General features: G+C 64.1%; 115 protein-coding genes and 1 pseudogene (1 of these 116 running past the window's edge). 70 read left to right on the forward strand and 46 right to left on the reverse strand.

What is annotated here, in order from left to right; translation table 11 throughout:
• The 12 genes and pseudogenes from XH98_RS23685 to XH98_RS23740 all read left to right on the forward strand — a co-directional run.
• Window positions 1–153: helix-turn-helix domain-containing protein (locus XH98_RS23685; RefSeq protein WP_271620174.1), on the forward strand; the 153-nt coding region annotated here is incomplete at its 5' end.
• A 134-nt stretch (window positions 154–287) separates the two neighbouring features.
• A complete protein-coding gene (adh, locus tag XH98_RS23690) occupies window positions 288–1,805 on the forward strand; it encodes an aldehyde dehydrogenase (RefSeq protein WP_271620096.1) in 1,518 nt (505 codons plus the stop codon).
• A gap of 145 nt (window positions 1,806–1,950) precedes the next feature.
• A complete protein-coding gene (locus tag XH98_RS23695; RefSeq protein WP_271620097.1) occupies window positions 1,951–3,330 on the forward strand; it encodes a glycerophosphodiester phosphodiesterase family protein in 1,380 nt (459 codons plus the stop codon).
• A 254-nt stretch (window positions 3,331–3,584) separates the two neighbouring features.
• Window positions 3,585–4,607, forward strand: a complete 1,023-nt coding sequence (gene pdhA, locus XH98_RS23700) for a pyruvate dehydrogenase (acetyl-transferring) E1 component subunit alpha (protein WP_057755893.1) — start codon at window positions 3,585–3,587, stop codon at window positions 4,605–4,607.
• Between the two features lie 28 nt (window positions 4,608–4,635).
• Window positions 4,636–6,018: a pyruvate dehydrogenase complex E1 component subunit beta gene (locus XH98_RS23705; RefSeq protein WP_271620098.1), complete on the forward strand. Its 1,383-nt coding sequence runs from the start codon at window positions 4,636–4,638 to the stop codon at window positions 6,016–6,018.
• A gap of 3 nt (window positions 6,019–6,021) precedes the next feature.
• On the forward strand, window positions 6,022–6,324 hold the full coding sequence (locus tag XH98_RS23710) for a DUF5076 domain-containing protein (RefSeq protein WP_008547332.1): 303 nt from the start codon (window positions 6,022–6,024) through the stop codon (window positions 6,322–6,324).
• Between the two features lie 2 nt (window positions 6,325–6,326).
• Window positions 6,327–6,779 carry a nucleoside deaminase gene (locus XH98_RS23715; RefSeq protein WP_057755887.1) on the forward strand — a complete coding sequence of 151 codons (453 nt, stop codon included), beginning with the start codon at window positions 6,327–6,329 and terminating at the stop codon, window positions 6,777–6,779.
• 62 nt (window positions 6,780–6,841) lie between these two features.
• A pseudogene (locus XH98_RS23720) lies at window positions 6,842–8,196 on the forward strand (pyruvate dehydrogenase complex dihydrolipoamide acetyltransferase).
• 16 nt (window positions 8,197–8,212) lie between these two features.
• The gene (locus XH98_RS23725) at window positions 8,213–8,854 is read left to right on the forward strand and encodes a hypothetical protein (RefSeq protein ID WP_271620099.1); all 642 of its coding nucleotides are present in this window, start codon (window positions 8,213–8,215) and stop codon (window positions 8,852–8,854) included.
• Window positions 8,855–10,276, forward strand: a complete 1,422-nt coding sequence (gene lpdA / locus XH98_RS23730; protein WP_271620100.1) for a dihydrolipoyl dehydrogenase — start codon at window positions 8,855–8,857, stop codon at window positions 10,274–10,276.
• A gap of 184 nt (window positions 10,277–10,460) precedes the next feature.
• Window positions 10,461–11,702 (forward strand): threonine synthase, encoded by a 1,242-nt coding sequence (locus tag XH98_RS23735; RefSeq protein ID WP_271601147.1) that lies wholly within the window; start codon window positions 10,461–10,463, stop codon window positions 11,700–11,702.
• Between the two features lie 87 nt (window positions 11,703–11,789).
• Window positions 11,790–12,761 (forward strand): tripartite tricarboxylate transporter substrate binding protein BugD, encoded by a 972-nt coding sequence (locus XH98_RS23740; RefSeq protein WP_271620101.1) that lies wholly within the window; start codon window positions 11,790–11,792, stop codon window positions 12,759–12,761.
• A 9-nt stretch (window positions 12,762–12,770) separates the two neighbouring features.
• Here the strand turns inward: XH98_RS23740 and XH98_RS23745 are convergent, their stop codons facing one another.
• From XH98_RS23745 to XH98_RS23755, 3 genes are read right to left on the reverse strand one after another with little or no spacing between them, the layout of a single operon-like run.
• Window positions 12,771–13,205 carry a response regulator transcription factor gene (locus XH98_RS23745; RefSeq protein WP_333932683.1) on the reverse strand — a complete coding sequence of 145 codons (435 nt, stop codon included), beginning with the start codon at window positions 13,203–13,205 and terminating at the stop codon, window positions 12,771–12,773.
• 47 nt (window positions 13,206–13,252) lie between these two features.
• A complete protein-coding gene (locus tag XH98_RS23750; RefSeq protein ID WP_271601316.1) occupies window positions 13,253–13,912 on the reverse strand; it encodes a response regulator transcription factor in 660 nt (219 codons plus the stop codon).
• A gap of 8 nt (window positions 13,913–13,920) precedes the next feature.
• Window positions 13,921–15,900 carry a PAS domain S-box protein gene (locus XH98_RS23755; RefSeq protein WP_271601150.1) on the reverse strand — a complete coding sequence of 660 codons (1,980 nt, stop codon included), beginning with the start codon at window positions 15,898–15,900 and terminating at the stop codon, window positions 13,921–13,923.
• Window positions 15,901–16,956: 1,056 nt separating this feature from the next.
• Here XH98_RS23755 and XH98_RS23760 point away from each other — a divergent pair.
• Together XH98_RS23760 and XH98_RS23765 are read left to right on the forward strand one after the other, a co-directional pair.
• Window positions 16,957–17,145: a hypothetical protein gene (locus tag XH98_RS23760; RefSeq protein WP_057755864.1), complete on the forward strand. Its 189-nt coding sequence runs from the start codon at window positions 16,957–16,959 to the stop codon at window positions 17,143–17,145.
• A 143-nt stretch (window positions 17,146–17,288) separates the two neighbouring features.
• Window positions 17,289–17,483 (forward strand): hypothetical protein, encoded by a 195-nt coding sequence (locus tag XH98_RS23765; protein WP_271601152.1) that lies wholly within the window; start codon window positions 17,289–17,291, stop codon window positions 17,481–17,483.
• 69 nt (window positions 17,484–17,552) lie between these two features.
• Here the strand turns inward: XH98_RS23765 and XH98_RS23770 are convergent, their stop codons facing one another.
• On the reverse strand, window positions 17,553–19,748 hold the full coding sequence (locus XH98_RS23770; RefSeq protein WP_271620102.1) for a lytic transglycosylase domain-containing protein: 2,196 nt from the start codon (window positions 19,746–19,748) through the stop codon (window positions 17,553–17,555).
• A 325-nt stretch (window positions 19,749–20,073) separates the two neighbouring features.
• Here XH98_RS23770 and XH98_RS23775 point away from each other — a divergent pair, with 325 nt between their 5' ends.
• The 8 genes from XH98_RS23775 to XH98_RS23810 all read left to right on the forward strand — a co-directional run bounded on the left by XH98_RS23775 (window position 20,074) and on the right by XH98_RS23810 (window position 24,930).
• Window positions 20,074–21,810 carry an adenylate/guanylate cyclase domain-containing protein gene (locus XH98_RS23775; RefSeq protein ID WP_271620103.1) on the forward strand — a complete coding sequence of 579 codons (1,737 nt, stop codon included), beginning with the start codon at window positions 20,074–20,076 and terminating at the stop codon, window positions 21,808–21,810.
• Window positions 21,811–21,916: 106 nt separating this feature from the next.
• Window positions 21,917–22,093: a hypothetical protein gene (locus tag XH98_RS23780; RefSeq protein ID WP_167354011.1), complete on the forward strand. Its 177-nt coding sequence runs from the start codon at window positions 21,917–21,919 to the stop codon at window positions 22,091–22,093.
• Window positions 22,094–22,312: 219 nt separating this feature from the next.
• On the forward strand, window positions 22,313–22,525 hold the full coding sequence (locus XH98_RS23785; RefSeq protein WP_271601155.1) for a hypothetical protein: 213 nt from the start codon (window positions 22,313–22,315) through the stop codon (window positions 22,523–22,525).
• 130 nt (window positions 22,526–22,655) lie between these two features.
• Window positions 22,656–22,913 carry a hypothetical protein gene (locus XH98_RS23790; protein ID WP_057755853.1) on the forward strand — a complete coding sequence of 86 codons (258 nt, stop codon included), beginning with the start codon at window positions 22,656–22,658 and terminating at the stop codon, window positions 22,911–22,913.
• Between the two features lie 151 nt (window positions 22,914–23,064).
• Window positions 23,065–23,643, forward strand: coding sequence for a hypothetical protein (locus XH98_RS23795; RefSeq protein WP_271620104.1), 579 nt, complete (start codon window positions 23,065–23,067; stop codon window positions 23,641–23,643).
• The gene (locus tag XH98_RS23800) at window positions 23,640–23,930 is read left to right on the forward strand and encodes a hypothetical protein (protein WP_271601157.1); all 291 of its coding nucleotides are present in this window, start codon (window positions 23,640–23,642) and stop codon (window positions 23,928–23,930) included. The genes XH98_RS23795 and XH98_RS23800 overlap by 4 nt, the downstream gene beginning before the upstream one ends.
• 3 nt (window positions 23,931–23,933) lie before the next feature.
• The gene (locus XH98_RS23805) at window positions 23,934–24,140 is read left to right on the forward strand and encodes a CbtB domain-containing protein (protein WP_271620105.1); all 207 of its coding nucleotides are present in this window, start codon (window positions 23,934–23,936) and stop codon (window positions 24,138–24,140) included.
• Window positions 24,141–24,150: 10 nt separating this feature from the next.
• The gene (locus XH98_RS23810; protein ID WP_271620106.1) at window positions 24,151–24,930 is read left to right on the forward strand and encodes a CbtA family protein; all 780 of its coding nucleotides are present in this window, start codon (window positions 24,151–24,153) and stop codon (window positions 24,928–24,930) included.
• Here the strand turns inward: XH98_RS23810 and XH98_RS23815 are convergent.
• Both XH98_RS23815 and XH98_RS23820 read right to left on the reverse strand, forming a co-directional pair.
• A complete protein-coding gene (locus XH98_RS23815; RefSeq protein WP_220005675.1) occupies window positions 24,918–25,136 on the reverse strand; it encodes a hypothetical protein in 219 nt (72 codons plus the stop codon). The genes XH98_RS23810 and XH98_RS23815 overlap by 13 nt on opposite strands.
• Window positions 25,136–25,576, reverse strand: coding sequence for a hypothetical protein (locus XH98_RS23820; RefSeq protein ID WP_271620107.1), 441 nt, complete (start codon window positions 25,574–25,576; stop codon window positions 25,136–25,138). The genes XH98_RS23815 and XH98_RS23820 overlap by 1 nt, the downstream gene beginning before the upstream one ends.
• Before the next feature lie 91 nt (window positions 25,577–25,667).
• Here XH98_RS23820 and XH98_RS23825 point away from each other — a divergent pair, with 91 nt between their 5' ends.
• Together XH98_RS23825 and XH98_RS23830 are read left to right on the forward strand one after the other, a co-directional pair.
• A complete protein-coding gene (locus XH98_RS23825) occupies window positions 25,668–26,069 on the forward strand; it encodes a MerR family transcriptional regulator (protein ID WP_271620108.1) in 402 nt (133 codons plus the stop codon).
• A 433-nt stretch (window positions 26,070–26,502) separates the two neighbouring features.
• Window positions 26,503–27,363, forward strand: coding sequence for a DUF1259 domain-containing protein (locus tag XH98_RS23830; protein ID WP_271620175.1), 861 nt, complete (start codon window positions 26,503–26,505; stop codon window positions 27,361–27,363).
• A gap of 11 nt (window positions 27,364–27,374) precedes the next feature.
• Here the strand turns inward: XH98_RS23830 and XH98_RS23835 are convergent, their stop codons facing one another.
• Both XH98_RS23835 and XH98_RS23840 read right to left on the reverse strand, forming a co-directional pair.
• Window positions 27,375–28,445 carry a nickel/cobalt efflux transporter gene (locus XH98_RS23835; RefSeq protein ID WP_271620109.1) on the reverse strand — a complete coding sequence of 357 codons (1,071 nt, stop codon included), beginning with the start codon at window positions 28,443–28,445 and terminating at the stop codon, window positions 27,375–27,377.
• A gap of 4 nt (window positions 28,446–28,449) precedes the next feature.
• Complete coding sequence (locus XH98_RS23840) at window positions 28,450–28,728, reverse strand: metal/formaldehyde-sensitive transcriptional repressor (protein WP_063706516.1); 279 nt, start codon at window positions 28,726–28,728, stop codon at window positions 28,450–28,452.
• 577 nt (window positions 28,729–29,305) lie between these two features.
• Between XH98_RS23840 and ilvD the strand changes: the two genes are divergently transcribed.
• A complete protein-coding gene (ilvD, locus tag XH98_RS23845; protein ID WP_271601162.1) occupies window positions 29,306–31,030 on the forward strand; it encodes a dihydroxy-acid dehydratase in 1,725 nt (574 codons plus the stop codon).
• Entirely contained in the window at window positions 31,017–31,841 is an 825-nt protein-coding gene (locus tag XH98_RS23850; protein ID WP_271601163.1) for a tetratricopeptide repeat protein, read from the forward strand. Before ilvD ends, XH98_RS23850 begins: the two co-directional genes overlap by 14 nt.
• A gap of 158 nt (window positions 31,842–31,999) precedes the next feature.
• Here XH98_RS23850 and xth read toward each other — a convergent pair whose 3' ends face one another.
• Window positions 32,000–32,797, reverse strand: a complete 798-nt coding sequence (gene xth / locus XH98_RS23855) for an exodeoxyribonuclease III (RefSeq protein ID WP_271601164.1) — start codon at window positions 32,795–32,797, stop codon at window positions 32,000–32,002.
• Window positions 32,798–32,931: 134 nt separating this feature from the next.
• On the opposite strand from xth, the gene XH98_RS23860 reads away from it, so the two are divergent.
• On the forward strand, window positions 32,932–35,262 hold the full coding sequence (locus XH98_RS23860) for an ATP-binding protein (RefSeq protein ID WP_271620110.1): 2,331 nt from the start codon (window positions 32,932–32,934) through the stop codon (window positions 35,260–35,262).
• A 61-nt stretch (window positions 35,263–35,323) separates the two neighbouring features.
• On the opposite strand, the gene XH98_RS23865 is transcribed toward XH98_RS23860, so the two are convergent.
• A complete protein-coding gene (locus XH98_RS23865) occupies window positions 35,324–35,797 on the reverse strand; it encodes an Lrp/AsnC family transcriptional regulator (RefSeq protein WP_442868626.1) in 474 nt (157 codons plus the stop codon).
• A gap of 128 nt (window positions 35,798–35,925) precedes the next feature.
• Here XH98_RS23865 and XH98_RS23870 point away from each other — a divergent pair, with 128 nt between their 5' ends.
• The gene (locus XH98_RS23870) at window positions 35,926–36,159 is read left to right on the forward strand and encodes a DUF6356 family protein (protein WP_271620111.1); all 234 of its coding nucleotides are present in this window, start codon (window positions 35,926–35,928) and stop codon (window positions 36,157–36,159) included.
• Window positions 36,160–36,190: 31 nt separating this feature from the next.
• Here the strand turns inward: XH98_RS23870 and fdxA are convergent, their stop codons facing one another.
• Genes fdxA through XH98_RS23905 form a run of 7 tightly spaced genes read right to left on the reverse strand, consistent with a single transcriptional unit; the run spans window position 36,191 to window position 42,632 of the window.
• The gene (gene fdxA / locus XH98_RS23875) at window positions 36,191–36,529 is read right to left on the reverse strand and encodes a ferredoxin (protein ID WP_271601166.1); all 339 of its coding nucleotides are present in this window, start codon (window positions 36,527–36,529) and stop codon (window positions 36,191–36,193) included.
• Window positions 36,530–36,545: 16 nt separating this feature from the next.
• Window positions 36,546–37,322, reverse strand: a complete 777-nt coding sequence (locus XH98_RS23880) for an enoyl-CoA hydratase-related protein (protein WP_271601167.1) — start codon at window positions 37,320–37,322, stop codon at window positions 36,546–36,548.
• Window positions 37,319–38,509 carry a CaiB/BaiF CoA transferase family protein gene (locus XH98_RS23885; RefSeq protein ID WP_271601168.1) on the reverse strand — a complete coding sequence of 397 codons (1,191 nt, stop codon included), beginning with the start codon at window positions 38,507–38,509 and terminating at the stop codon, window positions 37,319–37,321. Before XH98_RS23885 ends, XH98_RS23880 begins: the two co-directional genes overlap by 4 nt.
• A gap of 11 nt (window positions 38,510–38,520) precedes the next feature.
• The gene (locus tag XH98_RS23890; protein ID WP_271620112.1) at window positions 38,521–39,873 is read right to left on the reverse strand and encodes an FAD-dependent oxidoreductase; all 1,353 of its coding nucleotides are present in this window, start codon (window positions 39,871–39,873) and stop codon (window positions 38,521–38,523) included.
• A gap of 27 nt (window positions 39,874–39,900) precedes the next feature.
• Complete coding sequence (locus XH98_RS23895; protein ID WP_271620113.1) at window positions 39,901–40,749, reverse strand: ABC transporter permease; 849 nt, start codon at window positions 40,747–40,749, stop codon at window positions 39,901–39,903.
• Window positions 40,749–41,564: an ABC transporter ATP-binding protein gene (locus tag XH98_RS23900; RefSeq protein WP_442868627.1), complete on the reverse strand. Its 816-nt coding sequence runs from the start codon at window positions 41,562–41,564 to the stop codon at window positions 40,749–40,751. The genes XH98_RS23895 and XH98_RS23900 overlap by 1 nt, the downstream gene beginning before the upstream one ends.
• 33 nt (window positions 41,565–41,597) lie before the next feature.
• A complete protein-coding gene (locus XH98_RS23905) occupies window positions 41,598–42,632 on the reverse strand; it encodes an ABC transporter substrate-binding protein (RefSeq protein WP_271601171.1) in 1,035 nt (344 codons plus the stop codon).
• A gap of 175 nt (window positions 42,633–42,807) precedes the next feature.
• On the opposite strand from XH98_RS23905, the gene XH98_RS23910 reads away from it, so the two are divergent.
• Window positions 42,808–43,731, forward strand: coding sequence for a LysR family transcriptional regulator (locus tag XH98_RS23910; RefSeq protein ID WP_271620114.1), 924 nt, complete (start codon window positions 42,808–42,810; stop codon window positions 43,729–43,731).
• Between the two features lie 117 nt (window positions 43,732–43,848).
• A complete protein-coding gene (locus XH98_RS23915) occupies window positions 43,849–44,271 on the forward strand; it encodes a deoxycytidylate deaminase (protein ID WP_271620115.1) in 423 nt (140 codons plus the stop codon).
• 297 nt (window positions 44,272–44,568) lie between these two features.
• On the opposite strand, the gene erpA is transcribed toward XH98_RS23915, so the two are convergent.
• Entirely contained in the window at window positions 44,569–44,898 is a 330-nt protein-coding gene (gene erpA / locus XH98_RS23920; protein ID WP_220006392.1) for an iron-sulfur cluster insertion protein ErpA, read from the reverse strand.
• 123 nt (window positions 44,899–45,021) lie between these two features.
• Between erpA and XH98_RS23925 the strand changes: the two genes are divergently transcribed.
• The 12 genes from XH98_RS23925 (at window position 45,022) to surE (ending at window position 56,544) form a co-directional block, all read left to right on the forward strand.
• Window positions 45,022–46,230, forward strand: a complete 1,209-nt coding sequence (locus tag XH98_RS23925) for a deoxyguanosinetriphosphate triphosphohydrolase (protein ID WP_271620116.1) — start codon at window positions 45,022–45,024, stop codon at window positions 46,228–46,230.
• A 9-nt stretch (window positions 46,231–46,239) separates the two neighbouring features.
• Complete coding sequence (gene argS / locus XH98_RS23930) at window positions 46,240–48,030, forward strand: arginine--tRNA ligase (protein WP_271601176.1); 1,791 nt, start codon at window positions 46,240–46,242, stop codon at window positions 48,028–48,030.
• Between the two features lie 140 nt (window positions 48,031–48,170).
• A complete protein-coding gene (locus XH98_RS23935; protein ID WP_271620117.1) occupies window positions 48,171–49,730 on the forward strand; it encodes an SPOR domain-containing protein in 1,560 nt (519 codons plus the stop codon).
• Window positions 49,731–49,775: 45 nt separating this feature from the next.
• Entirely contained in the window at window positions 49,776–50,213 is a 438-nt protein-coding gene (locus XH98_RS23940; RefSeq protein WP_271620179.1) for a hypothetical protein, read from the forward strand.
• Complete coding sequence (locus XH98_RS23945) at window positions 50,210–51,049, forward strand: segregation and condensation protein A (RefSeq protein WP_271601177.1); 840 nt, start codon at window positions 50,210–50,212, stop codon at window positions 51,047–51,049. Before XH98_RS23940 ends, XH98_RS23945 begins: the two co-directional genes overlap by 4 nt.
• Window positions 51,050–51,070: 21 nt before the next feature.
• Window positions 51,071–51,823: an SMC-Scp complex subunit ScpB gene (scpB, locus tag XH98_RS23950; RefSeq protein ID WP_271620118.1), complete on the forward strand. Its 753-nt coding sequence runs from the start codon at window positions 51,071–51,073 to the stop codon at window positions 51,821–51,823.
• Between the two features lie 166 nt (window positions 51,824–51,989).
• Complete coding sequence (locus XH98_RS23955; protein ID WP_027529733.1) at window positions 51,990–52,223, forward strand: twin-arginine translocase TatA/TatE family subunit; 234 nt, start codon at window positions 51,990–51,992, stop codon at window positions 52,221–52,223.
• An 88-nt stretch (window positions 52,224–52,311) separates the two neighbouring features.
• The gene (gene tatB / locus XH98_RS23960) at window positions 52,312–52,833 is read left to right on the forward strand and encodes a Sec-independent protein translocase protein TatB (RefSeq protein WP_271620119.1); all 522 of its coding nucleotides are present in this window, start codon (window positions 52,312–52,314) and stop codon (window positions 52,831–52,833) included.
• Window positions 52,830–53,642 carry a twin-arginine translocase subunit TatC gene (tatC, locus tag XH98_RS23965; RefSeq protein WP_057755777.1) on the forward strand — a complete coding sequence of 271 codons (813 nt, stop codon included), beginning with the start codon at window positions 52,830–52,832 and terminating at the stop codon, window positions 53,640–53,642. The genes tatB and tatC overlap by 4 nt, the downstream gene beginning before the upstream one ends.
• 207 nt (window positions 53,643–53,849) lie before the next feature.
• Window positions 53,850–55,181 carry a serine--tRNA ligase gene (serS, locus tag XH98_RS23970; protein WP_057755775.1) on the forward strand — a complete coding sequence of 444 codons (1,332 nt, stop codon included), beginning with the start codon at window positions 53,850–53,852 and terminating at the stop codon, window positions 55,179–55,181.
• A 97-nt stretch (window positions 55,182–55,278) separates the two neighbouring features.
• A complete protein-coding gene (locus XH98_RS23975; protein ID WP_271601181.1) occupies window positions 55,279–55,644 on the forward strand; it encodes a hypothetical protein in 366 nt (121 codons plus the stop codon).
• Window positions 55,645–55,776: 132 nt separating this feature from the next.
• A complete protein-coding gene (surE, locus tag XH98_RS23980; protein ID WP_271620120.1) occupies window positions 55,777–56,544 on the forward strand; it encodes a 5'/3'-nucleotidase SurE in 768 nt (255 codons plus the stop codon).
• A gap of 2 nt (window positions 56,545–56,546) precedes the next feature.
• Here surE and XH98_RS23985 read toward each other — a convergent pair whose 3' ends face one another.
• Complete coding sequence (locus XH98_RS23985) at window positions 56,547–56,918, reverse strand: response regulator (RefSeq protein ID WP_271601183.1); 372 nt, start codon at window positions 56,916–56,918, stop codon at window positions 56,547–56,549.
• A gap of 239 nt (window positions 56,919–57,157) precedes the next feature.
• Here XH98_RS23985 and XH98_RS23990 point away from each other — a divergent pair, with 239 nt between their 5' ends.
• Both XH98_RS23990 and XH98_RS23995 read left to right on the forward strand, forming a co-directional pair.
• On the forward strand, window positions 57,158–57,808 hold the full coding sequence (locus tag XH98_RS23990) for a protein-L-isoaspartate(D-aspartate) O-methyltransferase (RefSeq protein WP_083514639.1): 651 nt from the start codon (window positions 57,158–57,160) through the stop codon (window positions 57,806–57,808).
• A gap of 109 nt (window positions 57,809–57,917) precedes the next feature.
• Window positions 57,918–59,315, forward strand: coding sequence for a LysM peptidoglycan-binding domain-containing M23 family metallopeptidase (locus XH98_RS23995; protein WP_271620121.1), 1,398 nt, complete (start codon window positions 57,918–57,920; stop codon window positions 59,313–59,315).
• A 180-nt stretch (window positions 59,316–59,495) separates the two neighbouring features.
• On the opposite strand, the gene XH98_RS24000 is transcribed toward XH98_RS23995, so the two are convergent.
• Window positions 59,496–60,488, reverse strand: a complete 993-nt coding sequence (locus tag XH98_RS24000) for an ATP-binding protein (RefSeq protein WP_271601185.1) — start codon at window positions 60,486–60,488, stop codon at window positions 59,496–59,498.
• A gap of 179 nt (window positions 60,489–60,667) precedes the next feature.
• On the opposite strand from XH98_RS24000, the gene yajC reads away from it, so the two are divergent.
• From yajC to XH98_RS24030, 6 genes are read left to right on the forward strand one after another with little or no spacing between them, the layout of a single operon-like run.
• Window positions 60,668–61,036, forward strand: a complete 369-nt coding sequence (gene yajC, locus XH98_RS24005) for a preprotein translocase subunit YajC (RefSeq protein WP_057755761.1) — start codon at window positions 60,668–60,670, stop codon at window positions 61,034–61,036.
• Window positions 61,037–61,085: 49 nt separating this feature from the next.
• Entirely contained in the window at window positions 61,086–62,684 is a 1,599-nt protein-coding gene (secD, locus tag XH98_RS24010) for a protein translocase subunit SecD (protein ID WP_271601186.1), read from the forward strand.
• Window positions 62,685–62,700: 16 nt separating this feature from the next.
• A complete protein-coding gene (gene secF, locus XH98_RS24015) occupies window positions 62,701–63,726 on the forward strand; it encodes a protein translocase subunit SecF (RefSeq protein ID WP_271620122.1) in 1,026 nt (341 codons plus the stop codon).
• A gap of 60 nt (window positions 63,727–63,786) precedes the next feature.
• Window positions 63,787–64,170 (forward strand): Mth938-like domain-containing protein, encoded by a 384-nt coding sequence (locus XH98_RS24020; protein ID WP_057755755.1) that lies wholly within the window; start codon window positions 63,787–63,789, stop codon window positions 64,168–64,170.
• Entirely contained in the window at window positions 64,167–65,030 is an 864-nt protein-coding gene (locus XH98_RS24025) for a phytoene/squalene synthase family protein (protein WP_271601188.1), read from the forward strand. Before XH98_RS24020 ends, XH98_RS24025 begins: the two co-directional genes overlap by 4 nt.
• Window positions 65,031–65,075: 45 nt before the next feature.
• Complete coding sequence (locus XH98_RS24030; protein ID WP_271620123.1) at window positions 65,076–66,320, forward strand: threonine ammonia-lyase; 1,245 nt, start codon at window positions 65,076–65,078, stop codon at window positions 66,318–66,320.
• Between the two features lie 14 nt (window positions 66,321–66,334).
• Here the strand turns inward: XH98_RS24030 and XH98_RS24035 are convergent, their stop codons facing one another.
• Complete coding sequence (locus tag XH98_RS24035) at window positions 66,335–67,876, reverse strand: winged helix-turn-helix domain-containing tetratricopeptide repeat protein (protein ID WP_271620124.1); 1,542 nt, start codon at window positions 67,874–67,876, stop codon at window positions 66,335–66,337.
• A 127-nt stretch (window positions 67,877–68,003) separates the two neighbouring features.
• On the opposite strand from XH98_RS24035, the gene XH98_RS24040 reads away from it, so the two are divergent.
• A complete protein-coding gene (locus XH98_RS24040; RefSeq protein WP_271601191.1) occupies window positions 68,004–68,465 on the forward strand; it encodes a cupin domain-containing protein in 462 nt (153 codons plus the stop codon).
• A gap of 26 nt (window positions 68,466–68,491) precedes the next feature.
• On the opposite strand, the gene XH98_RS24045 is transcribed toward XH98_RS24040, so the two are convergent.
• The 5 genes from XH98_RS24045 to XH98_RS24065 form a co-directional block, all read right to left on the reverse strand.
• Window positions 68,492–69,670, reverse strand: coding sequence for an aminotransferase class V-fold PLP-dependent enzyme (locus XH98_RS24045; RefSeq protein ID WP_271620125.1), 1,179 nt, complete (start codon window positions 69,668–69,670; stop codon window positions 68,492–68,494).
• 97 nt (window positions 69,671–69,767) lie between these two features.
• Window positions 69,768–70,349: a CAP domain-containing protein gene (locus XH98_RS24050; RefSeq protein ID WP_271620126.1), complete on the reverse strand. Its 582-nt coding sequence runs from the start codon at window positions 70,347–70,349 to the stop codon at window positions 69,768–69,770.
• Window positions 70,350–70,425: 76 nt separating this feature from the next.
• Window positions 70,426–71,520, reverse strand: coding sequence for a serine/threonine protein kinase (locus tag XH98_RS24055; RefSeq protein ID WP_271620127.1), 1,095 nt, complete (start codon window positions 71,518–71,520; stop codon window positions 70,426–70,428).
• A gap of 7 nt (window positions 71,521–71,527) precedes the next feature.
• Window positions 71,528–72,955: a methylenetetrahydrofolate--tRNA-(uracil(54)-C(5))-methyltransferase (FADH(2)-oxidizing) TrmFO gene (gene trmFO, locus XH98_RS24060; RefSeq protein ID WP_271620128.1), complete on the reverse strand. Its 1,428-nt coding sequence runs from the start codon at window positions 72,953–72,955 to the stop codon at window positions 71,528–71,530.
• 126 nt (window positions 72,956–73,081) lie between these two features.
• Window positions 73,082–73,234: a DUF1127 domain-containing protein gene (locus XH98_RS24065; protein ID WP_007590701.1), complete on the reverse strand. Its 153-nt coding sequence runs from the start codon at window positions 73,232–73,234 to the stop codon at window positions 73,082–73,084.
• 634 nt (window positions 73,235–73,868) lie between these two features.
• Here XH98_RS24065 and XH98_RS24070 point away from each other — a divergent pair.
• Entirely contained in the window at window positions 73,869–74,195 is a 327-nt protein-coding gene (locus tag XH98_RS24070) for a hypothetical protein (protein ID WP_271601320.1), read from the forward strand.
• A 77-nt stretch (window positions 74,196–74,272) separates the two neighbouring features.
• Here the strand turns inward: XH98_RS24070 and XH98_RS24075 are convergent, their stop codons facing one another.
• On the reverse strand, window positions 74,273–75,097 hold the full coding sequence (locus XH98_RS24075) for a lytic murein transglycosylase (RefSeq protein WP_271601196.1): 825 nt from the start codon (window positions 75,095–75,097) through the stop codon (window positions 74,273–74,275).
• 144 nt (window positions 75,098–75,241) lie between these two features.
• Window positions 75,242–76,144 (reverse strand): DUF2189 domain-containing protein, encoded by a 903-nt coding sequence (locus XH98_RS24080; RefSeq protein WP_271601197.1) that lies wholly within the window; start codon window positions 76,142–76,144, stop codon window positions 75,242–75,244.
• A gap of 333 nt (window positions 76,145–76,477) precedes the next feature.
• On the opposite strand from XH98_RS24080, the gene XH98_RS24085 reads away from it, so the two are divergent.
• On the forward strand, window positions 76,478–76,891 hold the full coding sequence (locus XH98_RS24085) for a DUF3597 domain-containing protein (protein WP_271620129.1): 414 nt from the start codon (window positions 76,478–76,480) through the stop codon (window positions 76,889–76,891).
• Between the two features lie 65 nt (window positions 76,892–76,956).
• Here the strand turns inward: XH98_RS24085 and XH98_RS24090 are convergent, their stop codons facing one another.
• Window positions 76,957–77,232 (reverse strand): GNAT family N-acetyltransferase, encoded by a 276-nt coding sequence (locus tag XH98_RS24090; protein WP_271601198.1) that lies wholly within the window; start codon window positions 77,230–77,232, stop codon window positions 76,957–76,959.
• 103 nt (window positions 77,233–77,335) lie between these two features.
• On the opposite strand from XH98_RS24090, the gene XH98_RS24095 reads away from it, so the two are divergent.
• Entirely contained in the window at window positions 77,336–78,271 is a 936-nt protein-coding gene (locus XH98_RS24095; protein ID WP_271620130.1) for a tetratricopeptide repeat protein, read from the forward strand.
• A gap of 13 nt (window positions 78,272–78,284) precedes the next feature.
• Here XH98_RS24095 and XH98_RS24100 read toward each other — a convergent pair whose 3' ends face one another.
• Both XH98_RS24100 and XH98_RS24105 read right to left on the reverse strand, forming a co-directional pair.
• A complete protein-coding gene (locus XH98_RS24100) occupies window positions 78,285–78,560 on the reverse strand; it encodes a GNAT family N-acetyltransferase (RefSeq protein ID WP_271601200.1) in 276 nt (91 codons plus the stop codon).
• A 137-nt stretch (window positions 78,561–78,697) separates the two neighbouring features.
• The gene (locus XH98_RS24105; protein ID WP_057755713.1) at window positions 78,698–79,003 is read right to left on the reverse strand and encodes a hypothetical protein; all 306 of its coding nucleotides are present in this window, start codon (window positions 79,001–79,003) and stop codon (window positions 78,698–78,700) included.
• 93 nt (window positions 79,004–79,096) lie between these two features.
• Between XH98_RS24105 and XH98_RS24110 the strand changes: the two genes are divergently transcribed.
• From XH98_RS24110 to XH98_RS24125, 4 genes are all read left to right on the forward strand, one after another.
• Window positions 79,097–79,594: a hypothetical protein gene (locus XH98_RS24110; protein ID WP_271620131.1), complete on the forward strand. Its 498-nt coding sequence runs from the start codon at window positions 79,097–79,099 to the stop codon at window positions 79,592–79,594.
• 105 nt (window positions 79,595–79,699) lie between these two features.
• Window positions 79,700–81,313, forward strand: coding sequence for an acyl-CoA synthetase (locus XH98_RS24115; protein WP_271620132.1), 1,614 nt, complete (start codon window positions 79,700–79,702; stop codon window positions 81,311–81,313).
• Window positions 81,314–81,315: 2 nt separating this feature from the next.
• Complete coding sequence (locus tag XH98_RS24120) at window positions 81,316–82,176, forward strand: PCC domain-containing protein (RefSeq protein ID WP_271620133.1); 861 nt, start codon at window positions 81,316–81,318, stop codon at window positions 82,174–82,176.
• An 88-nt stretch (window positions 82,177–82,264) separates the two neighbouring features.
• Window positions 82,265–83,032 (forward strand): AAA family ATPase, encoded by a 768-nt coding sequence (locus XH98_RS24125; protein ID WP_271601204.1) that lies wholly within the window; start codon window positions 82,265–82,267, stop codon window positions 83,030–83,032.
• An 8-nt stretch (window positions 83,033–83,040) separates the two neighbouring features.
• Here the strand turns inward: XH98_RS24125 and XH98_RS24130 are convergent, their stop codons facing one another.
• The 7 genes from XH98_RS24130 to XH98_RS24160 form a co-directional block, all read right to left on the reverse strand.
• Entirely contained in the window at window positions 83,041–85,110 is a 2,070-nt protein-coding gene (locus XH98_RS24130) for a DUF1217 domain-containing protein (protein ID WP_271620134.1), read from the reverse strand.
• Window positions 85,111–86,032: 922 nt separating this feature from the next.
• On the reverse strand, window positions 86,033–86,683 hold the full coding sequence (locus tag XH98_RS24135; protein WP_271601207.1) for an HAD-IA family hydrolase: 651 nt from the start codon (window positions 86,681–86,683) through the stop codon (window positions 86,033–86,035).
• Between the two features lie 12 nt (window positions 86,684–86,695).
• On the reverse strand, window positions 86,696–87,283 hold the full coding sequence (locus XH98_RS24140; RefSeq protein WP_271601208.1) for a YcxB family protein: 588 nt from the start codon (window positions 87,281–87,283) through the stop codon (window positions 86,696–86,698).
• A gap of 126 nt (window positions 87,284–87,409) precedes the next feature.
• Entirely contained in the window at window positions 87,410–87,973 is a 564-nt protein-coding gene (locus XH98_RS24145) for a DinB family protein (protein WP_271620135.1), read from the reverse strand.
• An 80-nt stretch (window positions 87,974–88,053) separates the two neighbouring features.
• Entirely contained in the window at window positions 88,054–91,029 is a 2,976-nt protein-coding gene (uvrA, locus tag XH98_RS24150) for an excinuclease ABC subunit UvrA (protein WP_271601210.1), read from the reverse strand.
• Window positions 91,030–91,325: 296 nt separating this feature from the next.
• Complete coding sequence (locus XH98_RS24155) at window positions 91,326–92,015, reverse strand: outer membrane protein (protein WP_057755681.1); 690 nt, start codon at window positions 92,013–92,015, stop codon at window positions 91,326–91,328.
• Window positions 92,016–92,249: 234 nt separating this feature from the next.
• Entirely contained in the window at window positions 92,250–93,014 is a 765-nt protein-coding gene (locus XH98_RS24160; RefSeq protein ID WP_271620136.1) for an outer membrane protein, read from the reverse strand.
• A gap of 423 nt (window positions 93,015–93,437) precedes the next feature.
• On the opposite strand from XH98_RS24160, the gene XH98_RS24165 reads away from it, so the two are divergent.
• The 4 genes from XH98_RS24165 (at window position 93,438) to XH98_RS24180 (ending at window position 97,909) form a co-directional block, all read left to right on the forward strand.
• Window positions 93,438–93,935 carry a single-stranded DNA-binding protein gene (locus XH98_RS24165; protein WP_271620137.1) on the forward strand — a complete coding sequence of 166 codons (498 nt, stop codon included), beginning with the start codon at window positions 93,438–93,440 and terminating at the stop codon, window positions 93,933–93,935.
• 99 nt (window positions 93,936–94,034) lie between these two features.
• Entirely contained in the window at window positions 94,035–94,214 is a 180-nt protein-coding gene (locus XH98_RS24170) for a hypothetical protein (RefSeq protein ID WP_271620180.1), read from the forward strand.
• A gap of 167 nt (window positions 94,215–94,381) precedes the next feature.
• Window positions 94,382–97,120 (forward strand): DNA gyrase subunit A, encoded by a 2,739-nt coding sequence (gene gyrA, locus XH98_RS24175; RefSeq protein ID WP_271601212.1) that lies wholly within the window; start codon window positions 94,382–94,384, stop codon window positions 97,118–97,120.
• A gap of 3 nt (window positions 97,121–97,123) precedes the next feature.
• Window positions 97,124–97,909, forward strand: coding sequence for a substrate-binding domain-containing protein (locus tag XH98_RS24180; RefSeq protein WP_271601213.1), 786 nt, complete (start codon window positions 97,124–97,126; stop codon window positions 97,907–97,909).
• A gap of 235 nt (window positions 97,910–98,144) precedes the next feature.
• Here the strand turns inward: XH98_RS24180 and XH98_RS24185 are convergent, their stop codons facing one another.
• Both XH98_RS24185 and XH98_RS24190 read right to left on the reverse strand, forming a co-directional pair.
• On the reverse strand, window positions 98,145–99,998 hold the full coding sequence (locus tag XH98_RS24185) for a potassium transporter Kup (protein WP_271601321.1): 1,854 nt from the start codon (window positions 99,996–99,998) through the stop codon (window positions 98,145–98,147).
• Window positions 99,999–100,211: 213 nt separating this feature from the next.
• Window positions 100,212–100,469: a hypothetical protein gene (locus XH98_RS24190; protein ID WP_271601214.1), complete on the reverse strand. Its 258-nt coding sequence runs from the start codon at window positions 100,467–100,469 to the stop codon at window positions 100,212–100,214.
• 258 nt (window positions 100,470–100,727) lie between these two features.
• Here XH98_RS24190 and coaD point away from each other — a divergent pair, with 258 nt between their 5' ends.
• From coaD to queA, 5 genes are all read left to right on the forward strand, one after another.
• The gene (coaD, locus tag XH98_RS24195) at window positions 100,728–101,222 is read left to right on the forward strand and encodes a pantetheine-phosphate adenylyltransferase (protein WP_271620177.1); all 495 of its coding nucleotides are present in this window, start codon (window positions 100,728–100,730) and stop codon (window positions 101,220–101,222) included.
• A gap of 40 nt (window positions 101,223–101,262) precedes the next feature.
• Window positions 101,263–101,838, forward strand: a complete 576-nt coding sequence (locus tag XH98_RS24200) for a peptidylprolyl isomerase (RefSeq protein WP_271620138.1) — start codon at window positions 101,263–101,265, stop codon at window positions 101,836–101,838.
• Between the two features lie 8 nt (window positions 101,839–101,846).
• The gene (locus XH98_RS24205; protein ID WP_057755662.1) at window positions 101,847–102,257 is read left to right on the forward strand and encodes a hypothetical protein; all 411 of its coding nucleotides are present in this window, start codon (window positions 101,847–101,849) and stop codon (window positions 102,255–102,257) included.
• Window positions 102,254–102,718 (forward strand): peptidylprolyl isomerase, encoded by a 465-nt coding sequence (locus tag XH98_RS24210; protein WP_035702663.1) that lies wholly within the window; start codon window positions 102,254–102,256, stop codon window positions 102,716–102,718. The genes XH98_RS24205 and XH98_RS24210 overlap by 4 nt, the downstream gene beginning before the upstream one ends.
• Window positions 102,719–102,818: 100 nt before the next feature.
• Window positions 102,819–103,892, forward strand: coding sequence for a tRNA preQ1(34) S-adenosylmethionine ribosyltransferase-isomerase QueA (queA, locus tag XH98_RS24215; protein ID WP_271620139.1), 1,074 nt, complete (start codon window positions 102,819–102,821; stop codon window positions 103,890–103,892).
• Window positions 103,893–104,010: 118 nt separating this feature from the next.
• Here the strand turns inward: queA and XH98_RS24220 are convergent, their stop codons facing one another.
• From XH98_RS24220 to XH98_RS24235, 4 genes are all read right to left on the reverse strand, one after another.
• Window positions 104,011–105,048 (reverse strand): aspartate-semialdehyde dehydrogenase, encoded by a 1,038-nt coding sequence (locus XH98_RS24220; protein WP_220004312.1) that lies wholly within the window; start codon window positions 105,046–105,048, stop codon window positions 104,011–104,013.
• Between the two features lie 228 nt (window positions 105,049–105,276).
• Entirely contained in the window at window positions 105,277–105,882 is a 606-nt protein-coding gene (locus tag XH98_RS24225; RefSeq protein ID WP_271601217.1) for a PepSY domain-containing protein, read from the reverse strand.
• Window positions 105,883–106,151: 269 nt separating this feature from the next.
• Window positions 106,152–106,898, reverse strand: coding sequence for a TetR/AcrR family transcriptional regulator (locus XH98_RS24230; RefSeq protein ID WP_271620140.1), 747 nt, complete (start codon window positions 106,896–106,898; stop codon window positions 106,152–106,154).
• A 135-nt stretch (window positions 106,899–107,033) separates the two neighbouring features.
• Window positions 107,034–108,155: a patatin-like phospholipase family protein gene (locus tag XH98_RS24235; RefSeq protein ID WP_271601219.1), complete on the reverse strand. Its 1,122-nt coding sequence runs from the start codon at window positions 108,153–108,155 to the stop codon at window positions 107,034–107,036.
• 256 nt (window positions 108,156–108,411) lie between these two features.
• Between XH98_RS24235 and tgt the strand changes: the two genes are divergently transcribed.
• Complete coding sequence (tgt, locus tag XH98_RS24240; protein ID WP_271601220.1) at window positions 108,412–109,560, forward strand: tRNA guanosine(34) transglycosylase Tgt; 1,149 nt, start codon at window positions 108,412–108,414, stop codon at window positions 109,558–109,560.
• An 86-nt stretch (window positions 109,561–109,646) separates the two neighbouring features.
• Here tgt and XH98_RS24245 read toward each other — a convergent pair whose 3' ends face one another.
• Window positions 109,647–109,865 (reverse strand): hypothetical protein, encoded by a 219-nt coding sequence (locus XH98_RS24245; protein ID WP_057755648.1) that lies wholly within the window; start codon window positions 109,863–109,865, stop codon window positions 109,647–109,649.
• A 221-nt stretch (window positions 109,866–110,086) separates the two neighbouring features.
• Between XH98_RS24245 and cysK the strand changes: the two genes are divergently transcribed.
• Both cysK and XH98_RS24255 read left to right on the forward strand, forming a co-directional pair.
• Entirely contained in the window at window positions 110,087–111,073 is a 987-nt protein-coding gene (gene cysK, locus XH98_RS24250) for a cysteine synthase A (RefSeq protein WP_271620141.1), read from the forward strand.
• A 3-nt stretch (window positions 111,074–111,076) separates the two neighbouring features.
• Complete coding sequence (locus XH98_RS24255; protein ID WP_271601222.1) at window positions 111,077–111,316, forward strand: BrnA antitoxin family protein; 240 nt, start codon at window positions 111,077–111,079, stop codon at window positions 111,314–111,316.
• 229 nt (window positions 111,317–111,545) lie between these two features.
• On the opposite strand, the gene XH98_RS24260 is transcribed toward XH98_RS24255, so the two are convergent.
• Window positions 111,546–111,821, reverse strand: partial view of a caspase family protein gene (locus XH98_RS24260; RefSeq protein WP_271620142.1) — the final stretch only. Its footprint extends 1,146 nt past the window's final position; 276 of the gene's 1,422 nt are visible here — the last part of the coding sequence; its start codon lies off the right edge, out of view; the stop codon is at window positions 111,546–111,548.

Below are 111,821 nucleotides of genomic sequence, written 5' to 3' on the forward strand. Positions count from 1 at the left end.
CCCGCACAGGACCATCTCGCCGGCGGCCAGCGCGCGGTGCTGCAGCGGGCGCTGCTCCGCGCCGGCGGCAACGTGTCGGCCGCCGCCAAGGCCCTCGGCGTCAGCCGCGCCACGCTGCACCGGAAGCTGAAGCGGTTCGAGCTGAAGCACTGACTGTCGCAGTTCTGCGACAGGTCCGCTCCACCTTCGCATCCACCCGGGCTGACAGAAAGCACCTCCCGCGAGATCGTTGGCGCAAGTCGTGAACACACGACGATGAGCGCAAACATCAACATCGGGAGTGATCAATGAACAAGGTTGAATTCCTCGGCGTCACCCAAAATCCGTTCGCCGAACGCTACGACAATTTCATCGGCGGCAAGTTCGTGGCGCCGATCTCGGACAAATATTTCGACAACGCCTCGCCGGTGACCGGCAAGGTCGTCTGCAAGATCGCGCGGTCCGACGCGCAGGACGTCGAAGCGGCTCTCGATGCGGCCCATGCCGCCAAGGCAGCCTGGGGACGCACCAGCGTCGCCGAGCGCGCTGCGATCCTCAACAAGATCGCCGACCGCATGGAGGAGAATCTCGAGCGCCTCGCGGTGGCCGAGACCTGGGACAACGGCAAGCCGATCCGCGAGACCCGGGCCGCCGACCTGCCGCTCGCCATCGATCATTTCCGCTATTTCGCAGGCGTCGTCCGCGCCCAGGAAGGCTCGATCGGCGAGATCGACCACGACACGATCGCCTATCATTTCCACGAGCCGCTCGGGGTCGTCGGCCAGATCATCCCCTGGAACTTTCCGCTCCTGATGGCGTGCTGGAAGCTCGCGCCGGCGCTTGCCGCGGGCAATTGCGTGGTGCTCAAGCCCGCCGAGCAGACGCCGGCCTCGATCATGGTGTGGGCCGAGATCATCGGCGACCTCCTGCCGCCGGGTGTCCTCAACATCGTCAACGGCTTTGGCCTGGAGGCCGGCAAGCCGCTCGCCTCCAGCCCGCGGATCGCAAAAATCGCCTTCACCGGCGAGACCACGACCGGCCGGCTGATCATGCAATATGCCAGCCAGAACCTGATCCCCGTGACGCTGGAGCTCGGCGGCAAATCGCCGAACATCTTCTTCAAGGACGTCACCGCTGAAGACGACGATTTCTTCGACAAGGCGATCGAAGGCTTTGTCATGTTCGCGCTGAACCAGGGCGAGGTCTGCACCTGTCCGAGCCGGGCGCTGGTCCACGCCGACATCTACGATCGCTTCATGGAGCGGGCGCTGAAGCGCGTCGCCGCCATCAAGCAGGGCGATCCGCGTGCGGCCGACACCATGATCGGCGCGCAGGCCTCCAGCGAGCAGCTCACAAAGATCCTGTCCTATATGGACATCGGCAAGCAGGAGGGCGCGAAGGTCCTGGCCGGCGGCGGACGCGCCGATCTCGGCGGCGACCTCTCGGGTGGCTTCTACGTCCAGCCGACGGTGTTCGAAGGCCACAACAAGATGCGGATCTTCCAGGAGGAGATTTTTGGCCCCGTGGTCTCGGTCACGACCTTCAAGACCGACGACGAGGCACTCGCGATCGCCAACGACACGCTCTATGGCCTCGGGGCCGGCGTCTGGAGCCGCGACGCCAACCGCTGCTACCGCTTCGGCCGGGCGATCCAGGCCGGCCGGGTCTGGACCAATTGCTACCATGCCTATCCCGCCCATGCCGCCTTCGGCGGTTACAAGCAGTCGGGCGTCGGCCGTGAGACCCACAAGATGATGCTCGATCACTACCAGCAGACCAAGAACCTCCTGGTCAGCTACAGCCCGAAGAAGCTCGGCTTCTTCTGATCGAACCAGCGCAGGCGGCGTCATGTCGACGCCGCCTGTGCACATCCGTGACCGCCCGACCCGCCGTCATCCGTCTGTCAGATTATTGAGACAAGACGAGCCCGATCGCGACGACGCGATGCCAGGCACAGAGGGAGGCGCGGCCATGACGAACAATCTCTTGCGGCGGAAGATGCATGTCAGAGCGAACCTGCTCGGCGCGGCCCTGGCGTTGCTGGTGCCGTCGATGGCCGTGGCCCAGTCTGCGCCATCAGGTGCCAAGCCGTTTCTGACCGTCGACGGAAAGGCGCCGCTGATCCTCGGACATCGCGGCGTGCCGGGGCTGGTGCCCGAAGAGACCGAGGTCTCCTACGAGCTCGCGGCCGCGCTCGGAACCGACGCGCTCGAAGAGGATCTGCACCTCACCAAGGACTGCGTCCTGGTCGCGCGTCACAACCCCTGGCTGGCCGACAACACCAATGTGGCCGAAGTGGCGAAGACCAACGCTGTGGTCGCAGCCCGCAAGCGCACCGTATCGGGTGTGCGCGTCAAGGCGCCGGCCGCAGCCGGCACGCCCGCCGACTATCTCACGGATCTCACCGATCCCTCCGATCCCAAATCGGTGCTGAAGTCATTGATCGTCGACGGTGAGGATCACACCAACGATTGGTCGCTCACCGACTTCACGATGGCCGAGCTGAAGCAGTGGATCGGCGGCACCACCTATGATGCGGCGAACGAGCGGCCGAAGATGTTCAACGGCAAATTCCCCGTCATCAGCTTCCAGGACATCCTCGATATCGCCAAGGCCAAGAGCAAGGAGACGGGGCGTCCCATCCTGGTCTATCCGGAAACCAAGAATCCGACCTGGAACAATGCCCAGGCGATCGCAAACGGCTGCGGCGCGCCGGGCAGCCATCCGTTGGAAGACGCCTTGATCAAAATCATCAACGACAACGGCCTCAACACCAGGGACGCGCCCATCCTGGTTCAGAGCTTCGAGCCCGGCAGCCTGAAATATATGCGCAGCCACGGCCTTCAGACCCGGCAGGTGCAGCTCATCGACGGCAACGGCATCGACTTCAAGACCGGTAAGGTGCTGCTCGACAACATCACCAATTCACGTCCGTTCGATTGGACGGTGGCGGGCGATGCACGCTTGTATGATGCGATGCTGACGCCTGAGGGACTCGCCGAAATCAAGACCTATGCCGACGGCATCGGTCCGTGGAAGCCCTATATCGTTCCGCTGAAGGTCGCCTTGTGGAAGGACACCAATGCCGACGGCACGCCCTACAAGGGATCGACACCGGAGGCTTCGACCCAGGAGGCGACCAGCCTGATTGCCGATGCGCACAAGCTCGGCCTGTTCGTCCACGTCTTCACGTTCCGTAACGAGAAGAAATATCTTGCGGCCGACTATCACGCCGATCCAGCCCAGGAATATCTCAAATTTTTCCGGCTTGGCGTCGACGGAGTCTTCACCGACTTCACGCACACCGGCGTTGCCGCCCGCGCTGCGTATTTGCGCGAACTGGGCTGGTAGGTCCGGCGGTTCGAATCGGACACGCAGCGGGGCTCGGCACCCGAGATATGCGTGTCCGATGTCGTCGCCGCGCTTGTGTGCAGAGCTCTCGCAGGCGCGGAGCTAATGTTGCCTGATCCAGCGCCAAAAGTTTTGCAAAATTTCGGCCACGCTGCAGTGCGGCATAATGAAAGTCGTCCTATGCCGCTGCGGTGCTTTCACACCCGATTGAGTTAGGTTAGAGAGGACCTAGATTTCTCTGACCCGGAATTCCCATGGCCGCACCCAAGAAAGCCGCCGCAAGCGCTGAGCACGATAAAACCAACGGCGGTTCGCCCCCGGAATTCACCAGGGAGCAGGAGCTGAAGGCGCTCCGCGACATGCTCCTGATCCGGCGGTTCGAGGAAAAGGCCGGCCAGCTCTACGGTATGGGTGCGATCGGCGGCTTCTGCCATCTCTATATCGGCCAGGAGGCCGTGGTAGTTGGTATGCAGATGGCCCTGAAGGAGGGCGATCAGGTCATCACCGGCTATCGCGACCATGGCCATATGCTTGCCACCGGCATGGATGCCAACGGCGTGATGGCCGAGCTCACGGGACGCCGCGGCGGCTATTCCAAGGGCAAGGGCGGCTCCATGCACATGTTCAGCAAGGAGAAGCACTTCTACGGCGGCCACGGCATCGTCGGTGCGCAGGTCTCGCTCGGCACCGGGCTTGCCTTTGCCAACAATTACCGCAGCAACGGCAATGTCAGCGTCACCTATTTCGGCGACGGTGCGGCCAACCAGGGCCAGGTCTATGAGAGCTTCAACATGGCGGAGCTCTGGAAATTGCCGGTGATCTACGTCATCGAGAACAACCGCTACGCCATGGGCACTTCGGTCTCGCGCGCCTCGGCGCAGCAGGATTTTTCCAAGCGCGGCGTGTCCTTCAACATCCCGGGCAAGCAGGTCGACGGCATGGACGTCCGCGCCGTCAAGGCCGCGGGCGAGGAGGCGGCGGCCTGGTGCCGCGCCGGCAAGGGCCCCTACATCCTTGAGATGCAGACCTACCGCTATCGCGGCCACTCGATGTCCGACCCGGCGAAGTACCGCACGCGCGAGGAGGTCGAGAAGGTCCGTCACGATCAGGATCCGATCGAGCAGGTGCGTAACCGCCTGCTGGCGGCCAAGGTCAGCGAGGCCGATCTCAAGGCGATCGATGCCGAGGTGCGTGACATCGTCAACGCCTCCGCCGACTTTGCCCAGCATGATCCCGAGCCGGATGCCGCCGAGCTCTGGACCGACGTTTACCGCTAAACGCGCGCAAGCTTTCTTTGGAGTCGATATGCCAATTCAAGTGCTGATGCCCGCGTTGTCGCCCACGATGGAAAAGGGCAACCTCGCCAAATGGCTGAAAAAAGAGGGCGAGACGATCAAGTCCGGCGACGTCATCGCCGAGATCGAGACCGACAAGGCCACCATGGAGGTCGAGGCGACCGATGAGGGTACGCTCGGCAAGATCCTGATTCCCGAGGGCACCGCCGACGTTGCCGTGAACACGCCGATCGCGACCATTCTCGCCGATGGCGAGAGCGCCGCCGATCTGGCGAAGGCGCCTGCACCGGCGGCGAAGGCCGCGGAGTCCGCGCCGCCCGCCGCTGCCAAGGCTGAAGCGCCCGCGCCGAAGGCTGCACCTGCGCCGCAGGCCGTCGCCGAACCCGATCCTGAGGTGCCCGCCGGCACCGAGATGATCACCCAGACCATCCGCGAAGCGCTGCGCGACGCCATGGCTGAAGAGATGCGCCGCGATCCTGATGTCTTCGTGATGGGCGAAGAGGTCGCCGAATATCAGGGTGCCTACAAGGTCACGCAGGGCCTGCTGCAGGAGTTCGGCGCGCGGCGCGTGATCGACACCCCGATCACCGAGCATGGTTTTGCCGGCGTCGGCGTCGGCGCTGCCATGACCGGGTTGAAGCCGGTCGTCGAGTTCATGACCTTCAACTTCGCCATGCAGGCGATCGACCAGATCATCAACTCCGCGGCCAAGACGCTCTACATGTCCGGCGGCCAGATGGGCTGCTCGATCGTGTTCCGCGGACCCAACGGCGCCGCCGCGCGCGTCGCCGCCCAGCACAGCCAGGATTATTCGGCCTGGTACTCGAACGTACCGGGTCTCAAGGTCATCGCGCCGTACTCGGCTGCCGACTACAAGGGCCTGCTCAAGGCCGCGATCCGCGACCCCAATCCGGTGATCTTCCTCGAGAACGAGGTGCTCTACGGTCACACCGGCGAAGTGCCGAAGCTCGACGATTTCATCATTCCCATCGGCAAGGCGCGCATCGTGCGTTCGGGCAGCCATGTGAGCATCATCTCCTGGTCGAATGGCATGACCTATGCGCTGAAGGCCGCCGACGAACTCGCCAAGGAGGGCATCGAGGCCGAGGTGATCGACCTGCGCACGCTGCGTCCGATGGACACCGAGACCATCATCAACTCGGTGAAGAAAACGGGGCGCGCCGTGACGGTGGAAGAGGGCTGGGCCCAGAGCGGCGTCGGCGCCGAGATCGCCGCGCGCATCATGGAGAACGCCTTCGACTATCTCGACGCGCCGGTCGCGCGCGTCGCCGGCAAGGACGTGCCGATGCCCTATGCCGCGAATCTGGAGAAGCTTGCGCTGCCGTCGGCGGCTGAGGTCGTCGAGGCCGCCAAAGCCGTCTGCTACAGGTAGACCATGGCGGGCCCGAAGGAGCAGCCACTGCCGCCCGACGTCATGACCCGCGATGACGCGGTCGAGATCCTGCGCGTGTTCGTGCTGGATGGCGGGCTGTCGATGGCGTTCCAGCGCGCCTTCGAGGAGCCTGACATGTGGGGCCTGCTGCTGGTCGATCTCGCCCGCCACGCCGCGCGCGCTTATGCGCGCGAGAGCGAATATACCGAGGAGGACGCGCTGAACCGGATCCTCGACATGTTCCAGGCCGAGATTGAGCGTCCGACCGACACTGGCACCACGACGCCGCGGGGAAAGGGACACTGACCGTGACGATCGAATCCTATCATTACGATTTCATGCTGGAGGCGATCCGCGAAGCGGAAGCCTCGATCGCGCAAGGTGGTCTGCCGATCGGCGCAGTGCTGACGCGCGACAACAAGATCATCGCCCGCGGCCACAACAACCGCGTGCAGGAGAACAATCCGATCCTGCATGGCGAGATGAGCTGCCTGCGCGAGGCCGGCGCGATCTCGTTCCATGACACGGTCATGTACACCACGCTGTCGCCATGCTCGATGTGTGCCGGCGCGCTCGGTCTGTTCAAGGTCAAGCTCGTGGTGATCGGGGAATCCGTCACCTTCGAGGGCTCCAAGGACATTCTCGACAAGTTCGGGATTCCCTGGATCGACCTGGCCGACGACCGCTCCATCACCATGATGAAGAATTGGCGCTCCATCCCTGCCAATGAGCGCCTCTGGCAAGGCGACATCGGCAACTAAACCTGGTCTGTTCGTCTTCACTTTCGGAGACGACGTTTTGAGAAGTTCTTCGTGAGGTCAGCATGCCCATCAACATCCTGATGCCAGCTCTTTCGCCGACGATGGAGAAGGGCAACCTCGCCAAGTGGCTGAAGAAGGAAGGCGACAAGGTCAAGTCAGGCGACGTCATCGCCGAGATCGAGACCGACAAGGCGACCATGGAGGTCGAAGCCATCGACGAGGGCACGCCAAGATCCTGGTGCCCGAGGGCACCCAGGACGTGCCGGTCAACGACGTGATCGCGGTGCTCGCCGGCGAAGGCGAGGACGTGAAGGCTGCGGGCGCTGCAAAGCCCAGCGCGTCGGCCGCCCCGCCCAAGCCCACCGAGAAGGCGGCTGAGGCTCCCGCACCGGCACCTGCGCCCGCCGCGCCCAAGGCTGCGCCGGCTCCCGCCGCAGCACCCGCGCCGCAGGCTGCTGCACCGGCTGCGCAGGGCAATGGCCATGCCGGCCGCGTGTTCTCGTCGCCGCTGGCGCGGCGTCTCGCCAAGGAAGCCGGCATCGACGTCTCGATGGTCACGGGCACTGGCCCGCACGGCCGCGTGGTCGCGCGCGACGTTGAGCAAGCCAAATCAGGCAAGGGCCTCAAGGCGCCCGCTGCGGCTCCGCCCGCCGGCGCGCCGTCGATCGCGCCGACCATGTCGGACAAGCAGATCCTGTCGCTGTTCGAGCCGGGCTCCTACGACATCGTCCCGCATGACGGCATGCGCCGCACCATTGCCCAACGTTTGACCGCGTCGATCCAGAACGTCCCGCACTTCTATCTCACCATCGACTGCGATATCGGCAAGCTGCTCGCCGCGCGCGAGGAGATCAACGCCGCGGCTCCGAAGGACAAGGAGAAGAAGCCGCTCTACAAGATCTCGGTCAACGACTTCGTCATCAAGGCGATGGCGGTGGCGCTGCAGAAGATCCCGAACTGCAACGTCAGCTGGACCGAGTCAGGCATGGTCAAGCACCATCATTCCGACGTCGGCGTTGCCGTGGCGATGCCGGGCGGCCTGATCACGCCGATCATCCGCAAGGCCGAGACCAAGACGCTCTCGACCATCTCCAACGAGATGAAGGATTTTGCCGCGCGCGCGCGGTCCCGTAAATTGAAGCCCGAGGAGTATCAGGGCGGCACCACGGCCGTTTCCAACCTCGGCATGTTCGGCATCAAGGACTTCACGGCGGTGATCAATCCGCCGCATGCCACGATCCTTGCGGTGGGCACCAGCGAGGAGCGGCCGGTGGTGCGGAGCGGCAAGATCGAGATCGCAACCATGATGAGCGTGACGCTGTCCTGCGACCACCGCGCCATCGACGGCGCGCTCGGCGCCGAGCTGATCGGCGCCTTCAAGCAGCTGATCGAAAATCCCGTCATGATGATGGTCTAGCGCGCGGAGCGTGGCGATGCCGAACTCGCACGCATTTGCGGCGGCAGGTGGTGCAGCGCTCGGCATGGCCTGGCTGATCGCGCTGCAGCTGATGCTGAGCTACCGCACCACCGAGGAGTTCGGCGTGGTGGCGAGCGCGATTGCGGTCGATATCGCGCTGGCTATCGCCGTGTTCGCCCTCGTGCTGCAGAAGTCGGGACGCGAACGCGACATGACGCTGGCCGCGCTGGTGCTCGCAATGGCGACGCTATTGTTTTCCGGCTGGTCGGTGTGGATGAATGCTGTCGATGCGCGCTCGACCAATCCGTTCCCGAGCGACCATCGCGATGCGCAGATCGTGCAGGAATTCCTGCTGCCGAGCCTTGTCGGCTTGATGGTGCTCTGGCGCATGCTGGTGCGCTCGCACCGGATTGCCACAGGTGGCGATCCGCGCACACTCTGGCCGTGGATCACAATCGGCCTCGGCCTCGTGCTTGTGTTCAATCCCGTCGGCATCGAGCTGGTCGGCTCGGCGGTTGCGCCTTCCGGCAGCGACTGGCTGGCCGGCCTGTGGCGCATCATCGTCGTGGTCGCGGCCGCCGTGCTTGCTGTCCTCGGCATCATCGAATACGCGCTGCGTGCGCGTCGTTTACGTTTACCGGTTCAGGCGGAGGTTTGAGTGGCCGACACGTCTTTCGACATCATCATCATCGGCTCCGGTCCCGGCGGCTATGTCACCGCGATCCGCGCCGCCCAGCTGGGCTTCAAGACCGCGATCGTCGAGAAATCCTATCTCGGCGGCATCTGCCTGAACTGGGGCTGCATCCCGACCAAAGCGTTGCTGCGTTCGGCCGAGATCTATCACTACATGCAGCACGCCAAGGACTATGGCCTGTCGGCAGAGAAAGTCTCGTTCGATCCGAAGGCCGTGGTGCAGCGCTCGCGCGGCGTCTCCAAGCGGCTGAACGACGGCGTCGGCTTCCTGATGAAGAAGAACAAGGTCAGCGTGATCTGGGGCGCCGCCTCGATCGACGCGCCCGGCAAGATCACCGTGAAGAAGTCCGACGTCGAGGGTCCCAAGGGCTCGCTGGGCGAGGGGACCTACCAGGCCAAGCACATCATTGTCGCGACCGGCGCGCGGCCGCGCGTGCTGCCGGGCCTCGAGCCCGACAAGAAGCTGATCTGGACCTATTTCGAGGCGATGGTGCCGGAGCGGATGCCGAAGTCGCTGCTGGTGGTCGGCTCCGGCGCGATCGGCATCGAGTTCGCCTCGTTCTTCCACACCATGGGTTCTGACGTCACCGTGGTCGAGGTGCTGCCGCAGATCCTCCCGGTCGAGGACGCGGAGATCGCGGGCCTTGCGCGCAAGCGGCTGGAGAAGCAGGGCATCAAGATCATGTCCTCGACCAAGGTGACCAAGCTCGAGAAGAAGGCCGACAGCGTCGTCGCCACCATCGATGACGGCAAGGGCAAGCCCGTCACATCGGAGTTCGAGCGCGTGATCTCGGCCGTCGGCGTCGTCGGCAATATCGAGAATCTCGGCCTCGAAAAGCTCGGTGTGAAGACCGAGCGCGGCTGCATCGTCATCGACGGCTACGGCAAGACCAACGTCCCAGGCATCTACGCCATCGGCGACGTCGCGGGCCCCCCGATGCTCGCCCACAAGGCCGAGCATGAGGGCGTGATCTGCATCGAGGCGATCAAGGGCCTGCATCCGCATCCCATGGACAAGAACATGATCCCGGGCTGCACCTACTGCCATCCGCAAGTGGCGTCCGTCGGTCTGACCGAAGCCAAGGCCAAGGAGAGCGGCCGCGAGATCCGCGTCGGCCGTTTCCCCTTCGTCGGCAACGGCAAGGCGATCGCGCTCGGCGAGGACCAGGGCCTGGTCAAGGTGATCTTCGACAAGAAGACCGGCCAGCTGTTAGGGGCCCACATGGTCGGCGCCGAGGTCACCGAATTGATCCAGGGCTATGTCGTCGCCATGAACCTGGAGACGACTGAAGAAGAGCTGATGCACACGGTGTTCCCACATCCGACCCTGTCGGAGATGATGAAGGAAGCCGTGCTGGATGCTTATGGACGGGTGTTGAATATTTGACGGAAGGCGGACGGCGGCGTCCCCGATCCGTCATCCTGAGGTGCTCGCGCAGCGAGCCTCGAAGGATGAACGGCCGAGATGCAGCAGCCGGGCTCGTCGCCCTTCGAGGCCTCCGCTTCGCTCCGGCACCTCAGGGTGACGAGTTCAATAGCGACCAAGCAGAACAAGAAAAGGGAATGAACCCATGCACGACAACGACAACCTCACCATCGAACGCCCGACCTTCGTCACGCATCTCGAATGCGCCATGGAGGGCGATCATTACGCCGCCGATCAGGTCCACAATCTCTCCAAGGCCGGCAAGCCGCTGCTGGTGCGCTACGACCTCGCCGGCGTGAAGAAGGCGCTGACCAAGGATGCGCTGAGCCAGCGTCCCGGCGACATGTGGCGCTACCGCGAGCTGCTTCCCGTGCGCAAATGCCAGGACATCGTCTCGCTCGGCGAGGTCACGACGCCGCTGATCCGGCTGCCGAAGCTCGGCAAGAAGCTCGGCGGCGGCGAAATCATCGTGAAAGACGAGGGACGGCTGCCGACCGGCTCGTTCAAGGCGCGCGGCCTTGTCATGGCGGTGTCGATGGGCAAGGCGCTCGGCATCAAGCACATGGCGATGCCGACCAACGGCAATGCCGGCGCGGCGCTCGCGGCTTACGCGACGTCCTGCGGCATCAAGACCACGATCTTCTGCCCGGCCGATACGCCCGAGGTGAATGTCAGCGAGATCGAGCTGCAGGGCGCCACCGTCTACCGCGTCAACGGCTATATCGACGATTGCGGCAAGATCGTCGGCGAGGGCAAGGCGAAAGTCGGCTGGTTCGACACCTCCACCTTGAAGGAGCCGTACCGCATTGAAGGCAAGAAGACGATGGGCCTGGAGCTCGCCGAGCAGCTCGGCTGGGACGTGCCCGACGTGATCTTCTATCCGACCGGCGGCGGCACCGGCCTGATCGGGATGTGGAAGGCGTTCGACGAGCTGGAGAAGATCGGCTTCATTGGTTCAAAGCGCCCGCGCATGGTCGCGGTGCAGGCCTCCGGCTGCGCGCCGATGGTGCGGGCCTATGAGGCCGGCACCGAGCACGCCACGCGCTGGGAGGACGCCCACACCATCGCTTCAGGCATTCGCGTGCCGCAGGCGATCGGCGATTTTCTGATTCTGCGCGCCGTGCGCGAGAGCAAGGGTTTTGCCATTGCGGTCGACGACGACAAGATCTCGTCGGCGCTGAACGAGGTCGCGCGCGAGGAGGGGCTCTTGCTCTGCCCGGAGGGCGCTGCAACCTACGCCGCCTACAAGGAGAGCCTTGCCGACGGCCGCGTTTCGAAGGGCGACCGCGTCATGCTGTTCAACTGCGCCACCGGCCTGAAATATCCGCTGCCGCCGGTCACCCGCACGCTCGATCGCCACAAGCCGATCGACTATTCGCAGTTCTGAGGCGTCATTTCGTCTCTTCACGAACGATCGCTCTTCCCGTACGCGGGAAGAGACAAAAACAAGAACGATATCGTCGAGGAGACCACAATGAACAAGGCCGTCTGGGCCGGACTGATCGGTATTCTCGCTCTCGCCGGCCTCGCGCGCGCCGACGAATATCCCTCGCATCCGATCACCATCATCGTTCCCTTTGCCGCCGGCGGCCCGTCTGATGCGATGGCGCGGGTGCTCGCCGAGCGGATGCGCCAATCGCTCGGCCAGGCGCTGGTGGTCGAGAACGTCACCGGCGCCGGCGGCTCGATCGGCGTGGGGCGCGCCGTGCATTCGCCGCCTGACGGCTACACCATCTCGTTCGGCCATCTCGGCACCCACGTCGCAAACGGTGCCGTCTACAAGCTCAACTACGACCTCGTCGCCGATCTCGAACCGGTGGTGCTCTTGCCGAGCAACCCGATGATCGTGGTCAGCAAGAACGCCGTGCCCGCGAAATCGCTGAAGGAGCTGCTGGACTGGCTGAAGTCGCGGCCGACGCCGCCGACCGCCGGGACGGCCGGCGCCGGCTCCGGCAGCCACATCGCCGGCGTCTATTTCGAAAGCGTCTCCGGTATCAAGCTGCAATACGTGCCGTATCGCGGCACCGCGCCGGCGTTGAACGATCTGATCGCTGGCCAGATCGACATCATCGTGGACCAGACCTCCAATTCCATCAACCAGGTCCGCGCCGGTACCATCCGCGCCTACGCCGTCACCGACGACAAGCGCCTCGCCTCGGCGCCCGACATCCCGACCGCGGATGAAGCGGGATTGAAAGGCTTCAACATGACGCTGTGGTCCGGCATGTGGGTGCCGAAGGGCACGCCGAAGGAGATCGTCGCCAAGCTCAATGCCGCCGCCGTTGACGCGTTGAACGATCCCGCCGTGAAGAAGCAGCTTGAAAGCCAGGGCCTCGAGATGACGCCCAAGGATCAGCTCACCCCGGAGGCACTCGGCATCAGGCAGAAGGCCGAGATCGCGAAATGGTGGCCGATCATCAAGGCGGCGAAGATCTCGGTGGAGTGAGGCGGAACGTCACTCCGTGACGTCGTCACCTGCTGCCAGCGCCCACTGCAGGCATTTCATCAGGTCCGCGGGGACGAACGGCTTACGGAGACAACAGATTGCTCCGGCTTCGAGCGCCCGGATGTGAAGGGTCTCATCCGGGAAACCTGTGATCAAGATGAACGGGGTGGCCGAACCCTGCGCGCGCATCTGCGTCAACAAATCGATTCCGGTCTTGGACGGCATATGCATGTCGGCGACGATGCAGGAGGTGCGCTTGGAATCGCTCGAGCTCAAAAATTCTTCGGCCGAGGCGAATGTGTGGACCATATACCCGCGCGACCGCAAGAGATTGTTGATCGCCTCCCGCACGTAGGGGTCATCATCAAGGACCGAAATGACCGAAGCCGCTGACAAGACGTCCGCTCCTCGCCCGGGATCACGCTTGCCGTCGCGACGGCCCAATCCAAACACGCAGGGTGGACCTGCCACTCGCCATTGCAAACTCATACTTAGGTTTGTACGTCGGGCCGGCCGGGCCGAACGCCGAGCGCCTCACTCATTCGCACGAGGTCGGCCAGGGACTTCGCCCCCATTTTGCGCATGATCTGGCCGCGATAGATCTTCACGGTAATTTCGGCTAATCCGAGTTGGGCGGCCACTTGCTTGTTCATCAGGCCGGACGTCACCAGAGCCAATACGTCCCGCTCGCGCGAGGTGAGTGACTCGAAGCGTGATCTGACGTTCGAGACCGTCTTGTTGAGATCGCGCCGCTTGCGGTCTCGCTCGATCGCGGCCTGGACTGCGTCCAGGATATCCTGGTCGCGGACCGGCTTGGTCAGGAAATCGATCGCACCGCCTTTCATGGCCCGAACGGTCATGGGAATGTCAGCGTGACCGGTAATGAAGATGATCGGCGTGTGGATGTTGGCCTTGGCCAGATCGGACTGCAGCTCAAGGCCGCTGACTCCCGGCAGGCGGATGTCAAGCACCAGGCAACTCGGCACCTGCGGTGGCTTGGCCTGGAGGAGCTGCGGCGCCGAGCCAAACGCCTCGACCTTGAGGCCAACCGATTCGAAGAGGTTGGTCAGCGCACGGCGCATGGAGGCGTCGTCGTCGACAACGTAGACAATCGGCTGATCACCGTTCTCCTGGGGCGGCGAAGGCGCCATGCGGTCGCTCACGATGCTTCCTCTCGATAGAGGGGCAGGGTGATCTGAAACGTCGCGCCGCCAGATTGGTTCGGCGCGGCGGAAAGTCGTCCGCCGTGGATCTCGATGATGGAGCGGCAGATCGGCAGCCCCATCCCTATGCCGCCGGGTTTCGTGGTGAAGAACGGGGTGAACAGGCGGTCTATCGCCTGTTCGTCGATACCGACGCCGCAGTCGGCGACGCTCACCAGCATCGCGTCGTCGCCATCCGCCGCCGAGCGGATGGTCAGCTTGCGCGGACGGTCACGGACGTCTTCCATGGCCTCGATCCCGTTCATGATCAGATTGATCAGGACCTGCTGCAACTGGATCCGATCGCCAAAGATCTTGGGCAGGGCCGACGACAGTTCCATCCGCACCGACACGGCATGGCGGGCCATCTCGCGCTGAACGAGTGCGACGGCCTCGCGCACGATTGAGTTTGGGTCGAGCGGACCCATTTCGATTTCGGTTCGTTTGGCGAGCGCCCGAATGTGACGGATCACGTCGCTGGCACGCTTGCAATCCTCGGTGATCCACTCCACGGAGCGGCGCGCCGCCTTGAGATCGGGCGGATTGCGCTGCAGCCACGCCACACAGGCGTCGGCGTTTGCAATCACGGCAGCGAGCGGCTGGTTGATTTCATGGGCGATCGAAGCAGTCAGTTCGCCCAGTGTCGTGATGCGCGTGACATGAGCCAGCTCGGCTTGGGCCTTGCGCAGCGCCTCTTCGGCCTGGTCGGCGCGGATGGCCGCAGTCACGTCGGTGCAGACGCCACGATAGCCGAGAAAGTTTCCGTCGGCATCGAAGAACGGCTTGCCACTGGTCCGGACGTAGATGGTTTGCCCGTTGCGGTCCCTGCTGCGATACACCAGGTCGCGGAACGGGATGTGGGCGTCGAGTGCCGCGCGATGTTGTCGCCATTTTTCCGGCTCGAGATCGGCGTCCGGCGCAATGTCCCAACGGGTAAGCCCAATCACGCCCGGCGGGGTGGTGGTATCTGAGTGTTCCGATATCAGGGTCACGCGGTGGTCTGGCCCTGTCTCCCAGAACCAGTCGGATGCGGTTTCGGCATAATCGCGAAAGCGCTGTTCGCTCTCGCGCAGCTTGCGCTCTGCCTCTTTGGTCGCCGTAATGTCGCTCACCGATCCCACGAACTCGACGTGACCGGCAGAATCTCGTGTAGCCCGGGCCACCGCTCGGACGTACTTGATGGAGCCGTCGGGCATCACGAGCCGGTATTCGTGGTCGTAGTCCTTTCCCTCGCGCGCTGCCTGACCTGTGGTCCGCTGCACGGCGAGCCGGTCCTCCGGATGGATCCGCTGGAGCATGACCGGGATCTGCGGCTTGGAACCCTCGTCGCACTGGAAGATGCGATACGTCTCCCTGGACCATGTGATCTCGCGGGTTGCGGCCTTCCAGCCGAAACTGCCGGTGTGGCTCAATTCCTGCGCCTGAGCGAGATAGGCTTCGCTCTGCCGCAGAGCATTCTCCGCTTCCTTGCGCTCGGTGATGTTCTCGCAGGCGACCAACACGACTGGCGAGCCATCGGCCCGCAGCATGGTCTTGGCGTTCTCGCGCACCCAGAGTACCGAGCCGTCCCTGCGAACCTTCCGGATCTCCCAGGTGTGGGACTGATCGACGGTCTCGAGGCACAGTGCAACACAGGCGCGGACAAAATCGCGGTCTTCGGCGAAGAAGACATCCAGTACCGATCGGCCGATCAACTCTGCGGCCGTGTAGCCCAGTTGCGCGGCGCCGAACGTGTTCACGTTGATGACGGTTCCGGCCGGATCGACCATGAAGTACATGACCGGATTGTGCTCGAAGACCTGCTGCCATTGTTTGACCGCTTCGAGCTGGCCATCATCGGGCTCGGCACGCGGCTTAGCGGCGACAGCTTGCCTGACGCAGTCGACGAGGAATTGCGCGGCTGACTTCCCGAACGTGGCTGCCTGGCCAGGTTTCATCGCAGACGCTCCCGGCACTCTCTGCGTGAACACGAGTAGAGCACGTTGGCGCAAGAGGAGCAATTCCGGCCAAAGCCGGATGACCGTGGATGATGTTCGTCCTTGAATTGACCTGTCGCCGCTTCGGCTATCCAGGCAGATCAGGTAGCCGCGCCAGCAGGGGTCTTCACCGTGACCGTGCAGCCGGAGCATCGTGCGCCGTCTCGTTGAATAAGAATGAGCGCGGAAGCCCCGGGCAAATACGGACAAACCTAGGTATAGCTCTTCCAACCCTAGTCATGTCGGTCATTTACCTCCGTACAGTTGAGCACTTCGTGCCCGGCTGACTACCCTCACGGCCAATCGGGAGTGTCGACCAGCCAGTCGCGGCGAGCGCAACCGCAAGCAACAAAGGGAGACAACAATGTGTCATGCATCCGTACTTCCCGAGGTTGACCAGCCCGACTCCAGACCGTGCTCTTCTGCCAACGGCTGTGCAGTGTGTGGCGGTAAATTTGGCTTGATCCGCTACTACGCGTGGCGCACTGCGCTCTGCTCAAAGACGTGTGTCGATCGCTTCCGCTCACGCCGCGAACGCGACCGCCGGTGGTTGTTTCGGGCTCAGTTCGCGCGGGGCTGAACCAGAGAGCTGACATCATTCCGCAGGCCTGATCCGGGAGCCCATGTCTTGAACCGCTCGTGCAAGCTCTTGTGCTCAATCGTTCTCTTCTGCTCCACCGCGACAATCCAGGCGCAGGAGACCGGAAACGGTGCCGTCCATCGCCGGCATCCACCCCAGGACCAGGCGCTGCACGAGAAATTCTACTCGACCTGGCGCATGCCGGATAACCCGAGCCTCAGTTGCTGCAACAGCGCTGATTGCTATCCAACCGATATCAAGTACGTCGACGGCCAGATCTATGCGCGGCGGAGGGAGGACGGAAGATACATCCGGGTCCCGCCGCAGAAGGTGGAGCAAAACAGGGATAATCCGGACGGCCGAAGCCATCTTTGCGCTCCACCGCCCGCACTGTCTCCGTTGGACAGCGTTTACTGCTTCGCTTTGGGAGGTGCCACGTGAGATTCGCCTTCGTGCTGGTGAACGACCGGACACCGTTCCGGCAGGCGTGGTGCATGCAATGCTGCGAGCCGATCAGCGGCAGCTATCTTCGCGAGATGGCGACCCGTCTGCCGTACTGCGACTATCAATGTTACGCGTTGTTCTGCGAGGCCCTTGCAGAAGATCGCGTGAGGGTGGCCTCATGAACTTCGTGCTGGTCAATCACGAGCCTCCGCCAAGCGCGGCGACGTGCGGCACATGCTCGCGGTCGATCCGATCAGGCTATGTCCGGCATGTACGGACACAGCGCCATTACTGTGACTATGATTGCTATCGCCGAGGCGAGCTAATGACGCTGTGGATGCCATGGTCGATGCCTGGGCGCAGCGCGACGGCCACCGGGAACACGATCGAGATGTTGGTGATGCTGAGCGCCGTCTCGTGCTGGACCTGCACGATGCAGTTCTGGACCATCGCGAGAGCTTTGACCGGCGCATTTCTGGACGGGCGCGACCTGATCACGACGGAAGGAGGTGACACCTAGCTGCGCGACTCGCGCGGAAGCCGCAGCAACCTAACCTCGTCGGCGCCCCTTCAGCCCCGGTGGCGCCGGTTAGGGAGCGGGTGCTGCGGCTGCCACGGGTGCCGTTGCGTTGAGTTCCTGCGTCACCACGCGCTGATCGGTCTTGCCGGCGACAGCGCCGCTGCCTTCGAAGCGGGCGCGATACACCAGCACGTTCTCCATCACCCGCTGGACGTAGTTGCGTGTCTCGGACAACGGGATGCGCTCGACCCAGTCGACCGGATCGATCTTGGGATCTCTGGGGTCGCCATGCGCCTGCACCCATTCACGCACGCGGCCGCGGCCGGCATTGTAGCCGGCGAAAGTCATGATCTGGTTGCCGCGATATTCCGACAGCAGCGCGCTGAGCTCGGCCGCACCCATCTGCGTGTTGTAGACGGGGTCGGAGACCATCTTGTCCCAGTCATAGGTCACGCCGAAGCGCTTGGCCGTGTCGCGGCCGGCTTCCGGCGTCACCTGCATCAGGCCGACCGCATTGGCGGACGACTTGTCGCGCTGGTTGAACGAGCTCTCGGTGCGCGCCACCGAATAGATCACGCTGGTCTCGATCGCAGGTGCGACCTGCTTGTGCTCGGGGATGCCGATGGTCGGGAAGGCGTAGTGGTCGAGCGCGAGGCCGTGGGCCAACGCCGACTTGCCGACCTCCAGCATCACGCGCGCATCGTTGCGCTGGCCGGCGAGCTCGCCAAGCGCCGCGAGCGCGGCGGCGTCGGTGCTCTCCTGGGCGAAATCCTCGGCGTAGTAGAACACCATATCGCGTTCGCCGATGGCATAGAGCATGTCGGCGGCGCGCACGCGCTCATCTGCCGCCTGCGTGTCGGCGGCGGCCAGCACGGGCGAGGGGGCGCGCAGCTCCAGTCCCTCGAGGCCGAGCCGCGCACGGGCGAGCTGGCCGTAATAGGCGGTCGGATAGCGCGCGGCGGCCTTGTAGCTCGCTTGCGCGTCGGCGACGGCGCCCATTGCCTCGGCCGCACGGCCGCGCCAGTAATGGCCTCGCGACAGCGCCAGTGGATTGGGCGATCCCTCGTCGATGGAGGCGAAGTGCATCATCGCGGTTTTGGGATCGTCGAGATAGCGCAGCGCGATCCAGCCGCACATGAAGTGATAGTCGACGCGGTAGACCTCCATCGCCGGCACCGTGGCTGCGCGCACCACGTCGTAGGCGGTCTGGAACTTGCCCTGGTCGAGCAGCTTTCGCGCGAGCAGGCGGCGCTCGCGCCACCATGCGTCTGTGTCCTGCGCCCCCATCGTCTCGGGTGCGGCAGCCAGGATCACCTCGGCTGCATCGTCGATGTGGTCCTTCTGAAGGTGCCATTGTGCGCGGCACAGCACATAGCCGAGATCGCGGCGCGCGTCTTGAGGCACGTCCTCGAGATAATCCTTGGCCTTGTTCTCCTTGCCGTTGACGGCGGCGCAGGCCTTGACGATCGCGAGGAAATCTTCGCCAAGACGTTTTGCGGCGCGCCTTGCGCCGGCATAGTCCTTGGCGCCGAGGCGCTTGTCCATCCGGGCGCGATGGTCTTCGGGCCGCAACAAATCGTGGAACGCTTCGTAGGAATCCTCCTCGCTGCGCTCGGACAGTTCGTCCGAGCGCCAGGCCTCGCGCACGAGGCGCGTCGCCCCGTCGTTGTCGCCCTCGGCGAACAGCGCGCGCGCGAGCGCGAAATTGCCCTTGGCGCTGATCGGCCGGTCCATCGTGAAGGCGTGGACGGTTGCCGCGTCACTCTTCTCCTGCCACAGCCGCGCCTCGGCGCGCTTGCGCAGCAGCACGGCGCTCGGCCAGTCCGGATTGGCGGCGAGGAAGGCGGCGTAGCGCTTGAAGGGGGCGGTGCTCTCGGAATGGCGCAGCATGAACCAGTCGGCGAGCTTTTGTCCGGCGGGATCGGCAATGCGGTCGCGCGCCGCGGTCGCATCGTCGGTCTTGCCCTTGCGCGCGAGGTCGATCGCATCCTTCAGCGCGGCGAGGTCACCGGTCAGCGCCGGCGGCGCGGGCTTGTCCGTGGGCTCGTCCCGCTTCTTCGACTTGCGCCTGGCCTCGGCATGTTTGCGGTGCTTGCCGGATGCAGCATGCCGTTGCTTGCCGGTTTTCGCTTCGTGCGTCTTCTTGGACGAAGACGGTTTCGACGCGGATGATTTGTGACCGCTCTTCGCCGCCAGCCCGGTGGGAAGGAGGGCCAAAGCGGCCACGGCAACGACACACGCGAGCGAGCGTAGGCACTGGTTCATTCGATGGTCCCCCTGCGAAACCACTACAAACCAAGGTCCGCGACGACATGCGGCTTGAGAATCAAGAACGACATCAAAACGATGCCGTGGCATCGTTTCGCATTCCTCACGCTCGTTCAACAATGCGGCAAAATACCGATTGGAACTCGCGGAACTTCAGAAACGGCGGCAGTGGCAGTTCCTTAACCTTTATTAACAAATGGGACTCGCGCAACGGTTGCGGGCAGCGCTGGGCGCCAAACCGGCCCGATTGCGCGTGTTCCCCAGCGAAAATCCGGTGTATTGAGGGTTCCAAAGATCCTTCTTCAGCCTTTGCCCGCATCTCATGCCGCTTTTCAACCAGTCGATCCGGCGCAAGATCGTCGGCATCGCCCTCGGATTGATCGTCCTGATGCTGATCACCTCGATCCTGTCGATGGTGATGTCGAGCCAGGTCGGCATTCTCCTGGACGAGCTGACCAACCGCTACATCCCGGCCTATGGTGATCTGGCGCGGGCCAACATCCGCTCGCTGGAGCGGTCGGTGGCGTTGCGGCGTATGGTCATGGCGAAGATGCAGGACTCCTCGGACGAGCAGGCCTATGCGGCCCGCCTGAAGGAGTTCGAGGAAGCCGACCGCAAGATCGACGAAGAGACGTCGGCCGCGCAAAAGCTCATCAACGCGATCATCGAGGATCCGAGGACGCCGTCGGACAATGCCGCGCTGGCGCGGATCGACACCCGCATCGAGACCGCCGTGACCGAGCTGCGCCAGGGCATGAACGAGGACCACGCCAAACTGCTCAAGCAGATCGACGCCAAGCAGATGCCGGAGGCACGCAGCACGCTGGAGCACATCGATGCGCTGCGCGATCAGTTCAACCAGCGGATCGATACGGTCCGCACCGACATGCTCAAGCAGGTCTATGCGAGCACCTCGACGGTGGTCGGCCACCAGCGACAGGCGATCATCATCTCCGGCGTCGTAACGCTGCTCGCCGCGGTCGTCGGATTTGCCTTTGCGCTGCTTGTCTCCGGCGGCATCACAAGGCCCGTGCGGCTGCTGCTCGCCGGTGCCCGCGAGGTCGAGGCCGGCCGCTTCGACAAGAGCATCACCGTCTCGACCCAGGACGAGATCGGCGAGCTCGCCGCCGCCTTCAACCGCATGATCGAGCAGCTGCGCCACAACGAGCGGATCCGCGAGACCTTTGGCCGCTACATCGATCCCAAGGTGGTGCAGGGCCTGATCGACCGGCCCGAGGTCGCCGTCGACGGCCAGCGTCGGGTCATGACCATCATGTTCTGCGACATGAGCGGCTTCACCGCGATGAGCGAGGGCATGACCCCGCGCGGCCTCGTCAAGGTCATGAACCACTATTTCACGTTGATGTCCGGTCCGATCCGCAACAACCGCGGCGTCATCGACAAATATATCGGCGATGCCATCATGTCCTATTGGGGCCCGCCCTTCATCGAGGAGGACGAGCAGGCGCTGCTCGCGGGCCTGTCCGCCATCGACATGGCCGACCAGGTGCCCGCGCTGCAGAAGCAGCTGCCGGACCTGCTCGGCATCCGGGCCATGCCGGTGTCCTGCGACCTGCGCATCGGCATCGCCACCGGCGAGGTCCTGACCGGCAGCATCGGCTCCGAGCTGATGATGAGCTTTACGGTGATGGGCGATGCCGTGAACCTTGCCTCGCGCCTCGAGGCCGTGAACAAGATCTACGGTACCCGAATCCTGATCTCGCACGCGACCGCCGCGGCGATTGGATCCCGGCTCGAATTGCGCGAGATCGACCGCCTCGCGGTGGTCGGCCAGAGCGTGCCGCAGCCGGTGTTCGAGGTGATGGGCCGGGCAGGTGCGCTCACCGCCTCGCAGGAAGGGCTGCGCGCGCACTACGCCGAAGGGCTTGCCGCCTATCGCGCCTGCCGCTTCACTGAGGCCCGCTCGGCATTCAATGCGGCGCTGCAGAGCGTCCCTGGCGACGGCCCGTCTCAGGCGATGCTCGCGCGCATCGTGCAGTTCGAGACCGCGCCGCCGGCGGACGATTGGGACGGTGCCTGGCGCATGGACAGCAAATAACTGTCCGCGCCAGGAATAATTGATTCTACTCTATAACGATGTTGGCCGTGACCCATTTTCCGGGCTTAGGCTTGTTGTCCCTGAGGCGTTTGACGGGGACACGCCGATGACAGAACTAGAGGACAGGCTGGAGCGCTTCGAGACGCTCACCGCCGAATGCGAGCTGATTGCCAAGCTTGCGACCGACAGCCACAAGCGCGAATTCTACCTGAAGCTTTCGGAGCGGTACCGTCAGCTCGCGGTCGACATGCGCCTGGCGATCGCGACCAAGGCTGCCGCCTGACGCCCGGATGAAGCTTGCGGCCAGGAACGAGGCACGATGTTCCGCATCGGTGTCTTTACGAGAGGTCGTGCAATCGCAATCCGTTCTTAATAATTGAGACCCATCCTTGATGAGGTCCGCGGATTCGCGCGTTGCGGTTCCCGGCGATGGGAATGCCTGGGGCAAGGTTGCCTTGCAATATTGCCCGCGAACGTCACTCGTCCTATGGTTGGACATCCCATGCGTCTGCTTGCGGTCGCCCTGTTTGCGCTTTTGACGGCAGCCTGTGACCAGGAGCAGGACGTCACTGGCTCGACCCCGCTCTGCCCGATGCGCACCTACAGCACCTACAATCCCCGCGACATGAACCAGTGCGTGGCCGCCTGCAAGGCCTGCGACCACGGCAACACCGTCACCTGCACGACCGCCTGCACGCTCCACGGTGCGCGCTGAGGCAAGGGCGCGGCACCTCGTATGATCCGGCCGCGACTGGGGAACCCTGGGGCTGACGGTGCCTCCGCACCGGAACGATTCACATGGGCTAATCATTAGAGGAGGGCGGCAGGACGCGGAGACCTAAGGAATGGGTATGCTCGATCCCGGTCGGTTTCTGGTGTCGTGCTCGCATTGCGAAGCATGGCCCATGGCGGCCAATGTCAAACGTTCGAGCTGGTCGGCGCAGCCGCACGAAGTCAGCTTTGTCTGCCCGCGCTGTCGCCGCGAGGAAACCGCCATCATCTCCGCCTCCGGTGAGCTCACTCCCATCAAGCGGATCGACGCTCCGCCGCGCGACGTCACCACGGCCTGGGCTCAGGCCCAACGCCCGAGAGGGCGTGCGTAGCGCGCCCGTCTTTCACCCAGCGAGAGGGCGTGCGTAGCGCGCCCGTCTTCAACCCAACGAGAGAGCGAGCATAGCGCGCCCGTGCCACAGCTTGGGGCCGGTTGGCGGAGTTGTCCGACAATGTGGTAGGATCGCCGCCGGGAGATTGTCCATGGCCCTCACCGACCTGCCGCCGCATTCCGACCATGTCAGGCTTCACCCCGTCGCGCCGCATGGTGTTGCTCTGTTCTGCCTTGCGCTGCTGACTGTGTCCTGCGCGCTGGCAAGCTTTGCGCTTGCCTGTGCCACGCCGTTTGCAGCGTTCGCGGTCGTGGCTGCGGCCGCGCTGTCGCAGCGTCAGGCGCTGCTGGTTGTCACCGCCACGTGGCTGGCGAACCAATGCATCGGCTTCGGCGCGCTGCACTATCCCCATGATGCCGGCACCATCGCCTGGGGCCTTGTGATCGGCGCCGCGGCGCTTGTTGCGACCGCTGCTGCATCGACGATGCTTCGCATCCTGACCCAGCTTCGCACGCCGCTGGCGCTGGCCATTGCCCTCGTCGCCGCCTATACGGCCTATGAGCTAGCGCTGTTCGCCGCGACGCCGTTCCTTGGCGGGCAGGGCGCCTTCACGGCGGCCATCGTCTCGCGGATCGGGCTGACCTGCGCGATCTGGCTCGCGGGCCTCGTCGCCGTCTGCGAGGTCGCCCGCCTGATCGGCTCCCTCGGGCGGGGACGCGCAACCGCTTGAGCAGCGAAGCCCGTTGGCGCGACGATATCGCCTCACTGGTCTTTCCCGTGGCCGGACACGGCGCGATCTGCGCCGTGCACCGGGGCGCTTTCCGGACGTTGCTCGGCACCAAGCCCACGCCGGAGGCCTGCCTCGACTATTTCCGGCGATTTGAGGCCGCCTTTCGCACGGCCGCCGACGCCAAGATCGCCCGCAGGGACATTTTGCCCGGGACAAGCCTGCATCTTACCAGTCGCGATATCGCCCGGAAGCTGCTAGAAGAGGCGCAAATCGCCAATGGAGAATAGACCATGAGCCAGTCCCAGCTCGCCAACGCGCAAGTCCCGGCCCAGATCACGCTTCCGGTTGTCGCAGGGCAGGTGGGACGGCTGTCGCAGGCGCTGATGGCCATGGTGCTCGGCGCGTTCGTGATCGGCATGGTCGGCTTCTCCCATATCGACGTCGTCCACAACGCCGCCCACGACGTGCGGCACTCGAACGCGTTCCCCTGCCACTAACCTTGATGGCATGAGCACGTTTCGCGCGATCGTCTTCGCGTCGGTCATCTCGGGTTTCGTCGTCGGTCTCCTCGTCACCGTCGTCCAGCAGTTCGGCACCGTCCCCCTGATCCTGAAGGCGGAAGTCTTCGAGAAGGCGGCGGGCGCGCACCAGCACGACGCCGCGGCGCAGCCGGTCGTGGCCGGGCATGACCATGCAGCCCACGACCATGCAGCCCACGACCATGGCGACCACGACCATGGCGCCGGCGACCATGACCATGGCGGCGCCTGGGAGCCGCGCGACGGGTTTGAGCGCAACGCCTACACCGCCGCCGCCAACGTGCTGACCGCGATCGGCTTCGCGCTGCTTCTGGCCGGCTTCTTCGCCGTGCGCAGCGGCGCGACCGGGACCAGCGTGTCCTGGCACGAAGGCCTGCTGTGGGGCCTGGCGGGCTTCGCCGTCTTCACCATCGCACCTAGCCTCGGCCTGCCGCCGGAGCTGCCCGGCGTGCCGTCAGCGCCGCTGCTGTCGCGGCAGATCTGGTGGCTCGCCGCCGTGCTGGCGACGGCAGGCGGGCTCGCCTTGATCGTCTTCCGCCGCACGGTGCCGGCGGCGATATCAGGCGTGATCCTCTTGACCCTGCCGCATCTGATCGGCGCGCCTGATCTCGCCAATGTCGAGACCAACGTGCCGTCATCGCTGCTGCATCAGTTCGTCACCGCGGTGACGGTGACGAGCCTGGTGTTCTGGACCCTGCTCGGTGGCCTGACGAGCGCAGTGTTTGCGCGTTTCGATCAGCGCGCCTGAAGCTTGCGCCATCGCCGCAACGCGACAGCCGTCCACACCGTCTCGACAAGGCCGAACGGCCAGGCGCCCTGGAGAAAGCCGTAGACCGCGCTAAGCGCGCAGGCAGCCGCGAAGGCCAGTACGTAAGGTGGGCCGCGCGGCTCGAGCGCGTAGAACAGCAGCATCGCGCTAACCGACAGCAGCCCGAAGATAGTGAGTCCGTCCATCAGCTCACCGGCGCCCTCGGCTTCTTGGCAACGCCGAGCGCGTGGAAGGCGGCATACTCCATCACCGGCCAAAGGGCAGCCGTTGCCGTCATCACGGTCGCGGCGCACATCGCTGCCAGCACCGACGATCGGATCTTCGTGCCCGTCGTTCGCGATCGCCACCCGATCCAGCCCCAGGCGCAGAGCACAACGGTGATCGACAGCATTGTCATCAACCCATGCGCATGGTCGAGCACCGCGATCACGCTGCCCGCGCTGGCGAGCACGACGGGAGGCAATGTGAAGGGCAGCACACAGCAGGCCGCGCATGCCGCAGCCGCAACAGCCGTTGCGACTGCCATGCCCGCGGCCTTGCCGCCACCCGGCTCGGTCTTCGCCGCGCAGCCGCATCCGGCCGACGTCTCGGAGGGAGGGCTGCACGACGGTCCGATAACGCTCATGTGATTCTCCTCATGCTTGTGCGTCCAGGACCCGATCGCTACGCCCTCAAGCCACTTGAGGTTCAAGCGAAATGTGAGAGTGAGCGCTTCCATGAGAATCGGCGTCCTCGCCAAAGCAGCCGGCGTCTCCGTCCCCACCGTCCGCTACTACGAGAGCATCGGCTTGCTCACGAGGCCAGCGCGACAGGGCGGTCAGCGCGTCTACAGCACCGAAGACGTCAAGGCGCTCAGCCTGATCAGGCATTGCCGTGATCTCGACTTCTCGCTTGACGAGATCAGCGACATCCTTGCGTCAGTGCAGCGGCGCTTGCCCTGTAGCGAGACGAAGGCGTCTGCGGAGCGACATCTCCGTTCGATCAGAAAGAAAATTGCCGAGCTGTGCGCGCTGGAGGCGACGGTGGCCGCACTCGTGAGCGGCTGCGAAACGACATGCAGCGGCAGCGCCGCGCCGGACTGCGTGATCCTGCAGCCCGGCCAGCCATGTTGCGGTTGAACGCCACCGGCGCCTCATCGGGGATTACAAAGCGTGAGCTCGCCACGATGCGGCTTTCACGCGAGAGACCCACCAGCGATTTCGTTCCAATGGGTCTGCGAAATCTTTTTCCTGGCTCGACTGAATCCACGCGTTGACAGCCTGGACCCACGGGCTTCTAGTCAAGGCATCGGGGATATGCGGTCTCCCCGCGAGGCGACATGCCCAAGCATCGCGTCCTGATCACCAAGGGCGCAGCATGTCCACTTCATCCATCTCGATTGGTCAGACAGATCGGCTCATCCGTCTTGCGCTGCATGCGTCTGCGCGCGCCGCTGACGCCTGGGCCGAACACGGCTTCGACCCAGGGGGCAGTGACACCAGGAGGACGATCATGCGACGAGGTACACTCTGTCACGCGGCCATCATGCTGGCCGCCGCCTTGGGAGTCGTCATGGGCGCCGGGCAATTCATCGCGCCGGCCCGGGCGGAAGACGTCAATTGGCAGGCGATCGACCAAACGCTCGGCCGCAAGGCCGCGGTCACGGACGATGTCCACCGCTACGGATTTCCGCGCAGCGATCTGTCCGTGACCCTGGACGGGGTCGCGATCAAGCCGGCGCTGGCGCTCGGCGGCTGGGTGGCGTTCAAGCCGGCGCATGGCGGCGCCATGGTCATGGGCGACCTTGTGCTGCTCGAGACCGAGGTCAATCCGGTGATGGTGAAGATGATCGCGAGCGGTCTGGAGATATCGGCCGTGCACAACCATCTGCTGCGGGCGAGCCCGGCGACGTTCTACATGCATGTCGCCGGACATGGCGACCCCGTCAAGCTGGCCGCCGCGATCCACGATGCACTCGCCGCAAGCAAGACGCCACTGACCGCTGCCGCGCCGGCGAGCCCGCCGCCCGCGGTCGATCTCGACACGGCGAAACTCGACCAGATCATCGGCACCAAGGGACAGGCCAATGGCGGCGTCTACCAGTTCAACGTCAAGCGCCGTGATCCGATCACGCAACAGGGCATGGCGCTCACGCCCGTCGGGCCGATGGGCGTCGCCATCGGCATCAACTTCCAGCCATCAGGCGGAGGCAAGGCTGCCATCACCGGCGACTTCGTTCTGTCTGATAATGAGGTGAACCCGGTGATCGCGGCGCTGCTGGAGAACGGCATCGAGGTGACGGCGCTGCACAGCCATATGCTGGATGAGCAGCCGCGGCTGTTCTTCATGCACTTCTGGGCCAACGACGACGCGATCAAGCTCGCCAAGGGCCTTCGCGCCGCGCTCGACAAGACGGCGAGTGCAAAAGGCTGACCGGCGAGGCGCTACGTCATCAGATCGTGCAGGCCGGTCCAGCCGGTGTAGAGGCCGACGAAGACGATCAGGGCCGCCGAGACATAGGGCGCGCGGTGGGCATAGCGGCTGAAGCCGCCCCAGTGACGTTCGACGTGGCGCAGGCTGAGCGCGGCCAGAACGCCTGCCGACACCATCGTGATCGCGAGCCCGATGCCGAAGGACAGCACCAGGACGAAGCCGAGGCTGAACTGCTTCAGCTGAAGGCAGAGCAGCAGCACGGTGATCGCGGCGGGGCAGGGGATCAATCCGCCGGTGAGGCCGAACAGGATGATCTGCGCGGTGGTGACGGTGCGCCCGGCAAAGCGCTTGCGGATGTCGGCGGCGTGGGCGCGCGCATGCGCGTCGTCCTCGTCGCCGAGGTCCATGTGGTCGTGATCGTGCTCCTCGAACAGAAGCTCGGCGGAATCGCCGGCGAGGGTGACGCGCGCCTTGAACGCATGTGGCTCGGGAATTTCATCGACGCTTTCGAGGTACCCGTCCCCTGCAGTGAAGGCGAAGCTCTGCTCCGAGCCGTCCTCGCGGATGGTGGTCACCCTGATGTCGCCATCAGCGGGAAGCGCGGCCGTCTCGCTCCGGATCCGCCAGCGCGGCGGCACGCCGTCTTCGAACACCTCCAGCAGCAGCGCGAAGCCGGCGAGCGAGATCGATTGCGGCCCGTCGTGGTGGTGATGATGGTCATGATCATGTTCGCGGTTCTGGTCCCGCCAGGTGCGCCAGACCATCCAGGTGGCGATGCCGATGATGATCGCGGCGGAGACCAGTTGCAGCCAGGCCTCGCTGCGTTCGCCTGATAATTCCTGGCCGAAATAAAGGCCCGCGAGCGCGACCGCCCAGACAACGGCGGTATGGGAGATGGTCGCCGACAGGCCGAGCAGCACGGCCTGGAGCACGGTGCCTCTGATAGCGATGATGAACGCGGCCATCATGGTCTTGGAATGGCCGGGCTCGAGGCCGTGCAGCGCGCCGAGCAGGATCGCGCTGGGCACGAACAGCCATGCGTGCGCGCTGCTCTGCTGGAGCAGGTGAGACAGGTCGGTCATCTCATCACTTCAAATAGGTTCGGACGACGTCGATCAGGTCGGCGGCGCCCTTGGCCTTCTCCGGATCCTTCTCGTGCGCGGGATCCACGACATGATGGCGGATGTGGTCTTCCAGCAGCTCGGTGGTGAGACCGCTGATCGCACCCTTCACCGACGCCACCAGCATCAGCACGTCGGCGCAGCCGATCTCCGACTCCAGTGCGCGCTCGACGGCTTCAAGTTGACCCTTGATGCGCCTGACGCGGCCGATGAGCTTCGACTTGTGCTTGATGGTATGCGACATCGCAGTAAGATAGGGGGGTACCCTATACGAGTCAATGCAACTGAGGCTCGACTCAAGGACGGTGGGAAGCAGCAGCGTGCCACTCGCTCGGCGTAGGGTGGGCAAAGCGAAGCGTGCCCACGCATTTTTCGCGATGGAAAGAGGTGGTGGGCACGGCGCGTTGCGCCTTTGCCCACCCTACGGCATCTGTCGCCCATATCTCCGACAAACGCCGACTCAGTCGCGATCCCGGCGGCGCCGTCGCAACACTGGTCGCGCACCTCGCATCATGAAATCAGAGATTGCGCGATGTCATCTTCGCGAGGGTATCACTGTAAGCGAACCCGTGTCTTCCCGGTAACGACTGTGCTGCCTGAGCCACACCGCTGGTGGATTTAACCCTCACCACTGGTCGTTTGCAGCGGCGCCGCTTTTTGGCCACACCCGAACATGAATAAAATCACTCGAATGTTTGAGGGGCCCGGGCTGGTCCCTTGCTGGCGGCAGGAAATCCCAAGGTCGATTCAAATCTTGGCTCTGATGTTTCCTGAACTGACAAGGGTTGGCCAGGAAACTAGATCTGAGGAAACTGGTCGCGATGGACGCCAAGGCCAACATCAAGCAGAGGCTGCCGAGCCGTCACGTGACGGAAGGTCCTGCGCGCGCGCCCCATCGTTCCTACTTCTACGCCATGGGTCTGACCACCGAGCAGATCCACCAGCCCTTCGTCGGCGTCGCCTCGTGCTGGAATGAAGCCGCGCCCTGCAACATCGCCCTGATGCGCCAGGCGCAGGCGGTGAAGAAGGGCGTCGCATCCGCTGGCGGCACGCCGCGCGAATTCTGCACCATCACCGTGACCGACGGCATCGCCATGGGCCATGACGGCATGCGCTCCTCGCTGCCATCGCGCGAATGCATCGCCGACTCCGTCGAGCTGACCGTGCGCGGCCACGCCTATGATGCGCTGGTCGGTCTTGCCGGCTGCGACAAGTCGCTGCCGGGCATGATGATGGCGATGGTGCGCCTCAACGTGCCGTCGATCTTCATCTATGGCGGCTCGATCCTTCCCGGCAATTTCCGCGGGCAGCAGGTCACGGTGCAGGACATGTTCGAGGCCGTCGGCAAGCACTCCGTCGGCGCCATGTCGGACGAGGACCTCGACGAGATCGAGCGTGTGGCGTGCCCCTCGGCGGGTGCCTGCGGTGCGCAGTTCACCGCCAACACAATGGCGACGGTGTCGGAGGCCATTGGCCTCGCGCTGCCTTACTCAGCCGGTGCTCCCGCACCGTACGAGATCCGCGACGCGTTCTGCATGACCGCGGGCGAGAAGGTGATGGACCTGATCGCGTCCAATATCCGTCCGCGCGACATCGTCACCCTCAAGGCGCTCGAGAATGCCGCTGCCGTCGTCGCGGCTTCAGGCGGCTCGACCAATGCTGCGCTGCACCTGCCGGCGATTGCGCACGAGGCCGGCATTAAGTTTGACTTATTCGACGTCGCCGAAATCTTCAAAAAGACACCTTATGTCGCGGATTTGAAGCCGGGTGGCCGTTATGTCGCCAAAGACATGTTCGAAGTAGGTGGCATACCGCTTCTGATGAAGACGCTGCTCGACAACGGATTTCTCCACGGCGACTGCATTACGGTCACCGGTCGAACGATCGCCGAAAACCTCAAAAGCGTGAAGTGGAATCCGCACCAGGACGTGGTGCACCCGGCAGACAAGCCCATCACCGTGACAGGCGGTGTGGTCGGTCTGAAGGGCAATTTGGCGCCAGAAGGTGCGATCGTGAAAGTCGCGGGAATGTCCAACCTCAAGTTTACCGGTCCGGCCAGGTGCTTCGACCGGGAGGAGGATGCTTTCGAGGCGGTCCAGAAGCGCACCTATCGCGAAGGCGAAGTCATCGTGATCCGCTACGAGGGCCCCAAGGGCGGCCCCGGCATGCGGGAGATGCTCCAGACCACCGCAGCGCTGACCGGCCAGGGTATGGGCGGCAAGATCGCGCTCATCACCGACGGCCGCTTCTCCGGCGCCACGCGCGGCTTCTGCATCGGCCATGTCGGGCCGGAAGCCGCGGTCGGGGGCCCGATCGGGCTGCTCGAGGACGGCGACATCATCGAGATCGACGCGGACGCCGGTACCCTTAACGTAAAATTGAGCGACGCTGAGCTGGCTCAGCGCAAGACCAAATGGAGCGCTCGCGCGACTAATCACACGTCGGGTGCGCTCTGGAAGTATGCCCAGCAGGTTGGACCAGCGGTCGGAGGGGCAGTGACCCATCCGGGCGGCGCGCACGAGAAACAGTGCTATGCGGACATCTAGGCGTGCCATTGTTGCGTTTGTGTTGGGGGCTACCGCGCTGGCCGCGCCGGCGCTCGCCTTCGACGGCGCGCCCGTCAATCCGAAGGACGCGACCATCCCCGTCGTGACCAGTCTGCCCGGTGCCGCGGGTGCGGCGCGAAAGTCAGTGCCGCCGGTCGCGACCCAGGAAACCTCGCTCAGTGCCTTGCAATATGCTGCCGAGGGTGGTCATCCGATCGCGCAGTGGAAGCTCGGCCGCATGTACGCCAGCGGCGACGGCGTCGCCCAGGACGACGTGCGCGCCTTCGAATATTTCACCCGGATCGCCAATGCGCATGCCGAGGACAGCCCGTCGGCGCCGCAGGCGCAGGTCGTGGCCAATGCCTTTGTCGCGCTCGGGCGCTATTATCTGAGCGGCATCCCGAACTCCAAGATCAAGGCCGATCCTGACAGGGCGCGGGAGATGTTCTCCTATGCCGCCTCCTATTTCGGCAACGCGGACGCGCAGTACGATCTCGCCCGGCTCTATCTGAAGACGCCGGACGCCTCCCGGGAGGATTTCCGCTACGGCGCCCGCTGGCTTGGCCTTGCCGCCCAGAAGGGCCAGCACGAGGCCCAGGCGCTGCTCGGGCAGATGCTGTTCAACGGCGATCGCCTGCCGCGGCAGGCCGCGCGCGGCCTGATGTGGCTGACGCTGGCGCGTGACAGCGCCGGCGCCGACGAGACCTGGATCAAGGAAAATTACAACCGCGCCTTCGCCAAGGCCTCCGACGACGACCGCGCCATGTGCCTGCAAATGCTGGAACAGTGGGTCCAGGGCCGCCACGAATAGCTGCGGCAACGAAGGTGCCGTAGGGTGGGCAAAGCGAAGCGTGCCCACCACCTGTTTCGATCACGACGAGATGGTGGGCACGGCGCGCGAAGGGCGCGCCTTTGCCCATCCTACCGCAGTTGTGATTGCCGCTCGCCCCGGCCAACTCCACGCAAGGCCTACGCCGCCTCCAGATCCAGATCCGCCCAAACCGGCACGTGATCCGACGGCTTCTCCCAGGCCCGCACGTAGCTGTCGATGCCGACATTGGCGAGCTTATCGCTCGCCTGCGGCGAGAGCAGCAGATGGTCGATGCGCAGCCCCTGGTTCTTCTGCCAGGCTCCGGCCTGGTAATCCCAGAACGTGTAGAGACCAGGCTCGTCGGTGACGGCCCTTAAGGCGTCGGTCAGGCCGAGGCCGAGCAGGGACTGAAAGCTCTCCCGCGTTTCGGTCTTGAACAGGGCGTCCTCGGTCCAGGCCGCGGGATTGTGGACGTCGCGGGCATGCGGGATGACGTTGAAGTCGCCTGCGAGGATCAGTGGCTCCTCGGTCTTAAGACGCTCCTTCGAATATTCAAGAAGACGCGACATCCATTTGAGCTTGTAGGGATATTTATCGGTGCCAACAGGATTGCCGTTGGGCAGATAGAGGCAAGCGATGCGCATCACGCCCTGCTTGAGCGTCACCACGCCCTCGAGGAAACGGGCATGCGTGTCCTCGTCATCGCCGGCAAGTCCTGACTTGGTCTCGTCGAATTTGAGCTTGGAGAGCAGGGCAACCCCATTGAACGTCTTCTGCCCGTGGGTCACCACGTTATAGCCGAGCGCTTCGATCTCGAGCCGCGGAAACGCCTCGTCGATGCATTTGATCTCCTGCAGGCAGACGATGTCCGGCTGGCATTCCCTAAGCCAGGTCAGCAGGAGATCGATCCGCTGCCGGACCGAATTGACATTCCAGGTGGCAACTCTGATGGGCATGGGGCGGGCTCCGGGCAGGGGCCATGGTTAGAACAAACCGCTAACGCCCCCGTCAAGGACGCCGCAAAATCTCCCACAAAATTAACCCGGTTGAAGCCGGTCCTAGGCCATTGATACGGAAAAGGTTCCTCGGAATGGGATGGCGGGACAAATCCACAGCATTGACTGAGCAGCGCGACGGTTTCGTCGGCGCTTTCCCGTCCTGGCTCGGCGGTTTCGAGATCGAAGACGGGCTGATCGCCGATCTCAGCGAGCGCGAGCTGCGCCGCATCCGCGCCAAGCAAATCGACGCAGTGACGCGGCTGATCCCCGTGACCATGGCCGTCACCATGCTCAACGTCGCTATTGTTCTGATCCTGTTCTGGGGCAGGGGCTGGAACGACTTCCTCGCGATCTGGGGCGCAACCCTCACGGCCGTCGCTTCGGTCGCCGTGCGCGCATGGCAGCGCTCGCATCAGAACCCACCGCAGGAGGCTTCGCCCCGCACGGCGCGGCAGATGCTGCGGCAGGCGTTCTTCCTCGCCGCGATCTGGGGCACGCTGCCGCTGGCGCTGTTCAGCCGGGTTGGGCCGACCAGCCAGCTCATCCTGGCCTGCCTGATGGTCGGCATGATGTCCGGCGGCGCCTTCACACTGTCGACCTTTCCGCGCGCCGGCCTCGTCTACCTCGCCACCATGACGGTCGCCTGCGCCGGAGCGCTGCTGCTGTGCGGCACCGGCCCATATCTGGTGACGGCGGTGTTTCTGCTGCTGTTCGCGTTCTTCATGGCGCGCAACATCGTCTCGCAGGGCAATCTGTTCCTCGGCAATCTCAAGGCCCAGCTCGACCTCGAGCGGCAGACCGAGATCATCTCGCTGCTGCTGAAGGACTTTCAGGAGAACGCCAGCGACTGGCTGTGGCAGACCGACGCTGAAGGCCACCTCGTCGACGTGCCGCAACGCTTCGCCGACGTCGCGCAATTGCCGCTTCCGCTCCTGAAGGGATCGCATTTCGCCGACGTGCTCGACATGCTCTGCCCCGAGGACAAGGCGGCCGCCTACAACATCCTCGGCCTGATGGAGCATACCGAGCCGCTGCACGAGATGAATTTGAAGGTCGTCGCCGGCGGCGAAGCGCGGCTGTGGTCGCTGACCGCAAAGCCCGCCTACGATCGCGACGGTCAGTTCCTGGGCTATCGCGGCTTCGGCCGCGACGTCACCGAGCGCTGGCGCGCGGAGAAGGCCGAAGCCGAGAACCGCGCCAAATCGGACTTCCTCGCTGTCATGAGCCACGAGATCCGTACGCCCATGAACGGCGTGCTCGGGCTTGCCAGCATGCTGCTCGAAACCAATCTGGATGAGGAGCAGCGCGAGGCCGTCATCACGATCCGTGAATCCGGCGACAATCTGCAGCGCATCCTCAACGACATCCTCGATCTCTCCAAGCTCGAGGCCGGACGCTTCCAGTTCGAGGCAATCGACTTCGCGCCGCAGACGCTGGTCGAGACGGTTGCGACCGTCGTGCGCGCGAGCGCCAAGGGCAAGGGTATCAGCCTCAAGATCGAGCTCGATCCGAACCTGCCGCCGACGCTGCGCGGCGACGTCGCGCGCATCCGCCAGGTGCTGCTCAATCTTGCCTCCAACGCGGTGAAGTTCACCGACGCGGGCGAGGTGACGATCAAGGCCATGTGCCCGGCGCGGCGCGACCTGCTCGCGACGGTCGAATGGACCGTGACCGACAGCGGCATCGGCATTGCGCCCGACAAGCTCGGGCAGCTGTTCAGCGACTTTGCGCAGGCCGACGCCTCGATCAGCCGCCGCTTCGGCGGCACCGGCCTTGGCCTTGCGATCTCAAGGCGCATCATCGAGCAGATGGGCGGCACCATCGGCGTCACCTCGACGCCGGACGAGGGCTCGACCTTCCGCTTCACGCTGGTGCTGCCGTGGAGCCAGGCGCAGACATCAGATCAGGACGCGGGCCGCGAGGAATCCGACGATCTCAAGGCCCGAATTGCCGGCCTCGACCGGCCGCTGAAGGTGCTGGTCGCCGAGGACGATGCCGTCAACCGCATGGTCGTGAGCAAGATGCTCGCCGCCTTCGATGTCGAATTGCGCGTCGTTAGCGACGGTGTCGAGGCCGTCGCGGCCGCATCAGAAGGCGACTACGACATCGTGCTGATGGACGTGCGCATGCCCGAGATGGACGGGCTCGCCGCGACGCGCGCGATCCGCGCGGGAGGAGGGCGCTTTGCGGCCTTGCCGATCATCGCCCTAACGGCCAACGCCTTCCCCGAGGACGTCACGATCTGCCGCGAGGCCGGCATGTCGGACTTCCTGGCCAAACCGTTGCGCAGGCCGGCGCTGGTCGCGGCTCTGCTGCGCGCGCTGGACGGCCATGTGATGACCGAGGAGGCGCCGCTGCAGCCGGAGCTGGCGCCTGATGAGGTGGAGTGGACGGACGAGGAAAGGCAGACGACGGGCGCGTAAGGCGGCGCCGGTCATGGTTTTCCATAGACGCGCGCGGCGACCGCCTTCGGGGGCTCCGACTTTACCCGTGCCGCTCCGGCGCATAGTCGAGCGGCAGCACCGTCGTCGCCTTGATTTCCTGCATGACAAAGGACGACGAGACGTCCGCGAGCGTGATCCTCCCGATCAGGCGCTGGTAGAGCCTGTCATAGGCGGCAACGTCAGGGATGACGGCCTGCAGCAGATAATCGACATCGCCGGTCATGCGGTAGACGCCGATGATCTCGGGAATGTCGCGCACGGCGTTCGAAAACTGCTTGAGCCAGCTGGCGCTGTGCTCGGTGGTGCGCAGCGCGATGAACGCGGTCAGGCCGACATTGATGCGGCTGGCATCGAGCAGGGTCACGCGGCCCTTGATGATGCCGTCATCCTCCAGGCGCTTGATGCGGCGCCAGCAGGCGTTGCGGGAAAGTCCCGCCCGCTCGCTAAGCTCGTCCAGCGACAGGGCGGCGTCATGCTGGATCAGGTTGAGGAGTTTGCGGTCTGTTTCATCCATTATCCCAACAATACAGGAGATCGTCGTCCAAATTCAACCGGATTAGGGTCAATAGCGTGATATTTGGGACATCTTCTTGATCCGAATCCCCTAGGGATTGCAGGCGAACCGCGTCCCTGGAGCCCCGCATGCAAACCACCCTGCACCGGCTGTTTCTGTCCCACCCTGCGAGCGTCGATGAATCCTACGGCGAGCATTTCCTGTTCGCGCTCGGCTTTTCGGCGCGCCTGTTCGGCGCCGCCTTGGCGGCGCTGGTCCACGCCGTCATTCCCTGCCTGTTCGAGACCACCGCCAGCCGCATGATCCGGCAGATGCACGAGCGCATTGCGCGTCGCGGCCACGCGCTGCAGCCCGCCGAGTAGCCAGCGGCGCGATCTCCGCAAGTGAAAGGCGCTAATCGGAGGGCGCCGGAATCTTGTGCGCGGCCACGAGCGGATGATCGAGCGTGCTGATGTGCCGCGCATCCGCACCGCCGGGCGAGCCCCAGCCGGTGACCGAGCTTGCAAAAAATTCGGCGTTGGCGCGCATGAAATCACGCTCGTGCTCCGGCAATTCATCCTGCGCGTAAATCGCCGAAACCGGACAGACCGACAGGCACAAGCCGCAGTCGATGCATTCGTCGGGCTGAATATACATCATACGTCCGCCTTCGTAGATGCTCTCGACCGGGCAGACATCCTGGCAGGCCCCGTCCTTGACGTCGATGCAGGTCGAGACGATGACGTAGGCCACGAGGATCTCCTGATGGTCAGCGTCCGCGCCAGTTCGGCGCACGCTTCTCCTGGAAAGCGCGCACGCCTTCGTCCTGGTCGGACGATTGCAATGCTTCGACGAGCGCCGGCAACCGCAACATCTGCGCGTCTGTCGGCGACAGGCGCTGACCGGCCCGCACCATCTGCTTGATGGCCCGTACCGACAGCGGCGCGCAGGCGAGAATATCCGTGATCCAGCGCGTGACCGCGTCGTCGAGCGTTTCGGGGGCGACCACCTCGTTGACGAGCCCGAACCGCAACGCGTCCGCAGCACTGATGCGACGTCCCGTCAGCAGCATTCCCATCGCCCAGACATGAGGAATGCGACGCGCGAGCAGGGCGATGCCGCCGTCGAGCGCAAGCCGGCCGACCCGCGGTTCCGGCAGACCGAAGGTTGCGTTGTGCGAGGCGATGACGATGTCGCAGCCGAGCATCATCTCCATGCCGCCGCCGAGCGCGTGCCCGTTGACACGGGCGATGACAGGGATGTCGAGCGTCTCGCGGAGCGCGATGCCGCCGAAACCGCCCGGACGCGCAGCCGCCCAATAGTCGAGCCCGCTGGAGCCGGACCCGCCCTTCATGTCCGCGCCGGTGCAGAAAGCACGCTCGCCGACGCCGGTGAGCACCACCACGCGAATCTCGCGGTCGCGCTCGATCGTCTCCCAGATCCGGATCAGTTCGGCCTCGGTCGCCTGATCGACTGCGTTGAGGCGTTCCGGCCGGTCGAGCGTCACGCGCGCGACTTGGTCCTGCACCGTGAATTGCACGTTCATGCGACGATCCCCTGCGCCTTGAGAGCGGCGATGCGCTCCGCGGAGAACCCGGCCTCGGCAAGCACGGCCGTGCCATCGGCGCCCAGTGCGGGCGGCGGTCGGCGAAGCTGGAAGGCATCGGGAGCCATGGTCAGCGGCGTGCCGATCAGCGCCATGGTCGTCGCGCCGCCGCTCAGCGTCACTACAGTGCCATTCAGCTTGGTCTGTTCGTGACCAAGCGCTTCCGCAAGCGTCAGCACCGGCGAGCACAACAAATCCAGCTCGTCGAGGCGCGCCAGCCAATAGGCAGTCGTGTTCGACGCGAAGCGTTCGCGGAATTTCCCCTGCAGCTCGGCCTTGTGCTCGACCTGGCCCTGGAACGTTGCGTAACGCGGATCGGCGGAGAGATCCGGCAGGTCCAGCGCCTTGCAGATATCCCTCAGCGGGTTGGCCTTGAAAGCGCCGACCAGAACGACGGCGCCGTCGGTGGTCGCAAAGCAGCCGGTCAGGGGATACGATCCCCAGCTGAGATCCTTGCCGCGCTGCAGCCACATCGCGGCTTCCTGCATTTGCATGGCCAGCATCGACTCGAACAGCGAAACCGCGACCTGCTGCCCATGGCCGGTTTTCTCACGCTGCAGAAGGGCGAGCAGGATCGCCTGCACCAGATGCATGCCGGCGGTGTAGTCGCACAGCGCGGTGGCGTAGACTGTGAGCGGCTCGTCGTCATTGCACTTGCGACGCATCACACCGGATAGCGCCTGTGCGAGAATGTCCTGGCCGCCCTTGTGGGACAGCGGCCCGGCCTGGCCGAAGCCGGAGCCGAATGCGCAAATGATCCGCGGGTTGATCTTGGACAGCTGCTCGTAGCCGAAGCCCATGCGTTCCATGACGCCTGCGCGGAAATTGTTCACCACCACGTCGGCAGTACGAACGAGATCATAGATGATCTCTCTGCCTTCTGCCTTGCGCAGGTCGAGGGCGATCGAACGCTTGTTGCGATTGAGGCTGCGAAACACGGGATTGTCGAGACCATCGGGATCGTCCGGAATCGAGGAACGCGACAGGTCGCCGGCTCCCGGCCGTTCGATCTTGATCACGTCGGCACCGTAGTCGGCGAGCACCTGCGTCGCGCTCGGCCCCAGCATCACCTGGGTGAAATCGATGACACGCACGCCCGACAGTGGCTGCGCGGAAGAGCTATCCATCCCTGATGTTCCTATTCTGCGGCAACGGTCACGAGCGCGTTGGCGGCCGGCTGGTCGCCCGGATCGGCCCCTTGCGCCCGCAATCGCGCCTGAAGCTTCCTGATATCGACACGATCGACCGCAACGTTGGCATCGATGGCGAGCGCGGCGGCAACGCCGGCCGCTTCGCCCATCGCCATGCACGGAGGAATTTCGCGCGAGGTGCGTTGCGCCGACGAGGTCGCGGAATAGTGCCGGCCGGCGACCAGTAACTGGCCGACGTTTCGCGGCAGCAGCGTGCGATACGGATAGTAGTAGTCGCGGCCGCGCGCGACGCTGTCGGCGAAATGACGTCGATGCATCACATCGTCCTTGCTCATCACATAGACGCCGTCGAGCAACCGGGTCTGGCGCACGCCGATCTGCGGCGCAACGTCGACCACGAAGCACCTCTCGAATCCCGGCAGCCTGGCGCGGACAAATTCAACCAGCGCAGCGATGCGCTCGCGCCCCTGGAAATCGGCCCGGGTCAAATCCTCGACCTTGATGCCGTCGAAGCCGGTCATATGCGGGCAGTTGCACCAGACGATGTCAGGCAGCGGTGTCTTCAACCACCACTTGGCCCAGGACCCACCCATGATCTTCTTGGCTTCGCGGTCGATGGCGGCGAACGCCTCCGGCTCTTCGTCTTCGAAGCGTTCGGCGGCTTCGACATCGACTCCGCCGAGGCGGAACACGGTGGTCACGATGTAGGAGCCGTGGCTGAACGGCGCGCCGGCCGAGGCCGCGACATCGAGATCGCCGCTGGCGTCGATCACGACGCTCCCCATGAGGGCCTGTCGCCCGCTCTTGGTGTCGCAGATGACCCCGGTGATGCGACCGTCTTCGACGATCGCCCGCGAGAACCAGCTGTGCAGCCGCAGGTCGACCTTTGCCTCGCTGATCATCGCGTTCGCCGCGCGCTTGTAGCCGTCGGGGTCGAACGCGGCAGCGTAGCAGATCGGCTGTGGCTTGGCATGTGAGTGAAAATCGAACACGCCCCACCGCGACCATTTGCGCCACAGCTCCGCACTGGAGCGGCGCTCGGCTTCCGGCGGCACCACACACAGATCCATGCGCTGCATCCGCTCGATCATTTCGCTGCAAATCCCGCGAACACTGATCTCTTCGCCGTTGCACATGTCATCGAGCACCAGCACCATGCCGCCCGAGGCCAGGCCGCCGAGATAGGCATAGCGTTCGATCAATGTCACCGAGAGGCCGTTGCGGGCCCCGGCGACCGCTGCTGCGATGCCCGCAGGCCCGCCGCCAACCACCACGAGATCGGCGCGGCGCACGACGGGAATTTCAGCCGCAGGCTCGATGATCCGGTCAAGATTTGTCATAGCAGGCTCCTCGAAGGGCGCGCGGGGTCAGGCGGTCTGCGCGACGTTCCATTTCAGGAAGTGGCGCTCCAGCCAGGAGATCGCGCCGAAAAACGCCGCGGAAAACGCCGAACCGACCACGATGGTGGCGTACAGCAGCGGCGAGTCGAAATTGTAGGTAGCCTGAATGATCAATGCGCCGATGCCCGTGGTCGCGCCGATCCACTCGCCGACGATCGCTCCGATCACCGAGGTTGCGGAGGCGATCTTGAGCGCCGAAAACAGATACGGCAAAGAGCTCTTGAGCCGCAGCTTGAAGAAGATCTCGCTGGGCGTGGCCGACAGGATGCGCATCAGCTCCATCTGTTGCGAGCTGACCGAGCGCAAGCCGCGCGTCATGTTGACCAGTGTCGGAAAGAAGCAGATCAGTGCGGCAATCGCCACCTTGGCTTCGAGGCCGTTGCCGAGCAGCAGCACCAGGATCGGCGCATAAGCCATCACCGGAATGGTGTGGAACATCACCGCGATCGGAAACAGCGCCTCCTCGGCGGTCCGCTGATAGACGAACGCGGTCGCGAGCAGGATCGCGGCGCTGTTGCCGATCAGGAAGCCGGCGACCGCTTCGATCGCCGTCGGCAAGAGATTGCCGAGCAGCATGCCGAATTTGCCATAGAGCGTCATCGCCACCGCGGTCGGCGCGGGCGCGATAAACGGCCGGATCTTGAAAATCATCACGGCGAGCTCCCACAGGATGAGCAGGGCAATGACCGCTGCCAGCGGGAGCAGCCGGCGTCGCCAGGCGGCGAGGCGGGCTGCGGCGGCGAAGCCGGCCTGTGCGGCGGCATCGGCGGACGTGATTTCGCTGGCCTCGTGAGTCGACAAAGCCGGCATGCTCATCAGCAAGCCTCCAGAACGGTTCGCAGGTGTGCGGCAAGCGCGATGAACTCCGGCGTCTCGCGCAAGGCGACACGGCGCGGGCTCGGCAGATCGACGGGGACGATCTCGCGCACCCGCCCCGGGCGTGCGGCCATCAGCATCACCTGCTGACCCAGAAAGGCCGCCTCGTAGATCGAATGGGTGACGAACAGGATGGTCGCGCCGGTTTCCTCCCAGACCCGCAGCAATTCCTCGTTCAGCCGGTCGCGCTTGATTTCGTCGAGCGCACCGAACGGCTCGTCCATTAAAAGCAGCTTGGGATCGTTGATCAGCGCCCGTGCGATCGCGACACGCTGACGCATGCCGCCGGACAGTTCGTGTGGATAGGCATTCTCCCAACCCGTGAGGCCGACCAGCGCCAACAATTCGCGCGCGTCGCGCGCGCCGCGTCGCTTGCTCCGACCGCCGACTTCCAGCGGCAACTGCACATTTTCGAGCGCTGTACGCCAGGCCAGCAGCGAAGCGTCCTGGAAAACGAAGCCGATGTCGCGCCGCGCCCGCGCGGCGGCGGCCGTGGTGCCGAGCACCTCGACCTCGCCCGAGGTCGCCGGGATCAGATCGGCGACAACCCGGAGCAGCGTCGACTTCCCGCAGCCCGACGGGCCGAGCAGTGTCAGGAATCCCCCGCTCGGAATGGTCAAACTCACCCGCTCCAGCGCCGTGACAACGCCGCGCTCGGTCGGGAAGCGCACCGTGACGTCTTGAAGGCGGACAGCCAGGCTCTGGTCCCGAACCAGTGGTCGGTCCAGGACAGTCCCTTGCGAGATCATGCTCATGGTTTCAGCCGATCTTGGTTTCAGCCGATCTTTTCAGCCGATCTTGGGGCGGTCGTTGGCGGTCATATCCAGAATCCTGGTGGTCATGACCTGCTCGAGCTTGGGCTTGCCGGCAGCAAACTGCTTGAGCTCGTCGTGCAGATCGATTTGCTCCTGCCAGACCGCGGGGTCGAAGCTGCCCCAAGCGAAAGTCTTGGTCCGCTCCGTGAACTCGACGTTCAACATGATCGGGAGAGCTTCCAATTCGTCCGCCCTGACGAGATTCGGATACTCCTGCACGAGAAGGTCGACCGCCTTTTCGGGATTGGCCTTGGCGTAGGCCCAGCCACGCCCGGCGGCACGCAAGAAGCCGGCAAGCAAATCGGGCTTCGCCTTCAGGAAGTCCGTCGTCGTGTAGTAAGGCAGCGCATAGAGCCTGACGCCGTTGTCCCACAGCCGCATCGTGACAACGTCAGGTCCGAGCACCTTCAGCGCCGTCGTGTTGGTGCGCCATCCCGTGATGGCGTCGACCTGCCCGGTGAGCAGCGGCGTCATGTCGGAGCCGACGATCACTTTCTGCACCTTGTCTTCCGGGATGCCGTTCCGGCGCAGCAGCGCCGTGAGCAGAACTTGCCCCGTCGCCTGGACGCCGACCTTGCGGCCGATCATGTCCTCAGGCTTGCGGATCGGCGCCTTTGGCAGCGAGAAGAAGGCGTAGGGATGCTCCTGGGCGCCGACAGCAAAACAGGTAACCGGAATGCCCTGCGAGCTAGCCAGCATCAGCGAAGGACTCGATGAAAGCTGGCCAATCTCGTAGCGCCCCGAAGCCACGATCGCGACGCCATCGATATTGGGGCCGCCGGGCTGGATTGCGAAGTTGATGTTTTCCTGCTCGAAATAGCCGAGGCGTTTGGCGACCACCTCGCCGATCTGGTTGCCGCCGGTGATCCAGCCAAGTTGCATGTTGATGGTCTGCAAGCTCGCAGCCCGGCTGCGCCGACTGGTGATCGGGGACAATGCTGCGCCGACCGCGAGTGCGGCTCCGCCCCTAAGCAAGCTTCGCCGCGTCCCGATGATCCCGTTCGCCATGATCATGCCTCCCTTTGCCAGGCGCCGAAAACCTGCTCACCATTCCGGCACCGGGTCACGCCCACCTCCGGGCGCAACGAAAGGCTAGTGGAGGGCAAGCGCTGTTGGGAAGGATAGAGTTTCGTGATAGGTGATGCCTTTTCGGCATCACTCTAACCCCGGCTTGAATCGCGCCATGCACGCCGTTGTTTTGCGCTATCTGGACCAGGTCGCCAAGGTGGGCTCGATCCGCCGCGCGGCCGAACAGCTCAATGTCGCCTCGTCCGCAGTCAACCGCCAGATTCTCAAGCTCGAGGCCGAAATCGGCGTCGCGATTTTCGAGCGGCGGGGCAACGGTGTGCGGCTGACACCGGCTGGAGAACAGTTGCTGCGCCACACGCGCAGCACCCTCGCCGAATGGCGTCGCACCCGGCTGGAGATCGCCTCCATTGCGGGCGATATCAGGGGCGAGGTCCGGATCACGGCGATCCCCTCACTGCTGGTGCGGGTCGTGCCCAGAGCGATCAGGACGATCGCTGCCCGCCACCCCAATATCTCGTTTCGCGTCATCGACGCCGACCCCGCCGAGCACGGCGAGGAGATGCGTGCCGCGAGGCCCGATATCGCGCTGCATTTCATCGACAAGCGCTATCGGCACTACGACATCGCGGCCCGCCTGCACACGGTGCTCGGAGCCCTCATGTGCGCCGACCACCCGCTGGCGGACCGCAAGCATGTGACTCTCACCGAATGCGCCGCCTATCCGGTCGTCATGCTCGCCGATGCGTGGCAGCTTGACGCCGCATCGGAGGCCGAATTCATTCACAGCGGGGCTCAGTTTTCGCCGCGCATCACCTCCAACTCGCTCATCGTCATGAAAGAGACGATGAAGGCCGGACTTGGCATCGGCTTCTTCACTCCGGCCGGCTTTGTCGACGAGATTGCCCGCGGCGAGCTGGTTCATGTGCCCCTCTCGGAAGCGGGCCTTGCGGCGAGCGAAATCGGCTTGTTCGTGCACCGGATCCGCGCCGGCGCTCATCACATCAGCGTCGTCGCCGACGAACTGAAGCGGGAATTCAACCTGCTGGAGGAGGATTTTCGCGCAATTCCCCGGCGGTAGCGATTCCAGTGTTTCGTATTCCCATCCCAGCCTGCTCATCATCAGTCCTTCGATCAGGAGATCGCCTTGGCTCAGCAGCCCCCATCTCGCCATCGCCCGGTGCCCCTCGGCGCCAACATGCCGGCGGCGCTTCGTGCCGCAGCCGACAGCCCCAACCGCATACGCAAGGTCGGCGCCGTGCTGGTCGCGCGGGACGGTACCGAAATCGCGAGCTGCAACACGTTTCCGCCAGGTGTGCGCGACCTCGACAAGCGCCATGAAGGCGACGGCCGCTTTGTCTGGATGGAGCACGCCGAGCGCCACGCCATCTTCAACGCCGCCAGGGCAGGGGTGGCCACGGCCGGTGCTCATATCACGTCGACGTTTTTTCCGTGCATCGATTGCGCGCGCGCCATCGTCGATGCGGGCATCGTCTGCCTCGACACGCCAGCCCCCGCCTTTGACGATCCGGTGTGGGGCGCCTCGTTCGAGCGCTCGCAGATCATTCTGCAGGAGGGCGGCGTGGAAATTCGCGTGGTCGATGCCGGCAGCGGTGCATGACAAGCAGCGTCATCACGCCCGCTGTGATGGGCATGCTTGATCCTGTCGCTGCCGAAGCTGGCTCGTGATATTGTGCCGCTTGGCGAGCGTTGGGGAGATTGTCGCCACAAATGCGAGGATGTCGTGGAGAATGGGGGATCTCAGCGGAGTCCCGTAGAGCTTCTCTTTGGGGACCTCGCGATGATGACACCCTACCCCTGTTTTGCCCGACGCCGCAAGCAATTTTCGCAAAAGCCGAAGCGTCCCCTGCCGGTGTCGGCTACTGTGCATGGGGTTGTTTTCGAGATTTGCGTTGCGCTAGATCGAGAAGCTGGTGCCGCAGCCGCAGGATGCCGTCGCGTTGGGATTGTTGACGCGGAAGGAGGCGCCGATCAGGTCATCGACGAAGTCGACCTGCGAGCCCGCGAGGAACGGCTGCGAGGCGGAATCGACCAGCACCACCGCGTTGTCCTGCTGGATGACGAGATCGTCGTCGGTGCGGTCGCGGTCAATGTCGAACTTGTACTGGAAGCCGGAGCAGCCGCCGCCTTCGACCGATATGCGCAGCATCGCGCCTGTGCCTTCGCCCTTGAGGATCTCCCCGATCCGGCGGGCGGCGCGGTCACTGATGGTCACGGCAGTCGTCATTGCAGGTCTCCGATAGGCCCGCGGTCATACCAGGTTCACTTGCCCAATTCATTTGGTATCCCGCGTCCGACATAGTTAAGTGCCACCATACGCAGAATCAAATGGATAGGGACTAAATTCGCCGTGTCCGTCGGAATGGCAGCCCCCCGCGCGCCCTATGCCTGCGACCCCGATCGCAGCCGCGGCCGGCTGGTCGCCGAGCCGCCGAGCCGGACCCGCAGCCCGTTCCGGCGGGATTGCGACCGGGTGATCCATTCGACCGCGTTCCGGCGCCTGAAGTACAAGACCCAGGTGTTCGTGTTCCATGAGGGCGACCATTACCGAACCCGGCTGACCCATTCGCTGGAGGTGGCCCAGATCGCCCGTGCGCTGGCCCGGCAGCTGGGCTTGGACGAAGACCTCACCGAAACCCTGGCGCTCGCTCATGATCTCGGCCATCCGCCGTTCGGCCATGCCGGCGAGCGGGCGCTGGATGCCTGCCTGAAGGATTTCGGCGGCTTCGACCACAATGCCCAGGCGCTCCGCGTCGTCGGCTCGCTGGAGCACCGCTACCCTGAATTCGACGGGCTGAACCTGACCTGGGAATCGCTCGAGGGCATCGTCAAGCACAACGGCCCGCTGACCGATCGCGGCGGCGCGCCCGTCGGCCGCTATCGCGAGCATGGCATTCCCGTCGGCATCGCCGACTACGTCAGGACCTACGACCTCGAGCTCTGGAGCTTTGCTTCGCTCGAAGCCCAGGTCGCCGCGATCGCCGACGACATCGCCTACGACGCCCACGACATCGACGACGGCCTGCGCGCCGGCCTGTTCCATCTCGACGACCTCAAGGTGATGCCGCTCACGGCCGAGATCATCGCCGAGACATCGGCACATTACCCCGATCTGGAAGAGGTCAGGCGCGGGGCCGAACTGGTGCGCGAGCTGATCTCGCACCTGATCGGCGCGGTGTTCGCGCAGGCTCAGAGGAACATCGCCGCTGTCCGCCCCCAGTCGGCCCAGGACGTCCGCCAGCAGGGCCGGGCGCTGATCACGTTCGCGCCTGACGTGGCCGAGGAGGAGGCTGCCATCAAGAGCTTCCTCTATGGGCACATGTACCGCCACAAGCGGGTGATGCGGGTGATGGCGGAGGCCGAACAGATCCTGTTCGACCTGTTCGCGAAGTATCTGAAATCGCCGGCCGACCTGCCGCCGGAATGGCTGGTCGGGGCAGACGCGGACGACGAGGGCGACCGGGCCCGGCGGATCGGCAATTTCATTGCCGGAATGACCGACCGTTTCGCCCTGACCGAGCACCAGCGGCTCTTTGACTCGACCCCGGATTTGCGTTAGGCGGCGGCCATGCCCGACACATCCTCAAGCCCGCATCTGTTCGCCGACGTGCTCGCACGCGTGCACGCCGCCTGCCGCGCGCTCGCGGCCGAAGCCAACTGGCCCGAGGGCGTCGATTTTTCCCGCGTGGTGGTCGAGCCGCCGCGCGATGCCTCCCACGGCGATATGGCGACCAACGCCGCGATGGTGCTTGCGAAAGAGGCAAAGACGAAGCCGCGCGACCTCGCCGAGCAGATCGCCGAGAAGCTCCGCGCTGACGCGCTGATCGCCAAGGTCGATGTCGCCGGTCCCGGCTTCATCAATCTGACGCTCAAGCCCTCTGCCTGGGCCGAGGCGCTGCGGACAGTGCTGCGCGAGGGGGCTGACTACGGCCGCGTCCGCGGCGGCTCCAAGGTCAATGTCGAATATGTCTCGGCCAATCCGACCGGACCGATGCATGTCGGCCATTGCCGCGGTGCCGTGTTCGGCGACGCGCTGGCGAGCCTGCTCCAGTTCGGCGGCCACGACGTCACCCGCGAATATTACATCAACGACGCCGGCGCCCAGGTCGACGTGCTCGCACGCTCCGCGTTTCTCCGGTACCGCGAGGCGCTCGGCGAGGACATCGGGGCGATCCCGGAAGGGCTCTATCCCGGCGACTATCTAAAGCCTGTGGGCGCAGCGCTCGCGAAGGAACACGGCGATAAGCTGCTCGCGATGAGCGAAACCGATTGGCTGCCGACGGTGCGGGCCAAGGCGATCGCGATGATGATGGACGAGATCAAGGACGATCTCGCCGCCCTCAACATCCGCCACGATGTCTTCTTCTCGGAGCGCTCGCTGATCGAGACCGGCAACAACAAGGTTGCCGAGACCATCGATTTCCTGAAGGCCAAGGGCGACATCTATGAGGGCCGCCTGCCGCCGCCGAAGGGCGCGCCGGTCGAGGATTGGGAAGACCGCGAGCAGTTGCTGTTCAAGGCGACCGCCTATGGCGACGATGTCGATCGGCCACTGATCAAGTCGGACAATTCCTACACCTACTTCGCCTCCGACATCGCCTACCACAAGAACAAGTTCGACCGTGGTTTTGCGGAGATGATCGACGTCTGGGGCGCCGATCACGGCGGCTACATCAAGCGCATGCAGGCGGCGGTGAGGGCGACGACCTCGGGCAAGGGATCGCTCGACGTCAAGATCGTTCAGCTCGTGAAGTTGCTGCGCAACGGCGAGCCCGTGAAAATGTCCAAGCGGAGCGGGGACTTCGTCACCTTGCGTGAGGTGGTGGATGAAGTCGGCCAGGACGCCGTCCGCTTCATGATGCTCTACCGCAAGAACGACGCGGTGCTCGACTTCGACCTCGCCAAGGTCATGGAGCAGTCGCGCGACAACCCGGTGTTCTACGTGCAGTATGGCCACGCCCGCGGCCACTCGATCTTCCGCAACGCTCGGGCGGAGCTGTTCCCGGACCTGCCAGAGGATACCGGCAAGCGCATTGCCTGGCTCAGTGAGTCGGCCGTGGAACGGCTGTCCGATCCCGTCGAGCTCGATCTTCTTAAGCGCCTCGCAATTTATCCGCGGATGCTGGAAGCTGCCGCCGCGGCCCATGAGCCGCACCGTATTGCCTTTTATCTCTATGACTTAGCGAGCGAATTTCACGCACTTTGGACGAAAGGGCGGGATTTGCCCTATTTACGCTTCATTATCAATAATGATGCAGATCTTACAAAGGCGCGACTGGCCATGGTCCAGGGCGTCGTCTCTGTCCTGGCATCGGGCCTCGCCATCCTCGGCGTCCATGCTCCGGACGAGATGCGGTAGTTTGGGGCGAACTACTTAAGGGGAATATTGGGGGTACCGGCAGAAGCCGGATCGCTTAGACTTGGTTGAAAGCCTTGTGGGTCGAAAGCTGCGCCTTGGTCGAGGGGCGCGCAGCTTTCCCGAAGGGACGCATCATCACGATGGCCGATCGATATCACGACAGACCGTTTCCTTCCGATGACTATGGTCGCGGCGCCGACCAGCATGGGAGAGCGGACAGCGATCCCTTGGCCGAGCTTGCGCGCCTGATCGGGCAGACCGATCCGTTCGCGGCGCAGGGCCGTCCGGGTGCGCGACCGGCAGCAGCACCTGCGCCGACGCAGAGCTATCAGGACGACGATTACCAGCAGGAGGATTATCAGCAGGATCATGCCGAGCCCGCGCCGCCGGCTCAGCCTGGGCCGCCCTCATGGATGCGCCGCGCCAACGTGCAGCCGCAGCCGGCGTCCGAGCCCGACCATCCCGTCGCCGTGAATCCGATTCATCCGCTGCATCGCTATTCGGCCCAGCCAGCCGCGCCCGAGCCGCAGTTTCATCAGCCGCAGCAGTCCTATCAGGATCAGGCTTACCATGAGCAAGCCTACCGTCAGGAGCCGGCCCAGCATCAAGCCTATGAAGCGCCCTACGAGCAGCCTGATCCGGCGCGCTACGACGACGCTCTCTACGGGCGGCTCGAATCGGGCGAGCAGGATTTTCAGCGCGAGCCGGCCTATCCTGATGATCCCTACGCATTCCAGAGCGACTATCCCGAGGCTGATCTCGATGAGCCCAGGAAATCGCGCGGCGGCATGATGACCGTTGCGGCGATCCTCGCACTCGCCGTGGTCGGAACTGGCGCTGCTTTCGCCTACAAGACCTATATCGGGTCGCCCCGCAGCGGCGAGCCGCCGATCATCAAGGCCGATAACACCCCGACCAAGATCGTGCCGGCACCATCGGACTCCTCGGCCAAGGTGCCGGATCGCATGGTGAGCGGCGACGGCAGCGAGAAGATCGTGCCGCGCGAGGAAGCGCCTGTCGACGTCAATGCCAAGGCGGCCGGTCCCCGCGTGGTGTTTCCGGCGTTGAACCAGAATGCCAACCCGCCGTCGGTCGCGAGCGTGTCGCCATCGACCGTTCCGCCACCGGGCGCCGGGGTGGTCCCGAGCAACGGGACGATGCCGAACGGCGCGCCCCGCTCGGTCAAGGTCGTCGTTGTGAAGGGTGATCAAACCGACGCCACCGCGGCGCAGGCCGCTGCACCGTCGCCCGCCAAGTCGGCGGCTGCGCCGAAGCCGGTCGCCGCGCCGGCCGCCGCGCGCGGGGGGGGGGGGGGGGGGGGGACGTCAGCCAATGCCAGCGCCAATCAGCCGCTGTCGCTGGCTCCGCAAGCCGCCCCGGCCGAGCCACCGCAGCGCGTGGCTGCGACCAACCCTACGCAGATCGCGCCAGCGCCCGGCGGCGGCGGCTATGTCGTGCAGGTCTCTTCGCAGCAGAGCGAGGAGAGCGCCGCCGCGTCCTACCGGGTGCTCCAGAGCAAATACGGCAGCGTGCTGGGCTCCCGCTCTCCGGTCATCAAGCGGGTCGACCTGACCGACAAGGGCAAGGGCATCGTCTACCGTGCCTTCGCCGGACCGTACGCCTCGGCTGATGAGGCGGTGCAGGCCTGCAACAATCTGAAATCGGCGGGCCTGCCGTCCTGCTTCGTCCAGAGGAATTAACGGCCGTTTCCTTGACCCCCTCGGGGGGCAGGGTTAATCGGCCCTATGAGCACGCGGGCTTTCATTACCGGCGTATCCGGACCGGAACTGACCGCCGCTGAGCGGGCATTTGTCCGTGCCGAAGGCTCGTGGGATTTGATTCCCTTCAGGCATAGCTTTGAGATTTCGACTCAAGCCGCGGGCCGCATTAGGGAATTGAACGCGGGACAGCTGGTCGCGGCCGGACCCGCCGGTCACAGCATTCCCGTGGATGGCGCCGCCAAGCCGGTCCATCCAATGCCGAGTTCTGCGACAATGATTGCTCAGGTGATTCGCAGCGCAATCGGGTTCCAGGGTTTGTTAATGAGTAATGACGTGCCGATGAAGACGCTGGCGGGACGCATTGGCGACGCAGGTCGCGCCATGCAGGCGGCCGGCGCGCCGCGTCACAGCAACGACAATGCGCAACTGGACGCATTGACCGCAAACACGGCATCCGCATGACCGCAGAAATTCTATCGTTTGAAACCGGCCGGCCCGCAGAGCTCGCCGAGGGCGAGCCGGCGTTGGTGGTGGACGTCGAGGGGTATGAAGGCCCGCTCGATCTGCTGCTCGCGCTGGCGCGGCAGCAGAAGGTCGACCTCGCCAAGATCTCGATCCTGGCGCTGGCGGACCAGTACCTCCACTTCATCGAAGCCGCGCGAAAGATCCGCCTCGAGTTGGCCGCAGACTATCTGGTGATGGCGGCCTGGCTCGCCTTCCTGAAGTCGCGCCTGCTGCTGCCGGAACCGCCGAGCGCGGAAGGTCCGAGCGCCGAGCAAATGGCAACCGCGCTTGCCAATCGTCTGCGCCGTCTCGAAGCCATTCGCGAAGCCGCCAACCGGCTGATGAACCGGGCGCAATTGCTGCGTGACGTTTTCCCGCGCGGCGAACCCGAGCAGATCGCCGAGATCAAGCATCCGAAATACACCGCGACGCTGTACGATTTGCTCACAGCCTACGCCTCGCAGCGTCAGTCGCGCGTGCTGGCGAGTGTGCATCTGGCCAAGCGCACGGTGTGGTCGCTCGCCGAGGCGCGGGCCACGCTGGAGCGGTTGGTCGGCAGCATCACCGAGCAGGACGATTGGGGCGTGCTCGACGATTTCCTGATCCGCCATGTCGCCGATCCGACGCAGCGCGCGACGGTGTTCGCCTCGAGCTTCGCCGCCGCGCTCGAGCTGGTGCGTGAGGGGCAGCTTGAGCTGAACCAGAAAGAGGCGTTTGCGCCCATCTATTTCCGAAAGGGGCGCGGGAAACCGATCGTGGACGCAGCGTCTGCGCCCGATGCCCCGGTCGGTTAAGTGCAAGAAGGAGAAGCTGCCATGGCAAGCCTGGCTGAAGTGCGGGTAGAAGAGGCCGAGCCGATGGAGAATGAGACCCAGGCACGCCCCGAAGAATTGCGGCTGCTGGAAGCGCTGCTGTTCGCCTCGAGTGAACCACTGGACACCGCGACCCTGGCCAAGCGGATGCCCGAGGGCGTCGACGTCAAGGCTGCGCTGGAGCAGCTCCAGGCGGACTATGCCTCGCGCGGTGTCAACCTCGTGCGGGTCGCCAACAAATGGACCTTCCGTACTGCCGGCGATCTCGCCTGGTTGATGACGCGCGAGAGCACCGAGACCAAGCGGCTGTCGCGTGCCGCGATCGAGGTGTTGGCGATCATCGCCTATCACCAACCGGTGACGCGCGCTGAGATCGAAGAGATCCGCGGAGTGGTCACTTCCAAGGGCACGCTCGACGTGCTGCTGGAGACCGGCTGGATCAAGCCGCGCGGCCGCCGCAAGACGCCCGGCCGTCCGCTGACCTTCGGAACCACCGAGGACTTCCTGTCGCAGTTCACCCTGGAACAGCTCGGCGACCTGCCGGGTCTGGAGGAGCTGAAGGGCACAGGCCTCTTGGATTCGCGCCTGCCGACCGGATTCAGCGTACCGACGCCGTCGGATGATCCGGCGCTGCGTGAGGACGAGGATCCCTTGGAACCGGGCGAGGAACTCGATCTGTCCCTGGCGCCGGCGGTCGAGCCGGAGACGCCACCGGAAGGTGGCAATGAGGGCGATGAGGGGGGCGGCGAGGAGTGATACTCCGGCCTTCTACGGGCCTCCTGCGACAGGTTAACACTAGCAAGATTACGTAGCGCCAACAGCGAATTGGCGCTGCCTTGGTCCTTGTTTTTGGGCCTTGCGAAGCCTACGTTCCGGTCAAGATCGGCCGGGTCCCGGCCATGCGCGTTTGGAGGGTTGCAGGATGGGTTCACTTAGCATTTGGCACTGGATCTTGGTGATCGCAGTGGTCCTGCTGCTGTTTGGCCGTGGCAAGATTTCGGATCTGATGGGCGACGTGGCGCAGGGCATCAAGGCCTTCAAGAAGGGCATGCAGGACGACGACAAGCCCGCCGAGAAGCAGGAGCCCTCGAAGTCCATCGAGCACAATGCCGCTCCGACCGCGGCGCGATCCGACGTTGGCAGCAAGGCCGTCTGAGCCAGGAGCACGCGAGACGCGGGAAGCGGACCCGATCCTGCGCGTGAGGGATTGGGCCGATCGTCATTTCGCGTGAACGGAAGACGTCATGTTCGACATCGGCTGGAGTGAGCTGGTTCTGATCGGGGTCGTGGCCCTGGTCGCCATTGGCCCGAAAGAGCTGCCGGGCGTTTTGCGCATGGTCGGCCAATGGATGGGCAAGGCGCGCAAGATGGCCGCCGAATTCCAGGGCCAGTTCCAGGAGGCGATGCGCGAGGCCGAGATGGCCGACCTCAAGAAGAGCTTTGACGAGGTCAAGGAAGCCGCCTCCGGCTTCACCGGCGGCGGTCTGATGACCTCGCTGCAGAAGGACGTCAGCGACGCGCTGCGCGTCGATGCGCTCGACAAGCCGGCCGAGCCGCCGACGACCGCTGCTGTCGAACCACCAGCGGCTTCAAGTGAAGCGCCGGCGACGCCGACGACGCCGGAAGCCCCAACGCCCGAAACCTTCGTGGAAGCGGAAGCACATTCCGCTGCGAATGAGCCGCTCGCCGTCACCCAGGAGGTCGAGCAGACACCGGTTGCGCAGAACGCCGCACCCGAAGCAATCAAGGACGTCAAAGCGTCATGAGCGACGCCGATATCGAGGCCAGCAAAGCTCCGCTGATGGACCACCTGATCGAGCTGCGGTCGCGGCTGATCAAGGCGCTGCTCGGCTTCGGCGTGGCCTTCATTTTCTGTTTCTTCTTCGCCAAGCAGATCTACAACGTGCTGGTCTGGCCGTTCGTTTGGGTCGCGGGCGCCGAGAACTCGAAGTTCATCTATACGGCGCTGCTGGAATATTTCATCACCCAGCTCAAGCTCGCGCTGTTCGGCGCCGGCTTCATCTCGTTCCCGATTGTTGCGACGCAGATCTACAAGTTCGTCGCGCCGGGCCTCTACAAGCACGAGAAGCAGGCCTTCCTGCCTTATCTGGTCGCGACCCCGTTCTTCTTCGTGCTGGGCGCGATGCTGGTCTATTTCGTCGTGCTGCCGATGCTGGTGCGCTTCTCGCTCGGCATGCAGCAGATGGGGGGCGCCGAGACCGCGCAGATTCAGCTGTTGCCCAAGGTCGGCGAATATCTATCGCTGATGATGTCGCTGATCTTCGCCTTCGGCATTGCCTTCCAGCTTCCGGTGATCCTGACGCTGCTCGGACGGATCGGCATCATCACCTCGAAAATGCTGCGCGAGAAGCGGCGCTATTTCATCGTGCTGGCTTTCATCATCGCGGCGGTGCTGACGCCGCCTGATATCCTGAGCCAGTGCTCGCTGGCGATTCCGCTGCTCGCGCTCTACGAGGGCTCGATCATCTCGGTGTCGATGGTGGAGAAGAAGGCGGCCGCCTCGCAGGCGACCACGGGAACTAACGCGTCGTCGGACGCGAATCCGGCGGAGTAGGGGGCCACACCCTCCGCCGTCATGCCCCGCCTAGTGCGCAATTGCGCACGGGGGGCGGGGCATCCAGTACGCCGCGGCCTATCGAGGAATCCTCTCGGGAATACTGGATCGCCCGCTTTCGCGGGCGATCACAGCTGTGCTAGGGGAGGCGCGCTGACGTACAGCGTTTGCCGTTGTAGGTTTACGCGCTGATACAGGACCGCCGCCATGCACGACATCAAATCGATCCGCGATAACCCGCAAGCCTTCGACGCCGGCCTCGCCCGGCGGGGTTTGAAGCCGTTGTCGGCGTCGCTGCTTGCGATCGACGAGAGGCGGCGGGCGGCGATCCTGGCCTCGGAGCAGGCGCAGGCGCGGCGCAATGCTGCGTCCAAGGAAATCGGCGACGCCAAGAAAGCCAAGGACGAGGCGCGCGCGGCCAAGCTGATGGCCGAGGTTGCAGAGCTCAAGACCACGATGCCGGAACTCGAGGCCGCCGCGAAGGCTCTCGACGAGGAACTCACCAAAGAGCTGTCTGCGATTCCGAACATTCCATTCGACGAAGTGCCCGATGGCATGGATGAGCACGGCAACGTCCAACACCACGTGTTCGGCGCCAAGCGCAACTACGGCTTCGCGCCGAAGCTGCATGACGATCTCGGCACCGCGCTCGGCTACATGGATTTCGAGGCGGCGGCAAAACTCTCCGGCGCGCGCTTCGTCGTGCTGAAGAAGGGGCTCGCTCGTCTCGAACGCGCGATCGGCCAGTTCATGCTCGACCTGCACACCACCGAGCATGGTTACACCGAGATCAATCCGCCGTTGCTCGTGCGCAACGAGGTGATGTTCGGTACCGGGCAGTTGCCGAAATTCGAGGACGATCAGTTCTGGGCGATCAAGGGCGAGCTGCTGGCAGAACCCGATCATGAGCGGCTGAAGACCGAGCGCCTTGGCCTCATCCCGACCGCCGAGGTCTCGCTCACCAACCTCGCGCGCGAGTCCATTCTCGACGAGAAGCAACTGCCGATGCGCCTCACCGCGCTGACGCCGTGCTTCCGCGCCGAGGCGGGCGCGGCCGGGCGCGACACCCGCGGTATGATCCGCCAGCATCAGTTCACCAAGGTCGAGCTGGTCTCGATCACCACGCCCGAGACCAGCAAGGACGAGCTGGAGCGGATGCTGTCCTGCGCCGAGCAGGTGCTGCAGAAGCTCGACCTACATTATCGCGTGATGACGCTCTGTGCAGGAGATATGGGTTTTTCGTCGCAAAAAACCTATGACATCGAAGTGTGGATGCCCGGGCAGGGCGAGGGCGGCATGTTCCGCGAAATCTCCAGCTGCTCGGTCTGCGGTGATTTCCAGGCGCGCCGCATGGATGCGCGCTCGCGCGGTCCGGACGGTAAGCCGCGCTTCGTGCACACGCTGAACGGCTCCGGCACCGCTGTTGGCCGCGCGCTGATTGCCGTGATGGAGACCTATCAGCAGGAGGACGGTTCAATCGCGGTCCCCAGCGTACTCCAGCCCTATATGGGCGGGTTGAAGGTGGTTGCGCGCGAGTAAAGTGTGATTGCCCGCATGCAATGGCAGAAACGTTTGGTTGCGAAGTTCGGGCCGCCGGCTATCCTGCCGGTGACCTGCGAATGCGAAACCACCGTCCATGGCCTTGCACCGCGATATCTTCTGGATCGGCCGACAATGGGCGGTGACGGGTGCCGGCATCCAGGCCGTCGACCAGCGCTTGCGTGGCGTGCTGGACATCGACATCGCGCGGCTTTGGGACGACGCGCTCATTCAGGATCGCAGAGCGAAGGCCGGCGTCAATGTCGTGGATTTTGACAAGGCGCTGACGGTGGCGCGGGGGCGCTATCCGCAGATGCCGGTGGCGGAGCCGCTCGTCGCGCAACTCAAGGCGCTTGGTGTCATTGAAACAACGCCCGCCGCGAGTCCGGCCGTGCCGGCAATGCAACTGCGTGCGGAGGGCAGGCTGGCGCGCTTCCTGCCGCAATGGCGGGTCCGCCGTTAGAACGGACCGGGCAATTGCTGCGCTGCGGCGATGAGCATGAATCACGGGTCAGGACTGCGCCGAAGCCGGTTTGCCTGACGTGTGATAGCCGGATAAGACGGCCTGACCCCAGCTCAGGAATCGACCCCCGGCATGCGCATTCTCTGCACCAATGACGACGGCATCCACGCTCCCGGCCTCAAGGTCGTGGAGGAGATCGCACGCGCGCTGTCCGACGATGTCTGGGTGGTGGCGCCCGAGCTCGACCAGTCCGGCGTGTCGCATTCGCTGTCGCTGAACGATCCCCTGCGCCTGCGCGAGGTCGGCGAGCGGCACTTTGCCGTGCGCGGCACCCCGACCGACTGCGTCATCATGGGCGCGCGCCATATCCTCGGCGCCAAGCTGCCCGACGTTGTGCTCTCCGGCGTCAACAAGGGGCGCAACGTTGCCGAGGACGTGGTCTATTCCGGCACCATCGCCGGCGCGCTCGAAGGCACTATTCTGGGTATCCCGTCGTTCGCGCTGTCGCAGGAATTCAGCGTCGAGACGCGCGAGCGGCCGCCGTGGGACACCGCGCGCAAATTCGGGCCCGACATCCTGCGCAAGGTGATCAAGGCCGGAATCCCCAAGGACACCGTCATCAACGTCAACTTCCCGTCATGCGCGCCGGACGAGGTGCTCGGCATTCGCGTGACGCGGCAGGGCAAGCGCAATCTCGGCTTTCTCAGGATCGACGAGCGTAGGGACGGGCGCAACAATCCCTATTTCTGGATTGGCTTCGAACGTACAGCGATGATGGATACGCCGGCCGAAGGGACCGATCTCGCGGCGCTGCGCGAGCGCTACGTTTCGGTCACCCCGCTCAGGCTCGACCGCACCAATGAAGCGTTTTCCGAAGAGCTGAGCGCGACGTTGAAGTAGGGTTAGCCGGCGCGAAGCGCGGCTTCGATGGTCTTGCCGAGCGCATCGAGCTGAAACGGCTTCTGAAGCGCGGGCCGGTCGCGATATTGCTCCGGCAGGCCCGATGAGCCGTAGCCGGTCGCGAAGATGAACGGGCAGCCCTTGGCCTTGATGACGTCGGCGACCGGCGAGATCACCTTGCCGTTGACGTTGACGTCGAGGATGGCGATGTCGAACTCGGTCGCCTGGGCGAGCCGCATCGCCTCGGTGATGTCGCCCGCTTCGGCCGCGACCTTGTAGCCGAGCTCTTCCAGCATATCCGCGACCATCATTCGGATCATGACCTCGTCCTCGACGAGAAATACAGAGCGGCCCGAAAGCCCTGTCGCGGTCATTGTCGTTGAGTCCTTGCCCATTCCCGAAAACGTTCGCAGATAACACGAATCGACGCAATGCGCGTTTCGCCTAACCGGCACTTGAAAATGGCCGTGGTGGCTGTCGGCTCCAGGCCAATTTATGGCCAAATCCTAAGCGCAAAGGGCTATTATGGGTTCCTCCGCAGGAACAAGATTCTGGCTCTGGACATTGGCGCGGAAACCATCGATCCGGACCGGATGAGACGACACGAGCAGCGATGACCTCCAATCAGCCCCCGCCGGAAAAAATGATGTTTCAGCTCACGCTGAGACGTCGCGGCATTAGCGATCAGACTGTATTGCGGACCATGGAGGAGGTGCCGCGCGAGCTCTTCGTCGAGGCCTCCGATCGCGACGGCGCCTACCGTGACAGCGCGCTCCCGATTGCCTGCGGGCAGACCATCAGCCAGCCCTTTGTCGTCGCCTACATGACCGAGCAGCTTCAGCTCCAGAAGAGCCATCGCGTGCTCGAGATCGGCGCCGGCTCCGGCTATCAGGCCGCGGTGCTGTCGAAGCTGGCGCGTGAGGTCCTCACCGTTGAGCGATATCGAAAGCTCGCGGACGCCGCACGCGCCAGGCTCGAAAAGCTCGGCTGTCACAATGTCGAGGTGATGCTCGGCGACGGCTTGAACCTTCCGCCGAACATCGGTCCGTTCGACCGCATCATCGTCACCGCCGCGGTGGAGCAGATTCCGGAGAACCTGGTCGAGCGGCTCGAGGTCGGCGGCATCCTGATCGCACCGGTCGGCCCGCATCAGGGCGTGCAGACGCTGACGCGGCTCACCCGCAGCGAGGCCGGGATCGAACGCAGGGAACTCGTTGAGGTGCGTTTCGTGCCGGCGCTGCCTGGCGTGGCGCGGGAGCTGTAAAACTCCGGATCGGCAGTGCATCCAACATCTTATTGGGAGGGTTAAGCCGTTATTTACTCGGCGCGTGTTTACTTAAAAAACCAGTTCTGTTGCGTACGAGTGAGTAACCATGTCCGTTGTCGCCGAGTTGCTTTACTCGCGCCGCGTACCGCAGGTCGCGGTGCTGGCGCTGATTTCCTTGAGTTTCGCAGGGTGCAGTGCCGACATGTCGTCGCGGCTGTCCCAGTCGAACTTCTCAAATCCCTTCTCGTCCGAGCAGACCGGTTCGGTGCAGCAGGCGCCGCCGCAGCAGCGCGAGCTGCCGCAATATGCGCGGCCGCAGACCCAGCCGGGCTCTTATCAGTCCCAGGCGCTGCCGCCGCCGGCAGTCGCTGCGCCGCAATCCTATCCGGTTGCGGCGGGTGGGGGCGTCTCTGGAGGTGGGCGGGGGCTCGGCTCCTACACGCCGCCGGCTCAGCCGCGTCTCGAAACCACCGGCACGGTGCCGCAACGCTCCGTCGTGGCCGCACAGCCGGCTGGCGGGACCAAGATCATCGTCGGCACCAGCGACACGCTCGATGTGCTCGCCAAGCGCTATCACGTGACGCCGCAGGCGATTCTTGCCGCCAACGGCTACAAGGGGCCGCGCGCACTTTCGCCAGGCCAGCAGCTCGTTATCCCGCATCCGGGTGCTGTGGCGGCTGCACCGGCGCCCGTTACGACGCCGGTTGCCGCGGCGCCCGCGATGGCGTCGAAGCCGGTTGCGGCCGTCGCCGCGCCGCCCAGCTTACACTTCGTCAATCACGGCGACACGCTCGCCAGCATCGCGCGCAAGAACCATATCTCCGCGGCCGAGCTTGCTCGCGCCAATGGTCTCGAGCCGTCGGCGAAGCTCAAGCTCGGCACCAAGCTGACCGTGCCGGGCGCCAAGACCGCGGCCGTTGCCGCTCCGCTTGCTCCGGCGCCGGTTGCTGCGGCTCCCGTGGCGGCCGCGTTGCAGCCGGTTGCGGCCGCACCAGTGCCTGCCACCAAGATGGCCGCTGTCGCCCAACCGGTGCAGAGCGCGCGTCTGGCTCAAGCCACCACCAATATTGAAGAGAAGCCCGCGGCCGAGGCGCCCGCGAAGGCGGCCGAGACCACCAGCTCGCTGCCGACCTTCCGCTGGCCGGTGCGCGGCAAGGTGATCACGAGCTACGGCGCCAAGACCAACGGCAAGTCCAATGACGGCATCAATGTCGCGGTGCCCGAGGGTACGCCGGTCAAGGCGGCTGAAGACGGCGTCGTCGCCTATTCCGGCAACGAGCTGAAAGGTTACGGCAATCTGGTCCTGGTTCGGCACTCCAACGGCTACGTTACCGCCTATGCCCATGCGAGTGAGCTGCTGGTGAAGCGTGGCGATACCATCAAGCGCGGCCAGGTCATTGCCAAGTCGGGTCAATCAGGGGAGGTGGCGTCGCCGCAGCTCCACTTCGAGATCCGTAAGGGATCGAGCCCGGTTGACCCGCTTCAGTTCCTCAACGGGGCATAAGGCTAGGGCTCCAGTTCGGGGCACGCCATCACCACAAAGCACGCCGTCATCGCCCGGCTTCGACCGGGCGATCCAGTATTCCAGAGACAGGTGTTATTGAGCCGATAAGGCGCGGCGTACTGGATTCCCCGCTTTCGCGGGGAATGACAGTTGCGGTTTGGGTTATAGCTTCGGCTACAGCTATTTCGCCGCCAGCTTGACACCGAGCCGGCCCGCCAGCTCCTGCACGAACTGCCAGGCGACGCGGCCCGAGCGCGAGCCGCGCGTGGTCGACCATTCCAGCGCTTCGCGCTCCAGCGCCTCGTCGTCGACCTTGATGCCGAAATGGCTGCAATAGCCGCGCACCATGGCAAGGTATTCGTCCTGGCTGCAGCGGTGGAAGCCGAGCCAGAGGCCGAAGCGATCCGACAGCGAAACCTTTTCCTCGACCGCTTCGCCCGGATTGATCGCGGTCGAACGCTCGTTCTCGATCATGTCGCGCGCCAGCAGATGGCGGCGGTTGGAGGTGGCGTAGAGGATGACGTTGTCGGGCCGCCCCTCGATGCCGCCTTCGAGCACGGCCTTGAGCGATTTGTAGGACGCATCATTGCCGTCGAAGGAGAGGTCGTCGATGAATACGATGAAGTTGAAGTCAGCGTCGCGAAGCTTCTCCATCAGCATCGGCAGCGTTTCGATATCCTCGCGATGGATCTCGATCAGCTTGAGTCTGTCGGCGGGCTTGCGGTCCGCGTTGATGCTGGCATGGGCCGCCTTCACCAGCGACGACTTGCCCATGCCGCGCGCGCCCCAGAGCAGGGCGTTGTTGGCGGGCAGGCCGTTGGCGAAGCGCTCGGTGTTCTCGATCAGGATGTCGCGCATGCGGTCGACGCCCTTGAGCAGGAACAGCTCGACCCGGCTGACCCGCGGCACCGCCGCCAGGCGGCCGTCGGGGTGCCAGACATAGGCGTCCGCCCGGTCGAACGACTCGCGCTCGATCGCCGGCTTGCCCTGGGCCGCGAGGTGGGCCGCAATGGTCTCCAGCGCGCGCGCGATGCGTTCCTGGGAAAGCTCAGGGGAGGCCTGAGGGGCAGCCTTTGAGACCGCATTGGGGCGTTTTGCCGCGACCAGGGCGGGCTTCAAAGCAGGGGCACGGGGGCCTTTGCCGGCCGGGCTTTTACTTGGTTTTTTGGGCATGTCCGAAGTTCCTGAGAACGCAGCCTTATCGGGCCTGACGGCGCGCCGCAAGGTGGCCAAATCGCCGGTCTGGCAGCGTTGCAATTGGGGCGGTGGTCGCTATAGTCCGCGCGAATTTGACCGAGCCGGTCGCCGTCAAGGCCTGACCGGCTTCCCCCGTTTCCACGAGGATCGTCCGAATGCTGATTACCCCTGCGTATGCCCAGGCCGCGGGCGCTGGCGACACCAACAGCATGTTGATGTCGCTGCTGCCGTTCGCCCTGATCTTCGTGATCATGTACTTCCTGATTCTGCGCCCGCAGCAGAAGAAGGTGAAGGACCACGCCGAGCTTGTGAAGAACATCCGCCGCGGCGACACCGTCGTGACCTCGGGCGGCCTCGTCGGCAAGGTCACCAAGGTGGTCGACGACGACCAGATCGAGTTCGAAATTTCCGACGGTGTGCGCGTGCGCCAGATGCGCTCGATGATCTCGGGCGTGCGCGCCAAGGGCGAGCCGGCCAAGGACAGCGCGAAGGAAAGCGCCAAGGACGACGCCGGGGCGAAGTGAGCGCTTTCCTGCGGGCATCTCAATTCTCCTGATCTGACAGGTCCAGTCGATGTTGTATTTCACGCGGTGGAAGGCGCTCGGGATCATCCTGACAGCGCTGATCGTGTGCCTCTTTGCGGTCCCGAACTTCTTCTCCGAAGCGCGGGTCAAGACCTGGCCCGCCTGGGCGCAGCGGCGCCTGGTGCTGGGTCTCGACTTGCAGGGCGGCTCCTCTCTGCAGCTCGAGGTCGACTCCAACTATGTGAAGAAGGAAAAGCTCGACCAGATTCGCGACGACGTCCGTCGCGTTCTGCGCGAGGCCAAGATCGTTTACACCGGTCTCGTCACGAAGGGCGATGCCGTCGAGGTGCGCGTCAAGGACGCCGATGTCCAGACGACGCTCGCCAAGTTGCGCGACCTTGCGCAGCCGATCGGCGGTCTTATGGGGTCGAGCGGCCAGCGCGACATTGAAGTCGCCGACGCCGGTGGTGGATTGATCCGCCTCAGCGTTCCGGAGCCCGCGATGATCGACCGTTTGCGCAAGACCATCGAGCAGTCGATCCAGATCGTCGAGAAGCGCGTCAACGAGCTCGGCACCGTCGAGCCCATCATCCAGCGTCAGGGTAATGACCGCATCCTGGTGCAGGTGCCGGGTTTGCAGGATCCAACCCATTTGAAGGAACTGCTGGGCAAGACCGCGAAGATGGAATTCCGCATGGTCGACCCCTCGGTGCCGCTGGACCAGGCCCAGCAGGGCGGGTTGCCGCCTGACACCGAGTTCCTGCCGGCCGCCACGCCGCCGCCGGCCGGCTACGTGGTCAAGAAGCAGGTGCTGGTTGCGGGCGGCGACCTGACCGACGCCCAGGCGACTTTCGACCAGCGCACCAATGAGCCGGTCGTCAGCTTCAAGTTCAATACCTCGGGCGCGCGCAAGTTCGCGCAGGCGACTCAGGAGAATGTCGGACTGCCTTTCGCGATCATCCTCGACAACAAGGTGATCTCGGCGCCGGTCATTCGCGAGCCGATCACCGGCGGGCAGGGCCAGATCTCCGGCAGCTTCACGGTGCAGTCGGCCAACGATCTCGCGATCCTCTTGCGCGCGGGCGCGCTACCGGCGCCGCTGACCGTCGTGGAAGAGCGCACGGTCGGTCCGGGCCTCGGCCAGGACTCGATCGAGAAGGGCGAGCTTGCGGCCTATGTCGGATCGATCATGGTCGTCGTGTTCATGCTGTTGACGTACCGGCTGTTCGGCGTGTTCGCCAACATCGCCGTCTGCATCAACGTCGCGATGATCTTCGGCCTGTTGTCGCTGCTGAGCGCCACGCTGACGCTGCCCGGCATTGCCGGCATCGTGCTCACCGTCGGCATCGCGGTCGACTCAAACGTGCTGATCTATGAGCGCATCCGCGAGGAGCTGCGCGGCGGGAGGAGCCCGATCTCGGCGATCGACGCAGGCTTCAAGCGGGCGCTCGCGACCATTCTCGATTCCAACATCACGACCTTCATTGCCGCAGCCGTGCTGTTCATGATCGGCACCGGACCGGTGCGCGGCTTCGCTGTAACGCTCGGCATCGGCATCATCACCACTGTGTTCACCGCCTTCACCATGACCCGCCTGATCGTGGCATGGTGGGTGCAGTGGAAGCGGCCGAAGACCGTGCCGATTTGATCATTCGAGGCCGGCTGTGACCACTACTCAACTCGTTCTCATCTCTCTCGGCGTCCTGATTGCCGTGCTGACCGTGGTCAGCGTGCTCGGCCTCCTGCCGTCGCTGCGCATCGTGCCAGACGATACGCATTTCGACTTCACCCAGTTCCGCCGCATCTCGTTCCCGATCTCGGCGACGCTCTCGATCATCGCCATTGTGCTGTTCTTCACCCATGGGCTGAACTTCGGCATCGACTTCAGGGGCGGCACCCTGATGGAAGTGCGGGCCAAGTCGGGCACCGCCGATCTTGCGCAGATGCGCACGACCCTTGGCAGCCTGGGCCTTGGCGAAGTCCAGCTGCAGCAATTCGGCGGCGCCGCCGACGTGCTGCTTCGCGTTGCCGAGCAGCCGGGCGGCGACAAGGCGCAGCAGGAAGCCGTGGACAAGGTTCGCGGCGCCCTCGGCGAGTCCGTGGAGTATCGCCGCGTCGAGGTGGTGGGCCCGCGCGTCTCCGGTGAGCTGCTGGGTTGGGGCATGGCCGGCCTGATGCTGGCGATCATTGCCATCCTGGTCTATCTCTGGTTCCGGTTCGAATGGCAGTTCGCGCTCGGCGCCATGATCGCCAACGTGCACGATATCGTGCTGACGATCGGCTTCATGTCGATCAGCCAGGTCGATTTCGACCTGACCAGCATCGCGGCGCTTCTGACCATTCTGGGCTATTCGCTCAACGACACCGTCGTCATCTACGACCGCATCCGTGAAATGCTGCGGCGTTACAAGAAGATGCCGATGCCGCAGCTGCTGAACGAGTCTATCAATTCGACGCTGTCGCGCTCGATCATCACCCACTTGACGGTAACGCTGGCATTGCTGGCGCTGCTGCTGTTCGGCGGTCACGCCATCCACAGCTTCACGGCCGTGATGATGTTCGGCGTGGTGCTGGTCGGCACCTACACCTCGATCTTCATCGCCGCGCCGATCCTGATCTATCTCGGCGTCGGCGAGCACCGCGAAGATGCGAGAGAAGAGGCTGCGCCGGCGAAGAAAAACAAGGCATGATCCGAACCGCATGCCCTCGCATGGGTTTGCGAGGGTAGTCAGCTCATTCGGACGAAGCTCATGGCCGGCGATCCCAACGCTCCCCATTTCCCGCGCTCGGCGCCGATCGAGGCCTATGGCAAGGGCGGCTTCGCCTTTGGCGGCATGTCGCACCGGGGCTCGCTGCTGTGCCTGCCCGATGCGATCTGGGCCTGGGACGTCACCGATCCCACCAAGATCGACCGCTATTCGCTGGATCGGGTGTTTGCGGCGGCCAACGGCATCGACACGCTGCTGGTTGGCACGGGAACCGGGCTCTGGCTGCCGCCGCCGGAGCTGCGCCAGGCGCTGAAGGCGGTGAGGGTGGTCCTGGACACCATGCAGACCGGCCCCGCCGTTCGCACCTACAACATCATGATCGGCGAACGGCGCCGCGTCGCGGCCGCGCTGATAGCGGTGCCATGAGCAGCGCCGCGACGCCGCCCGACACCGCGACCTACTGCGCCGACCTCGTGCGCAGCCACGACTTTCCCCGCTACGTCGCGACGCTGTTCGCACCGGCCGCCGAGCGCCGCGCGCTGCTTGCGCTCTACGGCTTCAATGTCGAGATCGTCCGCGTTCGCGACCAGGTGAGCCAGCCTTTGCCCGGCGAGATACGCTTCCAATGGTGGAGCGATTTGCTCTCGGGCCTGGTCCACGGCAGCGCCGAGGGCAATCCGGTGGCTGCGGAGCTGTTGCGCGCCATCCGCGATTTCGACCTGCCGGTCGAGCCGCTGTCACTGCTGGTCGACGAGCATCAGTTCGATCTCTACAACGATCCGATGCCGACCATGACGGCGCTCGAAGGCTATCTGGCTGCGACCTCTTCGGCCCTTTTCACGCTTGCGGCGCGGATCATGGGCGACGCTTTGGACGCGGCTGAGCATGTGGCCCGGCACGCCGGCCTGGCACAGGGCATGGCGCAGGTGATCGCGAACCTGCCGCGGGACGCCTCCCATCGGCAATTGTTCCTGCCGCAGCAACTCCTGACCAGCCATGGCTGCTCCACCGAGGATGTGTTCGCGGGCAGGCAGACGCCCAATCTCCATGCCGCGCTGGACCAGCTTATCGGCGATGCGCGTCAGCATCTGGGGACGGCGTCCTCGCTGCTGGCGCAGCTGCCGCCCTCGGCGCGGGCCGCCTTCCTGCCGCTGAGCCAGGCGCGGTCAGATCTCGATCGCCTGGCGCGGCCAGGACGTAATCCCTTCGCTCCGCAGCCGGTCTCGCGGCTGCGCACGCTATGGACGCTGTGGCGGGCTTCACGATCCCGGGAATTTACCAAATAGCGGTTGGCTTATCGCCGCCGCCGGCCAAATGCACTATGCTGTCCCATGGCCGAATTGTCCCAATCCGCATCTCCCGATCTGAGCGGCTTTCCGGTTTCGCCGGCTGACATTCACGCCGCTGCCGAGATCATCCGCGGCGCCGTCGTCGAGACGCCCTGCAGCTACAGCCGAACGCTGAGCAATATCTGCGGCTGTGACCTCTGGCTCAAATTCGAAAACCTCCAGTTCACGTCGTCGTTCAAGGAGCGTGGCGCGCTCAACCGGCTCAACGCGCTGACGCCGGACGAGCGTGTGCGGGGGGTCATAGCCATGTCCGCGGGCAATCACGCGCAGGGCGTTGCCTATCACGCCAGGCGGCTCGGCATTCCCGCCACCATCGTGATGCCGGTGGGCACGCCGATGGTGAAAGTCGAAAACACCAGGCATCACGGCGCCGAGGTCGTCGTGACGGGCGCTACTCTGGAAGAGGCGGCTGCGTTTGCGCGCAGCCATGGCGAAGCCCGCGGCATGATCTTCGTTCACCCCTACGATGATCCGCTGGTGATTGCGGGGCAGGGCACGGTCGGGCTGGAAATACTCGGGGCGGTGCCGGAACTCGACACGCTGGTCGTGCCGATCGGCGGTGGCGGCCTGATCAGCGGCATCGCCATAGCGGCGAAATCGCTAAAGCCGTCGCTGCGGATTCTCGGCGTCGAGGCCTGGCTCTATCCCTCGATGTACAACGCCATCCATGGCGGCAATCTGCCGGCGCGCGGCGATACGCTCGCCGAAGGCATCGCGGTCAAATCGCCGGGCAAGATCACCACCGAGATCGTCCGCGGCCTCGTCGACGACATCGCGCTCGTCAACGAAGCCGAGCTCGAGCGCGCGGTCGCAACCCTGATCTCAATCGAGAAGACGGTCGTCGAGGGTGCGGGCGCTGCCGGCCTCGCGGCGATCATGTCGGATCCTACGCGCTTTGCCGGTGAGAAGGTTGGCCTGGTCCTGAGTGGCGGCAACATCGACACCAGGCTGATCGCTTCCGTGCTGACGCGCGAGCTTGCCCGCGAGGGGCGGCTGACGCAGCTTTCGCTCGACATCCCCGACAGACCCGGCCAGCTGGCCGCGGTCGCGGCGCTGCTGGCTGAGGCCGGTGCCAACATCATCGAGGTCTCGCATCAGCGGACCTTCTCGGACCTCCCCGCCAAGGCAACGCTGTTGCAGCTCGTCATCGAGACACGCGACAGCGCCCATCTCGACGAGGTCATGGCCAAGCTCAGCGCATCCGGATTGAGCGCGCGTTGCACCTGAAGCGGATTTGACAATTACTCCGGCAGCCCGGCGGCCCGCAGGGCCTCACCAAGCGATGCCGCCAGGGCCGGTGCGCAATTGACGCCCTGGAATTGGCGGCCATAGCGGAAGGTCGGGTGCAATTCCAACACCCGGGCCGCGGCGGCTCTCGCTTCCTGCAATCGCCCGAGCTTTGCAAGCGCCGCCGCCAGTTGCACATGGGTAATGCTGTGACGCGGGTTAGCCTGAACCGAGCGGTAGGCCGCGCGACAGGCCTCTTCATACCGACCGCGATGGAAATGCCCCATCGCCTGTGCGTCAAAGGCTGCGAAGGCCCAGGAATCAAACGGGCTGAGCCGCATGCCGCGCTCGCTCCATTCGATCGCGCGGTCGGCATCACCACCCCAGCCGAGCATCACACTACCGAGGATGTAAGTCAGCGCCGATGACGGGCTGATCGCGAGCGCGGCATCGAGTGCGGTGAATGCCGCCGCGCGATCGTGCCCGTCCATGCCGATTGAAAAGCCTGCCAGCGTAAGGGCAAGGGCGTCATCCTGCCCGTGGGCGATGGCCGATCGCGCATGCTTGATCGAGGCGGCGCGGCTTCCCTCCTGCAAACCAGCGCGGAGGAACAGGCAATGGTGGCACATCGCAGCGTTACCGTGCGCCAGCGCATAGGAGGGCTCGAGCGTGATTGCGCGCTCGAGCAGGACGAGCGCCTGCGTGACTTGCTCCGGCATGCCGGAATCGACATCCGGCTGAGCCCGCAGGACGAGATCATAGGCATCGAGACTGTCGGGCCGTTTGCGTTTGACCCGGTTGATTTCGGCGCGGCGAAGGCTCGGCGCGATGGCGCCGACGACGGACATGGCGACGTCGTCCTGAAGCGCGAAAATATCATCGGAGTGACGGTCATAGCGTTCGGCCCACACATGCATGCCGGTCGACGCATCGATCAGCTGTCCAGTGATACGCACATTGCCCCCGGTCTTCCGGATGCTGCCTTCCAGCACGTAGCGCACGCCAAGCTCGCGACCGACCTGTTTCACATCGACCGCTCGGCCCTTGTATGTGAACGTGGAATTTCGCGCGATCACGAACAGCCAGTTGATGCGGGACAGGCCGGTGATGATGTCGTCGACCATTCCGTCGGCAAAATAGTCCTGCTCCGTATCGCCGCTCAGGTCCGCAAACGGCAATACCGCGATCGATGGCCTCTCAGGCAAGGTCAGCGATGGTGCGGTTGTTCGGTCCGAGGCCGACGACATCACCGCCGGACCGACATAGCGATAGCCGCGCCGTGGCAGGGTCTCGATCCATTGCGCTTCTCCGCAGCCGTCTGCCAGCGTGCGCCGGACCGCCGCCATCTGGACGGTCAGGTTGCTGTCTTCAATGGCCTGGCCGGGCCATGCCGCCTCGATCAAAGCGTCCTTCGATACCGGCATGCCGGCTCGCTGCACCAGCAAGGCCAAAAGCTGCACTGCTCGCTGGCCGAGCGGGGTTGGCTCGGCCCCGCGGAACAGAATCCCTGCATCGGCGTCGAGGCGGAAGGGACCAAATTCAAGGATCGCGGCCATCGCCAGAGAAGGGCACATTTCGCAGGTTTTTTGCAACGATTTCCGCGCTGCTTCGCTACTTCCCGGAACTGGCGGAGCATGGTGGCGCCGTTATCGCGCATTTGGCGCCCCAGCCATGGAGGAGCACATGAACGCAAAGCCACTCGTCCGCCGGCCCGGCGAAACAACGGGAGTAACGCTGCGCGGTCAGCCGATGGCCTTTCTGGTGACGGGTGAGGACAGCCGCCACACCAGCATGTTCGATTGGACGATACCGGCCGGGTTCGTCACGGGCCGGCACGTTCATCGCGTGCAGGAAGAGACCTTCTACATGCTTGAAGGCGAGTGCGAATGGCACGTCGCCGACGAGGTCGTCCGGGCCACGCCGGGAACGTACCTGTTCATTCCTCCAGGCGTTCCCCACAACATTACCAATGTCAGCGACAAGCCCGCGCGCGTGCTTATGACCGTGTCTCCGCCGGGGCATGAGCACTACTTCGAGGAGTTGGCCAAGCTCACCGCCAGCGGAACGCCGGACGCGAAGGCCATCAGCAAGTTGCGCGCTCGCTTCGACACCGACCAGTTGTCGGCACTGACGACGAGAGCCTAGGTCTACGCCACTGGTCTGGTGTCACACTAGCGTGGTGCCAGACCCGCCATGTGAGCGACCAACCGATCAATCTCGGCTTCCGTGTTGTAGTAATGCGGAGAAGCGCGCACGACGACCGGGAGCGCGCGGACTTCCGCGTCGATGCGGGTGCTCGACGGATCGGACGCGCCGACGGTAATGCCGGCCGCGGCAGCGCTGCTGACGATCGCGTCTGCCTCGCAGCCCTCCATCGTGAAGCTGACGATGGCACCCGGGGTGCGGCCGAGGTCGCGAATGGTGAGGCCGGTGATATCGGCAAGACCATTGCGAAGGCGGTCGGCCAGAAGGCGGCAGCGTCGCTCGATCGGGCCGATGCCGATCGCAAGGGCGTAGTCGACGGCCGCGCCCAGCCCGAGCCGCGCTGCGTAATTGTTCTCCCAGGTCTCGAAACGGCGCGCATCGTCGCGGAGCTGATAGCGGTTTCGGCAGACCCAGGGCGCCGCAAAATGGTCGATCATCGGCGGCTCAAGCTGCTGCAGCAGCTCGCGGCGAACATAGAGAAAGCCTGTGCCGCGCGGGCCGCGCAGGAATTTGCGGCCTGTGGCTGACAGCATGTCGCAGCCGATCGCTGCGACGTCGACGTGCATCTGGCCCACCGCCTGACAGGCGTCGAGCAGATAGGGAATGCCATGTGTCCGCGCGATTCTGCCGATCGCTGCTGCCGGATTGACCAGCCCGCCATTGGTCGGAACCCAGGTGATGGCGATGAGTTTTACGCGGCCGTCGATCATGCGTTCGAGCGCGTGAACATCGAGCTCGCCATTGGCATCGCTCGGCACGACGTCAATGACCGCGCCGGTACGTTTGGCAACCTGGAGAAAGGCAACATAGTTGGCGGCGTATTCGGCCTCGGCGGTCAGGATCCGGTCGCCGGCGCGAAATTGCAGCGCATAGAACGCCATCTGCCAGGCGACGGTCGCGTTCTCCATCAGCGCGATCTCGTCCCGTGCGGCGTTCAGCAAGCGTGCCACGGAACCGTAGACCGCATCGAGCCGGCCAGACTCGCGGTCGGCGGCGGCGTAACCTCCGATCTCGCTCTCGAGGTCGATATGCTGCTTCATCGCCGCGACGACGGTGGTGGGCATGAGAGCCGCGCCGGCGTTGTGGAGATAGGTGAGCCGGGAGGCGGCCGGAGTGTCGGCCCGGATTCGGTCGATGTCGATCAACGCGCCTCTCCCTCTCGCAGGTCCCACGGGATGGATTAGACGCCCCTAGCAACGCAAGCAAGACTGCGTGCCGGCGAACGGCCGGCCCGGCTTCCTCTCAGATGCAGAGGCCGAGCAGCTTGACGTGGCAGTTGGCGACTTTGGGCTTGCTGGTGGGTGTGACCTCGCGCTTCACGGCCACAAGCGGCTCGCTATCCTTGTTGCCTTTGCCCTTGCTCGGCTTCGGCTCGTAATCGCCGGCGATCACCATGGCCCAATAAGTGCGCTTGCCGCTGGCATTTTTTGCGCTCGCGATGCCGACGCGGGTGGCGTTGTGGAGCAGCAGGTTCTTGCGGTGGCCGGAGGAATCGATCCACTGTCCCAGCGTCTTCTCGAAGGTGTCGTAGCCATAGGCGATGTTCTCGGCGGCGCGTCCTGCGCCCGACGGCGCGACGCGCTTGTTGAACGGACCGAGGGCGTCATGGCTGAGATCGTCCTTCGCCGCCATCGCGCGCGCCTGATCCATGGCAATGCGGTCGAGCGTTGTGTCGCGTACGACGCGGCCCTCTCCGTGCTTCGCCCGGAAGCCGGAGATCTGTTCGGCCGGGGATTCGGCCGCCGTCACCGGGGTGGCGGCCAGCAGCACCAGACCTGCAAGCAGCAGGGCAGCGCGGCGCCTTATCGTCCCCCAGCGAGTCATTGGTCCCCAAATCAGTGCAGTCCCCGGCTTCTCCACTGGCATTGTGGACGCTTCAAGGCGCCACGCCTCGCGCAGTCTAACCGGACGGCAGATCCGCCTCGAAGTTGAAGCGATCACGCAGGTTCTTGCGCTGCTCCAGGATGTCCTTGAGGAAGGCGCGATCCTGGTCGTTCCTCATCATCGGCTCGATCAGGTCGAGCTGGTTCATCGCGACCAGTTGCAGGATCTCGGTGCGTGGCCTGCCACCGGCATCGCGCGGCAATGCGTGCACGACCTGGATATGCTCAGGGGGCTTTGGGCCCCTGGCAGCCGTGAGCTCGTTGCGGAGCTGGCCCTCGAGCGCGGCCTGATCGGCTTCGACGAAGGCATAAAGCCCGACGCCGGAACGGCGGTCGGCAAAAGCGACGATGGCGGTGTCGCGCACGGCGGGGTTCTTGCGGATCAGCTCTGCGATGACAGGCGCATCGTTGACGAGCCGGCGGCCGCCACCCTCACGATCGGTGAAGTTGAACAGGCCGCGGGTGATGGCGCGATAGACCTTCTTGCCGGTTGCAAGCCAGAGGCTCGCGGCGAACGATTTCTTCGCCAGCACCTTCCGCTCGCGCGGCGTCAGCGCCTCCGGCGCATAGGAACGCTTATGCTTGAGCAGATGACGGAGGTCTTCGTAGGCGAGGATGCGGTAGAGCCGGCCGCGTCGCTTGAAGCACGCCGCAAGCTGGAAGTCGGTCACATAGGCGCGGCCATCGCGGCCGACCAGCCAGTTCTGTTCCTTGGCGAGATCATTGTGGCAGATGCCGGCGCGGCGCAATCGGCGCAGCACGTCCTTCGCCGAGTGGAAATAGGCGAGATCGCCATGAGGCTTTGCCAGATGCAGCGCGACGCCATCAACGAAGCCGCGCACCAGCGCACGACGTCCCGCCCACAGCAGCTCGGGTCCGACATGAAGGCCCTTTGCGAGCGCCAGCGCGTGCGTCTCGCGTGCGAACAGATGGCGTGCCAGCGGAAACGACCACCAGGGCACCTCATCGAGCCGGCGCAGCACGGCGTCGACCTCGCCACTGTCGCTGCGGAAACGGCCGCGCTCGACGGTCGAAAACACGTCGCGCTTGAGCAGCACGCCCTCGGTCCAGCGCGCCGTCAGCAGCGCGGCGTCGTCTTTCGGAAGACTCATCGAAAACTCACGCGGCTGCGGCAATGCGCAAATGATCGGCGATCCAGCGATCGAGATCGGCAAGCGCCAACGCGCTCATGGCCTGCTTCTTGGCCACGGTCTTCTCGTTGCCTCGCAGACGCGTGCCGTCGGGCTTCTTCGTGGGCGGGCTGGCGAGTGGCGGGAACAGGCCGAAATTGATGTTCATCGGTTGGAACGAGCGCGTGCCCGGCTCGATGGTCTCGATATGGCCGCCAGTGATATGGCCGAGAAGCGACCCGAGCGCCGTCGTGGCCGGCGGGCTCGCAAGCTGCGCGCCGCGCGCCTCGGCTGCCGCATAGAGGCCGGCGATCAGGCCGACGCTGGCGGACTCCACATAACCTTCGCAGCCCGTCATCTGGCCGGCAAAGCGCAGTCGCGGCTGCGCGCGCAGGCGCAGCTGGCTGTCGAGCAGCTTTGGCGAGTTGAGGAAGGTGTTGCGATGCAGACCGCCGAGGCGGGCGAACTCGGCCTTCTCCAGCCCGGGAATGGTGCGGAAGATGCGCTGCTGCTCGCCGTATTTCAGCTTCGTCTGGAATCCGACGATGTTGTAGAGCGTGCCGAGCTTGTTGTCCTGGCGCAGTTGCACGATTGCGTATGGCTTCGTCGTGGGATCGTGCGGATTGGTGAGGCCGACCGGCTTCATCGGACCGTGGCGCAGCGTCTCGGGACCGCGCTCCGCCATCACCTCGATCGGCAGGCAGCCGTCGAAATAGGGCGTATTGGTCTCCCACTCCTTGAACTCGGTCTTCTCGCCCGAGATCAGCGCGGCGACGAAGCCATCATATTGCTCCTTGGTCATGGGGCAGTTGATGTAGTCGGCGCCGTTGCCGCCGGGACCGACCTTGTCGTAGCGCGACTGGAACCAGGCCACCGACATGTCGATGGATTCGCGGTGCACGATCGGCGCGATGGCATCGAAGAAGGCGAGCGCGTTCTCGTCGGTCAATTCGCGGATGGCATCGGCCAGCGGCGCGGAGGTGAGGGGGCCGGTCGCAACGATCACGTTGCTCCAGTCGGCCGGCGGCAGGCCTTTAATTTCGCCGCGGGCGATCTCGACAAGGGGATGCTCGTTCAGCGCCTTTGTTACGGCCGCGGAGAAGCCATCGCGGTCGACGGCCAGCGCGCCGCCGGCGGGCACTTGATTGGCATCGGCTGCGTGCATGATCAGCGAATCAAGGCGCCGCATCTCCGCATGGAGAAGGCCGACCGCGTTGTTGGCGGCATCGTCCGAGCGGAACGAATTGGAGCAGACGAGCTCGGCGAGCCCGTCGGTGCGGTGCGCCTCGGTCATGCGATCGGGCCGCATCTCATGCAGCACCACGGGCAGGCCAGCTTTCGCGACCTGCCAGGCGGCTTCGGAACCGGCGAGGCCGGCACCGATGACGTGCACGGGTTTGGATAGGGGTCCTGTCATGGGGCGGACAGGTAGCGCTTTTCGGCGGCCAGTGGAATCGCCGAGATCGAGTTTTCTGCCGCTGAAAACGACAACGCCCGCACGAGGCGGGCGTTATCGGTTCGTCCAGTGAAGGGCTGAACGATATCAGCCCTGATACTGACCGGCGGCAACGCGCGGGATGTCCGAGCGATCGAGGCCGATGTCGGCCAGTTCGCGATCGCTGAGCTGGGACAGCTCGGCAACATTGCGCTGATAGTCCCGGAAAGCCTGGATCATGCGGATGAGCGAGAGCAGCATTGGTAGTCTCCTGTAGTTCGATTCAGCCCTTGCCCGGGCGTCATCGTTGAAATGAATATAGGTGAGAGTGATGCAGTGCGAAAGTTCCTATGTTGCGATGCAGCTAAGCGTCAAACGCATGGCCCAGGTAAGAGACGCTTAACCTCTAGGCGCTCCCGCCCAACGGTTGGGCGAAATCACCGAACGGTCTAGGTAAATGTCCGTGAAATAACGGATTTACCCGCCGGCTGGCGGTTCCGACGGTTGCGAAATAAGCCACGTTCCCGTCATCTGCAAGGTGGTCGGTCTAGCTTGTAGGCCCAAGTCCGGCATGCATGATTCGCATGAACTCTGATTTGTAAGTATGAATATAAAATCATATTTTGAATGCCAGGCGAACGGCGGTTGCAGGCGGAAGATCACGAGCAGGGCCGCCCTATGGTCATGTTCGTCGTTCAGGGGAGCGGGAATCGCGCGCCCAATTCGTGGCTGAACGCCAGCCTGATGGGGCAGCGCACACGCCGAGCGTGCAGAGCCTGATTACAAAGTTGTAATGAAAATCAGAAATTTCGCATGCGGCTCTGCGCCGCGCGCAACATCACGCAATTCTCGCGGGGAATTTATTGCGGCAAGTTGCCGCGTCGGCAGCAAAGTCATGTTGCGGATTCCGGCAATGTCGCCGGGTCTGTCCCAAGAAAAAGAGAAGGAAAGTAACATCATGACGAAGTTACTCGGGGTTATCGCAATTGCCGCCGTTGCATTCGCCGTCGCACCGGCTCAGGCCGCCAAGCACAGCATGGGTGGTTGCAGCGGGGCCAATCTGGAAAAGACTGAAACCGCGATCGAGGCCATGCCTGACGGCGATAGCAAGTTCGCTGCCGAGAAGGAGATCACGGCGGCCCAGGACGCGCTGCTCAACGGCAAGATGGGTGTGTGCGGTATGCACCTGAACAAGGCGATGCAAGCCACCATGGGCAAGTAGACGGGTAGGCAGGCGCAATCCAAGAGAGGGCCGGTCGCCTTACCGATCGGCCCTACGCGTTTTGATTTCGATGTATCTTAAGGAGCGTGCGCGAGCTGGGTGGCAAAATAGGCCACCGTCTTGCAGTAGACTTCGCTCTTGTTCCACTGCTGCAGCACCGCGAAGTTCGGACTGCCCGGCTGCCAGTCCTTGCCCTTCTGCCATCCGTATCCGGCGAGATAGTTGGCAGTGGAGGCAAGCACGTCGGGAGCGTTGTGCAGGAGGTCACGCTTGCCGTTCCCGTCGAAATCGACCGCATATTTCAGCCAGGACGAGGGCATGAACTGGGTTTGGCCAAGCTCGCCGGCCCAGGCGCCCTTCATTTCGGCAGGCGTGAGATCGCCACGCTGAACGATACGCAGCGCATCCATCAGCTCGCCGCGAAACTGCTCGGCACGGCGACAATCATAGGCCAGTGTCGCCAGTGAGCGGATGGTCGAGAACTTGCCGGTGTTGACCCCGAAATCGGTCTCCAGGCCCCAGATCGCGACCAGGATCTCGCCTGGCACGCCATAGGCCTGCTCGATCCGCGACAGCACCGATCCGTATTGCTTCATCATGTTGGAGCCGCGCGTCATCCGCGGCGGCACCATGCGGCCGGAAAACTCCTCAAAGGTCTGGGTGAAGACCTTTTGCGACTTGTCGCGGTTGAGCACGCTCTGGTCCAGCGTGACACCGGCAAGTCCGGCGGTGATGGCCTGTTGCGAGATGCCCTTGGCCGCGGCCTCGGTTTTGAAATCCGCAAGCCAGGCATCGAAATTGCCCGAGCCGCAGGCAACCGCGGCCAGAGCGGGTTCGACGGACAGGATTGAGGCTGAAAGGGCGAGGGCTGCAAGAGCGAGACGAGAAATCGTCAGGGTCATCAGAGGTAATTGATTCCGTGATGGGGCACGACCGGCGGCGGCAATCTCTGATGTAACCGCGGCCAAAGCAAGGCCTATGGCAGCAGCGCTCTCGCCGGGGTGACCCGGGCAGGAGCGCTCAGATGAGATCGTCTGGCTTCAGTCCTATTCCCTGTTCCGCCACGGGAAGAGATTGGCGGGGAAATCGGCCGCAGGCTTGCGCGGGCGCTGTGGTGGGGGCGGCACTGGCCGGGCACCGGGCTCGGAGACGATGACCTTGCGATAGAGATGCCAGGTGGCGTGGCCGAGCAGGGGAATGACGACCGCGAGCCCGAGGAACGCGGGGATCGTGCCGAGCGCGAGCAACACCGCCACGATGAGGCCCCAGGCCGCCATCGGCACCGGGTTCTTGGCGACGACGCGCAGCGAGGTGACCATTGCCTCCAGGGCGCCGGCATGGCGGTCGAGCATCAGCGGGAATGATACCGCGCTGATGCAGAGCGCTGCGAGCGCGAACAGGAAGCCCGTGCCACAGCCCACCACGATCAGCCACCAGCCTTGAGAGGTTGTCAGCACCCGCCTCAGGAAGTCCGAAATTCCGGTGACGCCTTCATAGCCGAACGCTGCGACATAGATCGCCTGCGCGGTCGCGACCCAGGTCACAAACAGTGCGAGCAGCAAGGTGCCGAGGCCGAGCATGGCGCCGAAGGAGGGCGAGCGCAGGACATCCATGGCATCCCAGGCGCTTGCTTCCTCATAACGTTCGCGGCGGCTGGAGAGCTCGTAGAGGCCGAGCGCTGCGAACGGACCGATCAGCGCGAAGCCCGCGGCGAGCGGAAACAACAGCGGTATCACGGAATAGCCCATCGCGACGCGCGCGATCACGAGGCCCAGCACCGGATAGATCACGCAGAGGATGATGGCGTGGCTTGGGACTGCCTTGAAGTCTTCCCAGCCGCGCTTGAGTGCATCGTGCAGGTCGGAGAGTTCTATGGTTCGGATCACCGGTCCAGCCGCGTCTGCGGTCTGGCCCATCCTGGGGACATTGCCCTGATAGAGTGTGGCCATGGTCGGCTTGCTCCCTTGCCATGCAGCCGAACTCGACGCCGACTACGGCGCAAGCGGCCGCTTTTTTGGGTTTCGCGAGTCCAACCAGACGCGAATTCCGGGTGGCATCGCGAGCTGAGCGGGAAGCGTACCCCTATTTCCGAGTCCTGTCCCTCACGCCTGGGTGAGATTCGTTGCCGCAGTGCAACCGCGCTGACGTCATCGGGTCGTCATTTCGCCGCAGATAAGCTCATGCTGTTTGTGGTTCGCGGAACTTCGAGGGCGCATCAGCGTAACATCGTCTATAAGTGCCCACTCAGGGCCTTCCAACGGGATCCTTTTCGGGGAGCAGACATGAGCATTTTCGGGAAAATCATGGGCGCAATCTTCGGCAGCCATACGGCTCCCGCTGCGCCCGCAGGCGGCGCATCCGCGGGCAGCGCGCCTGCAGGAGCCGCGCCGAGCGGATCGGCGCCAGCGTCTGCACCCGCCGCCGCGCCGGCCCAAACGGTGGACGTCGCCGCGATCGTCGATGCGGCCGCCGCCGCGCATAAGGGCGAAAAGCTGGAGTGGCGCACCTCGATCGTCGACCTGATGAAGGCACTCGACGTCGATTCGAGCTTGGCTGCGCGCAAGGATCTCGCCAAGGAGCTCGGCTATACCGGCGACATGAACGACTCCGCCAGCATGAACGTCTGGCTGCACAAGCAGGTGATGTCCAAGCTCGCCGCCAATGGCGGCAAGCTGCCGCCCGAAATCAAGCACTGACCGACGCGCATCGGTCGACGCCAAGCAACCAAAAAGGGCCCGCGACCTCGCGGGCTCTTTGTCGTTCAGGCCACCAGATCCGCATCCTCCGGATGCCGGTCGAGATAGTCGACGACGAAGCCGCAGCCCGCGATGACCTTCTTGCCGTCGCGGCGGATGATCTCGAGCACGCCCTTGATCAACTCAGACGCAATGCCGCGGCCGCGCAGGGCGCGCGGCGTCTCAGTGTGGGTGATGATGACTGCCGACGGCGTCAGCCGGTAATTGGCGAAGGCGAGCTCGCTGCCGACATCGAGCTCGAAGCGGCTCCTGACCTTGTTGTCGCGTACCGATGCCGCCATGCCTGATCCTTCCGAAGCGTGCTCGTTCCCTGATCTAGGCACCTGAACCCACCCTTGCCAAGGCGCGACCAAGGGAGGTTGCCGCAGGGGAGATATCTGCAAAATGCGTGTCCAGCTCAGTCTGATGGCCTTGCTCGCCATGCTGGCCTTGACGGCGACGGTGCCGGCCGCTGCCGAGGGCGGCCCGGCCTGGGAAGCCTGCGTGGGGTTGAGCAGCACGCCGGACGAGCGGGTGAAGGCCTGCTCGACGGTGATCGACAGCAACGGCGAGACCGGCCGCAGGCTCGCCGGCGCCTATTGCAACCGCGGTCATGGTCTGACCGAGAAGCGCGAGTTTGACGCGGCGCTGTCCGATCTCGATGAAGCCGTGCGCCTGGATCCCACCTATGCCTGCGCCTATAACAATCGCGGCCGCGTCTACAGCTTCAAGCACAACTATGATCGTGCCATCGCCGAGTACGATGAGGCTATCAAGCTCGATCCGTCGATGGCGACGGCCTACAGCAATCGTGGCGAGTCCCGCTACAACAAGGGCGATCTCGACGGCGCGATCGCCGATTTCGACGCTGCGATCAAGCGCAATCCCAACTATGCCACCGCCTACGCCAATCGGGGCTACGTCTACGCCCGCAAGCACGACACGGCTCATGCGCTGGCCGACTTCAGCATGCGGATCAAGCTCGCACCCGATCTGCTCGCCTATATCGACCGCGGCAACGTCTACCGAGACAACGAGCAACTCGACCGCGCGGCCGCCGATTATGGCGATGCGATCCGCGTTGCGCCGACCGATGCGCGCGGCTGGCGCAATCGTGGCATGATCCGGCTCTATCTCGGCGACAACAAGGGCGGTCTTGCCGACTACGACAAGGCGCTGGAGTATGATCCGGCCGATGTATTTTCCTGGAATAATCGTGGCCAGGCCAAGATGAGGCTTGGCGACGTCAAGGGAGCGATCGCCGACTTCCGCAAGGCGCTGGAATTGAAGCCCGGGTTGCAGACAGCGCAGGACTCGCTGAGGAAGCTTGGGGCGCTGTGACGCTCCGGTTCGGCTAGACCTTCACCAGGTCCTGATAGTCCGGATGTTTCTCGATCCACGCCTTCACGAACGGGCATTGCGGGATTAGCTTCAACCCGGCAGCGCGGACCTGGTCGAGCGCCCCTTGCACCAGCCTCGAGCCGACGCCCTTGCCGCCGAGCTCCTTCGGCACGTCGGTATGTTCGAACGTGATGACGTTGCCGTCGAGCTTGTAATGCTCCGTCGCGAGATAGCCTTCGACCTCAAGCTCGTAGCGGTGATGGGCTTTGTTGTTGATCACGTCGCTCATCGACTCTCCAATTAGCTCTTCAGCGAGTCTGTCAGCATCTTGCGGATCGACCAGGCTCGCCGTCGGAGGAACCCTTGATGTCGTCGATCTTCCAGCTGTCGGCTTCGCGCACGAAATAGGCGGAGTCGCAGTTAGGTTCAATCCGTCGCCTTGGCGAGCCGCGCATCTTCTTGCTGGGGTTTTGCGGGGAGACAGCCCTGGCAGATGACCAGCGAGCGATTGACCTTGGCGTCCTGGTCGGCGTCGGTTCCGTCGTGCGCGGGCTTGGCGGCGATGCGTGTTGCCCGCTCGGTGGCGCGTTGCTGATTGGGATTCTCGCCTGCGCCGTCCCAGGCATAGCGCGCGGGCTGGAATACGGGATCTGAGGCGAGGTGGGCTTGCGGGGCCACCGCGCATCCGGCAAGCGCCAACGACAGCAGGAGGAAGACGGGCGCTTTGACCATGGTGCGGCACTCTGTACGCGAGAACTGAGCGAGGTTGCGCTGATCATGTTTAAAATTCCCTGAACGATGGGGCCGCGCCTGCGACCAAGACGTATGCGATATCTGTTCGTCCTGCTCACGATGCTCATGGCCGCGGCGCGCGCCGATGATGCCAAGCCGTTTGACCCATCCGACTATCCGCCTGCTGTGCAGAAGGCGCTGCGTTATGCCCATGAGGAATGCGAAAGTCAGGGCGGCGGCGCGGTGAGCTTCGCGCCCGATACTGTGCGCAAGATCGACCTGACCGGCGATGGCCGCGACGATTACATCGTCGATTTCCGCGATACCAAATGCGGCGAACGCGAGGGCATCTATTGCGGAACCGGCGGTTGCCTGCTGGATATCCTGGTGGCGCGACCCGACGGCAGCGTGCGCGCCGTGTTCGACGGCTATGTCCGCAGCTATAGCATTGTGGCGCCGCCGATGAAGCGAGGTGCGGCGCGCACCGTCCGCTTCGACCTGCACGGCAGCTATTGCGGCGGTTTCGGTTCGCAGGCCTGCGTCAAGGAAAGGGCGATCACGGCGACGCCGTTCGAGTTCAAAAAGCCGTAACGCAGGTGCGCGGCCGGCGGCCTTGCTACACCGCGGCGGATCGCGATAAATGGGCTGCAATGAGCGGACGGGATGAGTGCCCTTCGCCGTCGAAGAGGAAGCCCGATGCAACCGCTCCGCATGTCTCGCCGCGTCATGAATCTCGCTTACATGCTGACGCAGAACGCGCGGCGGCATGGATCGCGGCTCGGGTTCGTCTGGGGAGACAAATCGTGGACCTGGCGCGAGATCGATGCGCGGGTCTCGGCTCTCGCTGCTGCGCTCGCCGCGCGTGGCATCGCCAAGGGCGATCGCATCCTCGTCCATTCCAAGAATGGCGAGGAGATGTTTGTCTCGATGTTCGCCGCGTTCCGGCTCGGCGCGGTCTGGGTGCCCACCAATTTCCGCCTGATGCCGGATGAGGCCGCCTATCTCGCGCAGGCCTCCGGCGCGAAGGCATTCCTGTGTCATGTCGATTTCCCCGGGCATGCCGCGGCGGTGAGGGGCGGCGCGTTGGAGTTCACCTGGAGCGTCGACGGCAAGGCCTCGTTCGGCGAGGGGTCCGTGGCTGACGCCATCGCGTCGCAGGCGGGCACCGTGGTCGAGAACGTCGCGGTCGAGCATGACGATCCCTGCTGGTTCTTCTTTACTTCAGGCACCACCGGCCGCTCCAAGGCCGCGGTGCTGACGCATGGCCAGATGGGCTTTGTCGTCACCAATCATCTCGCCGATCTCACCCCCGGCGTGACGGAAGCGGATGCGTCGCTGGTGGTGGCACCGCTGTCGCATGGCGCCGGCGTGCATCAGCTGGTCCAGACCGCGCGCGGCGTGTGCACCGTGCTGTTGCCGACCGAGAAATTCGACATCGACGAGGCGTTCCGCCTGATCGAAAAACACCGCATCGCCAATCTGTTCACGGTGCCGACGATTTTGAAGATGATGGTCGAGCATCCCGCCGCCGACAAATACGATCATTCCTCGCTGCGTCACGTGATCTATGCCGGCGCGCCGATGTATCGCGAGGACCAGAAGGCTGCGCTCAAAAAGCTCGGCAAGGTCATCGTGCAGTATTTCGGCCTCGGCGAGGTCACCGGCAACATCACGGTGCTGCCGGCGGCGTTGCATGATCCCGAGGACGGCCCGCATGCGAAGATCGGCACCTGCGGCTTCGAGCGCACCGGCATGCAGGTCTCGATCCAGGACGACGAGGGCCGCGAGCTCGGCGCGAACCAGAGTGGCGAGATCTGCGTGATCGGACCTGCGGTGCTCGCAGGCTATTACGACAATCCCGAAGCCAATGCGAAGGCGTTCCGCAACGGCTGGTTCCGTACCGGCGATCTCGGCCACATGGACGAGGAGGGCTTCGTCTATATCACCGGACGAGCGTCGGACATGTACATCTCCGGCGGCTCCAACATCTATCCGCGCGAGATCGAGGAAAAGATCCTGACGCATCCCGCGGTCGGCGAGGTCGCCGTCCTCGGTGTGCCCGATGCGACCTGGGGTGAGGTCGGTATCGCCGTCTGCGTTGCGCGCGAGGGTGCGAAGCCGGTCAGCGAGGCCGAGATGGCCGCGTTCCTGTCGCCGAAGGTGCCGCGCTACAAGATGCCGAAGCGGTTCTTCTTCTGGGAGGCCTTGCCGAAATCCGGCTATGGCAAGGTGCCGAAACGCATGGTGCGCGACGAGCTCGAGGCGCGCGGGCTGCTCGATCTCGACAAGACGAAGACGGCTGAGCGCTGATCATGCGGAGCATCAAGCAGCCGGGTGTGCCCGTCACTGAACGTATCCAATGGGTGGAGGCGAGGGGACGCGCCTTTTCGTTCAGGCTTGAGGCGGGCCTGCCGCTGCTCGAAGCCGCGCGCCGCGGTTTTGCTGCCGAAGGATTTGCCGGCGGCGTGCTGAATTTCGGTCAGGGCGCACTCGGACCGTTCGGCTATGTCATGCCGGCGCTGTCGAAGACGGGCGAGAATGCAGCGTTCTACAGCGATACCTATCGGCCCGCGGGCGTGACACGCACCAAGCTCGGCAGCATGACGTTGGGATCGCGCGACGGGGCGCCGTTCTTTCACTGCCACGGGCTCTGGACCGAGGCGGACGGCAAGGCGAGCGGCGGCCACATGTTGCCGGACGAGATTATCATCGCCGAGCCGTTCGAGGTGCAGGCCTTCGGCGTGGATGGCGCAATGTTCATCGTCGAGCCCGACCCCGAGACCAATTTCAAGCTGTTCGGGCCTGTCGCAGCCGCAAGCATAGGCGCGCGTACGAGCGGCCGCGCCTTTGCCCTGCGGCTGCGCCCCAACCAGGATTTTGCTGGCTGTCTCGAAGCCTTCTGCCGCGCACACGGCATCGCGCGCGCCAAAATCCACGGCGGCGTCGGTTCGACCGTCGGCGCGCGCTTTACCCATGGCGGTGTGACCGAGCCGTTTGCCACGGAGCTCGCGATCACAAACGGGACGATCGCGCCTGGCGCGTCCGGCGCGCTGGAAGCCGCGCTTGACGTTGCCCTGATCGACTACACCGGCGGCATCGCCGAGGGCCGCCTGATCCGCGGCGACAATCCCGTGCTGATGACCATGGAGCTGGTGCTGGAGGCGCTGGAGTAGGCTCTGCGCCCAAGGGCGGTACAAGATACCTCTTTGCAATCCAATTGTTCCTGTTATGTTCTTATCTGGGTGGAGGAGCGGAGCGGCAATGGCGCGGAAGGGCTATCGGACGATCAATCTGCCTGCGCCGTATCTGAGGCGAGTCTGGCTCGATCCGTCGCAAGTTCGCGATCGCGAGATGTATCCGTTTTGCTTGCCCATCTTTCCGGATGATTTCGAACTCAATTTCGAGGCGCGCATCACGATCATCGTTGGGGAGAACGGCACCGGGAAGTCGACGGTCCTGGAGGGCATCGCAGCGCTGGCCGGCTACGACGATGCCGGTGGAGGCAAAGGATACATGCCGGTCGATCACTCCGAGGCGCGCGAGAAGATGGGCGGCCAGCTCTCCACGGCTTTGCGCGCAAGTTGGCTGCCGAAGATCACCAACGGCTGGTTTTTTCGCGCCGAGAGTTTTTTCTCGGTCGCGCGATATCTGGACAAGGCCGCGCGTGATGCTGGTCAGGTCGGTCCCGATTTCCTGTCGCACTCGCACGGCGAAGGCTTCCTCCGCTTTTTCGAAGAACGCTGCCAGCGCCAGGGCATTTTTATCTTCGACGAGCCGGAATCCGCGCTGTCGCCGGCGCGGCAGATCGAGTTTTTGAAGCTGCTGCGACGTATGGACGACTCTCGCATCTGCCAGGTCGTCATGGCGACCCATGCGCCGTTGCTGATGGCCTATCCCAATGCGCAGCTGCTGCGGCTCGGCAAATACGGACTCGAGCCTGTTACAGTGGAGCAGACAGATCACTACAGGGTGATGCGCGAGTTCTGCGCAAACCCACGCGGATTCGTCGAGGCGACGCTGGCAGAGTAGGCGATCCGTCACCACGGGCTGGCGCGCATTTTTGCCATGGCGAGATATGTCGATTCACTGATGCCTGACGTCCCCGAGCTCGATCCCTGGTAGAGGTCGAGCACGGGCGAGTAGGTTTGGCTGGCGTTCTTCGCGTCATACATGGCCGAGAAGCGGCTGAGCAGTTTTGCAACTTTCGTGGGATCTCCGAGGTCTTTGAGATTGAGGTACTTCTCCACGATCTTGGCCTGCTGATCGATCTGCATCGAGGCCATCTGATCGGGCAAGTCGAAGGTGGTTCGGAACACCTCCGAGAGCGCCTTGTCGGCGAGAATGTCGTAGGCGGATGTGATGTGTCCCGCCATGCGCTGGAAATACAGTGCGAGGCGCACGCCCGGATTGGCATCGCCCTGCTGCTGCTCCAGGCTTTGCTCGAGATAGTTCTTCTGCGTTGCCAGGAATTGATCGCGCTTTTGCGGACCCTCCATCGCAAGGCGCGCGACGTTGCCGTCCTTGTCGAAATTGAACGATGCTGCGATCTCGGCAAAGCGAGGATCGCTTTCCGTGTCTGCGAAGCTCTTGGGGTCATTCAGATCGGAAGCAAAAATTTTCTTGAGATAGGTGGTGCTCACCTTTGCGGGGTCCAAACCCTTGGCGACCAGGATGAAGTCGACCAGCTTCCTGTTCGCGAGCAGATCGGAAACGCTCTTGATGCCGCCGATCGCCTGTTGATAGTCCGAGGCGTCCTTCTGTGCCTGCACCTTGATCTTCGGCTGGGCCTGCGGGCTTGCAAATTTCAGTTTCGCAATGACGTAGTTCTTCGCGATATCGAGGATTTCGGCTGGATCCTGGGCCGCCAGAGGGGTGGTCAGATTGCCTTTGGCGTCGAAATTGAAGGCACGCGCGAGCTTGACATAGCGATCGTCCTTGAGCGTATAGACATAGCTCTTGGGATCGCTGAGGTCGCTTTCGAGGACAGCCTTCACGGTCGATTGCGACACTTGTGTGGGATCGAGGCCGACGGCAGCCAACGCAAAACCATACGCGCCCGGTATGGAGACCAGCGCCTGCAGTGAAGTCACGCTCGGGATGGCTTTTCTGAATTGCCCGATCAGCACAGCTTCCTGTAGCGGGCTGGCCGCCGCATAGACCGCCGACTTGCTGTCGTCGAATCTCTTGTTGGTGCTGGCAAGGTTTGCAGCGGTCTGTGCCGGGGTCCCCGGTGGAAGCGAGCCGTCGGCTGAAAAATCGAACGCGGCGGCGAGATCCATGAACCCGCCGGTCGTCGCGATCGCGTCGTTGGTGCTGGATATGCTGCTCACGGCCGACTGCAGGCGATATCTTTCGACCAGGATCTGGACCTTCAATTGATTGACGTCGGCGCCGGGCTGCGACAGTTGCGTCGTGTAGTCGGCGATCTTCGTGCTGGCGTCCGCTGCATCCGATTTGGCCTGGGCAAGCTGCGCGTTCAGGCCATCCAGCTTGGACGAGAAAGTGACGTTGACGTAGCTGTTCGGATCTGACGGGTCGCTGGTCAGGACCTGCTTGATCGTGTCGCGCGACCATTTGCTCTGGTCGATGCCGAATGCCGAGGCGACATAGTTGCGGAGACGATCGTCGCTCAGAATCTGGCCGACGCTGGTCACGGTGCCAATTTTGGCATTGTAGTATTTCGCGTCGGCGGCAATGGCATCGACGTTGCTCTTCATGGCTGCGGTGTACAGCCCGATCATGTCCTCGGTCTGGCTTTCCGATTGCGCGACTTTCGTTGTGCCGCCGCCGAAGGAGAAGGCCGCGGCGAATTCCCGGTAACGCTTGTCGATCAGCGTGTTGGCGAAGCTCCTGGGGTCCGAGAGATCACTCTGCAGCACCTTCTTCATGAAGGCCTTGGCGTAGGCCATGTCTTCCAGACCATAGGCTTTCGTGACGTAGTGATACAGGCGATAGTCCTTCATCAGATCGTCGACGCTGTGCACCTTGCCGATGTTGGCCTTGTAGTAAGCAGCTTCCCGCGAGACGTCCGACTGCTGCGCCACCCGCGTCAGCGACTGAGTGAGATTGCGCGCGATATAGCTGTAGTTGAAATAGGTGGACACCATGGGCATTCCTGACGGCGAGGCTGGGCTTGTCGAGGAGGCCTGGACGTCCGTCAGTCATTGCCGGGTCGCGAGGCAGGGACTGGCCTCATGCCAGCACGCAGAAACATTGTTTCGGTTCATTACTGCGATTCTGGGCGACAACTTTAGGTATTTCTTGCGTCGAAGGGCCGCATCGTCAGAGCGCTTCCGCAAGCCTCCCGCAAGCAAGCGCGCGTAAGCTCATCCCTTGGTATTGCAGTCGCGCATGTCTTCGCCGTCTCGCGGCACGTCGTGCCCGAGCTTTGCGGTGGTCATCGCCCTCAAGAGTGCCGAGGGCGCAGGGAAGGCCGGGAGCCGGCTGGCACCCGCGGTCCACTGTGCGATAGTCTGCGCTACAAAAGGCTGCACAGCGGCATACAGGTGAAGCCAGGACATCCCGGCCTTCCCTGCGCAGTGGTTGGAACGGCTTATATCGTGCTCTCCCCGGGGAGCGATGCACTATTGCCCCCGTCGCCTCGCGGATGGCTGATGTGCACGCCCGATTGGACATCGCACATCACCACGAGACTTGGCGCACAGACTCCGGGCGCCAGGACCACACGATTTTGCCGTACGCAGGCTGCACCGGTCGTTTGCGCGACGGTCTTCGCTCACGGTTTCCCGCCCTGCGAGGACCTTCGCGCCAATGCCGCCTGCGTCCACCACATCCCACCCGCGTGTCGTGACGATCGCGATACGCCCCTCGGACCGGGCAGGGTGGATCCTGTATGCGTCATTTCCGAATTCGAGTAAAGCGAATTATTTGCACGGCAAGCATTGACCGAGCGGTGGTGTGTTTTGCCCGTCGGGCAACGCCGCGGATGGTGGGAGAGCGTAATGCGTAGGGCGGATTAGCGAAGCGTAATCCGCCGCCTTTGGCCCTGCGGATGCCAACAGAGGTGGATTACGCTTCGCTAATCCACCCTACGTTCCCGCATAAGGCGGCCGCGATCTCATCCATCTGTGCGAACATGTAGTCGGGCGAAAGCGCCTGTAACGCGGACGACGCGGCATAGCCCCAACTGACCGCGCCGCAGGCAACACCCACCGCGCGCGCCGCCTCGATGTCGCGGACCTCGTCGCCGATGGAAATGACTTTTTTCGGAACGGCTTCGGCGCGCCGGATCACACGGCGGAATTTCGCGGCCTTGCCGAACAACGACGCGGCGCAGTCGAAATGCTGGAAGAGCGCGGCCGACGCACCGAGCTTTTGCCGCGCGTTGACCTCGCTGTCCGACGTCACCAGCGCAAGCTGCACGCCGTTCTCCGCGAGCGTCCGCAGCATCGCATCAGTGCCGGCAAACAGCGGAATCTCTGCGGCCGCTTCGCCCTTCAGCCGCCGGGCATAGCGCGCGATCGCGGGCAGCTTCCACACGGGCACTTCGAGCCGGGAGAGGATCTCCCGCGTCGAGGCATGCCTGAGCTCCTCGATATCCTCATCCCGCACGCGACGAAAGCCGAAGCGGTCGGCGACGTCGTTGATGGTGCGCAGGAACCAGGGGAAGCTGTCGACGAGGGTGCCGTCGAGGTCGAAGATGGCGAGGGAGTAGGGCATGAAGGGAGGCTACTAGCCGATAGCCGGGCTTGCGGATGATTTGGCCGAGGATGCGGCGCGTCGCACATGCTCATTGGCCCACTCTGCAAATGCAATACGCGACGCCGAGTCAGCGAAAACCCTGGCTGGAATAAAAAAGCCAATCCGTGCGTCGTACCAGAGCGCGACCAGCGTATCAGTATCCTTCACCGCTGCAATCGCATTCCAGAGCACCCGGCTTTCGGTACCCGGAGTCCTAACGATTATCGAGACATCATCAAAAATAACTTGCCACGTCTTCTGCGCGGCTCCACGCATCTCGAACAATTTGTCGAACATTCGGCGATTGCACCAGCCCATCACGAAGAATGCGAAGAAATACCCCAGCATGAACCATAGTAACGATCCGAATGCCGCGCCCGACGTCGTCCGACCTCGATCCACGGCTGTGCAGGCCCAAACGATGATCAGGAAGATCGCGACGAGTGGCGCACCAGCGCTGATGCGCTTGTCAATGAGAGCCCCGAGCTGTTTACCAGTAAGATTTGCAAAAGCGCGGTCTTCGGCTCTGGTGACTTGAAATTCGAAATGAAAGCCGCTTGCTTCAGTTGCGTTGCTCAAATCTGATCTCCCGACGGCGAAATCAGAGCAGTACAGCAAGGATCAGCAACTAACCAGAGGTTGCTGATGGACGAACTAAGTATTGTGGCACGGACGATGCTCAGAACATGGCGAGAGATTAGGGCCCTAGGATTTCCAAACCGTCTGCTCGCTCCAGCCGAGTTCGGCGAACTCGGCAGCCCGCAGCGGGGCCTCCCCTTCTGCGAAGAATTCATCGAGCTGTGGCGGTGCGACCGACGTTTCCGACAGCATGGCGTGGGCCTGTCCGCGATGGTGGATCTGATGCTGGAACAGATGCATCAACAGCCGGTCTCGGCGTTCGGTCTGGACGCGCGTGTCGCGGTTGATCCGGACCATGCCCTCCAGAAGCTCTGGTGTCAGCGCATCGCAGATGACGATCAAGCGTCGGTCCATGGCGCCTTGAGCCGCTTTCAGCGCAGCAAGTGAGGGGTACCGCACCTCGTTTGCCCAGGCGCGTGGTCCGAGCCAGCCGCCCTCGAGCGCATCGATGTAGAAGAGATCGATGACGTAGAGGTGGTTCAGCGTGCGTTGAATGCTCGGGAAGAAGCCGGTTCGCGGGGCTTCGAACTCGGCTTGGCTGAGACCGGCGCAGGCGGTCAGCAGGCGATGGTTCGCCCAGGCATTGTTGTAGGCGAAGGCGCGATAGGTTTGAACGAGGCCTGCGGACATGTCGGCTTCCCGAATCTCGCTTCTCACAAGAAGGGCAGCGGCGGATTACGCTTCGCTAATCCGCCCTACGGCTCCAACATTTACTCCGCCGCCTCACTCGTGCTCCTTCGCTTCGGCTTGCGCGCCTTCTTCAGCACCGGCTCCAGGAACCTGCCGGTGTAACTGCGTTGCGCTTTCACGATGTCTTCCGGCGGGCCCCAGGCGACGATCTCGCCGCCGCCGTCGCCGCCTTCGGGGCCGAGGTCGATGACCCAGTCTGCCGTCTTGATGACTTCGAGATTGTGCTCGATGACCACGACGGTGTTTCCCTGCGCGACCAGCTCGTGCAGCACCTCCAGGAGCTTCTTGACGTCGTGGAAGTGCAGGCCGGTGGTCGGCTCGTCCAGGATGTAGAGCGTGCGGCCGGTGGCGCGCTTTGACAGCTCTTTTGCCAGCTTGACGCGCTGGGCTTCGCCGCCTGAAAGAGTCGTCGCCTGCTGGCCAACATGGATGTAGTCCAGGCCGACGCGGTGCAGCGTCTGGAAAGTCTCGCGCACGCGCGGCACCGCCTTGAAGAACTCGGCGGCTTCCTCGACGGTCATGTCGAGCACGTCGGCGATGCTCTTGCCCTTGAACAGGACCTCCAGCGTCTCGCGGTTGTAGCGCTTGCCTTTGCAGACGTCGCAGGTGACGTAGACGTCGGGCAGGAAGTGCATCTCGATCTTGATGACGCCGTCGCCCTGGCAGGCCTCGCAACGGCCGCCCTTGACGTTGAAGGAGAAGCGGCCGGGCTCGTAGCCGCGGGCCTTGGCTTCAGGCAGCCCAGCAAACCATTCCCGGATCGGCGTGAAGGCGCCGGTATAAGTCGCCGGATTCGAGCGCGGGGTACGGCCGATCGGCGACTGGTCGATGTCGATGATCTTGTCGATATGCTCGAGGCCCTCGATGCGGTCGTGCGGGGCGGCGCCTTCGCTGGCGTTGTTGAGCTTGCGCGCGATGGCCTTGTAGAGCGTATCGACGAGGAGCGTCGACTTGCCGCCGCCGGAGACGCCTGTCACGGCGGTGAACAGGCCGAGCGGAATCTCCGCGGTGACGTTCTTGAGATTATTGCCGCGCGCGTTCACCACCTTGATGGTGCGGCGATGGTTCGGCGGACGCCGTTCCGGCACCTCGACCTCGAGCTCGCCGGTCAGGTACTTGCCGGTGAGCGATTTCGGGTTGCGCATGATCTGTTCGGGCGTGCCTTCGGCGACGATGTTGCCACCGTGCATGCCGGCGCCGGGGCCGATGTCGAGCACGTAGTCTGCGAGGCGAATGGCGTCCTCGTCATGCTCGACCACGACCACGGTATTGCCGAGGTCGCGAAGCCGCTTCAGCGTGTCGAGCAGGCGCGCGTTGTCGCGCTGGTGCAGGCCGATCGACGGCTCGTCCAGCACGTAGAGCACGCCCGTCAGGCCCGAGCCGATCTGCGAGGCCAGGCGAATGCGCTGGCTCTCGCCGCCGGACAGCGTGCCGGAGGAGCGGGACAAGGTGAGATAGTTGAGGCCGACGTCGAGCAGGAAGGTCAGGCGCTCGCGGATTTCTTTCAGGATGCGCCCGGCGATCTCGTTCTGCTGCGCGTTCAGCGCATCAGGCACGGTCTCGAACCAGGCGCCGGCGCCCTTCACCGACAGCTCCGAGATCTCGCCGATATGCTTGCCGCCGACCTTGACGCAGAGCGCCTCAGGCTTCAGCCGGAAGCCATTGCAGGCGCCGCAGGGTACGTCGTGGAAATATTTTGCGAGCTCCTCGCGCGCCCATTCGCTCTCGGTTTCGCGGTAGCGGCGGTTGATGTTGGTGATGACGCCTTCGAACGGCTTCTTGGTGTCGTAGGAGCGCACCCCGTCCTCGTAAGAGAACTTGATCTCGTCCTCGCCGGAGCCATGCAGGATGGCGTTCTGCGTTTTCTTCGGCAGATCCTTCCATTTTGTGGTGAGCGTGAACTTGTAGTGCTTGCCGAGCGCGGTCAGCGTCTGCACGTAATAGGGCGACGACGACTTGGCCCAGGGCGCGATCGCGCCCTTGCCGATGGCGACCTCCTTGTCGGGGATGACCAGATCCTCGTCGACATGCTGCTCGACGCCGAGGCCGCCGCAGGCCGGGCAGGCGCCATAGGGGTTGTTGAACGAGAACAGGCGCGGTTCGATCTCGGGAATGGTGAAACCGGAGACCGGGCAGGCGAACTTTTCCGAGAACAGGATGCGCTCGGGTCCGCTCTTGTCATGGATCTTGGCCGTCTTCTTTTTCTCTTCGACCGGCGTCGCTGCCGGCGCGTCGGCGAACTCGACGACGGCGAGGCCCTCGGCGAGCTTCAGCGCTGTCTCGAAGCTTTCGGCGAGGCGCTGGCCGATATCGGCGCGCACCACGATGCGGTCGACCACGACGTCGATGTCATGCGGGAATTTCTTGTCGAGCGCAGGCGCTTCCGCGAGCTCATAGAAGGTGCCGTCGATCTTGACGCGCTGAAAGCCCTTCTTGAGCCATTCGGCGAGCTCCTTGCGGTACTCGCCCTTGCGGCCGCGCACGACGGGGGCGAGCAGATAGAGGCGGGTGCCCTCGGGCAGCGCCAGCACGCGGTCGACCATCTGCGAGACGGTCTGGCTCTCGATCGGCAGGCCCGTGGCCGGCGAATAGGGCACGCCGACGCGGGCCCAGAGCAGGCGCATGTAGTCGTAGATCTCGGTGACGGTGCCGACCGTCGAGCGTGGGTTCTTCGACGTCGTCTTTTGCTCGATCGAGATCGCCGGCGACAGGCCGTCGATCTGGTCGACGTCGGGCTTCTGCATCATCTCCAGGAACTGGCGGGCATAGGCCGAGAGCGATTCGACGTAGCGGCGCTGGCCCTCCGCGTAGATGGTGTCGAAGGCGAGCGAGGATTTGCCGGAGCCGGAGAGGCCGGTGAATACCACGAGCTTGTCGCGGGGAATCTCGACGTCGATGTTCTTGAGGTTGTGCTCGCGCGCGCCACGAATCGTAATTGCGCGCAGGCTGGAGCCCGCGTTCTGTTGTTGGCGCTTCGCCTTGATCACTTCATCCATCCGGTTTGCCCTCAAGGAATCCCAAAGCTACGCGATCGCGCCAACGTTTAAGGCGCGCTTCGCCCGGAACCGGGATCGGCGCCAATGGGGTTCTGAGCGAACGTAGGAAGAACGAAGACGGATTTCCAGTGGGACTTGCGAATCGTCAACGGATTGTTGGCGCACTGGCGGGACTTGGCAGCAGCTACTTGGCAGCAGCTACTTGGCAGCAGCTCATGGCAATGGCCTTGGCTGGAACAACAAAAAGGCCGGCGCGAGGCCGGCCTTTCGTGACGATGTGACGTCGGTTGCGAAGATCAGTACTTCGCGACCACCGGGCCGCCGAAGTGATAGTTCACGCCGACCTGCACGGTGTGCAGGTTGAGCGTACCGGTCGGCAAGGCGCCCGAGAAGTAGGTCTCGCCGCCGAGGCTGCGATAGAGGTACTCGCCCTTGACCGACCACTGCGGCGCGAAGAACGCTTCGACGCCTGCGCCGACGGTCCAGCCGGAGTGGAACTTGCTGTCGGAGACCGATGCAGCGCCCAAGGTGGCGGTGAGCTTGTTGTCGATCCAAGCGTAACCGCCGGTGCCGTAGAACAGAACGTTGTTAACGGCATAGCCGATGCGGCCCCGAACGGTGCCCAGCGCGTCAGTCTTCGAGGTCAGAGAGGCCGGAACGCCACCGACGCCGGGAACGAAAACCGTACCCGTGGCCGTAGCGCTGACGTCAGCCCAGGCGCCATCGGCCTCGACACCGAACACGACGTTGCCGGTCTGCCAGTTGTAGCCGGCGGTGCCGCCGACGAAGCCACCCTTCATCTTCGGGTCGCCAGAAGCAGCTTCCCAGGCGCCGCCACCGACGATACCGAGATAGAAGCCGGTCCAGTCGTAGACCGAGGCCACGGCCACGGGAGCCTTGGTGTAGGGGCGCGCCGCCAGATCGGCAGCCGAAGCGGCGCCGGTGAGGGCGATCAGAGCGGCCGAAGCCAACAAAACCTTCTTCATTTTCAACTTATCCCAGTCCCAGTTTCTGTTGTTGCCTTCCGCAAGATCGGAAGGGCATCGGACGCTGTGGTCCAACTGGTGCCGTGCTTACACCACCAAAGCTGCAAGTTGCGTCTCTCAAAAGCCACAACAAATACAAAATGTAAGACCGGCTGACCCATGGTTCCCGTCGGGAACAGAAAAGCGAAAGGCCGGCGCGAGGCCGGCCTTTGTTCTCAAACGATTTCAGGTGGATCAGTATTTCGCGATGACCGGGCCGCCCCAGCGATAATTGAGGCGGACAAGACCCATGTCGACATTCTGGCTGATGCGATCGGTCTGGAATGCGGTGCCACCGGGCGCGTTGAGCGTCAGAGTCCTGCTGCCCAGGAAGACGTGGTCGTACTCAACGCCCACCGACCAGTTCGGCGCGAAGCCGAACTCGAGGCCGGCGCCAACCGTGCCGCCCCAGCGGTTGTCGCTGGCCGAGGCGAGCAGGGTGCCGGCTCCGGCGAATCCGGGCGCGGTGTAGATATTGAACTTGTCGGCGACCACGGCACCGCCGCCCTTCACGTAGAACAGCACGTTGTTCCAGGCGTAGCCAATCTGGCCCGTGATCAGGCCGAAGGCGTCGATCTTCGAGCGGTTGCGTTGGGTCGGGATGAGGGTGCTGACATTGTCGCCGGAGAAGTCGGCCCAGTTGCCCTGGCCTTCGAGGCCGAACACCCAGTTGGCCGATTGCCAGCGATAACCGATCTGGCCGCCAACCGTGCCGCCAGTGGCATTGTGGCAACCCTCGCCGAACAGGGTGCCGGTGGTCGGTGCGACGAAGTCCCAGCATTTGTGGCTCGATCCGCCGCCGCCGTTGATGCCGATGTAGAAGCCGCTCCAGTCGTAGATGGTGGCGACCATCGGCGGCGGCGCCTTGGTGTAGGGACGTGCCGCAAGATCGGCAGCACTCGCCGGTGCTGACAAGCCCAAGGCAACAATACCAATTGTACCAAACAGAATTTTCTTCATTGCAGTCTCCCCAGTGTCGTCCGCTCCAGAAGTCCCCTGAAGCGGTCAATCAGGCGCGACGCCCATCATTGAACCAATTCCGACTCAACCGTAGTCCAACCGGGCGGCCGAGTCCGTCTCTGGAATGCAACAGTCGCCAGGCAATTGATCTGGGCGTAACCTAATGAATGTTAATCATTTTTTTTCCTGCGCCGGTTCCAATTCATGGCGGCGTGCATAGCGGCATGAGTCGCTGTTTGCACGCTTGGGTCGCGCTATTTCGAGAGGAACAAATCTGGAACGAATGTTCGATCGATGCTATATGTGGGGATAACCGAGGGTGTGCCGGGCCGATCGGCCCCTGTAAGCGTATAGGGTCGGCTTAACAGGCGGCGGCGCGGGCGCGCCTTCGAAATTCAGTGGCATTTGGAGTGGAGAGCGGCGATGGCGGGAAGCGTCAACAAGGTCATTCTGGTCGGAAATCTCGGCAAGGATCCGGAAATCCGCCGCACCCAGGACGGGCGGCCGATCGCGAATCTGAGCATCGCGACGTCCGAGACCTGGCGCGACAAGAACACCGGCGAGCGCAAGGAGAAGACCGAGTGGCATCGTGTCGTGATCTTCTCCGAGCCGCTTTGCAAGATCGTCGAACAGTATCTGAAGAAGGGCGCCAAGGTTTACGTCGAGGGCGCGCTACAGACCCGCAAGTACACCGACCAGAGCGGCGTCGAGAAGTATTCGACCGAGGTCGTGCTGCAGGGATTCAACTCGACCCTGACGATGCTCGACGGCCGCGGCGGTGGCGGAGGAGGCGGCAGCTTCGGCGATGAGGGTGGCGGCGATTTCGGCTCGTCCGGTCCGGTCAGCAGCGCACCGCGTCGCCCCGTGGCCGCTGGCGGCGGCGGCCGCAACAACGACATGGACGACGATATCCCGTTCTAGGCCAAGCGGGTTTTTGCGCCGCCTTTGCCTCGCTCGCCTAAAGAGGCAGATTTTCTTACCAATTGGCGGGCCAAGCTCGGCTTTCCGGGCTGGCCTGATGTGTTGCCTCAAATTCACGTCGTGCCTGGTCTGCCGCTCGCGGTCTGGCGGGCGCATACCCACCTCGTGACCGATCACCGGCGGATCATGATCCTGATGTTTGCAGGCGCGCTGGTGGTGGCGGGACTGTTCACGCTGCTGCCCGGGCGCATCATGCACCACGTGGTTTTCGGGACTTGAGCGCTGGTTCCCGGCGGCTCACCGAGACCACGCCCCTGATGGTGCCGAGCTGGGCGTAAGCCTCTGGAAAAACAGTCGGAAAAAGCGCTGTCCTGCCCCCCGCAAGGGTGGTTATCGGGGCCTCGATGCGCTATATGATTCCCAGATAAACCTCACCGGATTCCCCCTTGGCTGACGACGACAACAAGCCCGGCGACCAGCCGGCGCAACCCTCGGACATTCGCCCCGTCTCGATCTACGAGGAGATGAAAAAGTCCTACCTCGATTACGCCATGAGCGTGATCGTGTCGCGGGCGCTGCCTGATGCGCGCGACGGGTTGAAGCCCGTGCACCGCCGCATCCTGTTCTCCATGAACGAGGAAGGCTACACGCCCGACAAGAAGCACAAGAAGTCGGCCGGTATCGTCGGCGACGTCATGGGCCAATACCATCCGCATGGTGACCAGGCGATCTATGACGCGCTGGTGCGCATGGCGCAGCCTTTCTCGATGCGCGAGCTGCTGGTGGACGGGCAGGGCAATTTCGGCTCGGTCGACGGCGATCCGCCGGCGGCGATGCGCTACACCGAGTCGCGGCTGACCAAGATCGCGCTCAAGCTGCTCGACGACATCGACAACGAGACGGTCGACTTCCAGGACAACTATGACGGTTCGACCAAGGAACCCGTGGTCCTGCCGGCGCGGTTCCCCAACCTGCTGGTCAACGGTGCGGGTGGCATTGCGGTCGGCATGGCCACCAACATCCCGCCGCACAATCTCGGCGAGGTCATCGACGCCTGCCTGGCGCTGGTCGACAATCCGTCGCTGACCATCGACGAGCTCAACAACATCATCCCGGGCCCCGACTTCCCGACCGGCGGCATCATCCTCGGACGCCAGGGCATCCGCAGCGCCTATCATCTCGGCCGCGGCTCCATCGTGATGCGCGGCAAGGTGGAGTTCGAGACGATCCGGAAAGAGCGCGAAGCCATCGTCATCACCGAGATCCCGTACCAAGTGAACAAGGCGACGATGGTCGAGCGCATCGCCGAGCTCTACAAGGAAAAGAAGATCGAGGGCATCGCCGATCTGCGCGACGAATCCGACCGCGACGGCTACCGAGTCGTGGTCGAGCTCAAGCGCGATGCCGTGCCCGACGTGGTGCTGAACCAGCTCTATAAATTCACGCCGCTGCAGACGAGCTTTGGCGTCAACGCCGTCGCGCTCGACTCGGGCCGCCCGCAGACGATGAACCTGAAGGACATGCTGACGATCTTCGTCGGCTTCCGCGAGCAGGTCATCACCCGCCGCACCAAATACAAGCTGCGCAAGGCGCGCGAGCGGGCGCATGAGCAGGTCGGCCTCGCGATCGCGGTCGCCAATATCGACGAGATCATCAAGGTGATCCGGACCTCGCCGACGCCGGCCGCCGCCCGCGATACCCTGATGACGCGCGACTGGCCGGCCCGTGATGTCGAGGACATCATCACGCTGATCGATGACCCGCGCCATCGCATCAACGAGAACGGCACCATCCGCCTGTCGCTGGACCAGGCCAAGGCGATCCTGGAACTGCGTCTGGCGCGCCTGACTGCGCTCGGTCGCGACGAAATCGGCGACGAACTGTCAAAGCTCGCCGGCGAGATCGGCGAATATCTCGATATCCTGCACTCACGCGCCCGCATCCTCGACATCATCAAGACCGAGCTTGCGGAGGTGAAGGCCGAGTTCGCCACCCCGCGCCGCACCGTGATCATGGAGCAGGAAGGCGAGGTCGAGGACGAGGACCTGATCCAGCGCGAGGACATGGTGGTCACCGTCTCGCACGCCGGCTATGTCAAGCGCGTGCCGCTGTCGGCCTATCGCGCCCAGCGCCGCGGCGGCAAGGGCCGCTCCGGCATGCAGACCCGGGACGAGGACTTTGTCAGCCGGCTCTTTGTCGCGTCGACTCATACGCCGGTCCTGTTCTTCTCGTCGCGCGGCCAGGTCTACAAGGAGAAGGTCTGGCGGCTGCCGATGGCAGCTCCCAACGCGCGGGGCAAGGCGCTGATCAACATCCTGCCGCTGGAGCAGGGCGAGCGCATCACCACCATCATGCCGCTGCCCGAGGATGAATCCACCTGGGGCCAGTTGGACGTGATGTTTGCCACCACAGGCGGCAACGTTCGCCGCAACAAGCTGTCCGACTTCGTCGACGTTCGCCGCTCCGGCATCATCGCAATGAAGCTCGACGACGGCGAAGCGATCGTCGACGTGCAGATTTGCACCGAGCATGACGACGTGCTGCTGACCGCGGCCGGCGGCCAGTGCATCCGTTTCCCGGTCCCCGACGTGCGCGTGTTCACCGGGCGCACCTCGATGGGCGTGCGGGGCATTGCGCTTGGCGAGGGTGACAAGGTGATCTCTCTGGCGATCCTGCGCCATGTCGAAACCACTTCGGACGAGCGTTCGGCCTATTTGAAGATGCGCCGCGCAGTCGCCGGCGAAGCTGCAGCCGAGGAGCCGGCAGCGGACGCCGAGGGCGAGGAGACCTCCGGCAGCTTCCAGCTCGCGCAGGAGCGCTATGCCGAGATGTCGGCGGCCGAGCAGGTCGTGCTCACCGTCTCCGTCAACGGCTATGGCAAGCGGACCTCGTCCTACGAGTACCGCACGACGGGCCGCGGCGGCAAAGGCATCGTCGCCATGAGCGTCAACAACCGCAACGGCAACCTGGTCGCGTCCTTCCCCGTCGAGGACGCGGATCAGATCATGCTGGTCACCGACAAGGGCCAGCTGATCCGCTGCCCGGTCGAAGGCATCCGCATCGCCGGCCGCTCAACGCAGGGCGTGATCGTGTTCGACACCGCCGAGGACGAGCATGTCGTCTCGGTCGAGCACATCACGGAAGAGGCGGAGAGCGGCAATGGCGAGAACGGCAACGGGGCGTAACGTATGCAGCGCGCCATTGGTTACCTGTTTGCCGTCCTTCTGGCCGTCACTTTTGCGACCAGCGCGTCTGCCGCTGATGTCAGGGTGATGATCTCAGCCGGGTTCTTCGCCGTGTATGAAGAGCTCGGTCCAGCCTTCGAGAAGTCGACGGGACACAAGCTCATCACGACGCGCGGCCCTTCGGTCGGTGATTCACCGGAAGCCATTCCGACGCGCCTGTCGCGCGGCGAGGAGGCCGACGTCGTGATCATGGACGGCATTGGCGTCGATCTGCTGGACCAGAAGGGACTGACGCGCGCGGGCAGCCGGGTGCCCTTGGCGGAATCGTTCATCGGCATGGTGGTGCGGGCCGGACAACCCAAGCCCGACATCAGCACGATGGATGCGCTTCGCAAGACGCTGCTTGCGGCGAAGTCCATCGCCTATTCGGACAGTTCCAGCGGGACTTATCTGTCGACGATCGGATTCAAGAAGCTCGGCGTCGCCGATGAGATCTCCGGCAAAACCCGCAAGGTGCGCGGCCCGCCGTCAGGTGAACCGGTCGCTGCCGTGGTCGCCCGCGGTGAGGCAGAGATCGGCTTCCAGCAAGTCCCGGAGCTGATCCACGTGCCGGGAATCGATTTCGTGGGCACCGTGCCGTCCGAGGTTCAGCCACCGACACTGTATGTCGGTGCCTTGCCCAGGAATTCACAACAGTCCGACGCCGCGATGGCCTTGTTGCGCTTCCTGTCTTCCGCGGATGCTGCCACGGTGATCACCAAGTCCGGAATGAGGCCTTTGCCGCACTGAGCAGACTATGAGGCGGTCGCAAATCCGTCGCCCGGATGGAGAGAGGCACTGGATAGACGGCGATCACATTGCCCTGCGCGCATTTCCCGCCGATTCTGGGCAGAAATTGCAGTGCCATTTTGACGCGTTTCGGCCGTGGCTGGGTGAAACGACAATAGCCCCGAAGCCCGGACGTTGCCTGCCGTTGCGCGGAATCCCGGATTACGCTTGCGCTCCATCCGGGCTACCACTTGGCCTAGATCTCCAGCTCCGTGCCGAATTCCACGACCTGCTTGGTCGGCACGCCGAAGAACGCCGCTGAGCGTTCGGCGTTGCGCTGCAGGAAGGCAAACAGGCCTTCGCGCCAGACCCACATGCCAGGGACGTCCTCGCGCGGGATGATGGTCTCGCGGCCGACGTAATAGGTGATGTCGGCGAGGTCGATGCCGGGCAGCTTGCCTTGGCGGCACGTGAGGGTCAGGCCTTCGTAGATGGTCGGATTCTGCATGAAGCCATAATGCAGGATCACGCGGGTGATGCCGGGAATGATCTCGATCACCTCGGCCCGATCCTCGTCGGGGACATGCGGGGATTCCTCGATCAGCACGGTGACCAGCAGCACGCGTTCATGCAGCACGCGGTTGTGCTTGACGAACTGCGTGAGCGCCAGCGGCACGCCTTTCGGGGCCGAGGCCAGGAACACCGCTGTGCCGGGCAGGCGCGCGCTGCACTTGTTGACCGCGGTCTCGATCAGGTCCTCCTCGGGCTGTCGCAGCCTTGCCCGCGCGGCCTCGACCAGTTTCACGCCGGCCCGCCAGGTCAGCATGACGAAGGCAACGAGGCCGGCGAGCAGCAGCGGAAACCAGCCGCCCTCGAACAGCTTGATCGAGTTGGCCGCGAAGAAGATCATGTCGATGACGAAGAAGAAGCCGTTCACGGCCACCACCAGCCACGGCGAAAAACCCCACTGGATCGCGACCAGGGCCGCAAGCAGCGTGGTGATCGCCATCAGCAGCGACACCGCGATGCCATAGGCGCCGGCGAGTGCGTCCGAGGTGCCGAAGCTCAGCACAGCGCCGAGCGTTGCGGCGGCGAGCAGCCAGTTCACCAGCGGCACGTAGATCTGGCCGATCGCGTCGCTCTGCGTGTGGCGGATCTGCATGCGCGGCAGGAAGCCGAGCTGGATCGCCTGCTGGGTCAGCGAGAACACGCCGGAGATGATCGCTTGGGAGGCGATCACGGTCGCAATGGCCGAGAACGCGACCAGACCGTAATGCAGGAAGTCAGGGCAAAGCTGGAAGAACGGATTCTCGATCATCGAGGGATCGGTGACCAGCAGCGCAGCCTGGCCGAAATAGTTCAGCACCAGCGCCGGCAAGCAGATCGCGAACCAGGCGAGCCGGATCGGCAGACGGCCGAAATGCCCCATATCGGCATACATCGCCTCGCCGCCTGTCACCGCGAGGAAGGCCGCGCCGAGGATCGCGAAGGAGATCTGGAAGTCCTGATGGATCAGGAAGTCGAAGGCATAGAACGGGCTGAGCGCGGCCAGCACGGCCGGCGCCTTGAGGATGCCGTGGATGCCGAGCGCGGCCAGCACGATGAACCAGGCCAGCATGACCGGGCCGAAGATGCGGCCGATGAAGCCGGTGCCTTGCTTTTGCATCACGAACAGGCCGACCAGGATGGCGATGGTAACGGGCACGACCACGGGCGAGAGCGAGGGCGCGTCGACCTTGAGGCCTTCGATGGCCGATAGCACCGAGATGGCCGGCGTAATCGCGCCATCGCCGTAGAGCAGCGCCGCGCCGACCAGGCCGACGACGAGCAGGTGCGCGCGCCAGGTCCCGGGCTGGGCGTGGCGGGCATGCAGCAGCGCCAGCAGCGCAACGATGCCGCCTTCGCCGCGGTTGTCCGCGCGCAGGATCAACAGCGCATATTTCAGCGAGATGATCAGCAGCAGGGCCCACAGGATCAGCGAGGCGACGCCGAGCACAGCATCCTGTGTCACTGTGCCGCCATGGGCGGCCGCCTTGGCGGCTTCCTTCAGGGCATAGAGGGGGCTGGTGCCGATATCGCCATAGACCACCCCGAGGGCGCCCATGGTCATGGCAAGCGGAAGCGGATTGGGATGATGGCCGGAAGCGACGGCGGGCGTACTGGACAATTGCAAACCCTTCGATGGGAATCGCACCCGTCGGGTCATTCCGACGGGCGCGCGTCAACCACTCTGCGACGAGACGTCGCAAATTGCCATGGGATTTCTATCGGGGTTTCTATCGGAGCTTGTGCCGGCGTTTATGACGCCAGCCTGACAAGTCGCCTAAGGGGTGCGGTCTGCCGTGACCAGGCGCGCAACGCGGACGTCGGTCTTGGTGCCGGCGCGGCGCAGGCAGGACGCCTCGAAGTTCGGCCACGCCTGCTGCGAGCAATCCCTGCCGATGGCCTTGATGTCGAGCCGGTCGGCCTTGGCCAGCGGTTGCGGCACGCTCGCTTCAACGGTGGGAGCAAAGCCGGGCAGCAGGGTGAGGGCTGCAGCAACACACGCAGCAACAGCGATCGCTGAAAGAGCCTTGATCATTGACGGTCCCCTGTGATGCGGCCGCTACGCCCAATATGCGGCCCGTCATTCGTTGGCTGGATTAGTAACCATGCCCAGCTTCCGGACGTCTTCGCCGATGCCGGAAATGGTTTCGTGCGCATCCGGTTGTGTGTCGTGGACGCCCCCAGGACGAAACAAACCGGCCCGTTCCGACTCGAAATGCCGGAAAAATCGGCAGGATACGGGCAGGGAACCGGCCCGGCTTGCCGGGCAGGGCCGGGCGAGGTAGGACGGGCCATGCCGCGCATTGCTTTTTACCCAGGTTCCTTCGACCCCATCACCAACGGCCATCTGGACGTGGTCCGGCATGCCGTCCCCCTGTGCGACAGGCTTGTTGTCGCTATCGGCGTTCATCCCGGGAAGAAGCCGCTGTTCTCGACCGAGGAGCGGCTGAAAATGCTGCATGATGTCTGCGGGCCGGTGGCAGCCCATGCCGGTTGTACGTTGGAGACCACCACCTTTGACGATCTCTCGGTGACCGCCGCCCGCAAGCATGGTGCGACCATCATGATCAGAGGTTTGCGCGACGGCACCGACCTCGACTACGAAATGCGGCTCGCAGGCATGAATGAGGCCATGGCGCCGGAGGTGCATACGGTCTTCCTGCCGGCATCCCCCATGGTCCGCCCGATCACCGCCACACTGGTGCGACAGATCGCGGGTATGGGTGGTGACGTGTCGGCCTTCGTGCCGCCGCTCGTTGCATCCTTGCTCAAGGCCAAATTCGCCTGATAACGGCGCACTTCTTCATCTCATCTGATCCGGAGCTTTCATGAACCGTCGTTTCGCAATCCTTGCCACGATGTTTGTCGCGCTTATTGGCGCGGCCCCGGCCGTGGCGCAGCAGCTGCCGGCCAATCTCGACAAGGCCAATGCGCTCGTCATCGACACCACAAAGGGCCGCATCGTCATCAAGCTCAGGACCGACCTGGCGCCGCAGCACGCCGAGCGCCTCAAGCAGCTGGCGCGCGAGGGCTTCTACAACAACGTGCCGTTCCACCGCGTGATGGACGGCTTCATGGCCCAGACCGGCGACGGCCAGAACGGCAACGGCACCGGTGGCTCGAAATATCCGAATCTGAAGCAGGAATTCTCCAAGGTTCACTTCGCGCGCGGCATCGTCGGCATGGCACGGCGCGCCGACAGCGTCGATACCGCCAACTCGCAGTTCTTCATCATGTTCGCCGACGGCGGCAGCCTCGACGGCCAGTACACCGTAATCGGCGAGGTCGTGCAGGGCATGGACGTGGTCGACAAGCTGAAGAAGGCACCGGCCGGCTCGCCGAGCGGCACCGTCACCGATCCCGACAAGATGGTGAAGGTGCAGGTCGCCTCCGACATCAAGTAGGAGGGCTCATGGCGCGCCGCGGCGACAGGCTTCTGCTCGCTGCCGCAGCGCTCCTGCTCGCCACCATCGGTGCCGCTGCCGACGACGCGAAGGTCGACACCATCGCGGACATTTCCAGGTACCTGCAAACCTGCTGGAAACCGCCACCCGCCAGCAAGGCTCACCCCATCGACATCACCGTCATCGTGAGCTTTAACCGGAGTGGAAACATTTTGGGCCATCCGCGAATTTCCTATGAATCCGCGGATGCCACCGACGAAGACCGGCTGCAGTACCGCATCGCGGTGATGGAGACATTGCAACGCTGCACGCCGTTGCCATTTACCGATGCAATGGCCGGCGCGGCCGCGGGACGTCCCTTCGCGATCCCGATCCGTCGCCGGAAGACTTCACCTCCAACACAAGAGAGACGAGCATGAGCGTCACCGAAAACACATTGATCCTCGAGACCACGCAGGGCCCCGTCACCATTGAGATGCGTCCGGACCTCGCGCCCGGCCATGTCGCCCGCATCAAGGAGCTGGTCCGTGAGGGCTTCTACGACGGCATCGTGTTCCATCGCGTGATCGAGGGCTTCATGGCCCAGACCGGCTGCCCGCACGGCACCGGCACCGGCGGCTCCGGCAAGAAGCTGAAGGCCGAGTTCAACAAGGAGCCGCACGTGCGCGGCACCGCCTCGATGGCGCGCGCGGCGAGCCCGGATTCCGGCGACAGCCAGTTCTTCATCTGCTTCGACGATGCCCGTTTCCTCGACAACCAATACACGGTGTGGGGCAAGGTCACCGAGGGCATGGAGAACGTCGACAAGATCAAGCGCGGCGAGCCGGTCCAGAACCCGGACAAGATCGTCAAGGCGCGGATGGCGGCCGATAAGGAATAGGCATCTGTCGTCGTTCCGGGGCGGCTCGCAGAGCCGAACCCGGAACCTCGAGATTCCGGGTTCGCGCCTTGCGCGCCCCGGAATGACGTCATAGCGGACCATGCGCACCGACCTCTTCGATTTCGACCTGCCGCCGGAGCGCATCGCCTTGCGCCCGGCCAGTCCCCGCGACTCCGCGAAAATGCTGGTCGTGGAGAACGGCGCGCTGTGCGACCAGACCATTGCGGATCTGCCGCACTGGCTGAAGCCGGGCGACCAGCTCGTCGTCAACGACACCAAGGTGATCGCGGCGCAGCTCAAGGGCCGTCGCATCGGCCGGGAGACCGAGCCGAAGATCGAGGCGACGCTGATCAAGCGGCTCGACGGCTCGCGCTGGCAGGCGCTGGTGAAGCCCGCCAAGAAGCTCATACCCGGCGACCGCATCCGCTTCGGCAATGAGGGCAAGGTCTGCCTGCTCGGCCATCTCGATGCCGAGGTCGAGGCCAAGGGGATGGAAGGCGAGGTGACGCTTGGCTTCTCGTTCCATGGGCCCGCGTTGGACCAGGCGATCGCCGATCTCGGCAGCCCGCCGCTGCCGCCCTACATCGCTTCCAAGCGCACTCCTGACGATCAGGATCTCGCGGACTACCAAACGATGTTCGCGACGAACGAAGGCGCGGTGGCTGCGCCGACCGCGGGGCTGCATTTCACCCCGGCGCTCGAACAGGCGCTACGCGACCGCGGCGTCGGCATCGTCAGGGTCACGCTGCATGTCGGGGCAGGGACGTTCCTGCCGGTGAAGGTCGATGACACCGACGCTCACAAGATGCATGCCGAGTGGGGGACGATCTCCGCCGAGATTGCGGAGCGGCTCAACAGCGCGCGAAAAAACGGCGGCCGCATCATCGCCGTCGGCACCACGTCATTGCGGCTGCTGGAAAGCGCCACCACCGAGGACGGCACCATCCAGCCGTTCGCGGCCGAGACCTCGATCTTCATCACGCCCGGCTATCGTTTTCGCGCGGTCGATATTCTGATGACGAATTTCCATCTGCCGAAGTCGACGCTGTTCATGCTGGTGTCGGCGTTCGCGGGGCTGGGTACGATGAAGCAGGCCTATGCGCATGCGATCGCGAACGGGTACCGGTTCTATTCGTATGGGGACGCGTGTCTTCTGTTTCGGGCAGTGCCGTAGTGCAGTAGGGTGGGCAAAGCGAAGCGTGCCCACGTCTTTCTTGAATCCGGATAAGAACGGTGGGCACGGCGCTTCCGCGCCTTTGCCCACCCTACGAGGCCTGTTCTTACAGCTCCGGTTACGCCATCACCCGCTGCGGCAGGAGCTCCGCGATCTGCACGGCGTTCAGCGCGGCGCCCTTGAGCAGCTGATCGGCCGCCACGAACATCGAGATCGAATGGCCGGAGGGGTCGCTGAGGTCCTTGCGGATGCGGCCGACCAGGACATCGTCCTGGCCCGAGGCGTCGATCGGCATCGGGAAGTAGTTCTTGAGACGGTCGTCGACGACCTTCACGCCTGGCGCCTGCGCCATGAGGCTGCGGACCTGGTCCTCGGTGATCGGCCTCTCGCATTCGAAGGTGATGGCCTCGCAATGGGCGCGCAGCACCGGCACGCGGACGCAGGTGACGCCGATCGCGATATTCTCGTCCTCGAAGATCTTGCGGGTTTCCTTGATGACCTTGGTCTCTTCGTCGTTGTAGCCGGTCTCGGGATCGACGGCCGTGTTGTGGTTGAAGAGATTGAACGCGTAGGGGTGCGGCATCACCTTGGGCGTGTAGACCTGCCCGTTGAGATTGGCGCGGGTCGACTCGACGAGCTCGTCCATTGCGGCCGCGCCGGCGCCGGAGGCGGCTTGATAGGTCGAGATGATCACGCGCTTGATGCGGTTCTTCTGATGGATCGGCCAGAGCGGCACCAGCGCGGTGATCGCGGCGCAGTTCGGGTTGGCGATGATGCCCTTGTGGTCGCGGATACGGCCAGCGTTCACTTCGGGGATGACCAGCGGCACGTTCGGATCCATGCGGAAGGCTGAGGAGTTGTCGACGACGACCGCGCCGGCCTTGACCGCGATGGGCGCGAACCTCTTCGAGATGCCGCTCCCGGCGGAGAACAGCGCGATGTCGACGCCCTCGAAGGCGCGCTCGGTCAATTCCTCGATGATGATGTTCTGGCCGCGGAACGATACCGTCTTGCCGGCGGAGCGGGCGCTGGCAAGCGCCTTGAGCTTGCCGACGCGAAAGCCGCGCTTGTCCATGGTGGCGATGAATTCGGCGCCCACCGCACCGGTGACGCCGACAATCGCGACGACGGGATCGTTACTCACTTTGTCCTCCATTGCATTTCGGTTGAGCTGGGATTCAGGCAACAAAAAAGCCCCGGACCATCATGGGCGGGGCTTCGGCAGAGCTTGATGCGTTTTAGTCGACGACTATGCGCGCACGCCTCCCCGGGCCCCGAAGGCCGTGGTGGTTTTGGTCGTGCGTTTGGTGGTCGTGAACATGGCGGGACTTATGCGGGAGAGTTTTGCGTCCGTCAATGGCTTTTCGGCGGGATTTTGGCCTCGTTACTTGCCCCGCACGCCCGGTGGCTCGAGCAGGACCTCCTTGAGATCGTCACCGCTGATGACGACGATCGCGAAATTGAGCCGGCCGCCCTCGCGCACCAGCCCGCCGCTGATGGCCTTGCCTGATGCCGCCTTCTCGGCGACGCGCACGGCGTCAGCCAGGCGGTGCTTGATGATGCCGAGTGCGGCGAGGTTGCTGCGATCCTCATTGTCGAGCTCGGTGAGGGGCAGGGCGGCCTCGCCGCCGATGACCTCGCCGGTCGCCGCGTTGATGGTGTACCGCCAGATCCGGTCGTTGTGCAGGGTCTTGACCCGGTAGACCGGCACGCCCGAGCCGCCGTCGAAACTGATATCCGCGGTGGTCGCGCCGGCATGACGGGCTTCCGCGATCGCCATCGCTTGGCTGATCGAGATCGACGATGAGCGGAATCGCTCGATTTCGCGGCTGACGGCCTGGCGATCGGTCGCGGCGTCCCCATCTGTCTCGCTGTGGAGGGTGGCGGGCGTAGAGCCCGCCGAGATGGTCGCGCGAACAGGCGCTGCGATGAGCAGCCCTGACAGGGCGATCACCAGCAATCCGCATATCCCTGGTCTTGTCGCGCTCATGGTCCAAACCTTCGGCCGGCAGGTCTCGCACCAGCAAGTCTGCCGAATGTTCGTAAAGAAATCGCGGCCGGCCTTGGGCACCGGCCGGCCGCGGAGCGTCGCTAGCGGGCTGTACCCGTCGCGGCGATCTAAGCGGTTCGGTCCTCTTTTGGGGCTGGTGAAAAAAGTGGCCCGCACCGCTCTACAAACAAAACCATACCGTATCGTTTTATTTTGGTCAACGAAGCGACCATCCTCTGCTGGGACAAATCGCCGGTCTCACGGAAATGTCAGCGGGAGGGGCGGCGCCGTTGCGCGGCTTTTGGTGCGCCCTGGATGCGGTCCGCAGGGCCGATCGCGCCGGCCAAGAACAGCTTGATCGCCGCGCGCATCCGCTTCTCTGCCGCCTTGAACTCCATCGGCGTGCCGAACGTCGCCATGCGGTGGGTGTGGCCGACGACGACGTCGAGGAACACTTCGGCGGCGATCGTGGTGTCGTCGACATCGAGCGCGCCTTGCGCCGCCAGATGGTCGAAGAAGCGGGCGGTGGTCGCGACGGCCTTCAACCAGCCCTCTTCCTTGCCGAGCTTGGCGACATCAGGGAAGTTGATGGCCTGTGACGTCATCATGCGGCTGAAGGCCACGGCGTCGGGACCGCAGGTGAAATTCAGCATCTCGCGCCCGATCTCGACCAGCCGCTGTTCGACAGGGATATCGGAGGCGCTGCTGAGCTGCGTTTCCGCCGCAGCCGACAGCGGCGCCAGCCAGCGCGCAATCTCGCGGCGTAGCACGGCGGCAAACAGGCCGCGCTTGTCGCCGTAACGGGAATAGACGGTGGGCTTGCTGACCCGCGCGGCCTCGGCCACCGCATCGAGCGAGGTTGCGTCAAAGCCGCGATCGAGGAACAGGCGGGTGGCGACCTCGATCAGCCGCTGATCGCGCTCGATCGCGGCGCTCTTGGTCGGCCGGCCGCCGCGCGATTTCGACACCTCGCGTCGCGCCGTTGCCGTTTTTGCCTTGGTCGCAGCCAATCCCATGTCCAGTGATTCCTGCGCGTTCCCGACAGTGATCATTGCTCTATAACGCGCGGCAACCAAGGCGTCATGGCGAATCTGGCCGAATTGGCCGGATCGTCAACGGTCTTCCGCCACCACCGTTCCGCGATGCGGATATCACGGCATCCGCGAGGTCCAGGCCTGGCCGCCGGCCGCTTTCTCGTAGCCGTACTGGTAGAGCGCCCGCATATAGCCGGTGTCGAAGCCTTCCGACGGCGGCGCCGGATAATCTCGCTCGATATAGGAGAGATGGAAGCCGAGGTGGTTGCGCTCCGCGAAATCGTAGGTCGACAGGATGATCGCGCGCGTCTGCGATTGCGTGATGGCGGACAGGCTGCGGGAGGCGACGTCGATCGTGCTGTTGGCGACCAGCTCGAAATTGCGTTCGATCTTCTTGTTGACGAGGATGTAGATGTCCATCTTCGCGTTGCCGGGCAGGCGTCCCTGCAACAGCAAGGCCTCGGGCAGCGTCAGCACCGGCGCCGTCACGCCGCCGTCGACATGCATCTCCTGAAATTTGCGACCCTGGCCTTCGGCCTCGATCAGGATGGGCGGAAACACCAGGGGAATGCTGGCGGAGGCCGCCATCACGTCACGAAACAGTTTCAGCGCCTCGGGCGTGCCGACCGCGGCGATCTTGCCCATGTCCCAGATCGCGGTGCGCTGGGTGTCGAGATCGGTGGTGACCACCAGCAGCCGCCGGCCCTTGGCGCTCTCGCGCGCGACCTGCGCCATGAGCTCGGGTCCGACATAGCGCGCGACCAGCTCGCGCAGCCGCGTATTGCCGAACAGGCCGGAGCCGAACAGCACGCGGATGATGCTGGGATCGTTCAAGAGGCTCTCGGCGATGCCGCTGGTGTAGAGCTCGCGCAGCGTGTCGTCATACTGCGATCCGAGGAAGGCAAAGGGGGCAATGAGGCCCCCGGTGCTCACCCCTGATACGACGGAGAAGGTCGGACGGTTGCGTGCTGCGCTCCAGCCGTTGAGCACACCGACGCCGTAGGCGCCGTCGGCGCCGCCGCCGGAGAGCGCCAGATAGGTTCGGCTTCCGGTCGCCTTGTCCTGCGCGAAGCTGAACTTGGTGATGGGCTCGTCGGCGTAGCGCCTGAGGCCCTCGATATCGAGCACGCGCGAGCTGCTGGCATCGGCCGCCGTGTAGGGCGTGCGGGGAATTGAGGTGCAGGCGGCGAGTGTCAGGCTGGATAACACGACCAGTGACCTGATCAGGTGGCCAACCATGCGCCTTACCCAGTCGCCCGCGCGGCTGGAGACGTCCGTCGAACATGTGGGGAGGGGCATTGGTCGATGGCTGGCGATCACGCATCTGCGGCCGCAGGCCGTGTGCCGCGGCGTCTCGTCCAGCCCCGGCAGTAAAACTACACTGTATCGTTTTGTTCATCAAGCAGCCCCTGTCATCACGTCCGCGTCAACGCCGTGCCAGTCTGGGGCATCGTGCGGGTTGATCGGGCTCGCCCGACACGCAATAAGCACCGCCATGAATCTTCCCGATACCGGTCTACCCAATCATTTCGAGCTGCTGGCCACCGACGGCGCCGCGCGCACCGGCCACCTGACCACGCCCCATGGCGTGGTGCGGACGCCTGCTTTCATGCCTGTCGGCACCGCCGGTGCCATGAAGGGCATGCACTGGCGCGAGGTGCGCGATGCCGGCGCCGATATCGTGCTCGGCAACACCTATCATCTGATGCTGCGTCCCGGCGCGGAGCGCATCCACGCGCTCGGCGGATTGCAGCGGTTCACCGGCTGGAACGGGCCGATGCTGACGGATTCCGGCGGCTTCCAGGTGATGTCGCTGGCGGACCTGCGCAAGGTCAGCGAGCACGCCGTCACGTTCCGCTCCCATATCGACGGCGCCAAGGTCGAACTGTCGCCGGAGCGCTCGATCGAGGTGCAGCGCTACCTCGGCTCCGATATTGCGATGCAGATGGACGAATGCGTGCGGCTGCCGGCCGAGCGCGATGACGTCGAGCGCGCGATGCGGCTGTCGCTGCGCTGGGCCGAACGCAGCAAGCGTGCCTTCGAGAGCGCGCCAGACGGCTACATGCTGTTCGGCATCGTCCAGGGCGGCGACGTGCCGGAACTGCGCCATGCGAGTGCGCAAGGCCTGGTCGAGATCGGCTTCCATGGCTATGCGATCGGCGGTCTTGCCGTAGGCGAGCCGCAGGCCGTGATGCTGGCGATGATCGACGAGACGGCGCCGGCGCTGCCGGCGGACCGGCCGCGCTACCTCATGGGCGTCGGCACGCCCGACGACATTCTCGAGGCGGTGAAGCGCGGTGTCGACATGTTCGATTGCGTGATGCCGACGCGCAATGGCCGCCACGGCGTCGCCTTCACCCGCTTCGGCCAGGTCAATTTGCGCAACGCCCGCCACGCCGACGATCCGCGTCCGCTCGACGAGGAGAGTGCGTGGCCATCAACGCGCAATTGCGCACGCGCCTATCTGCACCATCTCGTCAAGGCGGGCGAGACGCTGGGAGCGATGCTGCTGTCCGAAATCAATATCGCCTACTACCAGTTCCTGATGCAGGGCATCAGGGACGCGATCGCACGCGGAACATTCGACGAGTTCTATCGGCGTACGCGCGAGGACTGGGCGAGGGGCGACATCGCCCCTCGCTAGGGCGAGAGCATGATCTGGACCCGAAGGGCCGCGTTAGCGCAAAGTGTGCAGCGGTTTTCCGACAAGATCATGCTCCAGCAATCGCGTCAGTTGCACACGATCCGCTGCTTGACGGCATGCTTGGTCACGAAACCGTAGCCGCAATTGTCACAGGTCCAGAGATACGAGATCATGTGATCCGAGACGTAGGCGGACGCTTCAGCGGCGACCATGGAATCGGCGCAGACGGGACACGTGGGCAACTCGCTACAACGCGGATCACGCCTTGCCGCGACGGTCGACAACACTTCAGCGACTGCTGACATCGTGGTGACCTCCCTGCTTGAGACCTAAGTCTAACATAAACAGAATCAGTTGACGAGGCCGCAACACGAATGCGTTGATTTTCTGCTAATTAGTGCTCACGCGATTTTGCGATGCAGCGTATTTAACATGTGCCGCATTGTCGCTTGCGTGTCGTCACTAGCTGTCCGTAACTGCGCAAACGCTGCGCGAGAAGCGTAATTGCTGCCACAGGGAGTTCAACATGGACGCATCGTCCGAGAAGGTTGCAAAGATGGGTGCAGCGCACCAACCCGGTCGCGGCCGGATCTACGACTCGATCGTCGAGGCTTTCGGCGACACGCCGATCGTTCGCCTGCGCCGGTTGCCGGGCATGCGCGGCGTCAACGCGACGGTTCTGGCAAAGCTCGAATATTTCAATCCGGCCGCCAGCGTGAAGGACCGTATCGGTGCCGCCATGATCATCGCGATGGAGAAGGCGGGCATCGTCAAGCCCGACACGGTGCTGATCGAGCCGACGTCAGGCAATACCGGCATCGCGCTCGCCTTCGTCGCGGCGTCACGTGGTTACCGTCTGAAGCTGGTGATGCCGGAATCCATGTCGATCGAGCGGCGCAAGATGCTCGCGTTCCTCGGCGCCGAGCTGGTGCTGACGCCGGCGGCGCAAGGCATGAAGGGCGCGATCGCGACCGCCGAAGAGCTGTTGAAGACGACGCCGAACTCGGTGATGCCGCAGCAGTTCAAGAACCTCGCCAATCCGGAGGTGCATCGCCGTACCACGGCGGAAGAGATCTGGAACGACACATCAGGCAATATCGACTACTTCGTCGCCGGCGTCGGCACCGGCGGCACCATCACCGGCGTCGGTCAGGTTCTGAAGCCGCGCAAGCCGTCCTTGCGGGTGGTCGCGGTCGAGCCCGAGGAGAGCCCGGTGCTGTCGGGGGGCACCCACACGCCGCACAAGATCCAGGGTATCGGCGCGGGCTTCGTACCCGACATTCTCGACCGCTCCGTGATCGAGATCGTGAAGATCAACTCGACGACCGCGATCGAAACGTCGCGCGCGCTGGCGCGGCATGAGGGCATTCCGGGTGGCATTTCCTCCGGTGCCGCGATCGCCGCCGCGCTCGAGATCGGCAAGCGGCCGGAAGCGGCGGGAAAAACCATTTTGGCTGTCGTGCCGTCCTTCTCCGAGCGCTATCTTTCGACGGCTCTGTTTGAAGGAATCTGAGAGATGGCGGATCAACCGAGGCGACCGCGGACATTGGGCGACGCGCGCACTGAAGCCGAGGCGGCGTTCAAGAAGGTGACGGCTAAAGTGGCGGAGCCGCCGCCGAAGAAAAACGCGGCACCCGGGATCAAGGAGCAGGTGACGCTGCGGATCGATCAGGACGTGCTCGAGCATTTCCAGGAAGGCGGCCCCGGCTGGCAGGACCGCATTAACGAGGCGCTGCGCAAGGCGGCGGGGAAGTAAATCTCCGCGGCCCGATACGTCCGTGTAAGGCACGCCTCTTTCCTCGTCATTGCGAGGAGCTCTTGCGACGAAGCAATCCAGACTATTGCCGCGGAGGGATTCTGGATTGCTTCGCTACGCTCGCAATGACGAAGTCTGCGGCAGCATTTTCCTTCTGCCTTGACCGAGGAGAGCAAAGAAAAAGCCCGGCGTGGGCCGGGCTTTTGTATTTGCGATCGCGCTTTGCGGCTCAGCGGCGGAACATGCCGCCCATCATGCCGCCGACCACGCCGCCCACGAAGGCCGCACCCGCGTCGCCGCCACCGCTGTTGCGATGCTGAACCGGTGCGCTCTGCGCCTGTGCTGGCGCTGGTGCCGCGCGCCGGGCCGGCTTCGCGCTGTCATCGCTCACGGTCGTCGTCGCGACGATCTCGGACAACAGGGCCTTGTGCTGGAGCTTGTTGAGGAAGCCCGTCGACGGATAGCCGCGAGCGGCCTGCCAGCGCTTGAGCACCGAGCGGGTCTC

Source organism: Bradyrhizobium sp. CCBAU 51745, from assembly GCF_028128715.1.
Taxonomy (GTDB): domain Bacteria; phylum Pseudomonadota; class Alphaproteobacteria; order Rhizobiales; family Xanthobacteraceae; genus Bradyrhizobium; species Bradyrhizobium manausense.

Bases quoted from the DNA above. Each gene is read 5' to 3' on its own strand.
- XH98_RS23915 (WP_271620115.1), top strand. From the start codon at position 43,849: ATGCCGGCGGCGCTTCGTGCCGCAGCCGACAGCCCCAACCGCATACGC.
- XH98_RS24145 (WP_271620135.1), bottom strand. From the start codon at position 87,973: ATGTCCGCAGGCCTCGTTCAAACCTATCGCGCCTTCGCCTACAACAAT.
- XH98_RS23725 (WP_271620099.1), top strand. From the start codon at position 8,213: ATGCCGAACTCGCACGCATTTGCGGCGGCAGGTGGTGCAGCGCTCGGC.
- XH98_RS24205 (WP_057755662.1), top strand. From the start codon at position 101,847: ATGGCGCGCCGCGGCGACAGGCTTCTGCTCGCTGCCGCAGCGCTCCTG.
- XH98_RS23890 (WP_271620112.1), bottom strand. From the start codon at position 39,873: ATGACAAATCTTGACCGGATCATCGAGCCTGCGGCTGAAATTCCCGTC.
- XH98_RS23905 (WP_271601171.1), bottom strand. From the start codon at position 42,632: ATGGCGAACGGGATCATCGGGACGCGGCGAAGCTTGCTTAGGGGCGGA.
- XH98_RS24000 (WP_271601185.1), bottom strand. From the start codon at position 60,488: ATGCCCAAAAAACCAAGTAAAAGCCCGGCCGGCAAAGGCCCCCGTGCC.
- serS (WP_057755775.1), top strand. From the start codon at position 53,850: ATGCACGACATCAAATCGATCCGCGATAACCCGCAAGCCTTCGACGCC.
- XH98_RS23735 (WP_271601147.1), top strand. From the start codon at position 10,461: ATGCACGACAACGACAACCTCACCATCGAACGCCCGACCTTCGTCACG.
- uvrA (WP_271601210.1), bottom strand. From the start codon at position 91,029: ATGGATGAAGTGATCAAGGCGAAGCGCCAACAACAGAACGCGGGCTCC.
- XH98_RS23985 (WP_271601183.1), bottom strand. From the start codon at position 56,918: ATGACCGCGACAGGGCTTTCGGGCCGCTCTGTATTTCTCGTCGAGGAC.
- yajC (WP_057755761.1), top strand. From the start codon at position 60,668: ATGCTGATTACCCCTGCGTATGCCCAGGCCGCGGGCGCTGGCGACACC.
- XH98_RS24155 (WP_057755681.1), bottom strand. From the start codon at position 92,015: ATGAAGAAGGTTTTGTTGGCTTCGGCCGCTCTGATCGCCCTCACCGGC.
- XH98_RS24100 (WP_271601200.1), bottom strand. From the start codon at position 78,560: ATGAGCGACGTGATCAACAACAAAGCCCATCACCGCTACGAGCTTGAG.
- xth (WP_271601164.1), bottom strand. From the start codon at position 32,797: ATGCCCATCAGAGTTGCCACCTGGAATGTCAATTCGGTCCGGCAGCGG.
- XH98_RS24180 (WP_271601213.1), top strand. From the start codon at position 97,124: ATGCAGCGCGCCATTGGTTACCTGTTTGCCGTCCTTCTGGCCGTCACT.
- XH98_RS23705 (WP_271620098.1), top strand. From the start codon at position 4,636: ATGCCAATTCAAGTGCTGATGCCCGCGTTGTCGCCCACGATGGAAAAG.
- XH98_RS23860 (WP_271620110.1), top strand. From the start codon at position 32,932: ATGGGATGGCGGGACAAATCCACAGCATTGACTGAGCAGCGCGACGGT.
- XH98_RS23780 (WP_167354011.1), top strand. From the start codon at position 21,917: ATGACAGAACTAGAGGACAGGCTGGAGCGCTTCGAGACGCTCACCGCC.
- XH98_RS23910 (WP_271620114.1), top strand. From the start codon at position 42,808: ATGCACGCCGTTGTTTTGCGCTATCTGGACCAGGTCGCCAAGGTGGGC.
- XH98_RS23865 (WP_442868626.1), bottom strand. From the start codon at position 35,797: ATGGATGAAACAGACCGCAAACTCCTCAACCTGATCCAGCATGACGCC.
- XH98_RS24125 (WP_271601204.1), top strand. From the start codon at position 82,265: ATGGCGCGGAAGGGCTATCGGACGATCAATCTGCCTGCGCCGTATCTG.
- XH98_RS23820 (WP_271620107.1), bottom strand. From the start codon at position 25,576: ATGAGCGTTATCGGACCGTCGTGCAGCCCTCCCTCCGAGACGTCGGCC.
- XH98_RS24230 (WP_271620140.1), bottom strand. From the start codon at position 106,898: ATGGGATTGGCTGCGACCAAGGCAAAAACGGCAACGGCGCGACGCGAG.
- XH98_RS24245 (WP_057755648.1), bottom strand. From the start codon at position 109,865: ATGTCAGCAGTCGCTGAAGTGTTGTCGACCGTCGCGGCAAGGCGTGAT.
- XH98_RS23990 (WP_083514639.1), top strand. From the start codon at position 57,158: ATGACCTCCAATCAGCCCCCGCCGGAAAAAATGATGTTTCAGCTCACG.
- XH98_RS24085 (WP_271620129.1), top strand. From the start codon at position 76,478: ATGAGCATTTTCGGGAAAATCATGGGCGCAATCTTCGGCAGCCATACG.
- surE (WP_271620120.1), top strand. From the start codon at position 55,777: ATGCGCATTCTCTGCACCAATGACGACGGCATCCACGCTCCCGGCCTC.
- XH98_RS24200 (WP_271620138.1), top strand. From the start codon at position 101,263: ATGAACCGTCGTTTCGCAATCCTTGCCACGATGTTTGTCGCGCTTATT.
- XH98_RS24050 (WP_271620126.1), bottom strand. From the start codon at position 70,349: ATGACTCGCTGGGGGACGATAAGGCGCCGCGCTGCCCTGCTGCTTGCA.
- tatB (WP_271620119.1), top strand. From the start codon at position 52,312: ATGTTCGACATCGGCTGGAGTGAGCTGGTTCTGATCGGGGTCGTGGCC.
- coaD (WP_271620177.1), top strand. From the start codon at position 100,728: ATGCCGCGCATTGCTTTTTACCCAGGTTCCTTCGACCCCATCACCAAC.
- XH98_RS23900 (WP_442868627.1), bottom strand. From the start codon at position 41,564: ATGAGCATGATCTCGCAAGGGACTGTCCTGGACCGACCACTGGTTCGG.
- XH98_RS23895 (WP_271620113.1), bottom strand. From the start codon at position 40,749: ATGAGCATGCCGGCTTTGTCGACTCACGAGGCCAGCGAAATCACGTCC.
- XH98_RS23755 (WP_271601150.1), bottom strand. From the start codon at position 15,900: ATGAAACCTGGCCAGGCAGCCACGTTCGGGAAGTCAGCCGCGCAATTC.
- XH98_RS23850 (WP_271601163.1), top strand. From the start codon at position 31,017: ATGCGGACATCTAGGCGTGCCATTGTTGCGTTTGTGTTGGGGGCTACC.
- ilvD (WP_271601162.1), top strand. From the start codon at position 29,306: ATGGACGCCAAGGCCAACATCAAGCAGAGGCTGCCGAGCCGTCACGTG.
- XH98_RS23955 (WP_027529733.1), top strand. From the start codon at position 51,990: ATGGGTTCACTTAGCATTTGGCACTGGATCTTGGTGATCGCAGTGGTC.
- XH98_RS23880 (WP_271601167.1), bottom strand. From the start codon at position 37,322: ATGAACGTGCAATTCACGGTGCAGGACCAAGTCGCGCGCGTGACGCTC.
- XH98_RS23940 (WP_271620179.1), top strand. From the start codon at position 49,776: ATGAGCACGCGGGCTTTCATTACCGGCGTATCCGGACCGGAACTGACC.
- argS (WP_271601176.1), top strand. From the start codon at position 46,240: ATGCCCGACACATCCTCAAGCCCGCATCTGTTCGCCGACGTGCTCGCA.
- XH98_RS24080 (WP_271601197.1), bottom strand. From the start codon at position 76,144: ATGGCCACACTCTATCAGGGCAATGTCCCCAGGATGGGCCAGACCGCA.
- XH98_RS23785 (WP_271601155.1), top strand. From the start codon at position 22,313: ATGCGTCTGCTTGCGGTCGCCCTGTTTGCGCTTTTGACGGCAGCCTGT.
- XH98_RS24105 (WP_057755713.1), bottom strand. From the start codon at position 79,003: ATGGTCAAAGCGCCCGTCTTCCTCCTGCTGTCGTTGGCGCTTGCCGGA.
- XH98_RS24225 (WP_271601217.1), bottom strand. From the start codon at position 105,882: ATGAGCGCGACAAGACCAGGGATATGCGGATTGCTGGTGATCGCCCTG.
- XH98_RS23765 (WP_271601152.1), top strand. From the start codon at position 17,289: ATGACGCTGTGGATGCCATGGTCGATGCCTGGGCGCAGCGCGACGGCC.
- XH98_RS23770 (WP_271620102.1), bottom strand. From the start codon at position 19,748: ATGAACCAGTGCCTACGCTCGCTCGCGTGTGTCGTTGCCGTGGCCGCT.
- XH98_RS24065 (WP_007590701.1), bottom strand. From the start codon at position 73,234: ATGCTGCTCTCGCTCATCCGCATGATCCAGGCTTTCCGGGACTATCAG.
- XH98_RS24185 (WP_271601321.1), bottom strand. From the start codon at position 99,998: ATGACCATGGGCGCCCTCGGGGTGGTCTATGGCGATATCGGCACCAGC.
- XH98_RS24235 (WP_271601219.1), bottom strand. From the start codon at position 108,155: ATGGTTGGCCACCTGATCAGGTCACTGGTCGTGTTATCCAGCCTGACA.
- XH98_RS24075 (WP_271601196.1), bottom strand. From the start codon at position 75,097: ATGACCCTGACGATTTCTCGTCTCGCTCTTGCAGCCCTCGCCCTTTCA.
- XH98_RS23805 (WP_271620105.1), top strand. From the start codon at position 23,934: ATGAGCCAGTCCCAGCTCGCCAACGCGCAAGTCCCGGCCCAGATCACG.
- pdhA (WP_057755893.1), top strand. From the start codon at position 3,585: ATGGCCGCACCCAAGAAAGCCGCCGCAAGCGCTGAGCACGATAAAACC.
- XH98_RS23945 (WP_271601177.1), top strand. From the start codon at position 50,210: ATGACCGCAGAAATTCTATCGTTTGAAACCGGCCGGCCCGCAGAGCTC.
- XH98_RS24040 (WP_271601191.1), top strand. From the start codon at position 68,004: ATGAACGCAAAGCCACTCGTCCGCCGGCCCGGCGAAACAACGGGAGTA.
- XH98_RS24095 (WP_271620130.1), top strand. From the start codon at position 77,336: ATGCGTGTCCAGCTCAGTCTGATGGCCTTGCTCGCCATGCTGGCCTTG.
- XH98_RS24130 (WP_271620134.1), bottom strand. From the start codon at position 85,110: ATGGTGTCCACCTATTTCAACTACAGCTATATCGCGCGCAATCTCACT.
- XH98_RS24055 (WP_271620127.1), bottom strand. From the start codon at position 71,520: ATGAGTCTTCCGAAAGACGACGCCGCGCTGCTGACGGCGCGCTGGACC.
- XH98_RS23815 (WP_220005675.1), bottom strand. From the start codon at position 25,136: ATGGACGGACTCACTATCTTCGGGCTGCTGTCGGTTAGCGCGATGCTG.
- cysK (WP_271620141.1), top strand. From the start codon at position 110,087: ATGGACGCATCGTCCGAGAAGGTTGCAAAGATGGGTGCAGCGCACCAA.
- queA (WP_271620139.1), top strand. From the start codon at position 102,819: ATGCGCACCGACCTCTTCGATTTCGACCTGCCGCCGGAGCGCATCGCC.
- XH98_RS23975 (WP_271601181.1), top strand. From the start codon at position 55,279: ATGGCCTTGCACCGCGATATCTTCTGGATCGGCCGACAATGGGCGGTG.
- XH98_RS24025 (WP_271601188.1), top strand. From the start codon at position 64,167: ATGAGCAGCGCCGCGACGCCGCCCGACACCGCGACCTACTGCGCCGAC.
- XH98_RS23810 (WP_271620106.1), top strand. From the start codon at position 24,151: ATGAGCACGTTTCGCGCGATCGTCTTCGCGTCGGTCATCTCGGGTTTC.
- scpB (WP_271620118.1), top strand. From the start codon at position 51,071: ATGGCAAGCCTGGCTGAAGTGCGGGTAGAAGAGGCCGAGCCGATGGAG.
- XH98_RS23840 (WP_063706516.1), bottom strand. From the start codon at position 28,728: ATGTCGCATACCATCAAGCACAAGTCGAAGCTCATCGGCCGCGTCAGG.
- XH98_RS23885 (WP_271601168.1), bottom strand. From the start codon at position 38,509: ATGGATAGCTCTTCCGCGCAGCCACTGTCGGGCGTGCGTGTCATCGAT.
- XH98_RS24135 (WP_271601207.1), bottom strand. From the start codon at position 86,683: ATGCCCTACTCCCTCGCCATCTTCGACCTCGACGGCACCCTCGTCGAC.
- XH98_RS23935 (WP_271620117.1), top strand. From the start codon at position 48,171: ATGGCCGATCGATATCACGACAGACCGTTTCCTTCCGATGACTATGGT.
- XH98_RS23710 (WP_008547332.1), top strand. From the start codon at position 6,022: ATGGCGGGCCCGAAGGAGCAGCCACTGCCGCCCGACGTCATGACCCGC.
- trmFO (WP_271620128.1), bottom strand. From the start codon at position 72,955: ATGACAGGACCCCTATCCAAACCCGTGCACGTCATCGGTGCCGGCCTC.
- tatC (WP_057755777.1), top strand. From the start codon at position 52,830: ATGAGCGACGCCGATATCGAGGCCAGCAAAGCTCCGCTGATGGACCAC.
- XH98_RS24020 (WP_057755755.1), top strand. From the start codon at position 63,787: ATGGCCGGCGATCCCAACGCTCCCCATTTCCCGCGCTCGGCGCCGATC.
- XH98_RS24030 (WP_271620123.1), top strand. From the start codon at position 65,076: ATGGCCGAATTGTCCCAATCCGCATCTCCCGATCTGAGCGGCTTTCCG.
- XH98_RS23870 (WP_271620111.1), top strand. From the start codon at position 35,926: ATGCAAACCACCCTGCACCGGCTGTTTCTGTCCCACCCTGCGAGCGTC.
- XH98_RS23835 (WP_271620109.1), bottom strand. From the start codon at position 28,445: ATGACCGACCTGTCTCACCTGCTCCAGCAGAGCAGCGCGCACGCATGG.
- XH98_RS23825 (WP_271620108.1), top strand. From the start codon at position 25,668: ATGAGAATCGGCGTCCTCGCCAAAGCAGCCGGCGTCTCCGTCCCCACC.
- XH98_RS24115 (WP_271620132.1), top strand. From the start codon at position 79,700: ATGCAACCGCTCCGCATGTCTCGCCGCGTCATGAATCTCGCTTACATG.
- XH98_RS24160 (WP_271620136.1), bottom strand. From the start codon at position 93,014: ATGAAGAAAATTCTGTTTGGTACAATTGGTATTGTTGCCTTGGGCTTG.
- XH98_RS23740 (WP_271620101.1), top strand. From the start codon at position 11,790: ATGAACAAGGCCGTCTGGGCCGGACTGATCGGTATTCTCGCTCTCGCC.
- XH98_RS24190 (WP_271601214.1), bottom strand. From the start codon at position 100,469: ATGATCAAGGCTCTTTCAGCGATCGCTGTTGCTGCGTGTGTTGCTGCA.
- XH98_RS24070 (WP_271601320.1), top strand. From the start codon at position 73,869: ATGTTGCGGATTCCGGCAATGTCGCCGGGTCTGTCCCAAGAAAAAGAG.
- XH98_RS23795 (WP_271620104.1), top strand. From the start codon at position 23,065: ATGGCCCTCACCGACCTGCCGCCGCATTCCGACCATGTCAGGCTTCAC.
- secD (WP_271601186.1), top strand. From the start codon at position 61,086: ATGTTGTATTTCACGCGGTGGAAGGCGCTCGGGATCATCCTGACAGCG.
- erpA (WP_220006392.1), bottom strand. From the start codon at position 44,898: ATGACGACTGCCGTGACCATCAGTGACCGCGCCGCCCGCCGGATCGGG.
- XH98_RS24035 (WP_271620124.1), bottom strand. From the start codon at position 67,876: ATGGCCGCGATCCTTGAATTTGGTCCCTTCCGCCTCGACGCCGATGCA.
- XH98_RS23995 (WP_271620121.1), top strand. From the start codon at position 57,918: ATGTCCGTTGTCGCCGAGTTGCTTTACTCGCGCCGCGTACCGCAGGTC.
- XH98_RS24110 (WP_271620131.1), top strand. From the start codon at position 79,097: ATGCGATATCTGTTCGTCCTGCTCACGATGCTCATGGCCGCGGCGCGC.
- tgt (WP_271601220.1), top strand. From the start codon at position 108,412: ATGAATCTTCCCGATACCGGTCTACCCAATCATTTCGAGCTGCTGGCC.
- XH98_RS24165 (WP_271620137.1), top strand. From the start codon at position 93,438: ATGGCGGGAAGCGTCAACAAGGTCATTCTGGTCGGAAATCTCGGCAAG.
- XH98_RS24210 (WP_035702663.1), top strand. From the start codon at position 102,254: ATGAGCGTCACCGAAAACACATTGATCCTCGAGACCACGCAGGGCCCC.
- XH98_RS23790 (WP_057755853.1), top strand. From the start codon at position 22,656: ATGGGTATGCTCGATCCCGGTCGGTTTCTGGTGTCGTGCTCGCATTGC.
- XH98_RS23695 (WP_271620097.1), top strand. From the start codon at position 1,951: ATGACGAACAATCTCTTGCGGCGGAAGATGCATGTCAGAGCGAACCTG.
- adh (WP_271620096.1), top strand. From the start codon at position 288: ATGAACAAGGTTGAATTCCTCGGCGTCACCCAAAATCCGTTCGCCGAA.
- XH98_RS23775 (WP_271620103.1), top strand. From the start codon at position 20,074: ATGCCGCTTTTCAACCAGTCGATCCGGCGCAAGATCGTCGGCATCGCC.
- XH98_RS24120 (WP_271620133.1), top strand. From the start codon at position 81,316: ATGCGGAGCATCAAGCAGCCGGGTGTGCCCGTCACTGAACGTATCCAA.
- XH98_RS24090 (WP_271601198.1), bottom strand. From the start codon at position 77,232: ATGGCGGCATCGGTACGCGACAACAAGGTCAGGAGCCGCTTCGAGCTC.
- XH98_RS23830 (WP_271620175.1), top strand. From the start codon at position 26,503: ATGGGCGCCGGGCAATTCATCGCGCCGGCCCGGGCGGAAGACGTCAAT.
- XH98_RS24220 (WP_220004312.1), bottom strand. From the start codon at position 105,048: ATGGAGGACAAAGTGAGTAACGATCCCGTCGTCGCGATTGTCGGCGTC.
- XH98_RS24255 (WP_271601222.1), top strand. From the start codon at position 111,077: ATGGCGGATCAACCGAGGCGACCGCGGACATTGGGCGACGCGCGCACT.
- XH98_RS23750 (WP_271601316.1), bottom strand. From the start codon at position 13,912: ATGGCGCCTTCGCCGCCCCAGGAGAACGGTGATCAGCCGATTGTCTAC.